The organism is Saccharothrix ecbatanensis (genome assembly GCF_014205015.1).
GTDB classification, from domain to species: Bacteria; Actinomycetota; Actinomycetes; order Mycobacteriales; family Pseudonocardiaceae; genus Actinosynnema; species Actinosynnema ecbatanense.
The window spans coordinates 7,453,524-7,564,779 of record NZ_JACHMO010000001.1; the positions used below are offsets into that span (position 1 = coordinate 7,453,524).

The 111,256-nt window shown below is 70.6% G+C and carries 113 protein-coding genes, 4 tRNA genes and 1 pseudogene (2 of these 118 only partly in view); 66 read left to right on the forward strand and 52 right to left on the reverse strand.

Annotation, left to right across the window (positions count from 1 at the left end):
• The 5 genes and pseudogenes from gyrA to F4560_RS32500 all read left to right on the forward strand — a co-directional run.
• A protein-coding gene (gene gyrA, locus F4560_RS32485) for an intein-containing DNA gyrase subunit A (RefSeq protein WP_221484966.1) crosses the window boundary here: on the forward strand, nucleotides 1-197 show its 3' end. Its footprint begins 3,649 nt before the window's first position; the window shows 197 of its 3,846 coding nt (coding positions 3,650-3,846); its start codon lies beyond the left edge, outside the window; its stop codon occupies nucleotides 195-197.
• Nucleotides 198-223: 26 nt separating this feature from the next.
• A complete protein-coding gene (locus tag F4560_RS45055) occupies nucleotides 224-1,183 on the forward strand; it encodes a DUF3566 domain-containing protein (protein WP_376775370.1) in 960 nt (319 codons plus the stop codon).
• A gap of 63 nt (nucleotides 1,184-1,246) precedes the next feature.
• Nucleotides 1,247-1,320: transfer RNA gene (locus tag F4560_RS32495), tRNA-Ile, on the forward strand.
• 35 nt (nucleotides 1,321-1,355) lie between these two features.
• Nucleotides 1,356-1,472: pseudogene (locus F4560_RS43800) on the forward strand (DLW-39 family protein); the annotation flags it as partial.
• Between the two features lie 35 nt (nucleotides 1,473-1,507).
• Nucleotides 1,508-1,580 (forward strand) — tRNA-Ala (locus F4560_RS32500).
• A gap of 263 nt (nucleotides 1,581-1,843) precedes the next feature.
• On the opposite strand, the gene F4560_RS32505 is transcribed toward F4560_RS32500, so the two are convergent.
• Nucleotides 1,844-2,329, reverse strand: a complete 486-nt coding sequence (locus F4560_RS32505) for a DoxX family protein (protein ID WP_512700355.1) — start codon at nucleotides 2,327-2,329, stop codon at nucleotides 1,844-1,846.
• A gap of 66 nt (nucleotides 2,330-2,395) precedes the next feature.
• Here F4560_RS32505 and F4560_RS32510 point away from each other — a divergent pair, with 66 nt between their 5' ends.
• Entirely contained in the window at nucleotides 2,396-2,944 is a 549-nt protein-coding gene (locus tag F4560_RS32510; protein ID WP_184926661.1) for a DUF2020 domain-containing protein, read from the forward strand.
• Nucleotides 2,945-3,046: 102 nt separating this feature from the next.
• On the opposite strand, the gene F4560_RS32515 is transcribed toward F4560_RS32510, so the two are convergent.
• Nucleotides 3,047-3,646 (reverse strand): hypothetical protein, encoded by a 600-nt coding sequence (locus tag F4560_RS32515; RefSeq protein ID WP_184926663.1) that lies wholly within the window; start codon nucleotides 3,644-3,646, stop codon nucleotides 3,047-3,049.
• Nucleotides 3,647-3,733: 87 nt separating this feature from the next.
• Here F4560_RS32515 and F4560_RS32520 point away from each other — a divergent pair, with 87 nt between their 5' ends.
• Genes F4560_RS32520 through F4560_RS32530 form a run of 3 tightly spaced genes read left to right on the forward strand, consistent with a single transcriptional unit; the run spans nucleotide 3,734 to nucleotide 5,904 of the window.
• Nucleotides 3,734-4,291, forward strand: coding sequence for a peptidylprolyl isomerase (locus tag F4560_RS32520; RefSeq protein ID WP_184926665.1), 558 nt, complete (start codon nucleotides 3,734-3,736; stop codon nucleotides 4,289-4,291).
• Entirely contained in the window at nucleotides 4,292-5,176 is an 885-nt protein-coding gene (locus F4560_RS46330) for a rhomboid family intramembrane serine protease (RefSeq protein ID WP_184926667.1), read from the forward strand. It begins immediately after the preceding gene.
• Nucleotides 5,177-5,178: 2 nt separating this feature from the next.
• On the forward strand, nucleotides 5,179-5,904 hold the full coding sequence (locus F4560_RS32530) for an MBL fold metallo-hydrolase (RefSeq protein WP_184926669.1): 726 nt from the start codon (nucleotides 5,179-5,181) through the stop codon (nucleotides 5,902-5,904).
• A 3-nt stretch (nucleotides 5,905-5,907) separates the two neighbouring features.
• Here the strand turns inward: F4560_RS32530 and F4560_RS32535 are convergent, their stop codons facing one another.
• Both F4560_RS32535 and crgA read right to left on the reverse strand, forming a co-directional pair.
• The gene (locus F4560_RS32535) at nucleotides 5,908-6,321 is read right to left on the reverse strand and encodes a PH domain-containing protein (RefSeq protein WP_312869613.1); all 414 of its coding nucleotides are present in this window, start codon (nucleotides 6,319-6,321) and stop codon (nucleotides 5,908-5,910) included.
• Between the two features lie 216 nt (nucleotides 6,322-6,537).
• On the reverse strand, nucleotides 6,538-6,804 hold the full coding sequence (gene crgA, locus F4560_RS32540; protein ID WP_033436273.1) for a cell division protein CrgA: 267 nt from the start codon (nucleotides 6,802-6,804) through the stop codon (nucleotides 6,538-6,540).
• Between the two features lie 1,116 nt (nucleotides 6,805-7,920).
• Here crgA and F4560_RS32545 point away from each other — a divergent pair.
• The 3 genes from F4560_RS32545 to F4560_RS32555 are packed head-to-tail and all read left to right on the forward strand — an operon-like array spanning nucleotide 7,921 to nucleotide 10,056.
• A complete protein-coding gene (locus F4560_RS32545; protein ID WP_312869614.1) occupies nucleotides 7,921-9,201 on the forward strand; it encodes a class E sortase in 1,281 nt (426 codons plus the stop codon).
• Nucleotides 9,201-9,359 carry a hypothetical protein gene (locus tag F4560_RS32550; protein WP_184926673.1) on the forward strand — a complete coding sequence of 53 codons (159 nt, stop codon included), beginning with the start codon at nucleotides 9,201-9,203 and terminating at the stop codon, nucleotides 9,357-9,359. Before F4560_RS32545 ends, F4560_RS32550 begins: the two co-directional genes overlap by 1 nt.
• 52 nt (nucleotides 9,360-9,411) lie before the next feature.
• Nucleotides 9,412-10,056, forward strand: a complete 645-nt coding sequence (locus F4560_RS32555; protein ID WP_184926676.1) for an aminodeoxychorismate/anthranilate synthase component II — start codon at nucleotides 9,412-9,414, stop codon at nucleotides 10,054-10,056.
• An 81-nt stretch (nucleotides 10,057-10,137) separates the two neighbouring features.
• Here the strand turns inward: F4560_RS32555 and pknB are convergent, their stop codons facing one another.
• The 7 genes from pknB to F4560_RS32590 all read right to left on the reverse strand — a co-directional run bounded on the left by pknB (nucleotide 10,138) and on the right by F4560_RS32590 (nucleotide 19,724).
• Nucleotides 10,138-12,141, reverse strand: coding sequence for a Stk1 family PASTA domain-containing Ser/Thr kinase (gene pknB / locus F4560_RS32560; protein WP_184926678.1), 2,004 nt, complete (start codon nucleotides 12,139-12,141; stop codon nucleotides 10,138-10,140).
• 72 nt (nucleotides 12,142-12,213) lie between these two features.
• Nucleotides 12,214-13,641: a serine/threonine-protein kinase gene (locus tag F4560_RS32565; protein WP_184926680.1), complete on the reverse strand. Its 1,428-nt coding sequence runs from the start codon at nucleotides 13,639-13,641 to the stop codon at nucleotides 12,214-12,216.
• Nucleotides 13,641-15,104: a peptidoglycan D,D-transpeptidase FtsI family protein gene (locus F4560_RS32570; protein WP_184926682.1), complete on the reverse strand. Its 1,464-nt coding sequence runs from the start codon at nucleotides 15,102-15,104 to the stop codon at nucleotides 13,641-13,643. Before F4560_RS32570 ends, F4560_RS32565 begins: the two co-directional genes overlap by 1 nt.
• A complete protein-coding gene (locus tag F4560_RS32575) occupies nucleotides 15,101-16,564 on the reverse strand; it encodes an FtsW/RodA/SpoVE family cell cycle protein (RefSeq protein ID WP_184926684.1) in 1,464 nt (487 codons plus the stop codon). The genes F4560_RS32570 and F4560_RS32575 overlap by 4 nt, the downstream gene beginning before the upstream one ends.
• A gap of 4 nt (nucleotides 16,565-16,568) precedes the next feature.
• A complete protein-coding gene (locus F4560_RS32580) occupies nucleotides 16,569-17,957 on the reverse strand; it encodes a PP2C family protein-serine/threonine phosphatase (RefSeq protein WP_184926686.1) in 1,389 nt (462 codons plus the stop codon).
• A complete protein-coding gene (locus tag F4560_RS32585; protein ID WP_184926688.1) occupies nucleotides 17,954-18,415 on the reverse strand; it encodes an FHA domain-containing protein FhaB/FipA in 462 nt (153 codons plus the stop codon). The genes F4560_RS32580 and F4560_RS32585 overlap by 4 nt, the downstream gene beginning before the upstream one ends.
• A 70-nt stretch (nucleotides 18,416-18,485) precedes the next feature.
• Nucleotides 18,486-19,724, reverse strand: coding sequence for an FHA domain-containing protein (locus F4560_RS32590; protein WP_184929529.1), 1,239 nt, complete (start codon nucleotides 19,722-19,724; stop codon nucleotides 18,486-18,488).
• 116 nt (nucleotides 19,725-19,840) lie between these two features.
• Between F4560_RS32590 and F4560_RS32595 the strand changes: the two genes are divergently transcribed.
• The 3 genes from F4560_RS32595 to F4560_RS32605 all read left to right on the forward strand — a co-directional run bounded on the left by F4560_RS32595 (nucleotide 19,841) and on the right by F4560_RS32605 (nucleotide 21,647).
• Nucleotides 19,841-19,926: transfer RNA gene (locus F4560_RS32595), tRNA-Leu, on the forward strand.
• A 456-nt stretch (nucleotides 19,927-20,382) separates the two neighbouring features.
• On the forward strand, nucleotides 20,383-21,000 hold the full coding sequence (locus F4560_RS32600) for a hypothetical protein (RefSeq protein WP_184926690.1): 618 nt from the start codon (nucleotides 20,383-20,385) through the stop codon (nucleotides 20,998-21,000).
• A gap of 14 nt (nucleotides 21,001-21,014) precedes the next feature.
• Complete coding sequence (locus F4560_RS32605) at nucleotides 21,015-21,647, forward strand: NAD(P)H-binding protein (protein WP_184926691.1); 633 nt, start codon at nucleotides 21,015-21,017, stop codon at nucleotides 21,645-21,647.
• On the opposite strand, the gene F4560_RS32610 is transcribed toward F4560_RS32605, so the two are convergent.
• Nucleotides 21,644-22,936, reverse strand: coding sequence for a D-arabinono-1,4-lactone oxidase (locus F4560_RS32610; protein WP_184926692.1), 1,293 nt, complete (start codon nucleotides 22,934-22,936; stop codon nucleotides 21,644-21,646). The two genes, F4560_RS32605 and F4560_RS32610, sit on opposite strands and share 4 nt — an antisense overlap.
• Nucleotides 22,937-23,008: 72 nt before the next feature.
• Between F4560_RS32610 and F4560_RS32615 the strand changes: the two genes are divergently transcribed.
• Nucleotides 23,009-24,196: an amino acid deaminase/aldolase gene (locus F4560_RS32615; RefSeq protein WP_184926693.1), complete on the forward strand. Its 1,188-nt coding sequence runs from the start codon at nucleotides 23,009-23,011 to the stop codon at nucleotides 24,194-24,196.
• Nucleotides 24,197-24,206: 10 nt separating this feature from the next.
• Here F4560_RS32615 and F4560_RS32620 read toward each other — a convergent pair whose 3' ends face one another.
• Nucleotides 24,207-24,821: a TetR/AcrR family transcriptional regulator gene (locus tag F4560_RS32620; RefSeq protein WP_184926694.1), complete on the reverse strand. Its 615-nt coding sequence runs from the start codon at nucleotides 24,819-24,821 to the stop codon at nucleotides 24,207-24,209.
• A gap of 125 nt (nucleotides 24,822-24,946) precedes the next feature.
• Here F4560_RS32620 and F4560_RS32625 point away from each other — a divergent pair, with 125 nt between their 5' ends.
• From F4560_RS32625 to F4560_RS32635, 3 genes are read left to right on the forward strand one after another with little or no spacing between them, the layout of a single operon-like run.
• On the forward strand, nucleotides 24,947-26,185 hold the full coding sequence (locus tag F4560_RS32625) for a glycoside hydrolase family 1 protein (RefSeq protein WP_246478924.1): 1,239 nt from the start codon (nucleotides 24,947-24,949) through the stop codon (nucleotides 26,183-26,185).
• A gap of 47 nt (nucleotides 26,186-26,232) precedes the next feature.
• The gene (locus F4560_RS32630; protein ID WP_184929530.1) at nucleotides 26,233-27,405 is read left to right on the forward strand and encodes an MFS transporter; all 1,173 of its coding nucleotides are present in this window, start codon (nucleotides 26,233-26,235) and stop codon (nucleotides 27,403-27,405) included.
• Between the two features lie 16 nt (nucleotides 27,406-27,421).
• Entirely contained in the window at nucleotides 27,422-28,207 is a 786-nt protein-coding gene (locus tag F4560_RS32635) for an SDR family NAD(P)-dependent oxidoreductase (RefSeq protein WP_246477912.1), read from the forward strand.
• 364 nt (nucleotides 28,208-28,571) lie between these two features.
• Here the strand turns inward: F4560_RS32635 and F4560_RS32640 are convergent, their stop codons facing one another.
• Both F4560_RS32640 and F4560_RS32645 read right to left on the reverse strand, forming a co-directional pair.
• Entirely contained in the window at nucleotides 28,572-28,934 is a 363-nt protein-coding gene (locus F4560_RS32640) for a hypothetical protein (RefSeq protein ID WP_184926698.1), read from the reverse strand.
• Nucleotides 28,935-28,947: 13 nt separating this feature from the next.
• A complete protein-coding gene (locus tag F4560_RS32645) occupies nucleotides 28,948-29,277 on the reverse strand; it encodes a hypothetical protein (protein ID WP_221485438.1) in 330 nt (109 codons plus the stop codon).
• Between the two features lie 270 nt (nucleotides 29,278-29,547).
• Between F4560_RS32645 and F4560_RS32650 the strand changes: the two genes are divergently transcribed.
• The 3 genes from F4560_RS32650 to F4560_RS32660 are packed head-to-tail and all read left to right on the forward strand — an operon-like array spanning nucleotide 29,548 to nucleotide 32,178.
• Nucleotides 29,548-30,870, forward strand: coding sequence for a helix-turn-helix domain-containing protein (locus F4560_RS32650; RefSeq protein ID WP_184926701.1), 1,323 nt, complete (start codon nucleotides 29,548-29,550; stop codon nucleotides 30,868-30,870).
• Nucleotides 30,871-30,889: 19 nt separating this feature from the next.
• Nucleotides 30,890-31,780 carry an aminoglycoside phosphotransferase family protein gene (locus F4560_RS32655; RefSeq protein WP_184929531.1) on the forward strand — a complete coding sequence of 297 codons (891 nt, stop codon included), beginning with the start codon at nucleotides 30,890-30,892 and terminating at the stop codon, nucleotides 31,778-31,780.
• Nucleotides 31,781-31,830: 50 nt separating this feature from the next.
• The gene (locus F4560_RS32660) at nucleotides 31,831-32,178 is read left to right on the forward strand and encodes a hypothetical protein (RefSeq protein WP_246477913.1); all 348 of its coding nucleotides are present in this window, start codon (nucleotides 31,831-31,833) and stop codon (nucleotides 32,176-32,178) included.
• Nucleotides 32,179-32,275: 97 nt separating this feature from the next.
• Here F4560_RS32660 and F4560_RS32665 read toward each other — a convergent pair whose 3' ends face one another.
• The 4 genes from F4560_RS32665 to F4560_RS32680 are packed head-to-tail and all read right to left on the reverse strand — an operon-like array spanning nucleotide 32,276 to nucleotide 35,163.
• Entirely contained in the window at nucleotides 32,276-33,298 is a 1,023-nt protein-coding gene (locus tag F4560_RS32665) for a CopD family protein (protein ID WP_184926702.1), read from the reverse strand.
• Nucleotides 33,295-33,837: a copper resistance CopC family protein gene (locus F4560_RS32670; RefSeq protein WP_184926703.1), complete on the reverse strand. Its 543-nt coding sequence runs from the start codon at nucleotides 33,835-33,837 to the stop codon at nucleotides 33,295-33,297. The genes F4560_RS32665 and F4560_RS32670 overlap by 4 nt, the downstream gene beginning before the upstream one ends.
• Entirely contained in the window at nucleotides 33,834-34,589 is a 756-nt protein-coding gene (locus F4560_RS32675; protein ID WP_184926704.1) for a YcnI family copper-binding membrane protein, read from the reverse strand. The genes F4560_RS32670 and F4560_RS32675 overlap by 4 nt, the downstream gene beginning before the upstream one ends.
• A gap of 49 nt (nucleotides 34,590-34,638) precedes the next feature.
• Complete coding sequence (locus F4560_RS32680) at nucleotides 34,639-35,163, reverse strand: hypothetical protein (RefSeq protein WP_184926705.1); 525 nt, start codon at nucleotides 35,161-35,163, stop codon at nucleotides 34,639-34,641.
• A 91-nt stretch (nucleotides 35,164-35,254) separates the two neighbouring features.
• Between F4560_RS32680 and F4560_RS32685 the strand changes: the two genes are divergently transcribed.
• On the forward strand, nucleotides 35,255-36,943 hold the full coding sequence (locus F4560_RS32685; protein ID WP_184926706.1) for a BCCT family transporter: 1,689 nt from the start codon (nucleotides 35,255-35,257) through the stop codon (nucleotides 36,941-36,943).
• Between the two features lie 178 nt (nucleotides 36,944-37,121).
• Here F4560_RS32685 and F4560_RS32690 read toward each other — a convergent pair whose 3' ends face one another.
• Nucleotides 37,122-37,847, reverse strand: coding sequence for a hypothetical protein (locus tag F4560_RS32690; protein WP_184926707.1), 726 nt, complete (start codon nucleotides 37,845-37,847; stop codon nucleotides 37,122-37,124).
• Nucleotides 37,848-37,973: 126 nt separating this feature from the next.
• On the opposite strand from F4560_RS32690, the gene F4560_RS32695 reads away from it, so the two are divergent.
• Both F4560_RS32695 and mtnK read left to right on the forward strand, forming a co-directional pair.
• On the forward strand, nucleotides 37,974-39,437 hold the full coding sequence (locus F4560_RS32695) for a flavin monoamine oxidase family protein (protein ID WP_184926708.1): 1,464 nt from the start codon (nucleotides 37,974-37,976) through the stop codon (nucleotides 39,435-39,437).
• A gap of 18 nt (nucleotides 39,438-39,455) precedes the next feature.
• Nucleotides 39,456-40,709, forward strand: a complete 1,254-nt coding sequence (gene mtnK, locus F4560_RS32700; protein WP_184926709.1) for an S-methyl-5-thioribose kinase — start codon at nucleotides 39,456-39,458, stop codon at nucleotides 40,707-40,709.
• Here mtnK and F4560_RS32705 read toward each other — a convergent pair.
• Nucleotides 40,690-41,121, reverse strand: coding sequence for a DUF6474 family protein (locus tag F4560_RS32705; protein ID WP_184926711.1), 432 nt, complete (start codon nucleotides 41,119-41,121; stop codon nucleotides 40,690-40,692). The two genes, mtnK and F4560_RS32705, sit on opposite strands and share 20 nt — an antisense overlap.
• 120 nt (nucleotides 41,122-41,241) lie before the next feature.
• On the opposite strand from F4560_RS32705, the gene F4560_RS32710 reads away from it, so the two are divergent.
• On the forward strand, nucleotides 41,242-42,876 hold the full coding sequence (locus F4560_RS32710; RefSeq protein WP_184926713.1) for a TM0106 family RecB-like putative nuclease: 1,635 nt from the start codon (nucleotides 41,242-41,244) through the stop codon (nucleotides 42,874-42,876).
• Here F4560_RS32710 and F4560_RS32715 read toward each other — a convergent pair.
• Nucleotides 42,873-43,625, reverse strand: coding sequence for an SDR family NAD(P)-dependent oxidoreductase (locus tag F4560_RS32715; RefSeq protein WP_184926715.1), 753 nt, complete (start codon nucleotides 43,623-43,625; stop codon nucleotides 42,873-42,875). The two genes, F4560_RS32710 and F4560_RS32715, sit on opposite strands and share 4 nt — an antisense overlap.
• A 280-nt stretch (nucleotides 43,626-43,905) precedes the next feature.
• Between F4560_RS32715 and F4560_RS32720 the strand changes: the two genes are divergently transcribed.
• Both F4560_RS32720 and F4560_RS32725 read left to right on the forward strand, forming a co-directional pair.
• Entirely contained in the window at nucleotides 43,906-45,204 is a 1,299-nt protein-coding gene (locus F4560_RS32720) for a UDP-glucose dehydrogenase family protein (protein WP_184926717.1), read from the forward strand.
• An 85-nt stretch (nucleotides 45,205-45,289) separates the two neighbouring features.
• Nucleotides 45,290-47,071, forward strand: coding sequence for a gamma-glutamyltransferase family protein (locus F4560_RS32725; RefSeq protein WP_184926719.1), 1,782 nt, complete (start codon nucleotides 45,290-45,292; stop codon nucleotides 47,069-47,071).
• Nucleotides 47,072-47,149: 78 nt separating this feature from the next.
• On the opposite strand, the gene F4560_RS32730 is transcribed toward F4560_RS32725, so the two are convergent.
• Both F4560_RS32730 and F4560_RS32735 read right to left on the reverse strand, forming a co-directional pair.
• On the reverse strand, nucleotides 47,150-47,476 hold the full coding sequence (locus F4560_RS32730; RefSeq protein ID WP_184926721.1) for a hypothetical protein: 327 nt from the start codon (nucleotides 47,474-47,476) through the stop codon (nucleotides 47,150-47,152).
• A 65-nt stretch (nucleotides 47,477-47,541) separates the two neighbouring features.
• Nucleotides 47,542-47,799 (reverse strand): hypothetical protein, encoded by a 258-nt coding sequence (locus F4560_RS32735; protein WP_184926723.1) that lies wholly within the window; start codon nucleotides 47,797-47,799, stop codon nucleotides 47,542-47,544.
• Nucleotides 47,800-47,900: 101 nt separating this feature from the next.
• On the opposite strand from F4560_RS32735, the gene F4560_RS32740 reads away from it, so the two are divergent.
• The 4 genes from F4560_RS32740 to F4560_RS32755 all read left to right on the forward strand — a co-directional run bounded on the left by F4560_RS32740 (nucleotide 47,901) and on the right by F4560_RS32755 (nucleotide 50,461).
• Nucleotides 47,901-48,719 carry a helix-turn-helix domain-containing protein gene (locus F4560_RS32740; protein ID WP_184926725.1) on the forward strand — a complete coding sequence of 273 codons (819 nt, stop codon included), beginning with the start codon at nucleotides 47,901-47,903 and terminating at the stop codon, nucleotides 48,717-48,719.
• A gap of 16 nt (nucleotides 48,720-48,735) precedes the next feature.
• Entirely contained in the window at nucleotides 48,736-48,912 is a 177-nt protein-coding gene (locus F4560_RS32745; protein WP_312869615.1) for a DUF397 domain-containing protein, read from the forward strand.
• Nucleotides 48,913-48,990: 78 nt separating this feature from the next.
• Complete coding sequence (locus F4560_RS32750) at nucleotides 48,991-49,905, forward strand: sensor histidine kinase (RefSeq protein ID WP_184926727.1); 915 nt, start codon at nucleotides 48,991-48,993, stop codon at nucleotides 49,903-49,905.
• Nucleotides 49,802-50,461: a response regulator transcription factor gene (locus F4560_RS32755; protein ID WP_184929534.1), complete on the forward strand. Its 660-nt coding sequence runs from the start codon at nucleotides 49,802-49,804 to the stop codon at nucleotides 50,459-50,461. The genes F4560_RS32750 and F4560_RS32755 overlap by 104 nt, the downstream gene beginning before the upstream one ends.
• 229 nt (nucleotides 50,462-50,690) lie before the next feature.
• Here F4560_RS32755 and F4560_RS32760 read toward each other — a convergent pair whose 3' ends face one another.
• Complete coding sequence (locus tag F4560_RS32760; RefSeq protein ID WP_184926729.1) at nucleotides 50,691-51,065, reverse strand: hypothetical protein; 375 nt, start codon at nucleotides 51,063-51,065, stop codon at nucleotides 50,691-50,693.
• A gap of 364 nt (nucleotides 51,066-51,429) precedes the next feature.
• Here F4560_RS32760 and F4560_RS32765 point away from each other — a divergent pair, with 364 nt between their 5' ends.
• The 3 genes from F4560_RS32765 to F4560_RS32775 are packed head-to-tail and all read left to right on the forward strand — an operon-like array spanning nucleotide 51,430 to nucleotide 55,491.
• A complete protein-coding gene (locus F4560_RS32765) occupies nucleotides 51,430-52,719 on the forward strand; it encodes an alginate O-acetyltransferase AlgX-related protein (protein ID WP_184926731.1) in 1,290 nt (429 codons plus the stop codon).
• A gap of 13 nt (nucleotides 52,720-52,732) precedes the next feature.
• A complete protein-coding gene (locus F4560_RS32770; RefSeq protein WP_184926733.1) occupies nucleotides 52,733-54,121 on the forward strand; it encodes a glycosyltransferase family protein in 1,389 nt (462 codons plus the stop codon).
• Nucleotides 54,118-55,491 (forward strand): glycosyltransferase family 2 protein, encoded by a 1,374-nt coding sequence (locus tag F4560_RS32775; RefSeq protein ID WP_184926735.1) that lies wholly within the window; start codon nucleotides 54,118-54,120, stop codon nucleotides 55,489-55,491. Before F4560_RS32770 ends, F4560_RS32775 begins: the two co-directional genes overlap by 4 nt.
• Nucleotides 55,492-55,700: 209 nt before the next feature.
• Here F4560_RS32775 and F4560_RS45785 read toward each other — a convergent pair whose 3' ends face one another.
• From F4560_RS45785 to F4560_RS32805, 6 genes are all read right to left on the reverse strand, one after another.
• Complete coding sequence (locus tag F4560_RS45785; RefSeq protein ID WP_184926737.1) at nucleotides 55,701-59,267, reverse strand: glycosyltransferase; 3,567 nt, start codon at nucleotides 59,265-59,267, stop codon at nucleotides 55,701-55,703.
• Nucleotides 59,267-60,424, reverse strand: a complete 1,158-nt coding sequence (locus F4560_RS32785; protein ID WP_184926739.1) for a hypothetical protein — start codon at nucleotides 60,422-60,424, stop codon at nucleotides 59,267-59,269. Before F4560_RS32785 ends, F4560_RS45785 begins: the two co-directional genes overlap by 1 nt.
• A 129-nt stretch (nucleotides 60,425-60,553) precedes the next feature.
• On the reverse strand, nucleotides 60,554-62,935 hold the full coding sequence (locus F4560_RS32790; RefSeq protein WP_184926741.1) for a glycosyltransferase family 4 protein: 2,382 nt from the start codon (nucleotides 62,933-62,935) through the stop codon (nucleotides 60,554-60,556).
• Nucleotides 62,932-64,035 carry an acyltransferase family protein gene (locus tag F4560_RS32795; protein WP_184926743.1) on the reverse strand — a complete coding sequence of 368 codons (1,104 nt, stop codon included), beginning with the start codon at nucleotides 64,033-64,035 and terminating at the stop codon, nucleotides 62,932-62,934. The genes F4560_RS32790 and F4560_RS32795 overlap by 4 nt, the downstream gene beginning before the upstream one ends.
• Nucleotides 64,032-65,006, reverse strand: a complete 975-nt coding sequence (locus F4560_RS32800; RefSeq protein ID WP_184926745.1) for a hypothetical protein — start codon at nucleotides 65,004-65,006, stop codon at nucleotides 64,032-64,034. The genes F4560_RS32795 and F4560_RS32800 overlap by 4 nt, the downstream gene beginning before the upstream one ends.
• The gene (locus tag F4560_RS32805) at nucleotides 65,003-65,581 is read right to left on the reverse strand and encodes a hypothetical protein (RefSeq protein WP_184926747.1); all 579 of its coding nucleotides are present in this window, start codon (nucleotides 65,579-65,581) and stop codon (nucleotides 65,003-65,005) included. The genes F4560_RS32800 and F4560_RS32805 overlap by 4 nt, the downstream gene beginning before the upstream one ends.
• A gap of 78 nt (nucleotides 65,582-65,659) precedes the next feature.
• Between F4560_RS32805 and msrA the strand changes: the two genes are divergently transcribed.
• Nucleotides 65,660-66,319, forward strand: a complete 660-nt coding sequence (msrA, locus tag F4560_RS32810; protein ID WP_184926749.1) for a peptide-methionine (S)-S-oxide reductase MsrA — start codon at nucleotides 65,660-65,662, stop codon at nucleotides 66,317-66,319.
• A gap of 34 nt (nucleotides 66,320-66,353) precedes the next feature.
• On the opposite strand, the gene F4560_RS32815 is transcribed toward msrA, so the two are convergent.
• A complete protein-coding gene (locus tag F4560_RS32815; RefSeq protein WP_184926751.1) occupies nucleotides 66,354-66,605 on the reverse strand; it encodes a Txe/YoeB family addiction module toxin in 252 nt (83 codons plus the stop codon).
• 130 nt (nucleotides 66,606-66,735) lie between these two features.
• Here F4560_RS32815 and F4560_RS32820 point away from each other — a divergent pair, with 130 nt between their 5' ends.
• Both F4560_RS32820 and F4560_RS32825 read left to right on the forward strand, forming a co-directional pair.
• Entirely contained in the window at nucleotides 66,736-68,487 is a 1,752-nt protein-coding gene (locus F4560_RS32820) for an ABC transporter ATP-binding protein (RefSeq protein ID WP_184926753.1), read from the forward strand.
• Between the two features lie 53 nt (nucleotides 68,488-68,540).
• Complete coding sequence (locus F4560_RS32825; RefSeq protein ID WP_184926756.1) at nucleotides 68,541-69,035, forward strand: hypothetical protein; 495 nt, start codon at nucleotides 68,541-68,543, stop codon at nucleotides 69,033-69,035.
• 85 nt (nucleotides 69,036-69,120) lie between these two features.
• Here F4560_RS32825 and F4560_RS32830 read toward each other — a convergent pair whose 3' ends face one another.
• The 4 genes from F4560_RS32830 to F4560_RS32845 form a co-directional block, all read right to left on the reverse strand.
• Nucleotides 69,121-69,540: a hypothetical protein gene (locus F4560_RS32830; protein ID WP_184926758.1), complete on the reverse strand. Its 420-nt coding sequence runs from the start codon at nucleotides 69,538-69,540 to the stop codon at nucleotides 69,121-69,123.
• Nucleotides 69,541-69,640: 100 nt separating this feature from the next.
• Nucleotides 69,641-70,066, reverse strand: a complete 426-nt coding sequence (locus F4560_RS32835) for an OsmC family peroxiredoxin (RefSeq protein WP_184926760.1) — start codon at nucleotides 70,064-70,066, stop codon at nucleotides 69,641-69,643.
• A gap of 146 nt (nucleotides 70,067-70,212) precedes the next feature.
• Nucleotides 70,213-70,285, reverse strand: a tRNA-Gly gene (locus F4560_RS32840).
• A gap of 13 nt (nucleotides 70,286-70,298) precedes the next feature.
• Nucleotides 70,299-70,724, reverse strand: a complete 426-nt coding sequence (locus tag F4560_RS32845; RefSeq protein WP_184926762.1) for a DUF7674 family protein — start codon at nucleotides 70,722-70,724, stop codon at nucleotides 70,299-70,301.
• 246 nt (nucleotides 70,725-70,970) lie between these two features.
• On the opposite strand from F4560_RS32845, the gene F4560_RS32850 reads away from it, so the two are divergent.
• From F4560_RS32850 to F4560_RS32870, 5 genes are all read left to right on the forward strand, one after another.
• Entirely contained in the window at nucleotides 70,971-72,338 is a 1,368-nt protein-coding gene (locus F4560_RS32850) for a sigma-70 family RNA polymerase sigma factor (RefSeq protein ID WP_184926764.1), read from the forward strand.
• 85 nt (nucleotides 72,339-72,423) lie between these two features.
• On the forward strand, nucleotides 72,424-72,858 hold the full coding sequence (locus tag F4560_RS32855; RefSeq protein ID WP_184926766.1) for a DUF983 domain-containing protein: 435 nt from the start codon (nucleotides 72,424-72,426) through the stop codon (nucleotides 72,856-72,858).
• A gap of 27 nt (nucleotides 72,859-72,885) precedes the next feature.
• Nucleotides 72,886-73,749 (forward strand): Fpg/Nei family DNA glycosylase, encoded by an 864-nt coding sequence (locus F4560_RS32860; RefSeq protein ID WP_184926768.1) that lies wholly within the window; start codon nucleotides 72,886-72,888, stop codon nucleotides 73,747-73,749.
• A gap of 96 nt (nucleotides 73,750-73,845) precedes the next feature.
• Nucleotides 73,846-74,115: a hypothetical protein gene (locus tag F4560_RS32865; protein WP_184926770.1), complete on the forward strand. Its 270-nt coding sequence runs from the start codon at nucleotides 73,846-73,848 to the stop codon at nucleotides 74,113-74,115.
• Nucleotides 74,116-74,285: 170 nt separating this feature from the next.
• Nucleotides 74,286-75,545, forward strand: a complete 1,260-nt coding sequence (locus F4560_RS32870; protein ID WP_184926772.1) for a sensor histidine kinase — start codon at nucleotides 74,286-74,288, stop codon at nucleotides 75,543-75,545.
• A gap of 3 nt (nucleotides 75,546-75,548) precedes the next feature.
• Here F4560_RS32870 and F4560_RS32875 read toward each other — a convergent pair whose 3' ends face one another.
• Nucleotides 75,549-75,716, reverse strand: coding sequence for a hypothetical protein (locus tag F4560_RS32875; protein ID WP_184926774.1), 168 nt, complete (start codon nucleotides 75,714-75,716; stop codon nucleotides 75,549-75,551).
• 73 nt (nucleotides 75,717-75,789) lie between these two features.
• Here F4560_RS32875 and F4560_RS32880 point away from each other — a divergent pair, with 73 nt between their 5' ends.
• The 8 genes from F4560_RS32880 (at nucleotide 75,790) to F4560_RS32915 (ending at nucleotide 83,508) form a co-directional block, all read left to right on the forward strand.
• Complete coding sequence (locus tag F4560_RS32880) at nucleotides 75,790-76,656, forward strand: S49 family peptidase (RefSeq protein WP_184926776.1); 867 nt, start codon at nucleotides 75,790-75,792, stop codon at nucleotides 76,654-76,656.
• Between the two features lie 61 nt (nucleotides 76,657-76,717).
• The gene (locus F4560_RS32885) at nucleotides 76,718-77,578 is read left to right on the forward strand and encodes a LytR/AlgR family response regulator transcription factor (protein WP_184926778.1); all 861 of its coding nucleotides are present in this window, start codon (nucleotides 76,718-76,720) and stop codon (nucleotides 77,576-77,578) included.
• On the forward strand, nucleotides 77,575-78,015 hold the full coding sequence (locus F4560_RS32890; RefSeq protein ID WP_184926780.1) for a hypothetical protein: 441 nt from the start codon (nucleotides 77,575-77,577) through the stop codon (nucleotides 78,013-78,015). The genes F4560_RS32885 and F4560_RS32890 overlap by 4 nt, the downstream gene beginning before the upstream one ends.
• 35 nt (nucleotides 78,016-78,050) lie before the next feature.
• Entirely contained in the window at nucleotides 78,051-79,817 is a 1,767-nt protein-coding gene (locus F4560_RS32895) for a sodium/solute symporter (RefSeq protein ID WP_221484980.1), read from the forward strand.
• 405 nt (nucleotides 79,818-80,222) lie between these two features.
• Nucleotides 80,223-80,570 (forward strand): DUF485 domain-containing protein, encoded by a 348-nt coding sequence (locus F4560_RS32900; RefSeq protein WP_184926784.1) that lies wholly within the window; start codon nucleotides 80,223-80,225, stop codon nucleotides 80,568-80,570.
• Nucleotides 80,567-82,153, forward strand: a complete 1,587-nt coding sequence (locus F4560_RS32905) for a monocarboxylic acid transporter (RefSeq protein ID WP_184926786.1) — start codon at nucleotides 80,567-80,569, stop codon at nucleotides 82,151-82,153. Before F4560_RS32900 ends, F4560_RS32905 begins: the two co-directional genes overlap by 4 nt.
• Before the next feature lie 109 nt (nucleotides 82,154-82,262).
• Entirely contained in the window at nucleotides 82,263-82,601 is a 339-nt protein-coding gene (locus tag F4560_RS32910) for a rhodanese-like domain-containing protein (protein ID WP_184926788.1), read from the forward strand.
• A gap of 1 nt (nucleotide 82,602) precedes the next feature.
• A complete protein-coding gene (locus tag F4560_RS32915; protein ID WP_184926790.1) occupies nucleotides 82,603-83,508 on the forward strand; it encodes a DUF4328 domain-containing protein in 906 nt (301 codons plus the stop codon).
• Between the two features lie 208 nt (nucleotides 83,509-83,716).
• Here the strand turns inward: F4560_RS32915 and F4560_RS32920 are convergent, their stop codons facing one another.
• Complete coding sequence (locus tag F4560_RS32920) at nucleotides 83,717-84,487, reverse strand: SDR family oxidoreductase (RefSeq protein WP_184926792.1); 771 nt, start codon at nucleotides 84,485-84,487, stop codon at nucleotides 83,717-83,719.
• Nucleotides 84,488-84,563: 76 nt separating this feature from the next.
• Between F4560_RS32920 and F4560_RS32925 the strand changes: the two genes are divergently transcribed.
• The 4 genes from F4560_RS32925 (at nucleotide 84,564) to F4560_RS32940 (ending at nucleotide 87,449) form a co-directional block, all read left to right on the forward strand.
• The gene (locus tag F4560_RS32925) at nucleotides 84,564-85,445 is read left to right on the forward strand and encodes a sigma-70 family RNA polymerase sigma factor (RefSeq protein WP_184926794.1); all 882 of its coding nucleotides are present in this window, start codon (nucleotides 84,564-84,566) and stop codon (nucleotides 85,443-85,445) included.
• A gap of 336 nt (nucleotides 85,446-85,781) precedes the next feature.
• Nucleotides 85,782-86,126 carry a DUF5753 domain-containing protein gene (locus tag F4560_RS32930; protein ID WP_184926796.1) on the forward strand — a complete coding sequence of 115 codons (345 nt, stop codon included), beginning with the start codon at nucleotides 85,782-85,784 and terminating at the stop codon, nucleotides 86,124-86,126.
• A gap of 8 nt (nucleotides 86,127-86,134) precedes the next feature.
• Nucleotides 86,135-86,407 carry a DUF397 domain-containing protein gene (locus F4560_RS32935; protein ID WP_184926798.1) on the forward strand — a complete coding sequence of 91 codons (273 nt, stop codon included), beginning with the start codon at nucleotides 86,135-86,137 and terminating at the stop codon, nucleotides 86,405-86,407.
• 25 nt (nucleotides 86,408-86,432) lie between these two features.
• Complete coding sequence (locus F4560_RS32940; protein WP_184926800.1) at nucleotides 86,433-87,449, forward strand: glycerophosphodiester phosphodiesterase; 1,017 nt, start codon at nucleotides 86,433-86,435, stop codon at nucleotides 87,447-87,449.
• Here the strand turns inward: F4560_RS32940 and F4560_RS32945 are convergent, their stop codons facing one another.
• Nucleotides 87,450-88,691 (reverse strand): cytochrome P450, encoded by a 1,242-nt coding sequence (locus tag F4560_RS32945; RefSeq protein ID WP_184926802.1) that lies wholly within the window; start codon nucleotides 88,689-88,691, stop codon nucleotides 87,450-87,452.
• Between the two features lie 94 nt (nucleotides 88,692-88,785).
• On the opposite strand from F4560_RS32945, the gene F4560_RS32950 reads away from it, so the two are divergent.
• From F4560_RS32950 to F4560_RS32975, 6 genes are all read left to right on the forward strand, one after another.
• Complete coding sequence (locus F4560_RS32950) at nucleotides 88,786-89,493, forward strand: glycerophosphodiester phosphodiesterase (protein ID WP_184926804.1); 708 nt, start codon at nucleotides 88,786-88,788, stop codon at nucleotides 89,491-89,493.
• Nucleotides 89,494-89,511: 18 nt separating this feature from the next.
• On the forward strand, nucleotides 89,512-90,456 hold the full coding sequence (locus F4560_RS32955) for a DUF5926 family protein (RefSeq protein ID WP_184926806.1): 945 nt from the start codon (nucleotides 89,512-89,514) through the stop codon (nucleotides 90,454-90,456).
• Nucleotides 90,457-90,528: 72 nt separating this feature from the next.
• The gene (locus F4560_RS32960) at nucleotides 90,529-90,852 is read left to right on the forward strand and encodes a DUF952 domain-containing protein (protein ID WP_184926808.1); all 324 of its coding nucleotides are present in this window, start codon (nucleotides 90,529-90,531) and stop codon (nucleotides 90,850-90,852) included.
• Between the two features lie 70 nt (nucleotides 90,853-90,922).
• Nucleotides 90,923-91,462 (forward strand): SigE family RNA polymerase sigma factor, encoded by a 540-nt coding sequence (locus F4560_RS32965; protein ID WP_184929535.1) that lies wholly within the window; start codon nucleotides 90,923-90,925, stop codon nucleotides 91,460-91,462.
• The gene (locus F4560_RS32970; RefSeq protein WP_184926811.1) at nucleotides 91,459-92,130 is read left to right on the forward strand and encodes a hypothetical protein; all 672 of its coding nucleotides are present in this window, start codon (nucleotides 91,459-91,461) and stop codon (nucleotides 92,128-92,130) included. Before F4560_RS32965 ends, F4560_RS32970 begins: the two co-directional genes overlap by 4 nt.
• Nucleotides 92,127-92,636, forward strand: coding sequence for a hypothetical protein (locus F4560_RS32975; RefSeq protein WP_184926813.1), 510 nt, complete (start codon nucleotides 92,127-92,129; stop codon nucleotides 92,634-92,636). Before F4560_RS32970 ends, F4560_RS32975 begins: the two co-directional genes overlap by 4 nt.
• Nucleotides 92,637-92,692: 56 nt before the next feature.
• On the opposite strand, the gene F4560_RS32980 is transcribed toward F4560_RS32975, so the two are convergent.
• On the reverse strand, nucleotides 92,693-93,256 hold the full coding sequence (locus tag F4560_RS32980; RefSeq protein ID WP_184926815.1) for a ferritin: 564 nt from the start codon (nucleotides 93,254-93,256) through the stop codon (nucleotides 92,693-92,695).
• A 106-nt stretch (nucleotides 93,257-93,362) separates the two neighbouring features.
• Complete coding sequence (locus F4560_RS32985) at nucleotides 93,363-94,610, reverse strand: arginine deiminase (protein ID WP_312869619.1); 1,248 nt, start codon at nucleotides 94,608-94,610, stop codon at nucleotides 93,363-93,365.
• A 199-nt stretch (nucleotides 94,611-94,809) separates the two neighbouring features.
• Between F4560_RS32985 and F4560_RS32990 the strand changes: the two genes are divergently transcribed.
• Nucleotides 94,810-95,169, forward strand: coding sequence for a hypothetical protein (locus F4560_RS32990; RefSeq protein WP_184926817.1), 360 nt, complete (start codon nucleotides 94,810-94,812; stop codon nucleotides 95,167-95,169).
• Nucleotide 95,170: 1 nt separating this feature from the next.
• Nucleotides 95,171-97,234: a caspase, EACC1-associated type gene (locus F4560_RS32995; protein WP_184926819.1), complete on the forward strand. Its 2,064-nt coding sequence runs from the start codon at nucleotides 95,171-95,173 to the stop codon at nucleotides 97,232-97,234.
• A 196-nt stretch (nucleotides 97,235-97,430) separates the two neighbouring features.
• On the opposite strand, the gene F4560_RS33000 is transcribed toward F4560_RS32995, so the two are convergent.
• The 4 genes from F4560_RS33000 to F4560_RS33015 all read right to left on the reverse strand — a co-directional run bounded on the left by F4560_RS33000 (nucleotide 97,431) and on the right by F4560_RS33015 (nucleotide 101,044).
• Nucleotides 97,431-98,087 (reverse strand): GOLPH3/VPS74 family protein, encoded by a 657-nt coding sequence (locus F4560_RS33000; RefSeq protein ID WP_184926821.1) that lies wholly within the window; start codon nucleotides 98,085-98,087, stop codon nucleotides 97,431-97,433.
• A 15-nt stretch (nucleotides 98,088-98,102) separates the two neighbouring features.
• A complete protein-coding gene (locus tag F4560_RS33005; RefSeq protein ID WP_184926823.1) occupies nucleotides 98,103-99,338 on the reverse strand; it encodes an alpha/beta hydrolase family protein in 1,236 nt (411 codons plus the stop codon).
• 102 nt (nucleotides 99,339-99,440) lie between these two features.
• Nucleotides 99,441-100,205 carry a CPBP family intramembrane glutamic endopeptidase gene (locus F4560_RS33010; RefSeq protein ID WP_312869620.1) on the reverse strand — a complete coding sequence of 255 codons (765 nt, stop codon included), beginning with the start codon at nucleotides 100,203-100,205 and terminating at the stop codon, nucleotides 99,441-99,443.
• A gap of 80 nt (nucleotides 100,206-100,285) precedes the next feature.
• The gene (locus tag F4560_RS33015) at nucleotides 100,286-101,044 is read right to left on the reverse strand and encodes a DUF2470 domain-containing protein (RefSeq protein WP_184926825.1); all 759 of its coding nucleotides are present in this window, start codon (nucleotides 101,042-101,044) and stop codon (nucleotides 100,286-100,288) included.
• A 232-nt stretch (nucleotides 101,045-101,276) separates the two neighbouring features.
• Here F4560_RS33015 and F4560_RS33020 point away from each other — a divergent pair, with 232 nt between their 5' ends.
• On the forward strand, nucleotides 101,277-101,750 hold the full coding sequence (locus F4560_RS33020) for a hypothetical protein (RefSeq protein WP_312869621.1): 474 nt from the start codon (nucleotides 101,277-101,279) through the stop codon (nucleotides 101,748-101,750).
• Between the two features lie 61 nt (nucleotides 101,751-101,811).
• A complete protein-coding gene (locus tag F4560_RS33025; RefSeq protein ID WP_184926827.1) occupies nucleotides 101,812-102,276 on the forward strand; it encodes a hypothetical protein in 465 nt (154 codons plus the stop codon).
• Between the two features lie 4 nt (nucleotides 102,277-102,280).
• On the opposite strand, the gene F4560_RS33030 is transcribed toward F4560_RS33025, so the two are convergent.
• From F4560_RS33030 to F4560_RS33060, 7 genes are all read right to left on the reverse strand, one after another.
• Entirely contained in the window at nucleotides 102,281-103,459 is a 1,179-nt protein-coding gene (locus F4560_RS33030) for a VWA domain-containing protein (protein WP_184926829.1), read from the reverse strand.
• Between the two features lie 139 nt (nucleotides 103,460-103,598).
• A complete protein-coding gene (locus F4560_RS33035) occupies nucleotides 103,599-103,832 on the reverse strand; it encodes a hypothetical protein (RefSeq protein ID WP_184926832.1) in 234 nt (77 codons plus the stop codon).
• 60 nt (nucleotides 103,833-103,892) lie between these two features.
• The gene (locus tag F4560_RS33040) at nucleotides 103,893-106,154 is read right to left on the reverse strand and encodes a DUF5682 family protein (protein WP_312869622.1); all 2,262 of its coding nucleotides are present in this window, start codon (nucleotides 106,152-106,154) and stop codon (nucleotides 103,893-103,895) included.
• Nucleotides 106,112-107,200 (reverse strand): ATP-binding protein, encoded by a 1,089-nt coding sequence (locus F4560_RS33045; RefSeq protein WP_184926834.1) that lies wholly within the window; start codon nucleotides 107,198-107,200, stop codon nucleotides 106,112-106,114. Before F4560_RS33045 ends, F4560_RS33040 begins: the two co-directional genes overlap by 43 nt.
• Nucleotides 107,197-108,624: a DUF5691 domain-containing protein gene (locus F4560_RS33050; RefSeq protein WP_184926836.1), complete on the reverse strand. Its 1,428-nt coding sequence runs from the start codon at nucleotides 108,622-108,624 to the stop codon at nucleotides 107,197-107,199. The genes F4560_RS33045 and F4560_RS33050 overlap by 4 nt, the downstream gene beginning before the upstream one ends.
• The gene (locus F4560_RS33055; protein ID WP_184926838.1) at nucleotides 108,621-109,895 is read right to left on the reverse strand and encodes an SWIM zinc finger family protein; all 1,275 of its coding nucleotides are present in this window, start codon (nucleotides 109,893-109,895) and stop codon (nucleotides 108,621-108,623) included. The genes F4560_RS33050 and F4560_RS33055 overlap by 4 nt, the downstream gene beginning before the upstream one ends.
• A 61-nt stretch (nucleotides 109,896-109,956) precedes the next feature.
• A complete protein-coding gene (locus F4560_RS33060; RefSeq protein WP_184926840.1) occupies nucleotides 109,957-111,135 on the reverse strand; it encodes a homogentisate 1,2-dioxygenase in 1,179 nt (392 codons plus the stop codon).
• 69 nt (nucleotides 111,136-111,204) lie between these two features.
• On the opposite strand from F4560_RS33060, the gene F4560_RS33065 reads away from it, so the two are divergent.
• Nucleotides 111,205-111,256 carry the 5' end (the start) of a hypothetical protein gene (locus F4560_RS33065; protein WP_312869623.1) on the forward strand. Its footprint extends 815 nt past the window's final position, so 52 of the gene's 867 nt are visible here — the first part of the coding sequence; its start codon is at nucleotides 111,205-111,207; the stop codon falls past the right edge of the window.

Consider the following 111,256-nt stretch of genomic DNA (forward strand, 5'->3'; position numbering starts at 1 on the left):
TCGCCGTGGCGCGCAACGCGGATGAGCCCACGGACGTCACCAATGGTGACGAGAGCTTGATCGTCGGCGCTGCTGACGGCGATCCGGCCGTCGACCCCGCCGGCGACCAGGCCGACGGTGGTCGGATCGCCGACTCCGTCGACGGTGATCGGATTGCCGACTCCGCCGACGGTGACCAGGCTGGGCCTGCCAACTAGCGCGAACGAGAGGTTGAGGACTGCTCGTGACTCCACCCGAGAAGCCAGAGGACAAGACCGCGGTGATCACCCGGCCCGGTGCCGAGCCGACACCGGCGGCCGGCGCCACCCCGCCCGGCGCCGAGAAGCCGGCGGTCGACGCCTCGGGGGCGTCCGAGCAGCCCGAGACGTCTGCGGCCGGTGCCAACGCGGTCAGTGCGAACGCGGCCGGCGCGGCGTCGGCTGGTGCGGCGCCGGTCGGTGCGGCCGGCAAGACGGCCGAAGCCAAGACGGAACCCGAGTTCAAGCCGGAGAAGGCCGAAAGAGCGGCGCCGGAGAACGAAGGGCACCAAGTGGCCGCGCCGCCGCCGTGGCAGCGCGTCACGAGCGACGCGCAGTACGCGCAAGCGCAGCAGGTCGGTCCGGCCGACCTGATGGCGGCCCCCGACCAGCCGACGGCCGAGGCGCACCAGCCCCCGTACCCGTCGAGCGACCCGGACACGGTGGCGGTGGCCCGACCTGTGGTGACGGGGACGGCCGCGCCGGGTGGCCACGGTCTGCCGGGCGGCGCCCGGACGCAGGTGAACCTGGGTGCGGCGAACGGTCGTCCGGCCGCCGCGCCGTCGGCCCGCCGTCCGGGGCGTGGACCGCGTCGGGCGAGCCTCCAGGTCAAGCGGATCGACCCGTGGTCGGTGTTGAAGCTCGCGCTGGTGCTGAGCGTGGCGCTGTTCTTCGTGTGGCTCGTGGCGGTCGGCGTGCTGTACGGCGTGCTGAACGGCATGGGCGTGTGGGACAAGATCAACAACACCGCGAACGACCTGCTCCAGGGCAACGACGCGGGCGGTGACCCGCTGATCAGCGCGGGACGGGTGTTCGGCGTGGCGGCGATCATCGGCGCGGTGAACATCGTGTTGTTCACCGCCCTGTCGACGGTCGGAGCGTTCGTCTACAACGTTTCCGCTGATCTTGCGGGGGGTCTCGAAGTGACCTTGTCCGAGCGGGAGTGATCAAGGACCACCCGATTTGGGGCCGCGACGGAGGGTGCTGTAGTCTTGCCGTCGTTGCCCCGAGGGCCTATAGCTCAGACGGTTAGAGCGCTTCGCTGATAACGAAGAGGTCGGAGGTTCGAGTCCTCCTAGGCCCACCGGAAGTTCACAGGTGTTGCAGAGGGGAATCGCCGTGAAGAAGATCATCGCACTGGTCGCCGTCGCGGGTGCGGTCCTGTTCTTCGTCAAGCGCAGCCGCTCGACGAAGGCTGACGCGGACCTGTGGCGCGAGGCCACCGCACCCACCGACTGACCCGCGAGGGCGGTACATCTGCCGCCCCGTGAGGGGACGTAGCTCAATTGGCAGAGCACCGCCTTTGCAAGGCGGGGGTTAGGGGTTCGATTCCCCTCGTCTCCACGATCCAAGAGGCGAGCTGTGTTCGCGGAGTACGCGAACCGGCTCGCCTCTTCGTGTTTCCGGGTGGAGGCGTTCCGGGGGCGCGTCGGACACTTTCCGGGACGCTGCCGTTCACTTGGGGGCAGCGCAACTTTCGGTTCTCGTGTTAACTGGGTGTTGCGATCCGCATGTCCGGTTGGGCGTGCGGTCGCGTTCGCGGTATGGCAGCAAGGTGAGGGCCCGCACCCAATGCCGCTGGGTGCGGGCCCTCGTTGTGCCCACTGCTATGCCGAGACGAGCGGCTTGTCCTGCTTCTGCTTGCGTGCGGCGAGCATCGTGTCGACGGCCCAAGAGCCGGGACCGGTGAACGCCAGCAGCAGGAACACCCAGCAGTACACGGCGGCCAGCTCGCCGTGGTTCTGGATGGGCATCAGCGCTTCAGGCTGGTGAACCACGAAGTACGCGTATGCCATCGCACCGGAAGAGAGCAACGCGGCCCACCTGGTGCCGAGTCCGATGATGATCAACGCACCACAGACCAGCTCGATCAGACCAGCCGGGCCGCCAGGCCAGCTGGTGATCGACACGGCGCCCTTGGTGGACCCGAGCACGCCGAAGAGGGTCTTCGCGCCGTGGCACAGGAACAGGAAACCGACGACCATTCGGAACACAGCGATAACAGGCTCTCGACCGCGGTCAAAGATGTTCATCTTGACTCTGTCCTTACATTGCAGGGGCGGCCGGCAGGGTAAGGACAACCTAACGGGCATCACGTCATGTGCCTAGATGGTGACCCTGTCGATTACAGGTTCGCCATCTGATTGACTGGCGACCCTATGAACCGAGCGCTGCACACCGCCCTGCCGTCCCTGTTGGTCCTCGGTGCGTTGGTCGCCTGTGGCACCGCAGATCCTCACCCGGCACCGGCCACCCAGACCAGCACTGTCGTGACCACGACGACCGCGGGCCCCGCCGAACCACCGCCCGCGCCGGAGCCCGCGACCGACGGCCAGTGTCCCTACCTGGCTTCTTCGGTCGTGCAGGAGGCGAACGGGCAGCTCGTGCGAAAGGTTCGGCTTTCCGCCGACCAGCCAAACCCGGCGTGTTTCTTCTACGCCGACGCAAGTGACGTCCAGCTGTCGATCTGGGTGTTCCAGGGTGACGCGAAGATCGCCAAAGCGGTGGTGGACCGGGCCGCGCCGGTCGCCGACTCGAACCCGGCGTCGGAGCCCGCGGGGTGGAGCGGCGGGTCATTGACCACCGACAAGGGCGCGGTCTACGCGATCGCCAAGGACGGCAGCGCGGTGGTCGTGACGAGCAACCAGAAGCAGACGATCAAGGCCCGCCGAGTGGCCGAGACGGTCGTCGGCAACCTAGGCCTGTAGCAACCCCGCCGGTAGGAATCGGGTCGGTACGAATCGGGCCGATAGGGGCACACGACTTCGCGCCCGTCCCGGAGCGGGTCGGGCGCGAAGTGGTTCCTGCGGTCAGCTGCGGCTGTGCTGGTCGGAGACCTGGCCGTTGCGCGCCGCGTGCGGGTGCACGGACTCGGCGGTGGGGTCGGTCGTGTCGACGGTTTCCAGCGTCGGCTCGACGTCCTCGTCCAAGCGCACCTCCTGGGGCCGCTTGGTCAGCGCGATGTACCCCGCCACGGCGGCAGCCGCGAACACGCCCAGCACCCACGGCCAACGGCGGCTCTTGTGCTGCGCCGAGCCCTTGCGGACATGCTTCGCGGCCTTGCGCGCGTCCTTCGCGCGCACCTTGGCCTCCTTGCGTGCCCGCTCGGCGGCCTTGATCACGTCCTTGCGGACGGACTTGGCCCGCTTCGCGAGCTGCTTGCGACCGCGCCGGGTGGACTTCTCGTACTCCTCGGCCTTCTCCACCAGCGTGCCCGCCTTGTCGGCGACGATGCCCCGGACGTAGTCCCTGGTCATGCCGCGCTCGGCGAGCTTGCCCTCGGCGCGTCCAGCGAGCTGAACGGCTGCGTCCGCACCGGCGTGACCAGCGCGGACGGCACCGAGGCGGGCAGCGCGCACCGCCTTGCCGACCGACTCCCCGGCCCGGGTCATGGCGTCTACCTCATCCATATCTCGCTCCAGCAGCTGTCGGTCAGTCACGTTCCAGGCAATACCCATCGTGCCCCTTCCCCAACCACCTCGCCCGGTGATGGCACGATGGTGTGCGTGGCTGACAGCAACGAATCGTTCGTCGGGACCAAGGTGACGGCAACCCTGCACACGACGCAGGGCGCTATCCGCATCAACCTGTTCCCCGACCACGCTCCCAAGACGGTGGCCAACTTCGTCGGTCTCGCCGAAGGCACGAAGAGCTACTCCGACCCCAACGCGAAGGGCGAGGCGTCCGGCCCGTTCTACGACGGCTCGATCTTCCACCGGGTGATCGCCGGTTTCATGCTCCAGGGCGGTGACCCGACCGGCACCGGCCGCGGCGGCCCCGGGTACAAGTTCGCCGACGAGTTCCACCCCGAACTCCAGTTCAACAAGCCGTACCTGCTGGCGATGGCGAACTCCGGGCCCAACAGCAACGGCTCGCAGTTCTTCATCACGGTCGGGCCGACCACGTGGCTGAACTTCAAGCACACGATCTTCGGTGAGGTCGCGGACCAGGAGTCGCGCAACGTGGTGGACGCGATCGGCGCCACCCCGACCGGCTCCGGTGACCGCCCGGTCACCGACGTGGTGATCGAGAAGGTCACGGTGGAGCGGTCCTGAGTGGCCGACTCGCCGACATCCCCGCCGCCCGGTGAGCCGATCGGGGCGCGTCAAGGCCAACCGGTCTGCGTGCGCCACCCCGATCGGGCCACCGGGTTGCGGTGTGTCCGCTGCGACCGGCCGGCGTGCCCCGCGTGCCTGCGCGAGGCGTCGGTCGGCCACCAGTGCGTCGACTGCGTGAACGAGGGCCAGTCCACGGTGCGCCGGGCGCGCACCGCCGTCGGCGCCGAGGTCTCGCAGACCGTGGTCGTCACGCCGGTGCTGATCGCGATGAACGTGCTGATGTTCTTGATCACCGCGGTGCAGGCGCGCAGCCTGGCGGACAACGCGCTGTCGCCGCTGTTCGGCGACTTCGTGATGTGGACCAGAGCCGTCGCCGTCGGCGACCAGTGGTGGCGGATGGTGACGTCCGGTTTCCTGCACTACGGGCCCTTCCACCTGGCGTTGAACATGATCGCGCTGTACGTCCTGGGCCGGCTCCTGGAGCCGCAGTTCGGCAAGCTGCGGTTCTCCGCGATCTACCTGGTGTCGCTGCTCGGCGGCAGTGTCGCGGTGTACCTGTTCGGCGAGGTCGACAGCTTTCCCGCCGGTGCGTCCGGCGCGGTGTACGGCCTGATGGGCGCGCTGCTGGTGGCCGTGCTGAAGTTCAAGCTCAACGCGACCTCGGCGCTGGTCGTGATCGGGTTGAACCTGGTGCTCAGCGTCACCCTGCCGGGTATCTCGCTGCTGGCGCACCTCGGCGGGCTGGTGATCGGCGCGGCCGTGACGGCCGGGATGGTGTACGCGCCGCAGGAGAAGCGGGCGAACTGGCAGGCGGCGGCCGTGGTGGGCGCGTTCGTGCTGCTCGTGGTGATGACGGTCGTGCGGACCGGGCAGCTGCTCTGACCGTGCGACTGACGGTCCTCGGCGGAGTCGGCGCGTGGCCGACGGCAAGCCAGGCGTGCAGCGGTTACCTGGTGGAACACGACGGGTTCACCCTGCTGGTGGATCCGGGGTACTCGACCTTCCCGGCGTTGCAGGCGTTGATGCCCGCTTCGGCCGTGGACGCGGTCCTGGTCAGCCATGGGCACCCGGACCACTGCGCGGATCTCAACCCGTTGCTGCGGGCCCGAGCGCTCGGAGGCTCGGCGCCCGTCCTGCCGCTCTACGCGCCGGAGGGTGCGCTCGACCGAGTGCTGGCGCTGGACCAGGTGCGGCTCGACTCGGCGTACTCGGTGCACCCGGTCGAGCGGGCGTTCGAGGTCGGGCCGTTCAGGGTGGACACCTACGACCTGCCGCACTTCGTGCCCAACGCCGGGCTGCGACTGACCGCCGGGGGACGGGTGCTCGCGTACACGGGTGACACGGGGCCGAGCCCGGTGCTGCTCGACCTGGCGCGGGACGCCGACGTGTTCGTGGCGGAGGCGACGTTCGCGCGGCAGGTGGCGCCGGCCGACAACGCGCCGTACCTGTCGACCGCGGTCCAAGCGGGGGCGAACGCCGACCGTGCCGGGGCGGGTCGGCTCGTGCTGGCGCACCTTTGGCCGGGTTCCGACCCGGCGGAGTACCTGGAGGCCGCCGACTACCCGGGTGACGTGGACGTCGCCGCGCCGGGGTTGGTCATCGACCTGTAGCGGTCACGGGCGCAGGGCGTGCAGGACGTCCGCCACGTCACGGGGGTCGGTGCCGAGGTCGATCGGGGTCAGCACGAACAGCTGCTCGTCCTCCCCGTGCTTCCAGTCGAGCTCCAGCGTCGCCGTCTCCCGGCCCAGTCGGCGGGTGCGGGCCAGGCGGACCTTCACCTCGTGCCACGGCAGCTGCCTCGCCCCGCTGAGGGTGCGGACGGTGAGGCCTGAGTCGTCCACCACCAGCCTGGGGCGCACGAATGTGCCGTAAGCGCCCAAGGCGAGCAGGAGCAGCGCGGCGAGGCCGATGAAGACGCGGCTGGTCGCGTCCGGACTGAGGATCGTGACCAGCAGTGACACGGCGGCAAGGCCCCAGGCGAGGCCGACCATGCCCGGTTGCGGTGACCAGGAACGCGTTGGGTTCACGCGTTCGAGTCTGCCGCACTTGTGGACAACTAGAGCCTTCGACCGGCGCTTGTGCAAACTGGCGCAAAGTTGTCCACAGGAGTTGTCCCCATTGGGGATGACTTACACCCGTGTGCTTCGGTGACCGTCCGGTGAACCAGGTGAACTACGGGGTAACGCGAAACGGCCCGGACGTGGTGCTCGTCCGGGCCGTCCGCCACTTGGCGTAGCGCGTGGTCAACGCCATTTCATGGTCATCAGCAAGCCGACGATCATCAGGGCGAATCCGATGCCGAAGTTCCAGGACCCTAGGTCCATCATCACCGGGACCTTCTCGCCCGCGATGTAGTTGACCACCAGCCACGCCAGTCCCAACAGCATCATGCCGAGCATCACCGCGACGTAGACGGGGTGCGACGGCCCCGCTGCCTTGACCTTCACCGGGGTGCGGCGATCGGCAGGCGCCGTGTAAGCGGCCTTCTTGCGGACCTTGGACTTGGGCATGCTGTCCTCGCCTGACGGGTGGATAGGCCTCCAGTGGCCGCGAGTTCACGTCCACTGCTGGATGAACACGTTAACGTAACCGGGCAGGTCCCTGAAGCACCGTGTAGTTCTGGAACGTTCGGCTTGGGAGGTTTTCCGGTGAGCTACGACCCGCCCCCGCCGCAAGGCGGCCCGCCGGGCCGACCGCCGCGACCCAGGCCACAGCCACCTCAGGCGCCAGGCGAACCGCCCCCAGCCGGCTACCGGCCACCCACTCCACCTGCGGGTTTCGACCGTCCGTCGACCCCGGCGGGCGGGTTCGACCGGCCCGTTTCCCGCCCCGAGCGACCGCTCACGCCGCCCGGAGGGTTCGACCGACCGCCCCCTCCGCCGGACGGGTTCGATCACCCGGTTGCCCGGTCCGGAGACCTGGACCGGCCGGCAACACCACCCGGTGGTTTCAGCCGTCCAGGTGACTACCGCCCGCCCCGCACCGAGCCACCGCGCCCGGAACCGCCGTACGGCGAGCCTTCGTACGGCGAGTCTGGGTACGTCGAGCCCGCGTACGGCGAGCTGCCCCGGGTCGAGCCGCCGCCGACGGGCCGTCGTGCGCGCCGTGACGATGTCCCGCCTCGGGAGCCGAGGTCAGAGCAGCCCTACGCCGAGCCGGTTCGTCCGGAGCCGCCGCGCGCTGAGCCGCCGCCGACGGGTCGCCGTGCGCGCCGTGACGATGCGCCGCCTCGGGAGCCCAGGCCAGAGCAGCCCTACGCCGAGCCGGCTCGTCCCGAACCGCCGTACTCCGAGTCTGCGTACGGCGAGTCTGCGTACGGCGAGCTACCCCACGTCGAGCCGCCGCCGACGGGCCGCCGTGCACGTCGCGACGATGTCCCGCCCCGAGAGGCCAGGTCAGAACAGCCCTACGCAGAGCAGCCGCGCGCTGAGGCGCCGCCGTCCGGGCGTCGTGCACTGCGTGACGACGCCGGTTCGGGTGCCGAGCCGCTGCGCGCCGAGTCGTTGCCTGCCGAGCCGCCGTCAGGTCGTCGTGCGCGTCGGGCCGACGTGGGGCCGCCGGTCGAGCCGCCGCCGTCAGGTCGCCGTGCCCGCCGTGACGAAATGGGACCGGGTTCGGGACCGGGTGTGGACGGGACGTCCTACGTGAATCCCGCCGTGAACCCCGCGCGGGTGGAGCCGCTTGCCGGTCGGCTGGCCTGGTCCGATGCCGCCGAGCCGGTCCCGCCCGCCGTCGGTCGTCGTCACGCGCCCGACGACCCGCCGAACCGGCCTCCGACACCGCCGTCAACACCGCCGTCAACACCGCACCTGGCCGCGAGGCTCGGCGGAGCCGCCCCGGCCCCCGGCCCGCGCACCCGACCCACCCCACCGCCGGAGGCCGACGCCACCCGGTACACCAACGCGTTCTCCGGCAGCCTCCCGCCGCCGCCCGGCGCACGCCCGCCGGCGCCGCAGCGCCGCCCTCGCCCCGTGGAACCGCCCACCGAGTACATCGCGCCCGTCGAAGGCCAGTACGCCGACGACTACGCCGACGAGTACGAGGACTACGACGACGAGTACTACGAGGACGACGACTACTACGACGAGGACGAGACGCCCCCGCCGCCGCCGGACAGCACCGCCCGCAAGGCCGTCCGCACCGTCGGCGAGCTGCTGATCACGGCGGGCCTGGTCATCCTGCTGTTCGTCGTCTACGAGGTGTACGTCACCGACCTCATCTCGGCGGGCAAGCAGGGCGACGCGACCCAGGCGCTGGACGACCAGTGGAGTTCGAACACGGTCGAGGCGGACCCGCAGCGGCAGGCCCAGTACGAGCTGCTGGACGGCCAGGCGTTCGCCAAGATGTACATCCCGGTGTTCGGCCCGGACTACAAGTTCTCCATCGTCGAGGGCACCACCGACAAGGACCTGGAGATCGGCCCCGGCCACTACAAGGGCACCGCGCTGCCCGGCCACCCGGGCAACTTCGCGGTCGCCGGCCACCGGGTCGGCAAGGGCGCCCCGTTCAACGACCTGGACCTGCTGAACCCGTGCGACGCGATCGTGGTCGAGACGCAGACCCAGTGGATCGTCTACCGGATGCTGCCGAAGGCCGGTGACGTGGCCGGCTGGGCGGAGAAGCAGGCGGCGAACCCCGACAAGTGCGCGAAGGTGTCACCGCTGGCCGCGCCGTACGACAAGACGGTCGGCCAGCAGATCGTGCTGCCCACCCAGGGCGAGGTGATCGACGTGGTGCCGCACTTCGCCGGTGAGCCGCCCGCCGAGGCTCAGCGGGTGTCGTTGATGACGTTGACCACCTGTCACCCGAGGTTCTCCGACAAGCAGCGGTTGATCGTGCACGCGGTGCTCGCGATGACCTACGAGAAGGCACCGGGGTTCCTCCCCCCAGAGATGAAGGAGCAGTGATGTACGGGTGGATCTGGCGGCACCTCCCCGGCCCGCTGCCCGTGCGCATCCTCGAAGCGGTGGTGCTCGTGGCCGGTGTGGTGGCGCTGCTGATGTTCGTGGTGTTCCCGTGGGCGGAGCCGAAACTGCCGTTCAACAACGTGACGACGCCCCAGTAGCCCGCAGCCGATATCACTTCGGGCGGCGGTCGGTCACGGCTACGCTGGCGACATGCGCGTGCTCGTGGTCGACAACTACGACAGCTTCGTCTACAACCTCGTCCAGTACCTGGCCCAGCTCGGGGTCGAGTGCGTGGTGCGGCGCAACGACGCCGTCGAGCTGGACGAGATCGGCGACGTCGGCGGCGTCCTCGTCAGCCCAGGCCCCAGCACGCCGGACAAGGCGGGCAAGAGCATGGACGTCATCCGCCACTGCGCGGACCAGGGCGTGCCGGTGTTCGGGGTGTGCCTCGGCCACCAGGCGATCGGCGCGGTCTGGGGCGGCACGGTCGACCTCGCGCCGGAGCTCCTGCACGGCAAGACCAGCGTGGTGCACCACAACGGCGGCGGCGTCCTGGCCGGCGTGCCGGAGCCGTTCACCGCGACCCGCTACCACTCGCTGACCGTGCTGCCGGACACCATCCCGGCCGAGTTCGAGGTCACCGGCCGGACCGAGTCCGGCGTGGTGATGGCCATGCGCCACCGTGAGCTGCCGGTGGAGGGCGTCCAGTTCCACCCCGAGTCCGTGCTGACCGACGGCGGTCACCGGATGCTGGCGAACTGGCTCGCGGTCTGCGGGTTCCAGGTGCCGGAGACGACCGTGGCGACCCTGGAGAACGGCATGCGCCAACTGGCTGCGGCGGCGGGCCAGAAGTAGACCCCCACCAGAAGACCGGAAGCGAAGCCCGACACGACGATGGCCCCCTCCACGCGGAGGGGGCCATCGTCGTGAGCGGAGCTATCTGCTCGTGGTCGTCGTGCCGATCTTGAAGTCGCCCATCGACACGTTGATCCGGGCGGTCTTGCCCACCGGCGTGTCGGTCGCGATCTCCTGCCTCTGGATCTTCTTGTCCTGGGTCAGGTCGGAGACCGGCACCTTCTCGCTGATCACCAGGTCGTTGCCGGTCCACCCGGCCTGGGCGAGCTTGCTCCGGGCCTGGTTCTCGGTGAGCCCGCGCAGGTCCGGCATCTTGAACTGGTTGTTCTTGGACACGCTCAACGTGACCAGCGTGTTCTTCTCGGCCCGTCCCGGCCCGGGGTTCTGGGCGACCACCTCGTTGAGGTCTTCGAGGCTGTCGACTTCCTTGGTCTGCACCTTGAACCCGCTGCCCTCCAGCGTGGCCCTGGCGTTGTCGAGCGTCTGCCCGGTCACGTCGGGCAGCTGGATGGTCTCCGGCGCCTTGCCCAGCGTCACGGTGATCGTGCTGCCCTTGGGCGCGGTGGTGCCCGCTGCCGGGTTCTGCTCGATCACCTTGCCGACCAGGTTCGGGTCCTCGGTCTCCACGGTCTCGGTGGCCTGCTGGTAGACCCAGCCCTCGGCCTCCAGCTTCTTCTGCGCGTCCTGCGGCGCCAGCTTCATCACGTCCGGCACCGGCGCGGGCTGCGGGTTGGTGCCGATCACCAGCTTGATCTCGGTGCGCTTCTCCACCTCGCGGTTCGCCGGCGGGTCGGTCGAGATCACGTTGCCGATCTGGTCCCTGGTGCAGGTCGGCTCGGGGCCCGGCTGGCACGGCACTGTCTCGACGATCGAGCGCAGTCCCAGCCCCTCCAACTCGGCCTGCGCCACCGTCTGGGTCTTGCCCACCAACGCGGGCATCGGGACCGTCTCCGGGGCCGCGGTCTTGCCGTCGTCGCTGTTCATCAGCGTCGTGGTGATCCACGTCGCGAGCGCGAGCACGGCGATGCACAGCAGGACGACCACGGTGACCATGATCGCCTTCTTGCGCCGCGCCTTCCGCTCCGCGTCTTCCTCGGCCAACGGGTCGTAGTCGTCCGGCTCGTCGCGCTGCTGCGCCGGCCGGTGCCGACCGCCGCCCGACGCGACCTCGGTGCGCGGCGACGAAGTCTGGTTGAGCACCGCGGTGCGGTCCTCGGCCGTCATCACGGCGGGCGCGGACGGGCGCTGGCCGGACAGCACGCGCACCAGGTCCGCGCGCATCTCGGCGGCCGACTGGTAGCGGTTGGCCGGTCCCTTGGCCATCGCCTTCAGCACGATCGAGTCCAGCGCGGGCGTCACCTTCGGGTTCAGCGACGACGGGGACTTCGGCTCTTCCCGCACGTGCTGGTAGGCCACCGCCACGGGCGAGTCGCCGGTGAACGGCGGCTCGCCGGTCAGCAGCTCGAACAGCACGCAGCCGGACGCGTACACGTCGGAACGGCCGTCAACGGCCTCGCCGCGCGCCTGCTCCGGTGAGAGGTACTGAGCGGTCCCTATCACCGCTGCCGTCTGGGTCACCGCGGCCTGGCCGTCGTGCACCGCGCGGGCGATGCCGAAGTCCATCACCTTTACCGCGCCGGCCCGGGTGATCATGACGTTCGCGGGCTTCACGTCCCGGTGCACGATGCCGTGCCGGTGGCTGAAGTCCAACGCGGCCGACACGTCGGCCATGACCTCCATCGCCCGCTTGCCCGACAGTGGCCCCTGCGTCTTCACGATGTCGCGCAGCGTGCGGCCGTCGACGAACTCCATCACGATGTAGGGCAGCGGGCCGTACTCGGTCTGGGTCTCACCGGTGTCGTAGACCGCGACGATGGCGGGGTGGTTCAGCGCCGCCGAGTTCTGGGCCTCCCGCCGGAACCGCTCCTGGAACTGGGTGTCGCGGGCGAGGTCGGCGCGCAGGACTTTGATGGCGACGTCCCGGCCGAGTCGGACGTCCCGGCCCTTGTGCACCTCCGACATGCCGCCGTAGCCGAGGGTTTCACCCAGTTCGTAGCGGTTGGAGAGCAGTCGCGGAGTGCTCATCAGTGCTTCGTCCCGCTCCTCGTCAACGGTCTCACCATCAAGCCTTGCGTTCGCTTTCGTACCGTTTCATCGTCAAGTCGGTACACACGTCACCGTGACCCGTGAGCCGATCGCAACCTCTCCGGTCGGCGTCATGTCCGACACCAGGCACCGCTCTGGGTCCCGCGGCACGCCTCCGTCGTCGGAGTGCACCTCGGGCGTCAAGCCGTACCCGGAGAGCTTCGTGGCGACCTCGTCCACCGGCAGGTCGACGTAGTCCGACTTCGTGATCGTCACCTTGGGTTTGCCGGGGAGCCGATCGGTGGAGTCGTCCAACGGGCGGGCGCTCGTGGTGCCCTGCAAGCTCGCTCCACCAGGCACCTCGTCCTTCAGCGCCCCTCGGAGGACGACCACGCCCAGCACCAGGAGCGCGACCACCAGCACAGCGACCATAACCCACACGACGGCACGGTAGCGCCCCGGTGGCCGAGGGCCGGACGGCAACGGACGGAAAGCGCCCGTGTGCGGAGTGTTCATCGCCGGCGGCACCGGCTGCATCCCCGGACGTGACCCGGGGTGCGTGACCGGGATACCGGGATGGGTCGGCTGCGCGGGCGCCTGGGGGATCGCCGGGGCCAGCGGCGGCGCGCCGACGGCCATCGCCAGACCGGACGGCGCGGGCAGCGGCTGGCCGGCCCGCACCGCGCCCACCGCGGACGCGAACTCGCCGCCGTTGCGGTAGCGCTGGCGGGGGTCCTTGACCAGCGTCGCCTCGATCAGCGCCCGCGGGCCCGGCGGCACGTCGGGCGGCATCGGTGGCGCCATGTCGCGGATGTGCATCATCGCGACCGTCACCGCGTTCTCGGACAGGAACGGTCGGTGACCGGTCAGGCACTCATAGCCGCAGACGGCCAACGCGTACACGTCCGAAGCCGGTTCTGCGGCGTGGCCGAGGGCCTGCTCCGGCGCGATGTAGTGGGCGGTGCCCATCACCATGCCGCTGTGTGTGACCGGCGCCGCGTCGGCGGCCTTCGCGATGCCGAAGTCGGTGATCTTCACCTTGCCGGTCGGCGTCACCATGATGTTGCCCGGCTTCACGTCCCGGTGCACCAGCCCGCGCTCGTGCGCCGCCTGGAGCGCGTTGCCCGCCTGCTCCAGCAGGTCGAGCGTACGGTCCGCGCCGAGCCTGCCGCGGGCGATGATCGCGGCCAGCGGTTCGCCCTCGACCAGCTCCATCACCAGGTACGCGGTGTCCTCCGGCCCGTCCGGGATCGACGCGGTCTCGCCGTAGTCGTGCACGGAGGCGATGCCGGGGTGGTTGAGCGACGCGGTGGTGCGCGCCTCGATCCGGAACCTGTTCAGGAACTCGGCGTCACCGCTCAGCTCCGCCTTCAGCACCTTCACCGCGACCTTGCGGTCCAGCCTGCTGTCGTCGGCCTCCCAGACCTCGCCCATGCCGCCGACCGCGATCCGCCTGCTCAGGCGGTACCGCTCGGCGAGCAACTGGCCGGAGGTCAGCATCAGCGGCCCCCGAGGTAGGCGCCGATGACCGAGCGGCCGATCGGCGCGGCGACCCGGCCACCGGTCGCCGAGAGGCCCTGCTGGCCGCCGTTCTCCACGATGACCGCGATCGCGATCTCCGGCTTCTCGGCCGGGGCGAACGCCACGTACCAGGCGTGCGGGTTGGTCGACTTCACGTCCTCGCCGTGCTCGGCGGTGCCCGTCTTGGACGCGATGGTCACGCCGCTGAGCTTGCCGCCGCCGCCGGTGTTGTTCTCCGACTTGATCATCATGTCGCGCAGCGCGATGGCGTCGTCGGGGTCCATCGCCTCGTCGACCTCGTCCGGGTCGGTCTCGCTGATCACCTGGAGGTCGGGCGCCAGGACCTTGCCGATCAGGTGCGGCTGCATCCGCACGCCGCCGTTCGCGATGGTCGCCGCCATCATGGCGTTGACCATCGGCGTCACCCGGACGTCCTTCTGGCCGATGCCGGTCTGGTAGATCGACGGCTTGTCCGCGATCGGGCCGAGCGTCGACGGCACCACCGACAGCGGGATCGACAGGTCCGGCTCGCCGTAGCCGAACTTGGCCGCCTGGTCGCGCAGCTTCTCCACGCCCAGCTCGTTCGCCAGCACCGCGAACGCCGTGTTGCACGACTTGGACAGCGCCTCTTCGAGGGAGGCCGTGACGCCGTTGCCGCAGGTGGTGTCGTTGAAGTTCGGCAGCGGGGTGTTCGTGCCGGGCAGCGTGATCACCGGCCGGCCGTCGACCTCGCTCTCCTTCGTCTTGCCCTCGGCCAGCGCCGCCGCGGTCACGACCAGCTTGAACGTCGAGCCGGGCGGGTAGCTCTCGTGCACCGAGCGGTTCAGCATCGGCTTCGACTTGTCCGCGTCGAACGACGTCCACGCCTCTTCCTGCGCGTCCACGTCGTGGCTGGCGAGCGCGTTCGGGTCGTACGACGGGGTGCTGACCATGGCCAGGATCTCCCCGGTCTGCGGCCGGATCGCCACCACCGTGCCGGTCACGCCGTTGAGCCGCTCGTACGCCACCTGCTGGAGCTTCGCGTCGATCGTCAGCTGGAGGCTGCCGCCCTTGGGGTCGCGGCCGGTGATCAGGTCGGACACCCGGCGCGCGAACAGCCGGTCGTCCGAACCGTTGAGCAGGTCGTCCTCGGCGCGTTCCATCCCGCCCGTGCCGTAGATCGTGGAGAAGTAGCCGGTGACGGGCGCGAACGCGGGCCCGTTCGGGTAGGTCCGCAGGTACCGCAGCCGGTCGTTGGTCTTCTCCACCCCGGCCAGCGGCACGCTGTCCGCGGAGATGATCTGGCCGCGCTCGCGCGAGTACTGGTCCAGGATCACGCGCCGGTTCAGCGGGTCCTTGCGGTAGTCGTCGGCCTTGATGACCTGCACGTACGTGGCGTTGCCCAACAGCAGCAGCATCATCGCCATCATGGCGAGGCCGACCCGGCGGAGCGGTGTGTTCATTTCGGACGCTCCACCATGACTGTGAACTGGTCGGCGATGGCCGGCTGCTGAGGCCTGGGCTTCGGTGTGCTCTTGGGGGCGCGCGCGGCGTCCGAGATCCGCAGCAGCAGCGCGACCAGGATGTAGTTCGCCAACAGCGACGAACCGCCGTAGGACAGGAACGGCGCGGTGATGCCCGTCATCGGGATCAGCTTCGTCACGCCGCCGACGACGATGAAGATCTGGAACGCCACCGCGAACGCCAGACCGCCGCCGAGCAGCTTGCCGAACGTGTCACGCACGGCGAGCGCGCCGCGCAGGCCGCGCATGGCGAACACCATGTAGATCATCAGCACCGCGGCGAGGCCGACGAAGCCCAGCTCCTCGCCGATCACGGCGGTGATGAAGTCGGTGTTGGCCTCGGGGATCTGGTCCGGCCGGCCACCGCCCAGGCCCGCGCCGAACATCGAGCCGGTGCCGAGCCCGAACAGCGACTGCACGATCTGGTAGCCCGCGCCGGACGGGTCCGCGAACGGGTCCAGCCAGTTCTGCACCCGCACCTGGACGTGCGTGAACAGCTTCCACGCCACGAACGCGCCGACGCAGAACATCATCACGCCCAGCACGACCCACACCGCGCGTTCCGTCGCCACGTACAGCAGCACCAGCACGATGCCGAAGAACAGCAGCGAGCTGCCCAGGTCCTTCTGCAACACCATGATGCTCACGCCGACCGCCCACGCGGCGATCAGCGGACCGAGGTCACGTGCGCGCGGCAGGTCCAGGCCGAGCACCCGGCGGCCGGCGATGGTGAACAGGTCCCGCTTCGACACCAGGAACGCCGCGAAGAACACCATCAGCAGGATCTTCGCGAACTCACCGGGCTGGATGGAGAACGCGCCGAAGCTCAGCCAGATCTTCGCGCCGTTGATCTCCGGCGCGATGAAGCCCGGCAGCACACCCGGCAGCACCAGGGCGACCAGGCCGAGCAGGCCGAACGTGTAGCCGTAACGGGCGAGCGTGCGGTGGTCGGACAGCACCTTCAGCACCGTGCAGAACAGCACGAGCGCGATCGCCGTCCACAACACCTGCTTGGGCGCGGCGGCCGACCACACCCGGTCGCCCGGCAGCTTCACGTCCGCCATGGCCAGGTCGATCCGGTGGATCATGACCAGGCCCAGGCCGTTCAGCAGCGCGACGCACGGCATGATCACCGGATCGGCGTAGGGCGCCCACTTGCGCACCGCGAGGTGCGCCACGGTCAGCAGCCCCAGGTACGCCAGACCCAGCCACAGGATGCGCAGGCTCAGCTCCTGCTCCTGGTTGGCTTCCACCAGGATCAGGGCGCCTGTGACCAGCATCGCGGCGAACGCGAGCATGAACAGTTCCGTGCTGCGTCGCGTGGGCGGCCTCAAGCCGGGCGACGTGCTGCTCGCCGCCGCGAGCGGTGTGCCCTCCGCGCCGGGGACCGGCGAACCCATGCGACTACTGGCCCTTTCGACAATCCGTGCCCGGCTTCTGCACGGGCGTGGTGAGGGGGGTCCCCTCCACCGTGGTGGACGCGGGGGCCTCGGTCGAGGTTGCCGGCGGCGCCTCGGTCGTGGAGGTCCCCGCGGTGTTCTCCGTGGTCTCCTTCGAGCACAGCGGCAACGTCTGCTCCGTGCGCAGCCTGCGGATCGCCTCACGGGCGCCCTCCAGGCCGTCCACGTCGGTGATGCCGTTGCGCACCACGTCCCGGGTGGCCACCTTCAGGTCGTCCACCGTGATCGGCTCGCAGGCCTGCGCCCCCGGCGGGCACGAGCCCTCCACCCGGCTGTGCAGGTCGAAGCCGAACACGCTGCCGGTCACGCCGCGGAACACCGACACCTCGCCGTTGTCCGCGTTCGTGCCGACGTAGTACTGGCGCAGCACGTACCAGCGGGTGCCCAGACCGGCCGCGACCAGCATCAGGAGCAGGAACACCACCAGCGCGAGCGCCTTCAGCCGGTTGTTGCGCGCCCGCCGGGGGTCCGGTGGCGGCTGCATCGGCTCGACCCGCTGCGGGATCGGGCGGGGGCCGGTGATGGAACTCGCCCGCGAGGCGGGCGAGTCGGGTGGTGGTGGGTCTTCGCTGCCGTCTCCGGCCGCGCCGCCCACTATCGGGGCGTCCTCCCCGAAGTCGACGTCGACCACGTCGGCGACGACGACCGTCACGTTGTCGGGGCCGCCGCCCTTGAGCGCCAGCTCGATCATCCGGTCCGCGCACGTCTGCGGATCCGGGATGCGGATCGCCTCGTCCAGCGTCTCCATGCTGACCACGCCGGACAGGCCGTCCGAGCACAGCAGGTAGCGGTCGCCCGGTCGGGTCTCCCGCACCATCAGCCTCGGTTCCACCTCGTGGCCGGTCAGCGCACGCAGCAGCAACGAGCGCTGCGGGTGCGTGGCGGCCTCCTCTTCGGTGATCCGGCCCTCGTCGATCAACGACTGGACGAACGTGTCGTCGTGCGTGATCTGCGTGAACGTGCCGTTGCGGAGCATGTAGGCGCGCGAGTCGCCGATGTGCACCATGCCCAGCCGCGTGCCCGCGAACAGGACGGCGGTGAGCGTGGTGCCCATGCCGTCCAGGTCGGGGTCGCTCTGGACCAGTTCGGAGATGGCGCCGTTGCCCGCGATCACCGCGTCGCGCAACTGGCCGAGCAGGTCGTCGCCCGGCTCGTCGTCGTCGAGCGGGGCCAGGGCGGCGATCACCACCTTGCTGGCGACCTCGCCCGCGGCGTGGCCACCCATGCCGTCGGCGAGTGCGAGCAGGCGGGGGCCCGCGTACACGGAGTCCTGGTTGTTCGAGCGGACCAGGCCCCTGTCGCTGCGGGCCGCGTATCGGAGGACGAGGGTCATGAGCGCAGCTCGATCACCGTTTTGCCAATTCGGATCGGGGAGCCGAGCGGGACCCGGAGTGGGGCCGTGACCTTCGCCCGGTCGAGATAGGTGCCGTTCGTGGAGCCCAAGTCCTCCACGTACCAGTCGGTTCCGCGCATCGACAACCGCGCGTGCCTGGTCGACGCGAAGTCGTCGTCCAGCACGAGCGTGGAGTCGTCGGCCCGGCCGATCATGATCGGCCGGCCGTCCAGGGAGATGCGCGTGCCCGCCAGCGCGCCGTGTGTCACGACGAGCTGCCGGGCCGCCTTGTTGCCCCGGGCGGCCTTGTTAGCGCCTCTGCCGAACTTCGGCGTCGGCACGCGAAGGCCCGACGCCGCGTAGAGATCGGAGCGGACGACTCGAAGCGCAGCCAACACGAACAACCAGAGCAGGACGAGGAAACCCGCTCTGGTCAGCTGCATCACCAGCTCTGGCACCGGTTGTAACCGCTCCTGACTTGAGTGCCGTCACGCCAACGCTCGATCCGACCCGACCGGACCAACCTGGTCAGCCCTGGGTGCGGTAGACCAGCGATGAGTGGCCGATGCGGACGACGTCGCCTTCCGCGAGCTGCCAAGTCTGCACTGGAGTGCCGTTCACCGTGGTGCCGTTTGTCGAACCGAGATCAGCGAGCATGGCACTGTGCCCGTCCCACGTGATCTCCAGGTGCCTCCTGGAGACCCCGGTGTCGGGCAGGCGGAAGTCCGCTTCCTGTCCGCGGCCGACCACATTGCCACCCTGCTTGAGGTTGTAAGTGCGGTTCGAACCGTCGTCCAGGTGCAGCGTCGCGTTCAGCTGGCGGGGCCCGGACTGGACCGCCGGGGGCGCGTAGCCCGCCGCCGGGTCGCCGTACCCCTGCTGGCCGTAACCCTGGTCGTAGCCGGCCGCCTGCTGACCGTAACCGGCCGCCTGCTGCTGCCCGTAGCCCTGGTCGTAGCCCTGCTGGCCGTAACCCTGGTCGTAGCCGGGCTGCGCGGGCTGCTGGCCGTAGCCCTGGTCGTAACCGGGCTGCGCCGGTTGCTGGCCATAGCCCTGGTCGTAGCCCTGCTGCTGGCCGTAGCCCTGCTCGTAGCCGGGCTGCGCGGGCTGCTGGCCATAGCCCTGGTCGTAGCCGGGCTGCTGGCCGTAGCCCTGCTCGTAGCCGGGCTGCGCGGGCTGCTGCCCGTAGCCCTGCTCATAACCGGGCTGGGCCGGCTGCTGGCCGTAACCCGGCTGGTCGTAGCCCGGTTGCTGCTGGCCGTAGCCGCCCTGTGCATAGGGGTCGTAGGCGGGCTGGCCCTGTCCTTGTCCGTAGCCGGGAGGCTGGCTCATGGATCCGTCTCCAGAAGTGCGAGGTGGTGCTGACCGTCGGCTGGCAACTTTCACGTCGGGGTCGACGGACGAGCTGGTTCGGAACTGTCCCGTGTGCAGCGCGTCGGAGCGCTCCAGGGAGACTACGACGTCACCATAGGTATCCCATCCGCTCTCTTCGAGGTGCTCCCGGACGGAGTCCCCCAGAAGCTGGGTGATGCGTAGTTCATCCTGGCCGTCCCCGGCAAGCCGATCGTGGTCCTGCGGACCCAGCAGGACCTTGAAGTGGTTCGGAGCGAGCAACCTGCCGCCCGCCAACTCGCGGACGTTGCCCTCCGCCTCCCGCTGCAGTGCCTGGGCCACTTCCTGCGGGACGACGTTGCCACCGAACACACGCGCGAAGGTATTGCCAACGATGCCTTCGAGACGGCGCTCGAAGCGCTGTACGAGGCCCACGGCAACCCTCCGACCCGGTCGACTTCTACTACCGATCGTATCCGGGCTGACGTGCCGGTACACGGGCCAATTGGTAACCCGTGCGGGCACCATGCTAGTGTTCCCCACGTCGCTCCGGGCGAGTGGCGGAATGGCAGACGCGCACGGTTCAGGTCCGTGTGTCCGAAAGGACGTGGGGGTTCAACTCCCCCCTCGCCCACCAAAATCATGAAGTCCCATCCACGGTCGTGGGTGGGACTTCTGGTTTTCCGGGTGTTCGAGCCCACGGTGATCGCGTGATGTGTGTCACCCGGCCGGCTGCGGCCGAACGTGGTGGCGGTGGGCGGTCGGTCGGTTTCGCACGGCGAGCGGTCGGTGGGCGGTCGGGGATGCGGCTCGGGGCCTCGAGCCGGGGGCCGAACCGAGGTCGATCCAGGCGAGCCACGCACACGCTGAGCATTCAAAGCCCGGTCTTCGGGGTATTCGCGTCACCCAGACGGCAGCACCGCCGGGCCGAAGTCCCATTTCCGGTCGGCGACCGGTTACCGACCGCTCGACGCCGTCGATCGCAGGAGGCCCGTTGACCTGGGGGTGCCGCGGTTCGCACCTGGTACGCCTTATCCAGAGCACGAGTCGAACGCGGCGGACATCCCGCCGTGGTTGCCGAGGAGGCCCTGGCGTGAGCAGCACACCAGCACGGATCGCGGACACCGATGACACCAGGGCGCTGTCGGCGACCGCTGTTCCGGTTCCCGAACTACCCGGGTCCGTCGAGGACCTGGCCACCGCCGCGGCCGTGCGTCTCGGCTGGCACGGCGTGGTGCTGCCCGAGATGGTCCTCATGGGGCGCAAGGTGATCGTGGTGGCGGAGCTGCTGGCCGACGCGCACGCCGAGCGGCTGTGCCTGGGCGCGGCCCCCGAGCCCGACCGCACCACCGTCTCCACCTGGGTGTGGCCCGAGATGGACGGTCGCGTGCCGCCCGCCGCGGTGCGGATCATCGGCGTGCTGGCGGTGGCCAGGCACTGGCGGACCGCGCTGGCCTCGGCGGTGCCGTTCGCCCGCTTCGGCAACGCCGCCGCCGTGCTGCCGTCGTCGGTCGCGTTCACGCACGACTACCTGGCGAACTGCCTGCCGCGGGTGCGCCGCTACGGCGTGTCGGTGCTGCTGGCCGACGAGGACCAGCAGCTGAGCACGGATGTGGCCGGTCGCAACGAGACCGTGCCGGTGGAGGACACCCCGACCACGCGTTGGGTGAACGAGCTGGTCTACGAGCGGGTGCTGGCGACCGCGTCCTGACCTACGGTCGGACCATGCGAGTAGTGATTGCGGGCGGGCACGGCAAGATCGCGTTGCGGGTGGAGCGGCTGTTGGCCGCACGGGGTGACAGCGCCACGGCGTTGGTGCGCAACCCCGACCACTTCGCGGATGTCCTGGACGCGGGCGCGGTCCCCGTCCACTGCGACCTGGAGGCGGCGGACGTCGCTTCGGTCGCGGAATTCCTGAACGGTGCGGACGCGGCGCTCTTCGCCGCGGGCGCCGGGCCCGGCAGCGGGGTGGCGCGCAAGGACACGGTGGACCGGGCCGCGGCGGCGTTGTTCGCGGAGGCCGCCGAACGGGCGGGTGTTCGCAGGTTCGTGCAGATCAGCACCGTCGGCGTCGGCCGGAAGACCGGTGACGAGGGGTTCGACGCCTACCTGGCGGCCAAGGGCGCCGCCGAGGACGATCTTCGCGGACGCGACTTGGACTGGACGATCCTGCGGCCCGGTCGGCTGACCGACGACGAGCCGACCGGCCTGGTCGAGTTGGCCGAAACGCCCCTGCGGGGTTCCGTAGCCCGCGGCGACGTCGCCGCCGTCGTGGTGGCCCTCCTCGACCGCCCCGCCACCGTCCGCCGCACCTACGAGCTGATCGCCGGCTCCACCCCGATCCCCGACGCCTTCTAACCCGCGGGCTGCCCGCCGAGGACGCGGTCCAGGTAGGGGTTGGTGAACTTGGCGGTCGGGTCGGTTTCGGCCCGTACCAGGCGGAAGTCCTCGAAGTGGGGGTAGCGGTCGCGGAGCGTTTCGGCGGTGAGGCCGTGCAGCTTGCCCCAGTGCGGACGTCCGCCGACCGCGCCCGCGATCTTCTCGAACGCGTCGAAGTACTGCCGGTACGGCATGCCGAGGTACTGGTGGACCGCGATGTACGCCGTGTCGCGGCCGTTCGCCGTCGACAGCCAGATGTCGTCGCCCTGCGCCACCCGGACCTCGATCGGCACGATCACGCCGTGGTCGAGTCGGGCCACGGCCGCGCGCAGTTCCCGCAGCACGTCGTGCAGCGCCGTACGGGGCACCGCGTACTCGCTCTCCACGAACCGCACCCGGCGCGGCGTGACGAAAACGCGGTGCGAGACGTCCCGGTAGACGCGTTCGGACACCAGCGATCCGCAGACCCGGTTGAGCGTCCTGGTGGTGGACGGCACGGCTCGCGCCAGCTTGCAGACCAGCCCGAACGCCCCGTTCTCCATCACCTCGTACTCGTAGAACCGGCGCAACGCGGACAGCGGCGCGGCCGGCTCGTCCACCCGGTTGTTCCGCTTCACGATCACCCGGTCGGAATGCGGGAACCAGTGGAACTCCACGTGGTCCTCGACCGCGGTCAGGTGGTCGAACTCGTCCAGCACCGCGTCCAGCCGGCCGGGGAACTCACGGGCGTGCAGCACGAACGCGGGCACGCACCTCAGGGTCACCGTGCTGATCACGCCCAGCGCGCCCAGCCCGATCCTGGCCGCGGCGAAGAGATCGGGGCGTTCCGAAGTCGAGCACCGCGCCACCGACCCGTCGGCGAGCACCAGCTCCAGCGCGACGACCTGCGTGGCCAGCCCGCCGAGCTTCGCGCCGGTGCCGTGCGTGCCGGTGGAAATGGCGCCGGCCACGGTCTGCGCGTCGATGTCACCGAGGTTCGCCATGGCCAGCCCCAGCACGTCCAACAGCGCGTTGAGCTGGTGCAACGTCGTGCCAGACCGGACCGTCACCAGCGTGCCGGAGACGTCCACGATCCCGGTCCACGCGTCCAGGTCGATCGCCACACCGGGCGCCACCGCGATGTCGGTGAACGAGTGGCCGCTGCCACGAGGCCGCACCTGTGACGCGCCCGCCACGACGGAGGCGAGCTGGTCGACGCTCGCCGGGTGCTCCACCCGGTGTGGATTCGCGGACGCGGTGCGCGCCCAGTTCGTCCACGGGGTACCCATGCCCACCTCCGGTGTGACGCGATCCACGAACCGTAGGTGAAAGCTATTCACCTTTCAAGTACGGTGAGCCCCATGCAACCCCGCACGCGCCTGGACGCCGCGACGAAGGAGCACGACCCTCCGTTCGCGATCGTCGACCTGGACGCCTTCGACAGCAACGCCGCCGACCTCGTGCGGCGCGCGGGCGGGCTGCCGATCCGGGTGGCGAGCAAGTCCGTCCGGGTCCGCGCGCTCCTCGAACGGGTGCTCGCCAAGCCCGGTTTCGCAGGGGTCATGTGCTACTCACTGGCCGAGGCGCTGTGGTTGTCCGAAGTGGACCTCGCCGAAGACCTCCTGGTCGCGTACCCGATCGTGGACCACACGGCGTTGCGGCGACTGGCCAAGGACGACAAGGCACGCGGCCGGATCACGATCGTGGTCGACTCGACCGCGCACCTCGACTTCGTCCAGACCACGCTCGGTGCCGGCCACCCGGAGATCCGGGTGTGCCTGGAGTTGGACGTGTCGTGGAGACCGGCGCCTGGCCTGCACATCGGCCCACGACGTTCTCCCGTCCACACGGCACTCGAAGCGCGCGCTCTGGCCGAGGCGATCACGCGTCGGCCGGGGTTCCGGCTGGTCGGCGTGATGGCGTACGAAGGGCAGATCGCGGGTCTGGGCGATCGGCCGCCGGGCAAGCCGTTGCGCGGAGCGGCACTGCGCTGGATGCAACGCCACTCCGCCACCGAGCTGGTCGAACGCCGAACGGCCGCCGTCTCCGCCGTCCGCGACGTCGCCGACCTGGAGTTCGTCAACGGCGGCGGCACCGGCAGCCTGGAGATCACCGCCGCCGACCCGTCCGTGACGGAACTCGCGGCTGGCTCCGGCCTGATCGGGCCGACCCTGTTCGACGGCTACCGCGGCTTCCGGCCCAAGCCCGCGGTGCTGTTCGCGCTCCCGGTGGTGCGCCGGCCGAAACGGCACGTGGCCACGCTGTTCTCCGGCGGCTACATCGCCTCCGGCACCGCGACCGCCGACCGCCTGCCGTCGCCGTACCTGCCGGTCGGGCTGAGCCTGCTGTCGGTCGAGGGCGCGGGCGAGGTGCAGACCCCGGTGGTGGGCCGCGCGGCCGACTCGCTGCGCCTCGGCGACCGCGTGTGGCTGCGGCACGCCAAGGCGGGCGAGTTGGCCGAGCGGTTCACCCACTACCTCGTCGTCCGGGGCGACGTGGTGGAGCGGACGATCCCCACCTACCGGGGGGAAGACCGCTCGTTCGGGTGAATTTGGTGATCTAGCTGGGCAGTCTGGTCGACAGGTACCCGCGGACCAGGGCCTTCGCCTCGTCCAGGATCCGCTGGTCGCCGGCCGCGTCCCGGCGGAACGCCAGGTTCAGCACGCCGTCCGCCGCCTCCACCGCGATCGAGATCGGCAGCTGGAGCTCGGGGAGCGGGATGTCGAACTTGGTCGAGATCATCTCCGCGATCCGGTCGGAGATGACCGTGTTGTTGTCGCGTCGGTCGTCCAGCAGTCGCATGTCGACCACGTCGCCGAAGTGCAGCTTCGAGAACGCGGGAACCTCGCGGTGCATCGACACGTACACGTCGAAGATCGAGTCGACGGCGTCCCACCAGTGGTCGAGCGTGGTCGAGGTGAACCGGCCGTCCACCGTCTGGATGAACTTCTCCAGGTTGCGCAAGGTCAGCGCCTGCACGACCGCCCGCTTGTCCGGGAAGAACTGGTACAGCGAGCCGACCGCGACACCCGCGCGTTCGGCGATCAATGTCGTGGTGACTCCGTCGTAGCCGACCTCCTCGATGAGCTGTGCGCAGGCTTCGAGCATCCGCTCGACGCGCTTGGCGCTGCGCTGCTGCACCGGTTGACGGCGCAGTGGGGTCGTACTGGTCACGGCGACTCCTGCGGAATGGGCGACGGGTCTCCATAGTGCCCGGTTGTGGACCTTTCCACTTCACTTCGCGCCACAACACGCCTACGATCCGAATCACTTTCATGTTCTGGGAGGCGCGCGTGACCTTGCCCGACCACTTCCCGAGCCCCGACGACTTCCTCTGGGGCGTGTCCACGTCCGCCTTCCAGATCGAGGGCGCACTCACCGCCGCCGGCAGGCAGCCGTCCGCCTGGGACGCGTTCCCGGCGTTCGAGGGGCAGGACGCCTCCGTCGCGTGCGACCACTACCACCGCTACCGCGAGGACGTCGCCCTCATGCGGTCCCTCGGCGTCGGCGCCTACCGGTTCTCCGTGTCGTGGCCCCGCGTCCTCGCCGGCGACCTGGCGTTCTACGACCGGCTGGTGGACGAGTTGCTGGCGTCCGACATCGCGCCGGTCGTCACGCTGTACCACTGGGACACGCCGCTGGCGTTGGAAGAAGCGGGTGGCTGGCTCGCCCGCGACACCGCCCACCGGTTCGCCGACTACGCCGCCACGGTCGCCGAACGCCTGGCCGACCGGGTCGCGATGTGGATCCCGATCAACGAGCCCGCGATGGTGACGCTGCTCGGGTACGCCATCGGGCAGCACGCGCCGGGCAAGACCCTGCTGTACGACGCGCTGCCGACGGCACATCACCTCAACCTGGCGCACGGGCTGGCGGTGCAGGCGTTGCGTGCCGCCGGAGCGCGCGCTGTGGGCACGGCCAACAACCACACGCCCGCGTGGCCGGCGAGCCCGTCCGACGTCGAGGCGGCGGCGGCCTACTCCGATCTGCACAACTGGCTCTACGCCGACGCGCAGCTGGCCGGGCGCTACCCGGACTCGCTGGCCGACCGCTTGCCGATCGTGGACGGCGACCTGGCGATCGCCTCCGAGCGCCTCGACTTCTACGGCGTGAACTACTACAACCCGACCCGGCTGCGGTCGCCGTCCGAGGGCAACCCGCTGCCGTTCGAGCTGGTGGACATCGACGAGTACCCGAAAACGGGGTTCGGCTGGCCGGTCGTGCCGTCCGGGCTGTCGGAGATGATCACTTCGCTGCGAGATCGCTATGTCGACTTGCCGCCGGTCTACGTGACGGAGAGCGGGTGCAGCTACCCGCACTCGCAGGACGACACCGAGCGGATCGAGTACCTGGACCGGCACATCGAGGAAGCCCTGAAGGCCGACGTCCGCGGGTACTTCGTGTGGTCGCTGATGGACAACTTCGAGTGGGACTCGGGGTACTCGCAGCGGTTCGGCCTGGTCCACGTCGACTACGCGACGCAGCGACGCACCCCGCGTGCCTCGTTCGAGTGGTACCGCGATCGGATCAGGCGGTGACCACCGAAGCGCTGGCGGAACCGGTCGTCCCGGTCCGCCGGTCGTGGATGACGTGGCTGTTCCTGGCCAACCTCGGGCTGTGGCTGGCCATCTACGCGCCCATCCAGGTGCTGCTGCCGCAACAGGCCGAACTGGTAGACGCGGCCGGCAAGGAAGCGGTGTTCGGCCTGGTCACGGGCGTGGGCGCGGTGGTGGCGCTGATCGCGAACCCGCTGATCGGGCTGTCGTCGGACCGGACCACGTCCCGGTTCGGGCGGCGGCACCCGTGGACGCTGGCCGGTGCGCTGGTCGGCGCGGCCGGGCTGGCGGTGCTGTCGTCGGCGGCCACCGTCGGGGCGATGGTGCTCGGGTGGTGCCTGGTGCAGGCCGGGGTGAACGGGATGCTCGCCAGCCTCACCTCCGCCGTCCCCGATCGGGTGCCGGTGCGGCAGCGGGCGAAGGTCGGCGGGCTGGTCGGCGTCGCGCAGATGCTCGGCACGGTGCTCGGCGCGGTCGTGGTGACGGTGCTCGTCACCGGCCTCACGTCGGGTTACCTGGCGTGCGCGGCCGTCGTCGTGGCAGGCGCCTTGGCGTTCGTGCTGATCACGCCGGACGTGCGGCTGCCGCTCGACGCACGACCGGCGCTGCGGTGGCGTGAGCTGTGGGTGTCGCCGAGGCGGCACCCGGACTTCGCCTGGGCCTGGTGCGCCCACTTCATGATCAACCTGGGCAACGCGTTCGGCACGCTGTACCTGCTCTACTTCCTCGGCGACGCGGTCCGGCACCCGTCACCCGAGGACGGTCTGCTGGTGTTGATGCTGCTCTACGGCGTGGCGCTGGCGATCGGCGCGTTCGTCGTCGGCGCCCACTCGGACCGGACCGGCCGGCGCAAGCCGTTCGTGCTGATGGCGGCCGGCGTGATGGCGGTGGCGGCGCTGATCCTCGCCGCCTGGCCAACGTGGACGGCGGCACTGGTCGCCGCGCCGCTGCTCGGGGTCGGGTTCGGCGGGTACTGGGCGGTGGCGCTGGCCCTGTTGACGCAGGTCCTGCCCGCCGCGTCGGACCGCGCGAAGGACCTCGGCGTGCTGAACATCGCCAACTCGCTGCCCCAGGTGGTCGCGCCCCTGCTGGCGACGTTCGTGCTGGCTTCGCTCGGCGGGTACCGGGGGTTGTTCGCGGTGTCCGCGGTCGCCACGCTGTGCGCGGCACTGCTGGTGAGCAGGGTCCGATCGGTGGCTTAGGGGGAGTTCGTTGCGGTTGGCGGGTAAGACGGTCGTGGTGACCGGGGCGTCGCAGGGCATCGGAGCGGCGACGGCCCTGACGCTCGCGGGGCGTGGATCCGTTGTCGTGCTCGTGGCACGCAGCGGTGAAGCGCTGGATGAACAGGTCGAACGGATCACGGCGACCGGTGGGCGTGCGGTGGCGATGCCGGCGGATCTCGCGGAGATCGACCAGATCCGCACGCTCGCCGAACGGGTGCGCGACGAGGTCGGCGTCCCGGACGTGCTGGTGAACAACGCCGGCGTCGGCCGCTGGCTGTTCCTGGACGACACCCCGACCCCCGAACTGGCCGGGATGATCGCCCTGCCGTTCACCGCCGCACTCCACCTGACCAGGGAGTTCCTGCCCGGGATGCGGGCGCGCGGCTCGGGCCGGGTGGTCAACGTCAACTCGCCGGTGTCCCGGCTGCCGATCCCCGGCGCGACGGGGTACGCGGCGGCCCGCTACGCGTTGCGAGGGATGACGGCGGCGCTGCGGCTCGACCTGCGCGGCACCGGGATCGGGGTGAGTGAGGTCGTGCCGGGCAAGGTGAGCAGCCGGTACTTCGTGAACAACCCCGGCGCGGAGGACCGGATCCCGGCCGTGGCCAGGCTCATCCCGACCGTGACGCCGGAAGACGTCGCGGCGCGGATCGTGTCGGCGGTGGAGCGGGAACGGGACGAAGTGGTGTTCCCGTGGCAGCTGAAGGCGTTCGACCTGGCCGGGCGGCTCTTCCCCGGGCTCACCGGCTACCTGACCTGGCGGACCGGGACACACCGCTGACGGGACACACCGCTGACGGGACACACCGCTGACGGGACACACCGCTGACGGGACACCGCTGACCACGCTAATCGGCCCCGATGTCCGCGCGGGAGGTGCGGACATCGGGGCCGAAGTGGTGCCCGCGGACCAGTGTCGGTCGGGGAGGGAAGGTGTGCACAACACCGGCCCGCGGCTGTCTGTGTAGTTGTTCCCACTGCCGTGGCGGCGGGGCACTGTCGAGCGGTGGAGCTTTAGCGGTGGAGCTTTTAGCTGGCCGGCGGTCCGTTCGTCGCGGTCGGGGGTTCGCACGTCCCGGACCGCCGGCCAGTAGGCGGGTGCTCGACCTGGTCGCGTCGGGGGAACGACAGGTCGGGACCGCCCGTTAATGGGCTCGGGCCACCACTCCCCGGCGTGTCCTGGTGACCGGAGGGGTCACCGGCGCCGAACGGAGGTGCCGAGCCGGGCGCGGGGCCAAACCGCCCGCGACCAGGTGTTCGTACGCGGCGCGCCACACCGAGCACGGGCTCTTCTGCTGCCGCCAACGACCGGAGCACTCGGGGCAGTTGCCCTTCTCGTCCGGTTCGTGCGCGGCGAGCAGCGCCCGCCAACCCTCGGTCAGCCGAGGGAGCTCGGAACGAGCCACCGACAGGAGGGACGGGGCGTCGGCCTCGTTGGCCAGCTCTGTGAGCAGGTCCAACCGCTCCCACACCGCGTTGCGAAGAACTTGTCCGAGGATCTCGTCCACCGAAACGTCACCGTCACCTTTCCGCCTGCTCGGCGGCCTCACGTAGCGCGGCCCTGAGTTGTACGAGTTGGTCGGCCGAAAGGACCGCCGTCTCACCCGGCGGACCGACCAGGACCACACGGCCCCGGTCGACCAGCACGGTGAGGCAGCGTTCCCGGTCGACCACGTCGCTGCAGCGAATACGCCACCAGCGACGCTGCCCGGTCGTGCCGCGCCATCCGGAGTCGAGGTCGGTCGACTCCTGGACGGACAGGGAAGCGGAAGCGGACGCGACCGTGGCGACGGCGGACGACGTCGGTCCACCAGTGGTGGTCACCGCCCGCTCGATCAGGTCCACGGCCATGTTCCTCTCCGTACTCACTCGCTTACCGGAACCTAGATTGCGATGATTCAACCCGGATCGGGACGTCATAGCGGTAGCCGGTGGGCGTTCCACGGTAAGCGGTCAACGGAGTTCGGCAGGGCCGATCAGCCTCGCCGATCGGTACTTCTCGCGGTCGGGGGAGTGCCCCTACTCTGCCGTTGACGCCCAATGGACTGTGAGGGGGCGCAATTGAACACCATCGGTTCGCCAAGCTCTCCTGTTACACCAGACGTCTGGGACCAGCAGGAGATGCGGGACGCGCTGGCCAGACGGGAGATCAGCGCGGTCTACCGGCTGCTCCGCAGGCACGGCGTCTCGCAACGCCAGATCGCGGCGCTGACGGGCCAATCGCAGTCCGAAGTCTCGGAGATCCTCAAGGGACGCCAGGTCATGGCCTACGACGTCCTCGCCCGGATCGCCGCCGGCTTGGGTGTCCCAAGGGGGTACATGGGTCTCGCCTACGACGAGGCCACGGCAGTGAGGGTGGCCGCCACGGCGGAGTCACCCCATTCTGAGGAGGACGAGTCGGTGAAGCGAAGGAAGTTCCTCGCGCACGCCGCCGCCATCACCGTCGGCGCGGCCGTGTTCGGTACGGACTCCGGGTCTTGGGCTTCATCGCCCGCGCAGACTCCGGCCCCAGGCCGCATCGGCATGACCGACGTCCGCCAGGTCGAAGCGGCTACCAGGGCTTTGCGCACGTTGGACTACCAGTACGGCGGCGGCTCCTGCCGCGACGCGGTCGTGGCGCAGCTGTCGTGGGGGCAGCAGATGCTCGGCGCGAACGCCACCGACCTGGTCCGGGAGCGGCTGTACGTCGCGCTCGCCGACCTGCACAACCTGGCCGGCTGGACGTCGTTCGACACAGGCCTGTACGACTCGGCCCGCAACCACTTCGGCCAGGCGCTGGGGCTGGCGAAGCAGGGCCGCAAGGAAGAGCTCGTGGCGAACATCCTGTACCGGATGGGCCGCGTCTACCTGCACCAGAACGCGCCGGACGACGCGTTGAAGGTGTTCCAGCTCGGCCAGCTGGCCGCGCAGAACTCCGGCTCCGAGCTCGCCGTGGGCATCCTGTGCGCGAACGAGGCCTGGGCCTACGCGAAGATGGGCTCCGACGACCAGGCGATGAAGCTGCTCGGCCGGGCGCGGGACGAGTTCGCCCGCGCGAACATCGGCGAGGCGCCTGCCTGGGCGAAGTTCTTCGACGCCAACGACCTGTCCGCGATGATCGGCACGGTGCACACCGAGCTGGCGCAGACGGTGGACCCGAAGTACACCCGCACCGCGGTGCCCGCGCTGACCAAGGCCATCGGCGGCTACGGCGAGGACATGACCCGCAGCCGGTCGTTCAACCTCACGTCGTTGTCGATCAACCACCTGCTGGACGGCGACATCGACCACGGCGCCCGGCTCGGCCGCCAGGCGATCGAGCTGTCCGAGGGCCTGAAGTCGGTCCGCACGAAGGACCGGATGAAGCCGCTTCAGCAGGAAGCGGAGAAGCGCCGCAACAACCCCGACGCCCGTGAGCTGGCCGAACGCCTGGCCAAGTTCACCGGCAGCGACAGCGCGGCCTGAGCCAGGGGGAGTCGGGCTCCTGGACGGCAGGTTCACCCCCGCCGCGTTGACCGCCGTCCTCGAACGGCTGTGCGCGCAGCTGGGGTTGGCGCACCGCGGTGCGAGGCTCGTGAAGTTCACCAGCAACGCCGTGTTCGACCTGCCCGTGGACCGGGTCGTGGTCCGGATCGTCGGGTCGATGAACCTGCGCCACCGGGCGCGGAAGGTGGTCCAGGTCGCGCGGTGGCTCGCGTCGCACGACGTGCCGGCCGTCCGGTTGGTCGAGGACGTGCCGCAGCCGTTGGAAGTGGGCGACCACCTGGCCACGTTGTGGCACACCGTGCCGTCGGGCGGCGCCCCCGTCGACGGCCGTGACCTGGGCCGGGTGTTGCGCCAGGTGCACGCGTTGCCGACGCCGGAGTTCACGTTGCCGCGGTGGGCGCCGTTGGACGACGTGCACCGCCGGATCGCCGACGCCGAGGAGCTGTCCGCGCCGGACCGCCGGTTCCTGGAGGACCGGTGTGCCGAGATGGAGCACCGCCTGACCGGCCTGCGGACCGTGCTGCCGCCGGGCGTGCTGCACGGCGACGCGCACCTCGGCAACCTGATCGCCAGCCCGGACGGCCCGGTGATCTGTGATTTCGACTCCACCAGCGTCGGGCCGCGGGAGTGGGACCTGAGCACCCTGCCGGTCGGCGTCGCCCGCTTCGGCCACCCCGCCGAGTGGTACCGGCAGCTCGCCGACGAGTACGGGTTCGACGTCACCAGGTGGTCGGGGTTCCCGGTGTTGCGCGAGGTCAGGGAGTTGAAGCTGACCACGAGCGTGCTGCCGATCATGCGCAGCCACCCCGACGTCCGGGACGAGCTGCACGGCCGGCTCAAGGCTCTGCGTGCCGGTGACACCACGACCCGGTGGACCCCTTATCGCTGAACCGGAGGATGTCGGGCACGAACCGGTAACGCTCGGCGCACGTTTGACGAATGACGCATCGACGGGATGCGGGACGCGGGACGCGGTCGGGCGAGGTGTACGTGGTCGGGAACCTGTTGGGTGTGCGGCGGCTGAGCGCGCGACGTGCGATGAAGGCCGCCCGGATGTTGGACAAGGTCGTGGACAACCAGCTGCCGCTGCTCGCGTCGTTCGACGAGCGGCGCCGCAGCCGGTCCGCCGACTACCTGGCCGAACTGGTCAAGCTCGCGCAGGACTACCGGTACTACGCGAACGGCTGGATCGACGCCAAGGAGCTCGAACGGCGGGGCAAGAGCGCGATGGCGGAACTGACCCGGCTCCGCGGTGAGGATTCTTCTGCGCGGGCGATCACCGAATAGGACGTTCGGCGCAGCTCGTCGCATCGAACGGACCACTCACCGATGGCCGTTCGCGCCGAAACCGAGCTTTCCGCGCTTTTGCGGGTAAGTCCACGGATCAGGCGACTTGGGCGCGGGAGAGCACGACGGCCAGGCCGAAGGCGATGCCCATGACGGCCAGCTCGACCGACGCCCAGGCGACGATCGCCGTCGCCTTGTGCTGGGCGATCTGCGGCAGCAGGCGCCAGCGGATGTTCGCGGCCAGGACCGCCAGGAGCCCGGCGCACACGACCTTGCCCACCAGGACCAGACCGTACGAAGTGGTGAACAGCGATCCGGGCAGGGACACCGCGGGGTTCAGCGCCAGTTCCAGCACGCCGTTGAACAGGCCCGTCACCACCACCAGGACCAAGGCCACCGTGGCGAGCTTCGAGAACTTCGGCAACGCCTCGGCCAGCAGCCCTCGCCGGTGGGCCACCAGCACGACCACCGCCGCCAGGCCGCCGGTCCACGCCGCCGCGCCCAGCACGTGCAGCTCCATCGAGATCATCGAGTAGTCGTGGTACTTCCAGTTCGACGCGTGACCGGTCACCGGTAGCGGCAGCAGCCCGAACATCGAGATCAGGATGCGCAGCTCCGCGGGCACCGACTCGCCCCGGCGCACCGCCATCACGCCGATCCACAGGTACACCAGCGCGCACACGGCGCTGAACAGGAGCCCCTGACCGGCGCCGACGCGTTGCACGTAGTCCACGACCATCGGCATGGTCAGCTCGGCGTCCGGCCGCGTCTCGTACGCCCGGATCACGATCGACAGCAGCGCGGTGAACGCCCACACCGCGGCGGCGACCACGGCGGCCGGCCGGGCGATGCGCAGCACCGGTTCGGTCATCGCGGGGCGGCTGAACCCGAGCAGCTTGGGCAGCAGCGACAACCCCACCACGATCGTCGCGGCCAGGTCCAGCAACGTCCGCACCAGCGGGTGGGCGAACCGGACCACCACCCCCGGCTCGGTCACGCCCACCGTTTCCGGTGTCGTGGACAGGCCGAGGCCCAGGAACACGCCGAGGGCTCCGCCTGCCAGCAGGCCGCCGACGATCCAGTACCTGCTCGTGGGGGTGGTGGTCCGGTTCACCGTCATCGCCTGTCGCCCTCCTTGGCGCCGCCGCGCAGCGCGAGGAACACCCCGCCGCCCAGCAGCACGACCGCGGCGGCGATCCACACCCAGATGGGCACGGCGTCGCTGTCGGTCGGAGCGGTCGGCTCCGCGGCCGGCGTCGGCGCGGGCGTGCCGTCACCCGCCTTGGTCAGGGTGAACTTGAGCGAACCCGTCACCGGGTGCCCGTCCGCCGACAGGACGCGGTAGCCGATCGTGTACTCGGCGGCCGGTCCCAGCGGGCGGATCGGGAAGACGACGGTGTTGTTCTTGACCGTCGGCTCGCCCTCCGCCTCCCAGCGCGTGCCCTCCGGGCCGGTGACGGTGACCGTGTTGAACTTCTCCCCGGCGTTCACCGCCTGGTCGAAGACCAGCGTGATCGCCGCCGGTCCGGACTCCAGCTGCGACCCGTCCTTCGGGTCGCTGCTGACCAGCACGTTGTGCGCGAACGCGGGGGTGGCCGTGCCCAGCACGACCGCACCCGCGACGAGGCCGGTCAGCAGCAGCGAGACGACGCGGTTCATGCCGTCGGCTTGCCCGCGCGACGGGACCGCAGCACGGCGCCCGCACCCAACCCGAGGCCCAGCGCGCCGACCGCGAGACCCGCGCCGCCGAGCCAGCGGGCGGTGTCGTCGGTCGACGTCGCCGCCGCCGTCGTCGTGCCGTGGCTGTCGTCGGCGGCCGGTGTGGCGGTGGCGTGGTCGTCCGCCTTCGCGGCGACCAGCTTCAGCACCGGCGCGGGGCGTTCCGGCTCCTCGGCGCCCTCGGCGGGCGGCGGGGCGTTCCAGTCCACGACTTCACCGCTGTCGTAGGTCTGCTTGGTCGGCAGGACCAGCTGGTCGGTGTTGTCCGGCAAGGGGCCGACGGACAGGTCGAACTCGTTGAACTGGCCCGGCTCGATCCGGTTGCCCGCGTCGGCGGTCCACGTGACGGTGCGGACCGCCTCGGTGACGTCCCGGCCGTGGCTCTTGACCGGTGTGGCCAGCTTCTCCTTGACCGCCTCGACCTTCCAGCCGGGCGTCGGCTTGGTGCTGACCGACGCCAGCGGGAACTCGGCGGGCAGGGTCAGTTCGAGCTTCACCGTGCCCGCGTCGGCGCGTTCGTTGGGGACGCGCAGCGTGACCTTGGTGTACCCGCCCTTGACCGCGTCCTTCGGCGTGGACGCGCTGACGTGCGCGGATGCCGGACCGGCCGTGGTGAGAGCGAGGATCGCGGCGGTCGCGAGCACCGCGCCGCCCTTGGCGAGCGTGCGCACGCCAAATCGATTTGTCGACATGAAGTTCTGGCTCCTGAGACCTGGGAAGTTGTGCTGGGGACTCGGGTGATCAGGAGCCAGGAGGACCGCGGCGGCCGTGCACCCGCCGCAACAGCACGCCGACCAGCGTGTTCGCCGACTCCGCAGGGGTGGGAGCCCACAGCGCCACGGCCGGCATGAGCGGTGTGTGCGGCGGCGGGACCAGCCGGGAGACGGCGCCGACCAACGCGTGCAGCGTGGCGTCGGCCCTGGCCAGCAGCAGGCCGGTGAGGAGCGCGGCGACCACGTGCGCGGCGGTCATGGCGGTCGGGCTGAACCCGAGACCGGGGCCGTCGGCGGCGTGGTGGCCGAGGTCGAGCAGCGTGTGCTGCCCGAGTTGGGCGACGCCGAGCGTGGCCAGGATCGTCCACGGACGACGACCCCGTTCGGCGATCGAGCCACCGGCGAACGCGACGAGCACCGTCAGCGGCAGCGCGGGGGCGAACTCGGTGACCGAACCGCCCGCGGCGCCGTGCGCGGCGACGCTGAGTGCGGCGGACGTCACAGCCAGCATGACCGCCCGCGCGAAGCGGGTCGGAGCAGGCCGTGTGGTCACACCACAGAGAGTAGGAGGTCGCACGTCGCTCAAGGGAGTCCCCTTGGTTCAGGACGGTTTGCGCTACTCCGTTCGAGGGTATGGGGTACCCGTGACGATCGAGAGCAAACCTGTCAAAGAACCATTGCCCGGTGAACCCCGAGCCGACCGGCCGGCCCGCACGGACCGCGTCGTCTTCGGTGTGGCGGCCGTGGTCGCGCTCGCGTTCGTCGGTTGGGGCATCCTCGGCACGGAGTCCCTGGCGACCGCGTCCAAAGCCGCGCTGAACTGGGTCATCAGCAACCTGGGGTGGGCCTTCGTGCTCACCGCGTCCGGGTTCGTCCTGTTCGCGCTGTGGCTGGCGGTGAGCCGCTACGGCCGCATCCCGCTCGGCCGCGACGAAGAGAAGCCGGAGTTCCGCACGGTCTCGTGGGTGGCGATGATGTTCAGCGCCGGCATGGGCATCGGCCTGATGTTCTACGGCGTGAACGAGCCGTTGTCGCACTTCGTGAAACCGCCGCCCGGCACCGTGGCGGGCGGCTCCGACGAGGCCGTGCAGACCGCGATGGCCACCACCCTGTTCCACTGGACGCTGCACCCGTGGGCGATCTACGCCGTGGTTGGCCTGGCCATCGCCTACGGCAGCTTCCGCCGCGGCCGCAGCCAGCTGATCAGCGCGGCGTTCGCGCCGCTGCTGGGCCGGCGCCGCGTCGAGGGCGGCGCGGGCAAGGCGATCGACGTGCTGGCGATCTTCGCCACGCTGTTCGGGTCGGCCACGTCGCTCGGCCTGGGCGCGTTGCAGATCGGCAGCGGCCTCCAAGTGGCCGGGTGGCTCGGCGAGGTCGGCAACGGGATCGTCGTCGGCGTCATCGCCGTGCTGACCCTGGCGTTCGTCGCCTCGGCGGTGTCCGGCGTGGCCAAGGGCATCCAGTGGCTGTCGAACATCAACATGGTGTTGGCCCTGGTGCTGGCCGTGTTCGTGTTCGTGGTCGGGCCGACGGTCTTCGTGCTGAACCTGGTGCCCACCGCGATCGGCGACTACTTCCGCGAACTGACCGACATGGCGGGCCGCACCGCCGCGTCCGGTGGCGACGCCACCCAGACGTGGCTGTCCGGCTGGACGATCTTCTACTGGGCGTGGTGGATCTCGTGGACGCCGTTCGTCGGCATGTTCATCGCCCGGATCAGCCGTGGCCGCACGATCCGGCAGTTCGTGGCCGGCGTGATCGGCGTGCCCAGCCTGGTCAGCCTCGCGTGGTTCTGCATCTTCGGCGGCACGGCGATCTTCACGCAGCGGTCCGGCACGGATCTCGCGGGCACGGCCTCACCGGAAGGACAGCTGTTCGGCCTGCTCGACCAGTTCCCGTTCGCCGCCATCGCCGGTGCGCTGGTGATGCTGCTCGTGGCGATCTTCTTCGTGTCCGGCGCGGACGCGGCGTCCGTGGTGATGGGCACCCTGTCGCAGCGCGGCTCGATCAAGCCGTCGAAGCCGGTGGTCGTGTTCTGGGGCGTGCTCACCGGTGTGGTCGCGGCGGTGATGCTGCTTGTCGGCGGGTCCAGCGCGCTGACCGGTCTGCAAAACCTCACGATCATCGCCGCGCTGCCGTTCATGCTGGTCATGGTCGGGCTGTGCGTGTCGCTGGCCCGTGACCTGCGCAGCGACCCGATGATCCGGCACTCGGAACGGGTGGCCGAGGTGATGGACGAGGTCACCTTGCAGTACAACCGGCCGGACGGCGCCGAAGGGCCCGAGGACGCCGCCTACCGGGCGGTGGAGCAGGTCACACGCCGAGGCGTTTGAGGAGGTCAAGTCCGGTCCCCGCCCTCCGCGTTCGACGGTGCGCCGACAAAGTCGGCAGCGTGCCCGTTGGCGTCCCCTGTCGTGCTCACGGCGCAACGCACGCAGGTAGCGCGGCACGTCGACGCGGAGGGAGTCGGCTGTGGCGCCGTGGCGGCGGGCGGTCCACAGACGTCACCCGTCACCGCGGTGGTGCGGTCACCCTCTCGAGGACGGGAGCATGGCCGTTGTCCCGCGCGGGTGTGAGGGCGGCCCGGAGTTCGGCGAACTTCTCGCCCAACGGCCTGATCACGTTCTTCTCGACCTGGTAGTAGCTGGTCAGCGTGGCCAACGGCACGCGGCGCAGGTACCAGCGGCCGGTGAGGTTGCACCCGATCGCGAGGTGGCTGCGGAACCCGCCGACCAACCAGCCGTCGTCCTCGTCCTCGACGGTGTTCTCCAGCCGGAAGTAGTTGAACAGGCTCTGCGCGGTGGTCCGGACGGTCTCGTCCTCGTCCTCCGGCTTCGGCTCGGCCACCCCGATCCAGCACTCCGGGTGGTCGGCGTCGCCGACGTAGGCGTCGTTGAACCCCAGCCACGGCCACACGTAGGCGATCAGCCGGACCCGGGACGTGAGCAGGGAGTCGGCGTCCTGCCCGGCGCGCACGTGGTCGGCGTCGACGTAGAAGCGTCCGAGCCAGGTCGGGGTCCACAGGTAGTACGGGTACGCGCTGTCGTCGGACAGCCGGTAGCTGTTGGCGTTGGAGAACAACTCGTTGCCCGCCAGCGGGCGCAGCCGCACCCCGTACTCCGGCAGGGCGAACCGGACCGCTAGGACTTCGAAGAACGCGCGGATGTCCCGGTAGTACTCGGTGAGCTGGTGGTACGCGGTCGCGGTCTCGGCGAGCACGTCTTCGCGAAAGATCATCGGGTCTCCGCTCCGGCCGCACTCGGCAACCCGTTCGGCACTGTCCGCGACGGCGACGTTACCGCAGGTTGCCAAGTTGGCCAACAGACAGTAACCATTTGGGTACATAGGGCTTACGGAGGCGATGTGCTCGACCTGGCCGTGGTGGGAGCCGGGGTGGGCGGGTGCTACTGCGCCTACCGGCTCGTCACGGACACCGGACCCGGCGACGGGATCGCGCTGTTCGAACAGACCGACCGCATCGGCGGCCGGCTGTGGTCCGAACCCGTGCGCGACGCGCCGCACCTGATCGCCGAGCTCGGCGCGATGCGGCTGCACCGCGGGCTGCGCTCGGCGCTGGCCCTGGTCCGCCACCTCGGCCTCGATCTCGCACCGTTCGAGTTCGGCCGACCGGAGAACCTCGTGCACCGGCGCGGCGTCGCCATGCGCTGCCGCGAACTGCCCGGCGACCGGATCGTCGAGGCGGCCGAACGCCTCGTGCCCGGGTTCGCCGAACTCCGCCGCCGCCACCACGAGGCCGAGGAACGCGGCGACCGGCGCCGCTCCGAGTCGCTGCTGGACGTCTTCCGCGATCAACGGGACCAGACCCGCGTCAGCGGACGTCCGCTGGACGAGCTGACCTGGCCGCACGCCCTGGACTTCGCGCTCGGCCCCGCCGCCGTCGCGTTCCTGCACGACACCGGCGGCTACGACCTCCGCCGCAGCGGGGAGAACGCGGCCACCCAGCTCGACCTGGTCTTCCGCACCCCGCCCGACGCCGAGTACGTGACGCTGCGGCACGGCATGCAGGGCCTGCCCGACGCCCTGCACGCCCGGTTCACCGCCGCGGGCGGAACCACGCGCACCGGTCACCGGCTCGTGCGCCTGGACAAGGAAGCGGACCACTACCGACTGACCTTCACGACACCCGGAGGAGACCGGCACACCCTGGCCCGCGCCGTCGTCCTCGCCCTACCGCCGGAAGCGCTCCGCCGCCTCGACGGGCTGCCTCTCGCCCGACACCTGCGACCCGCGCTGGACGCCGTCGAACCCGTCCCCGCGTTCAAGCTCTTCCTCGTCTACCCGCGGCCCTGGTGGCGCGAACTCGGCATCACCCGGGGGCGCAGCACCACGGACACCGCGCTCAGGCAGCTCTGGTACGGCGGGACCTGCCCCGCGACCGAGTCGACCGGGCCCGCGCTGCTCCTGGCCGCCTACCCCAGCGGCCACTCCGTCCACGCCTGGGCGCCCTGGCGCGGCGGCCCACCGCATCCCGCCGCAGAGGCCGGACACGCGGCCACAGCGGCGATGGTCGAGCACGCACACACCCTCCTCGCCCGGATGCACGACCTGCCGGACCTCGAACGCCCCCTGAGCGCGTGCCGGCAGGACTGGACCGCCGCCTGGCACGTGTGGCGCCCCGGACACGACCCCCGCGTCATCGGCCCGCGCACCCGGCAACCCATCCCCGGCGAGGCGATCCACGTCGTCGGCGACTGCTGGACCCCCGACCCCGGCTCGATCGAGGGCACGCTCGCGTCGGCCGACGACCTCCTGCGCGTGTCCTTCGAACTGCCCGACCCGCAATGGCACACCGGCCCGCCCCGCTAACCCACCGCGGAGGACACCATGGACCCCACCGCCCCGAACCCCACGGACATCGCCGGCTACCTCGCCGCCGCCCCGGCCTTGGCCGCCCGTCTCGGCGGCGCCCCGGCGGACTGGGACGTGCGCGAGATCAGCGAGGGGAACGTCAACTACGTCTTCTCGGTGCACGGCCCCGCCGGAGCCCTCTGCGTGAAGCAGGCGCCCGCGTTCGTGCGCGTCGCAGGCGCCTCCTGGCCGCTGACACCCGAACGTGCCCGCTACGAGCACCGCGCGATGCTGGAACACCGACGGCACGCGCCCGACTACGTCCCCACCCCACTGCACTACGACCCCGCGCTGCACCTCCAGGTCATCGAGCACCTCGACGGGCACACCGTCCTGCGCGACGAGCTGATCGACGGCCGGGCACCCGCCGACCTCGGCCGCCACCTCGGCGACTACCTCGCCCGGACCCTGTTCCACACCAGCGACCTCGCACTGCCCGCAGCCCGCAAACGCCCGCTGGTAGCCGAGTTCGAGGGCAACACGGAGATGTGCGCGATCATGGAGGAGATGGTCTTCACCGAGGTCTACCGCCCGTTCCACCGCAACCAGTGGACCGGGCCCCACCTCGACGCCGACGTCGACCGCCTCCGTGCAGACACCGCCCTGCTCGTCGCCGTCGCGCGGCTCAAGGACCACTACCTCACCAGCAGGCAGGCGTTGCTGCACGGCGACCTGCACACCGGGTCGATCATGGTTTCGGCGCACCGGACCCACGTCATCGACCAGGAGTTCGCCTGCTACGGCCCCATGGGCTTCGACATCGGCAACCTGCTCGCCCACCTGCTCATCAGCTACTTCGCCAAGGACACGCCGGGACCGGAAACCACCGAGCAGGCCCGGTTGCTGGCCACCGTCGAGACGGTGTGGACGGAGTTCGACGCCCGCTTCACCGCCCTCTGGCGGTCCTCACCCACCGGCGACTCGTACCCGTCCGCTCTCTTCCCGCCGGGTTCCGATCTGCTGGACCACGAACGTCGTGCCTACCTCGGCAGGGTCCTGCACGACACCATCGGCTTCTGCGGCGCCGAGATCGTCCGCCGCGTCATCGGGTTCGCCCGGCCGGCCGACTTCACCACCATCCCCGACCCCGGCTACCGAGCCGCCCGCGAACGCCGGGCACTGCACCTGGCCCGCGCCCTGCTCGTCGACGACCACCACGACATCCGCGACGTCGTCACGGCCGCCCGCGCCTACCGGGCGGTGGAGCAGGTCACACGCCGAGGCGTTTGAGCAGGTCCGCTTCCATCGCGTCGAGATCGGCCGAGACGGCGCGGTGCGCGGCTTTGCGCCGCGGTGTGGGCATGCGTTCCGCCGCCCGCACCGCGGCCAGCAGCTGCGCCAGCCGCCGCTCGGTGCTCTCGACGTACGTCCGCTCGGTGTCCCGCAGCTGGTCGAGGGCTTCACCGAAGCCGGCGATCCGGGCGTGCAGGCCCGCGCCCCTGCCCGAGTACCGGGTCAGCTGGTCGACCGGGATGCCGAGCCGTGCCGCCCGGTAGTGGTCGTAGCGGTCGCTCAGCAGGGCCGCGGCGCGGGCCGCCATCGGCGCCATCACCGGGATCAACGCCGGCGCCAGCACCTTGGCCACGCCGACGAGGTTCTTCGCCCTGCCCGGGGTGAAACCCTTGCTCTTCTCACGCGCCATGGCCGTGCCCCTGTTCGCCGAGGTGCTGACAGCAGACCCTAGAGCCGTTCCGGGAAAAGATCGACTCGACTCCGCGAGGTTGCCGGTACAAGCACCGACCCGGCGTCATACGCTGCACTGGTGACTTCCCAGGTGCAGCTCGACGCCGGTGTGGTCACTCGTTGCCGGCGGCGGGTGCACCTCGAACACGATCCGACCATGCGCGACGTGCCCAGGCTGCCGCCTGACCCCACGGGTCAGCAGCGCAAGGCCGACGCGATCGAACACCGGCGCGGCGTCGCCACGGCGCTCGGCCGGGTCGTCGGATCCGACCTGATGGAGATCCCGCAGGACGTCCCGTCGGCCGACCGCGAACGCGTGACGGCCGCCGCGATGCAGGCCGGGGTGCCGTTCATCTGGGGCGCCGCCCTGCCCCGCGACCCGCTCGGCGGCCGGCGTGGCGGCATCGACCTGCTGGTGAAGGAGACCACCGGGTACGTGCCGGTGCTCGTGGTCCGGCACAAGGTCAGCGACCCCGGCCAGGGCGCCCGCACGTCACCGCTGTCCTACCCGCTGCCGGGCGGCGCGCGGGTCGACCCGTTGCGGAAGGTCCGGCCCCAGCCGCGCGACCAGCTCCGGCTGGCGCACGCGCAACGGCAGCTCCAGGCGTCCGGGTTCGCGGCCCACGGTCGGGCGACCGGCGGCGTCATCGGCATGGACGCCGACGTGGTCGTGTGGCACGACCTGGAAGCGCCGAACTGGCCCGGCGGCAAGAGCGCGCTGTCCGAGTACGACACCAGGTTCTCCGACCGGCTCTCCGTGGCGTCGGCCGCCGCCACCGGCGCGGACCCGCTGGCCCGTCCGTCCCGGATCGTGGAGTGCCGCAGCTGCCCGTGGTGGTCGGTGTGCGAGGAAGACCTGAAGACCGCCCGTGACGTCAGCCTCGTGGTCCGCGGGGAGGACGCGGTGGCGCTGCGCAAGGTCGGCGTCGCCACCGTGGACGACCTGGCCGCGCTCGACCCGAACGAGCAGACCGTCCCGCTGGTCGGGATGCTGCACGCGGACGCCGTCATCCTGGCCCGTGCCTGGCTGCGCGACCTGACGGTGGTCCGCCGCGTGTCCCGCATGAACGTGCCGCGCGCCGACGTCGAGGTCGACGTGGACATGGAGAGCTTCGGCGATCTGGGCGCGTACATGTGGGGCTGCTGGCTGTCCGGCCAGGACGTCGGCGAGGAGCACGGCTACCGCGCGTTCGCCACCTGGGACCCGCTGCCGTGCGGGGACGAGGCCCGGTCGTTCGCCGAGTTCTGGTCGTGGCTGACCGGGGTGCGGTTGCGCGCCCGTGCGCGCGGGCTGTCGTTCAAGGCGTACTGCTACAACGAGCTGGCGGAGAACCGCTGGCTGCTGGGGTCGGCCGAGCGGTTCAAGGGGCAGCCCGGCATCCCGACCGTGGCGCAGGTGCGGGAGTTCATCTCGTCCGACTCGTGGGTCGACCTGTTCGGCATCGTGCAGGAGCAGTTCCTGTGCGCCCACGGCAAGGGCCTGAAGACCATCGCCCCCGTCGCCGGCTTCCGCTGGCGCGATCCGGAGGCGGGCGGCGAGAACTCGATGCGCTGGTACCGCGACGCCGTCGGCATGGACGGGCAGCCACCGGACCCCGCCCAGCGCCGCCGACTGCTGGAGTACAACGAGGACGACGTCCGCGCCACCCACACCTTGCGGCTGTGGATGACGTCGGACGCCATGGACGACCTGCCCTTCGCGGGAGATCTCTAGCGCGGCGCCATTCGGAGTGCGCCGTCCATGCGGATGACCTCGCCGTTCAGGTAGTCGTGCTCCACGATCGACACGGCCAGTTGCGCGTACTCCGCCGGCTGCGCCAAGCGCTTCGGGAACGGCACTCCCGCCGCCAGACCGGTCCGGATGTCGTCGGACACGGTCGCCAGCATCGGCGTGTCCACGATGCCCGGCGCGATCGTCATCACCCGCACCCCGACCGACGCCAGGTCACGCGCCGCCGGCAGCGTCATCCCGACCACCGCCGCCTTCGACGCCGCGTACGCGACCTGCCCGATCTGCCCGTCGAACGCCGCGATCGACGCCGTGTTGATCACCACGCCGCGCTGCCCGTGCTCCAGCGCCTCGGTCTTACCCATCGCCGCCGCACCCAGCCGCAGCACGTTGAACGTGCCGACCAGGTTGACGTCGATGACCTTCCGGTACAGGTCGAGCGGGTGCGGTCCGGACTTGCCGACCGTGCGCGTCGACGGACCGATACCCGCGCAGTTCACCACGATCCGCAGCGGCGGACCGGAACCGGCGGCCGTGTCGACGGCGGCCTGGACGTCGTCCTCCGATGTCACGTCCGCCGCGAGGTAGGTGACACCCTCGACTTCCGGCGCGTTCTCGATCGAGAGGTCCAGCGCGAACACCGCCGCACCACGTGCCGCCAGTGCCCGCGCGGTCGCGTTGCCCAGACCGGACGCGCCGCCGGTGACGATCGCCGAGGTACCCGAGATCTCCATACATCCTCCTGTCCTGGCCCAGGAGGTTAACGGTCGTTCAGCTCCCGGCGCGCGGAGAAGTGGAGCAATGCGACCAAGGGCACGGCCGCGAGCAGCGCCAGACCCACGAACAGCATCGCGATCACGACCAGTTCCATACCCCCGACACTGCTCCTGTCCAGCCGAAACCGCGTCCGCCGCGAGGGGTGTTTCGGCGTACACCCAGGGGACTACTTACCTCACTCTCCGCATACAGCTGGAGTTTGACCCACGGCCAACTTCGGCTGACACCGTCACCTGCATGTTCGTCCGGCGGATCGCGGTCGTGGGAACGGGTTACGTGGGCCTGACGACGGGGGCGTGCCTCGCTTCCCTCGGTCATCGGGTCGTGTGCGCGGACGTGGACGCGCTGAAGGTCGCCCGGCTGCGCGCCGGGCAGGTCGACATCCTCGAACCCGACCTGGCCGACCTGGTCGTGGCGGGCCAGTCCGCGGGCCGGCTTGCGTTCGTGGAGGGCGCCCGGCACGCCGTCGCCGAGGCCGAGGTGGTGTTCCTGTGCCTGCCGACGCCCATGGGCGCGGGCGGTGCGGCGGACCTCAGCGCGGTCGAGGCGGTGGCCGAGGAGATTCGCGGCGTCCTCCCTTACGGCGCGATCGTGGTGTGCAAGTCGACCGTTCCGGTGGGGACGTCCGTCAAGGTGGCCGAACTCCTCGGACGGGAGGACGTCGCCGTCGTCTCGAACCCCGAGTTCCTGCGCGAGGGCAGCGCCGTCCGCGACTTCCTGAACCCGGACCGCATCGTGGTCGGCTCCGACTCGCCGCAGGCCGCCGAACGCGTCGGAGCGCTGTTCACCAGGCTCGGCGCGCCCACCGTGCTGATGGACGCGGCCAGCGCCGAGATGGTCAAGTACGCGGCCAACTGCTACCTGGCGATGAAGCTCTCCTACGTCAACGCGGTCGCCGAGCTGTGCGAACTCGTCGGCGCGGACGTCACGTCGGTGACCGAGGGCATGGGCTACGACAAGCGCATCGGCCAGTCGTTCCTCAAGCCCGGACCGGGCTGGGGCGGGTCGTGCCTGCCCAAGGACACCCACGCCATGGTCCGGATCGCGGACGCCGTCGGTGTCGACTTCTCCCTGGTCAAGGCCACCATCGAGACGAACGCGCGGCAGCAGCAGCGGGTGGTGGAGAAGGTCCGGCGGGCGGTCGGGTCGCTGGCCGGCGCGCGGATCGGCGTGCTCGGGCTGGCGTTCAAGGCGGGCACGAACGACCTGCGCGACTCGCCCGCGTTGGCGGTGGCCGAGCTGCTCGCGTTCGAGGGCGCGGAATTGGTGGCCTACGACCCGGAGATCACCCGGCCGTTGGTGGGCATGACGGTGGTCGACTCGCCTTATACGGCGGTGCGCGGTGCGGACGCCGTGGTACTTCTCACGGAATGGCCGGAGTTCCGGACGTTGGACTGGGCGTTGATGGCGTCTTTGATGTCCGGATCGACCGTTCTGGACACCCGCAACCACCTCGATCCGGACGCGTTGACCCGCGCCGGCCTGGTCTTGCACGGTCTTGGGCGCGAGCTGCGGGTGCGTGACGAAGCGGTGTGACGAAGAGTCGTGTTCAGCCGATCTTCAGGATTCGATCTAGTTAGCCGGGGTAACAAAACCGGTTGAGCCGACGTAGGTTGTTGAAATGTTCACCACCCGTCCTGAACTAGTCGGCACGCACGGAATGGTCGCGTCCACGCACTGGCTCGCGTCCAGCGCGGGCATGGCCGTCCTGGAAGACGGCGGCAACGCGTTCGACGCCGCGGTCGCGGTCGGTTTCGTGCTGCAAGTGGTGGAGCCCCACCTCAACGGTCCCGGCGGCGAGGTGCCCGTGGTGTTCGCCGCGGCCGGCGAGACCGTGCCCAGGGTGCTGTGCGGGCAGGGCGTGGCCCCGGCCGGCGCGACGATCGCGCACTACCGCTCGCTGGGCCTCGACCTCGTGCCGGGCAGCGGGATGCTGGCCGCCACCGTGCCGGGCGCGTGGGACGGCTGGTTGACGCTGTTGCGCGACTACGGCACCAAGACGCTGCGGGACGTGCTGACGTACGCGATCGGGTACGCGCGGGACGGGTTCCCGCTGTTGGAGCGGGTGGCGAACACCATCTCGACGGTGGCCGACCTGTTCCGGGACCACTGGACGTCGTCGGCCGCGCTGTGGTTGCCGGGTGGGCAGCCGCCGGAGGCCGGTGCGCGGTTCCGCAACCCCAAGCTGGCGGACACGTGGGAGTGGCTGCTGGCCGCCGCCGAGGCCGCCGGCACGTCCCGTGAGCAGCAGATCGAGGCCGCGCGGCGGGCGTGGTCGCAGGGGTTCGTGGCGGCGCAGGTGGACGAGTTCTTCCGGATCGCGCACCGGGACGACTCCGGCAACGACCACGCCGGCGTGCTGACCGGTGAGGACATGGCGTCGTGGGAGGCGTCGTACGAGGACGCCGTGTCGGTGGACTTCGGGTCGTGGAGCGTGGTCAAGCCGGGTGCGTGGACCCAGGGGCCCGTGCTGTTGCAGCAGTTGCTGCTGTTGGAGGGCTTGGACCTGTCGTATGCCGACGGCGTGCCTTCGGCGCAGACGGTGCACCTGGCGGTGGAGGCCGCGAAGCTGGCGTTCGCCGACCGGGAGGCCTGGTACGGGGACAGCGGCGAGGTGCCGTTGGACGTGCTGCTGTCGCGGGAGTACGCGGACGTGCGGCGGAAGCTGATCACCGATCACGCTTCGCTGGACCTGCGGCCGGGTTCGGTGTCGGGGGTGGACCCGAGGCTTCCCGCGCACGTGCTGCGCGGTCCGTGCGATGACGGTCGCGATGGCGGCGGGGCGATCGGCGAACCGACCGTGTCCAGCACCGGTTCGGTCAAGGGCGACACGGTCCACGTGGACGTGGTCGACCGGTGGGGCAACATCGTGTCCGCCACCCCGTCCGGCGGGTGGTTGCAGTCGTCGCCGACGATCCCGTCGCTGGGGTTCTGCCTGGGCAGTCGGGCGCAGATGTTCTGGCTGGACGAGGGTCTGCCGAACTCGCTGGCGCCGTGGAAGCGGCCCCGGATCACGCTGTCGCCGACGCTCGCGCTGCGGGACGGTCTGCCGGCGATGGCGTTCGGCACGCCCGGTGGTGATCAGCAGGACCAGTGGCAGCTGGGGTTCTGGCTCGCGCACACGGTCGGCGGGATGAACTTGCAGGAGGCGATCGACTCGCCGATGTGGCACACGAACGCGTTCCCGAGTTCGTTCTACCCGCGGTCGTGGACGCCGGGTGAGGTCGTGGTCGAGTCCCGGTTCGGTGGGATGGACGAGCTGCGTGAGCGCGGGCACACCGTGGTGGACGCGGGGCCGTGGGCGCTGGGCCGGATGTCGGCGGTGGCGCGGGATTCCCGTGACGGGCTGCTCCGTGCGGCGGCGAATCCGCGTGGTGCGCAGGGGTACGCCGTCGGCCGGTGATGTCGGTTCTTCGTGTGGTTGGAACGGCCCCGGCCCGAGGGGGAGGGGGCCGGGACCGTTCCGGCTCGGGTGGCTCCGTCAGGAACCCAGGCTGACGCCGGTCTCCACGGTCGGCAGCTCTCCGGACTTGTCCTGGAGGGTGTCCCGGGCGGAACCCGCCAGGCTCTCGACCGCGCTCTCGGGGTCGGTGACGTCGAGGTCCACGGTGCGGATCCCGTCGGCCAGGTTCTCGGTGTCGATGCGGGTGATGTCGCCGATGGTGGCGATCTTGCCGGGCTCCGTGTCCAGCTGCGGCCGGGCTTCGGCGCCGATCTCGGCAGCTTGAGCGGTGCCACCCAGGCCGAGCATGACTGCGGCGCCGCCGAGGGCGACCGCGGCCCCCGTGATGGTCTTCCTGAGGTTCATGGGCGGGAAAGTGTCGTAATCAGGAGGCCTGATTCAAGCTCGGTAATCCGTGCGAGTGGACTACTTCACCCGGTCCAGTGGAGCCCGACTGTGCAGACGCGCGTCGGCCCTCGCCACACCGCCACCGAGTAGACGCCCGGCTGCGCGTCCTGCCGTGCCAGGAACTCCTCGGCACACCCCCGCGTGTAGTGAGCCCGCCACTCCTCGCCACGCGCGATGTACCAGCCGTGGTCGTCAACGGTCTCCACGTGCTCGCACAGGAGCGAGCCGTTGCGCTGACGCCGGAAGTACTCGATCCGGTGCAGGTAGGCCGTGTCCGTCATGGAGCAACGGTCCGCGGTGGAAGCCCCGGTTGAGATTCCCACCCGCTGCTTCCGCCGCCGTAGCGTTGCGCGGTCAAGTGATCACGGGAGGTGGTGCCGGGGTGAGCAGGAACGAGCCGACCCATCGCATGCGCAGGCTGGGGGAGGTGCTCCGGGAACTGCGCCAACGCGCGGGCCTGTCACAGCTGGAGGCGGCCGACCGGCTGAACTACGACCACCGCAAGATAAGCCGGATCGAGAAGGGCCAGAAGCCGGACTACCACGGCATGCGCGCCATGCTCGACATCTACGGGGTGCCCGTCTCCCAGTGGGAGCCGTACATGGAGATGTACGCGCGGGCGCTGGAGAAGGGCTGGTGGACCAAGTACGACTTGGAGGATCAGGGCTACATCAGCCTTGAACACGACGCCTCGAAGGTGTGCGACTTCCAGGTCGCCTACCTGCCAGGGCTCCTGCAGACCGCCGACTACATCCGATCCATCTTCGCGACCGCGCGGGTGCAGCGGTCGAAGCGGTGGATCGCGAACCAGATCGAGGTCCGGCTGCTCCGGCAGGAGCGACTGCTCGCCGCTGAACCGCTGACACTGCACGCGATCATCATGGAGAGCGCCCTCATGTACGCGTCGCAGGCGCAGTTGCTGCATCTGACCGAGCGGAGGTATCTGGCCAACGTGACAGTTCAAGTCCTGCCTCACCGGACTGGCTTCAACGACGGCCAGCGTGGCGCGTTCACCGTGTTGGACTTCCCGGTGAAAGCCGACCGGTCGGTGCTGTACGTCGAGCACGCCGCGGGCTCGCAACACATCGAGGATCCGTCGAAGGTCAAGGTTGCTAGGCTGACTTTCACCCACCTCTCGAAGTCGGCGTTGACCCCTGAAGAGTCCGCCGAGTGGATCGGGAGGCTGGCCGCTGAGCGATAGAGATCGAGGTGTCACCGTGTGGCGCAAGAGCAGCCGTAGCAACAACGGTGGTAACGGCAACTGTGTCGAGGTCGCGTTGGCGGGCCGGTCGGCGCGGGTGCGTGACTCGAAGAACCCGTCCGGTCCGACCGTGGCGCTCCCGAACTGGTCCGGCTTCCTGACCGCGGTCAAGAACGGCTCGTACGACGCCTGATGTACGTCGGCTGACGTACGTGCGTGAACCGCCTTTCAGCTGACGCCGACCCGTCCGCCGACCCGTACCTTCATCTCCATGGCGTGGTTGGCGTGGGTCTGGTTCGCGGCGACGTTCGTGCCGCTGATCTGGCGCAAGCGCTTCCCCGTGGCCGTCATCGCGATCACCGGCGTGTCCACCTGGCTCTACTACGTCACCGGCCACTGGGGTCCGCTGATCGCCGCACCCGCCATCGCCGTCCTCTCCCTGCGCCGCACCCGAGTCCTCGAACAGCGGAGCCGCCAGGTGGAAGAAGAACGGCTGCGGATCGCGCGTGAAGTCCACGACGTCGTCGCGCACAGCCTCGCCATGATCAACGTCCAGGCCGGGGTCGCGGCGCACGTCGCGGACCGGCGACCGGAAGAGGCCGTCAAAGCGCTCAAGGCCATCAAAACCGCCAGCGGTCACGCGTTGGACGATCTCCGGGCGACGCTCGGCGTGCTCCGGACCGGCGAGGGCACCACGCCGGTGCCCAGCCTGGACCGGTTGGACGAGCTGGTGAAGCCCGTGCCGAAGGCCAGGGTCGTCGGCACGCCGGGCACGCTGCCGGCTCCCGTCGACGCCGCCGCCTACCGCGTCGTGCAGGAAGCGTTGACCAACGCGATGCGGTACGCGTCGGACGCGTCCGAGATCGTCATCTCGTTCGAGCACACCGAGGACGCCCTGGTCCTCACCATCACCGACGATGGCGGCGACGACGGCGGCACCGGCAGGGACCAGGCGCCGCAGGGCGCGGGCAGCGGTATCAGAGGTATGCGGGAACGGGTGGAAGCGCTCGGTGGCACGCTGGATGCGGGACCATCGGCCCAGGGCTTCGCCGTCAGGGCAGTCCTACCGTGGGAGGTTCGTGGTGATCAGAGTGGTGCTGGCCGACGACCAGGCGTTGGTGCGCGCGGGTTTCCGCCTGCTGCTCGACACCGAGGACGGGTTCGAGGTCGTCGGCGAGGCCGGTGACGGCGCTGAAGCCGTCCGGCAGGCACACCTGCACCACCCGGACGTCGTGGTGATGGACATCCGGATGCCCGGCACCGACGGCCTCGCCGCCACCCGGCAGGTCTGCGCCGAGCTGCCGGACGTGAAGGTCCTCGTGCTGACCACGTTCAACGTGGACGAGTACGTGTTCGAGGCGTTGCGCGCGGGCGCGTCGGGCTTCCTGCTCAAGGACACCGACCCGGTCGAGCTGCTGCACGCCCTGACGGTGGTCGCTGAAGGTGACGCCCTCCTCGCACCGAGTGTCACCCGAAAGTTGATCGAGGAGTTCGCGAACCGACCGGAGCACCGCCGTCCGGACCCCAAGGCCCTCCGCGAGCTGACCGCGCGCGAGCGCGAGATCCTGGCGCTCGTGGCCGCCGGCATGTCCAACGACGAGATCGCCGAGCACCTGGTGATCAGTCCCGCCACCTCGCGCACGCACGTCAGTCGGGTGATGACGAAACTGGGCGCGCGGGACCGCGCGCAACTCGTCGTGCTTGCCTACGAATCAGGATTGGTCTCACCGCGGCGAGGGTGAATATTCATTGTTCGGCACCCTGCGCGGTACCCCGCAATGCCGCTCGGCCGTTGCTTCGACGCGACATCGGAGAGACTTCGAAGCGGCTGCGAAGTGGGTGCGAAGTGCCCGCGAAAATCTTGCGGAATGGCCGAAAATATCACAGACGGTAACCATAACGCCGCTACCCGCCGCATTGTGTGTGCGGCGGGTGAGGTTAACGGAAGATGTCCGCCCCCTATAGGGGTGCCTAGGCGATAGCGCCGGGCGGCAGCTTCAGCTTGAACGGCAGCGTCGTCACGAGCGCGAGGTCGGACGCGGTCTGCCGCATCAACGTCGGCGCGTTGCGCGCGCCCGGCTCCGGCAGGTCGAGCAACCGGTCCACCGCCTCGACCAGCGGCCCCTCGTAAATCCACACGGCCTGAGCGGCCCGCTGGCTGTCCCGCACGGCGGGCAGTCGGCCCGCGCGGGCCTCCGTCTCGGACCAGAACAGGATCGAGTCGATGAACCCTCTGCGCTGCTTGAACGCCATGATTCGGTCGAGCTGTCCGTCCTCGTCCCGGAGGTGGAGGAACTGGAACCCGCTTTCGCGCAGCTCGATGACCTTGCTCAGTGCGAGATCCATGACGCACCTACCTCTGTTCTGAGGTCCCCTAGCAGGTACCGGTCGTACGACCCGAAATGATCGTACGGCAAGCGGACAATCCGCCATAGGGACTAGGCCGGTGGGGCGGTCTCGATATGGGATCCGCCGTCATCTCGTTTCGATACGGATCGCAGCGCCCGAACGGTTCGCACTATAAAGGCGAGTGCGCCCAAAGTGACCAGGCTCACAGTGGGCCACATCCTGTTCCTCCACTGCATCGGGTGTCTTGCTACCCGAAGAGACGTCTGCCATGCGTGCGGGGTTGCACGATCATCAGCCCGCCAATCCCAACCTTCGTGTGAACCACCAACGAGTGACGTCGACGCCGGCTACGCTGTCCAGCGTGAGCATCGACCCGCCCAAGAGCCTCCCGGCGGTGCCCGAGTCGTTGCTTCCCCGTGAGCACGCGCTCTACCGACCCCGGCACAGCAGCCGTCAGCGCCCCGCGTTGACGATGGCGATCCTCTTCTTCTGCGCGCCGGCCCTGATGCTGATCGTCGGCGTCCGCCCGGCCGAGTTCGAGAACCGCAAGCTCGCCGACTTCCCGTCGGTCACCGACGGCTGGGGCTTCTTCACCGGGCTCAACGCCTGGGCCAACGACCACATCCCGCTTCGGGATCACGCCGTCGCCGCTTCCGACGGAATCAGTCGCGGCGTGTTCGGCGAGGCGCCGCCCGTCGCCAAGCCGCCGCACCAGGAGCCGAACGGCCCGATCCCGCTGCCGCCCAAGGACCCGTCGCTGGACCGGCCCGACCCCACCGCCTACGTCCGCGCGATCGAGGGCAAGGGCGACTGGCTCTACCTGGGTGAGGACATCGAGCGCGCCTGCGAGCCGCTGCTGCCGGTCCCGGAGGTCTTCGACCGGCTCAAGGCGCTGCGGACCCTGATCGAGTCGTCCGGCCGGAAGCTGGTGCTCGTCGTCGCGCCGGACAAGGTGACGACCGTGCCGGAGAACCTGCCTTCCAAGTACTTCGGCGCGCAGTGCTCGACCAAGGCGCGGGAGGCGTTCTGGCAGTCGGTCTCCGCCAAGACCGGCGCGCTGGACCTGCGGGACGGTTTGAAGGCCGAGGCCGAGAACCGCAAGCAGCCGGTCTACCAGCAGCTCGACTCGCACTGGACGACCGAGGGCGGCCTGGTCCTGGTCCGCGCCGTCGCCGAGCAGGTCCAGCCGGGCGTCACCAAGACCTGGGACTTCCGTCCGGCCGGGTCGTCGGAGACCAACGCGGGCCTGCCGCCGCTGCTCGGCCGGACCGGGAAGATGATGATCAACCACTACGAGCTGGCCCCGGACGGCAAGACCGTGCGGGAGAAGAAGCTGAACGAGCCGTTCCCCACGCCGCAGCGCTCCACCCAGACCGCGGGCACGGGCATGGTGCGGCCCAAGGTCGCCATGATCGGCGACTCGTTCGCCACCCCCCTGGCCTCCTACATGTCGGCCGCCTTCACCGACTTCACGTTCGTCCACCTCAACACCGCCGCGAGCGACCCGAAGCCGACCGGTCAGCTGATGGCCGGGGCGGATGTGGTGGTCATCGAGGTCGTGGAGCGCAACATGCTGTCCGGCAACAGCGCGGTGATGTCGAGCCGGCACCTCGAAACGTTCAAAGCCGAACTCGCCAGGCAGCCTCGCTGAGTAGAGTCCTCACGTGCGCGAACTTCCCCCCAAGCCGTCAGGCGGAACCATCGGGCTGTGGTGCGGCAGTGACCTGCCCGGCCTCGGTGACCAGATCGCCGCCCGCGTCCTCGTCCGGGAGCTGCGGCACCGGCTCGGCGACTGGCAGGTGCGCACGCTGGCGCCGTTCGGCTGGACCAGGCCGACGCGCGCCGACGGCGGCCTGGTGGCCGAGCCGTTGGGCGAGCGCACCCCCGGCCGGGTGCGGGAGCTGGTCGAGTCTCACCACCTGAACGTGGCCGCGCCGTCGTTCCCGCTCGGCGCGGACCTGTCCGGGCGGTACGGCGAGCCCGTTCCCGCGCAAGAGTTCTTCACCGGCGGGCTCGGCGTGGAACCCGAGGCGCTGTGCGTCGCCGTCCGGGTCGCCGAGGAGGTGCCCGCGGGTCTGGTCGAGTGGATGGCGCGGCAGCCGTTGGCCGCCTCCGTGCGTGACGAGGTGTCGCGGGACCGACTCCGCGCGGCCGGCCTGTCGCGGGACGTGACCGTGGTGCCGAGCCCGGCTCTGCTGGTGGACCGGCTGCTGCCGACGAGCGACATGCGGATCAGGGCGGAGCAGCTGCGCCAGCTCGGGCAGTTGCCGCCGGACGGGCGCAGCTACCTGGTGGTCCACGTGCCGCACACGTCGTTCACCGCGCTGCGGCCGGCGGTGGCCAAGACCGCCGAGCTGCTGGCGATCGGCGACGTCGTGCTGCTGTCCACCGGTGCTCCCGTGCCACCCGACACGGGTTGGTTCTCGGTGCCCTCGGACACGGTGCTGGAGGACCGGCTCGCGGTGCTGTCCGGCGCGGCAGCTGTGATCGCCGCCGACGAGCACGTGGCCGCCGCTTCCCACGCGTACGGGCGTCGCTGGGTGTTGTTCGACCCGAAGGGCGCGGACCGGGCCGCGGTGGAGCAGTTCGCGTCCGCCGACCGCGTGGTGGCACGTCCCAGCGGGCTGGCCGCGGCGTTCCGGCGCACGCTGCGAGACGACGACGACCGTTCGCCCAAGGCGGTGCGGCGGCTGGACGAACACCTCGACGCGGTGGCCGTCGCGGCCGAGCGGGCTTTCGCCGCACGCGGGGGTTGCGTCACGTCTCGCGTGGCGGCGCTGGTCGAGGAGAACCGGGCGCTTCGCCTGGCCCAGCAGCGGATGCGGGATCGGATCGTCGCGGACCGGCACATCCTGGCCGAACGGCTGCTCGAGGCCGGTCCCGGAGGTCCGGAACTGGCGGAGGAACGCCGATTGCACGGCGAACTCGCCGAGCGGCACCGCGAAGTCCTGGCCCAGTTGGAAGCCGAACGGCGGGAGCTGGCCGCGATGCGCGCGACCAAGCTGTTCCGCTGGACGCGGCTGGTGCGTGGCGCGTACGGGCGGCTGCGATGACCCCCCGCGTCACGTTCGTCATGGTCACGTACGGCGGCGGCGAGCTGGCGAAGCACTGCCTCGAAGTGCTGGCCCGGCACACCGACGTGCCGTACGAGGTGGTCGTGGTGGACAGCGCGTCCCCGGACGGCACGGGGCAGTGGCTCGAGGACAACCTCGCCGGCGTGACCGTGGTGCGGATGGCGGAGAACCTGGGGTTCGGCGCGGGCTGCAACCTCGGGGTGCAGCACTCGCGCACCGAGTTCGTGTGCTTCCTCAACGCCGATGTCGAGGTGACGCCGGGGTGGCTCGAACCGCTGCTGGACTTCCTGGACGACACCCCCGCCGCGGCGGCCGTCGCGCCGCTGATGGTGTTCCCGGACGGGAGGGTCCAGGAAGCGGGCAGCCTGCTCGGCGGTGACGCGTACAGCCGGGGCTGGGGTGACGGCTGGACCGACGTGACTTCCTTGTACCCCAGGGTTGTCGACTACGCGTCGGCCGCTTGCCTGGTGCTGCGGCGGCACGCGTTCCATCAGGTCGGCGGGTTCTCGCCGGAGTACCACATCGCCTACTACGAGGACGTCGACCTCCAGTTCCTGCTGCGGGCGCGCGGGTGGCAGGTGTGGGTGCAGCCGTCGTCGCACGTCCTGCACGTGCGGCACGGCACGTCGTCGACCAAGCGGGCCGAGGAGCTGTCCGACATCAACCGCGAGGTGTTCCGCCGGCGTTGGGCGGACGACCTCGCGCTCCGGCCGCCGTCGGTCGGTGTCCACGAGCACCCGCACCGGTTGTGGTGGCTACGTGATCAGCCCGCGTCGGTCCGCGTGCTGCTGATGGCGTCGCGGGTGCCCGATCCCGAGGACGGGCGGGCCGCCGCGATGGTGGCCGAGTGGCGCCGGGCCGATCCGGCCGCCGCGATCACCTTGCTGGTGTCCGACGGTGAGCACGCGGCTGCTGCCCGGTGGCGGGCCACCGGGGTCGAGGTCGAGTCGGCCGACGACTTCGAGGCGTGGAGCCGGGACCGGGTGGGGCACTACGACGTGGTCGTGGCGCTCGGCACGGACGTGTCCGCGACCGAGGTGACCGAGTGGCAGCCCACCGCGGTGCGGGCGTTGGACCTCGGATCGTTGGCGCACAAGGAGTGGGAGAAGCGGTTCGCCGCGACTCGCGCGCGCGAGGACGCGGTGTGGGCGGGGGAGGCGCGGGCGGCGGCTTCGACGTTGTTGGAGTGGGCCGAGGTCGTGTCGTGCAGGGACGATGAGGACTCGTTGTGGGCGCGGCGGGTCAGCGGACGGCCGGCGCACGTCGTGCCGGACCCTGATGTGGCGGCGGAGTTCCGGGCGGCGATGGCGAAGGTGCTCATCGAGTGCACGGTGGTGCCGACCGGCTGATCGCGGCTGTTCCCGCTGCGAGCGGCTCGGCATGGTGGCTCAGTGCCGGTTGGTCAGTGCCGGTTGGTCAGTGCCGGTGGGTCGGCGCGGTTGGTCAGCGCCGACCGAACCCGCCGACCGAAGCGCCGACCGAGCCCACTGATCGAAGCGCCGACCGAGCCCGCCGACCGAACCCGCCGACCGAGCCCACTGATCGAAGCGCCGATCGGTCAGCGCTGAGCGCGACGCAGCAGGGCGGCGGCGAGCAGTCGGCGTTCCGCGCCGGCGGTCTGCGGCCGTTCCTCACCCTCCAGCGCGAGCCGGACCAGCGGCCACAACCGGTGCTCGGCCTCGGCCAGGCGGGACAACCGCGCCTGGTCCTCGACCGCGAGCCGGTCGTCGTTCCGCATCAGCAGCACGGCCGCGAACTGCGCGATCCGCCGCAACTCGTGCTCGGTGATGTGGTCCAGCTCCGCCTGCCGCGCGGCGATCCGCCCGACCCCGACCCCGACGCCCGCGGCGGCCAGGCCGCGTAGTCCGGGCAGGCCGTCGGCCAGGCGCGGCACCTGCCAGCCGGTGACGTTCGCGCCGTGCTGCCGGTAGGAGTGCAACGGCCGGTCGACGAACGAGATCGTGCCGACGGACAGCGCGGTCGCGGCGATCCACTGGTCGTGGTACGCGCTCAGCGTCCCCGGTGGCAGCGGCAGCACCCGCTCCCGGACCAGGTCGGCGCGCACCATGCTGGCCGCGCCGGTCACCGTGTTGAGCAGCAGCAGCTGTTCGAGATCGGTGAACTGGTTCACGCGGTTCGCCCACACGCTCTCCGCGACGACCTCGCCGATGCCGTCCACCAACCGCATGTCGCAGTAGGCGAGCTGGACGGCCGGGTCGGTGAAGCGGGAAACCAGCACGGCGAGCTTGTCCGCGTCCCACAGGTCGTCCTGGTCCGACAACGCGACCAGGTCCGCGTCCGCGGGCACGAGTGACAGCGCGCGCTCGAAGTTCCGGTAGAAGCCGACGTTCTCGTCGTGCTCGACGATGACGAACCTCGGGTCGTCGCCGACCACGTCGCGCAGCACCGCCACGCCCTCGTCGCCGGAGCCGTCGTCGCTGATCACGCACACCCAGTTCGGATGCGTCTGCGCGCGGATCGACTCGACCTGCTCGGCGAAGTGGAGCCGGGGCGCGCGGTAGGACGCCAGGCAGATCGCGACCCGCGGACCGTCGGCCGGCCAGCTCACCTCGACCGGGGCCGTGTCCGTGTCCGAACTGCGCCCGCGCACGGCGGGCAGCTCACGCCGGAGCGTGGTGCCGTCGACCAGCGTGACGACGAGTTCCAGCGGCACCAGGCCTTCGCGCACCGGCACCCGAACCCGGAAACCGCTGTTCGGCTCACCACCGATCGCCGCGGCGACGTCCGGCCGGGGATGGCCGGTGGTCGCCGGGCACCTGCGCCCGTCCGCGACCACGGCGACCTGGCGCACCGGCACATCGGCGTGCGCGGCCCAGCCCTCGAGGTCGATCACCTGGCCGCGGCCGACGTTCACCGTCGCGGGCACGTCCACCGCGTACATCAGCCGGTCGTCCCGTCGGCTGACCGGCCGCACCCGGCTCGCCAGCAACGGCGTCACCGCCGGCACGCGCTTGCCGACGCGGCGCAGCACACCGTCCGGCTCCTGCCCGCCACGGCCGAGCAACAGGTCACGCGTGCCGCGGGCGAGCCGTGCCGCGGGCCACAGGAAGTCCTCGCCCGCGCGCACCAGCGCCGACGACGTCAGCCGGTCCAGCTGCGCGCGCAGCCGTGCGTTCTCCGCGGCAAGCTCCTCGGCGGCCGTGCGCTGCGCGGCCAGCTCCCGGTCCACCTCTGCCCGCTCGGTTTCGGCGGACGCCAGCTCCATGAGCGCCCGGCCGAACTCTTCGTCCACCCGGGCGACCTCGGCACGCAGCCGCCGTTCCGCCTCGGCGTGCTCCTCGCGCAGCGCGCGGACCGCGTCCATCAGCGATTCGGTCGGCGCGCCGACCTCTTCGCGGGCCTCGTCGACCTCGCGGTGCGCGTCGGCCAGGACGTGACGCGTCTCGGCGACCTCGCGGTGGGCCTGGGCCGCCACCTGCTGTGCCTCGGCGAGTTCAACCGCCAGCCGCTCGCGGTCGGCGACGAGCGCGCGGACCTCGTCCAGGCCGCCGCGCTCCCACAGCCGCATCCGGCCCGGCGCTTCGACGTCGGTGTCCAACGCGGCCCGCACGTCGGTCGCGCGGGTGCCGCTGACCAGTTCCTGGAGGGCTGCCTCGGCGTCGATCAGTTCCGACCAGCGCGAACGGGCCGCGTCGTCCAGCCCGATCAGGGTGGCCAGGTGGACCACCAACTGCCGGATGGACGTCTCGGCGGGCCACGGGTGGGCCGCGCCGCAGCGCAACACCTCACGGGTGAACTCGACCAGAGCGCGCACGAGCACCAGCTCGGCGTCCACGCCGACGCCCGCCCGCCACTCCAGGTCGATCCGCCGGGGGGTGCCGTCCGGCAGCACGATCACGTTGCCGGGGTGCACGTCCAGGCAGTCCGGCGGCAGCACCGGCACGTCCGGGCGGCCGGGGAGGAACGGGTGGGTCTCGTCGTCGGCGAATGGCCGCGCGTCGACAGTGCAGCAGGCACGCCACTGATCGAGCAGGTCACGCGTCGTGTCGAGGTCGTGCTCGGCCAGCGCGTCGAGCAGCAACCGGTCCAGCGGCGCACCCGACAGCAGCGGCTCGTCCGCCGTCGGCTCCTGGCGCAGCCACCCGGCCGCGCTTCCCGTCCGGTGCGACTCGGCCAGCCGGAGGTCTTCGGTCAGCCGACGCGAACGCCGCCACTCCGGCAGCCTCTGCGCGTTGACCAGCCACCCCAGATCGGGGCGCGCGGCCTTGGCCACCGCCTCGGGCGTGCGGCCCGCGATCACCAGGAACGACGGCGCGACCGACGCGCCGAAGCCGTTGGCCACCGCCTGCCGGTGCGGCGACCGCACCGCGACCGCCGCCGACGAGCCGCGGAACACGCCCAGCAGCGGGTCGCGGACCAGCTTGTCCACCACGTCCGACGCGTCGGCGAGGTCGTGCACCCGCTCGTCGAGGATCACCCTCGGCAGCTTGTAGTCCGGGTACGGCAGCAGCCAGCGCTGCGCGGTCAGGCCGGCGTCCGCGAGCATCGCGTGCAACCGCGCCTTGCTCCACGTCTTCGCGCCCGGCGCCGGGTAGTCGGCCAGCCCCATCCACGCGGCGGCGTGGTGGTCCTCCGGCTGGCCGAGCAGGTAGCCGATGCCGAGCTGGTTCTCGATCGCGATGACCACGACACCGTCGTCGGCGAGCGCGTCGGTCACGTCGGCGAGCATCGCGGCGGGGCCGTCGCCGTAGACCGGCGAGTACTCCAGCACCCCGCACAGCAGCGCCAGGTCGAACGTGCCGTGGCGGCTCAGACCGGACGCGTCGCCCGCGACGATCCGCACGTCCGGCAGGTCGCGGCAGCGTTCGGCCGCCGCGGCGGCGCGCGACGGCGTGCCCTCCACACCGACGACCCGCGCCCCGGTCTCGCCGAGGGCGCGGGTGAGCACGCCGCTGCCGCAGCCGATGTCCAGCACGCGCAGGCCGTCGTGCACGTTCAGCGGCGCGAGCAGCGCGGTTCGCTGCGGCGAGAAGTGGTAGGTCAGCTCCCAGTCGGTGAGGCCGGCAGCCAGTTCGGCCGAGCCGGCGCTCACGTCCTGGGCTGCGCGGAGTCGGGTGAGGACCTCGTCCTCGGCGCCGTCCGCGTACTCGGGTCCGCCGTCCATCAGCTGATCGGGAACTCCTTGACGACCGTGCCGCCGAACTCCTGGAACTTCTTGATCAGTTCCTTGTCGTCGACGCCGATCGGCGTCTGAACGGTGCCGATGCGCACGACCTTCGTGCCGGTGACGTAGACGCAGCGGTAGAAGCCCGGCTGGCCCTTGCGGACCAGCTGGTGGACCGTCGAGCTCTGCGGCATGACGCCCTTGGCCCCGGGCACCATGCCGGCCTTCGTCTGGAGCTGGACCAGCGCCTCGGCCAAGGCTTCCGCCTTGTCCGCGTCCTCGGCCTCGAACACCGTCGTGTCGTGGGTGAACGCGGCCGCGGTGCCGCCCTTGAAGCTCACCTCGGTGATGCCCGCGGCTTCCACGGCGGTGGCTTCCTCGGCGGTGAGGATCTTCGCCTCGACCGCCTCGGCCACCGGCACGACGCCGTTGGCCGGGTTCGGCGTGCCGGGCGGTGCGGGGATCAGGTCGATGGGCGGTTCGGTGGTGGTCGTGGTGGGCGCCGCGCTGGAATCGGTACCTGCGGAGGTGGTCGTCCCGCCGCCGGCGGACGTCGAGGATTCGCGGATGCCGAAGAACCAGATCGCGCCGCCGATGAGGGCGATCACGAGCACGACGCCGACGATGGCGAGGACCTTCTTGCCGCCGCCGCCGGACGTTTCGTCGAACACCTCGGGGCCCTGGCGCAGCCAGCTGTCGCCGGACGTCGTCGCCCACGGCGCGGACGTGTCGCCACTGCCCCACGGCGAGGCGGGGGGCTGCTGCGCGGAGAACCCGTGGGGCGGCGACGGCTGGCCGTACTGCGGCTGCGGCTGCATGCCACCGCCGGGGACGACCTGCGTGCGGTCGACGTCCTGGGGCGGTCGCGCCGCCGGTCTGCCACCGGACACGACCTGGGTGGCGTCCGGGTTCGGCGGCTGGCCCTGGCCGGCGTCCGGTGCGACCGGCCGCAGGTACTGGGTCGCGCTGTCCGGCGGCTGCTGCCCCTGCTGCTGGGCCGGCGCCGTGGGCGGGTTCGCCTGCCACTGCTGCTGAATCGGCGGAACGGCATGAGCCGATGCCAGCACCTGGTCGCGGCGCGTCCGGTACTCGTCGGCCGAGACTCGGCCGGACGCAAGCTCCTCATCCAGCTTGCGCAGCTCATCCTGCCAGTTCACGCCGGCAGCCCCTTTCTGCGGTTCATGCGATCGTGGCCATTGTGCACGGGTCGTGACATGGCCGGGTCGGGCACCACCAAGTCGTGATGCGCCGCACCACCGACGTTGCCGGGCATTGCTCTGGTCGGCTCAGCGTTCCCGGCCGCGGACCCGGTCGTAGCGGGTCAGCGCGTGCACGGCGGCCTTGCGCAACACTGGCACCACCCGCTGTGACGGCGAGGGCCGGGGTGGCGCGACCGGCTCGGGCGCCGCACGGCGGGAGCGCCAGGTCGCGTGCGCCTCGACGACGCGTTCCCGCACCCAGTCGGCGGTCACCTGGAAGTTCCACTGCCTGAGCAGCTGCTCCCGGGCCTTCAGCCCCTGCTCGGCGGCCCGCACCGGGTCGTCGGCCACCTCGCGCATCGCCGCCGCCGCCGCGTCCAGGTCGGGGTCGGCCCAGTGGGCGTCCGGCGGGTACGGCGGCGCGCCCGGACCGACCGCCGTCAACCGGTACGGCACCGGCCAGGCGTGCTCCGCCGGGACGAACTCGGCCGTGCCGGAGTAGTCGGTGCTGATCACCGGCAGGCCCAGCGCGATCGCCTCGGCCACGGTGAACCCGTAGCCCTCGGACCGGTGCAGCGACACGTAGCAGTCGGTGCCCGCGTACAGGTCGTGCAGTTCCTCGGTGGTCAGGTACCGCTCCAGCAGCGCGATCCGGCGGTCGCCCGCCACGGCGGCCCGCAGCCTGGCCAGCTCGACCGGGTGCTGCCCGCCGTTGATCGCCTTCACCACGAGTTCGACGTCGTCGCGGCCCGGGAACGCCCGCTGGAACGCCTCGACCAGGCCGAACGGGTTCTTCCGCGCCGCGACGCTGTTGAAGTCCATGGCGAACAGGAACCGCACCGGCGCCCCGGGCTCGCGGCGTGACCGGTCCACGGCGGCGGTCGGCCGCACCGGCATCGGGATGACCCGCACCGGTTTGTCGGTGTGCGCGGCGATCGCGGCCCGGCAGAACTCGCTGATCGTCCAGACCTCGTCCACGCAGTCGAACTCGTGCATCACCGACGGGAAGTCGTCCAGCTCCCACGCCCACACGCCGATCCGGTACCGGTCGTGGCCCACCTCGGGGTGCTGCTCCAGCACGCTGCGGACCAGGTCTGCGTTCACGCACAGCACGCTGACCGGGAACTCGGGGCGGCCGACGTCGTCCGGCTGGTCGATGTCGGTGCGGTTGGCCACGAACCAGTCCTCGACCACCGACGCCACCGGCACGTCCGCCCGGCTGAGCGCCTGGTGGATCACGCGGGCCAGCTCGCCGACGCCCAGCACCGCGGTCAGGTGGCCGACCAGGTTCACCCCGAACCGGTCGTTCGGCGGCTGCGGCGCCACGTCCGGCCCCGGCGCGGCCCACTCGGGCAGCAGGCCTTCGGTGATCGCGGACGTGCGGCACCAGTGCGCGAACCCCGGCGACCTCGGCTGCCCGAACGCGCCTTGCAGGTCGACCCGGTGGTACCAGATCGCGGCGGTCAGCCGGCTCAGGCCGTGCTGGGGGGTGGGCTCGGTGAGCCAGTCGCGGAACGCCTTGCCGGAGAACGCGTGCGGCGGCACGGGCGCGGGCTTGCGCGGTGCGCGCGACGCTCGGACACCCGCCCGGTAGAGCTCGCGCATCAGCGTGGTGATGGGCGAGCCGTCCGGCAGCTCCTCCAGCCACGACGGCAGGAGGTCCCCCTTCGCCAGGCGGCCCGCTTCGTTCAGCCGCTCGGCGTAGTCGGCCGTCAGGTCGCGCAGTTCCGGGCGGTCGGACAGCAGGGTGGCCGGGCGGTTCGCGCACAGCTCGCTGAGCACCCAGGGCGTGTCCGGGTCGAAGCCGAACAGGTCCACGACCTTCGGCCGCACGCCCACCCGTTCGAACGCGTTCCAGGTGGTGAAACCGATGGCCGGGTCGGTCACGGTGGTGCGCGGGAAGTGGCTGACCACCCGGTCGAACCACTCCTGGTCGGAGAACGCCTCGCGGTCGAACCGGATCGCGCGGTAGCCCAGCACCGCCTCGATCCACAGCTCCGCGAGCTCCGGCTCGGTGACCGTCAGGAAACCGGGGTTGTGCACGCCGGCGCCGATCAGGTTCGCCTCGTCCGTCTCGGCGTCGCGGCCCGTCACCGGGTGCAGGAAGTGCGGTGCGACGGTCAGCCCGGTCGCCTCCGGCAGCGGTGCGAGCACGAGGCTCGTCGGGCTCAGGTACGTGACGGACGGCGCGTCGGCCAGCAGGGTGCGCAGCAGCCACGGCTTCACCGCGGCGGCCAACTGCGGCGGCGTGTGCGCGGTGGCCAGCGCCAGGAACTCGTCCTTGGTGAGCCCGAACCGGTCGGGGCCCAGGAACGTGATCCCGTCCTCGGTCTGGACGCCGTCCGCGCCGTCGATCACGGCGATCGCGAACCGGTGGCCCGGGTGGTGCTCCACGTAGGAGCGGGCCAGCACGGTCGCCGCGGCCAGCCCGCTCTCGGGCGTCACGGTGAAGGCGATCGGGGCGTTCATGGGTTCGTTGTCACCTTCTGTCGCTCGCGCTTGCGGAACCACTGGGCGATCGGGTTCTCCACGAAGCGGTACAGCAGTTCGGACCCGACGGCGACGGCGGCCAGCGCCACGACCAGCGCCACCCAGAAGCCGGTCGTCGGGGTGAGCAGTTCGAGCACCGGGAAGCCGAGCGGGATGTGCAGCAGGTAGGTCGCGTAGGTCCGCTTCGCCGCCGCGCCGATCCACGGCTTGCGCACCAGCGGGGTGTCCAGCCGGGTGGCGAGCAGCACCACGAGCACCAGGATCAGCAACTGGCGCGGGAACTCGTCCTCGGGAGGCCACACCTCGCTGCCCAGGTCGGCCCGGATGAACAGCAGGAACTGCACGACCCCGCACAGGACGCCGGCGGCGGCCGGGATACGACCCGCCCGCACCAGGGTGATGAGCTGGCCGATGAAGAACAAGGGGAGGAACGTCACCACCATGCGGAACCCGATCGCGGGCGGCCCGCCGTTCGCCGGGATCACCGCCAGCAGCACCGACACAAGCGCCACCGACATCGCGGGCGGCAGCCACGGCCACCGCTTGAGCAGCGGCATCGTGCCCGCGACGTACAGGTAGAAGAACATCTGCACGACCAGCGTCCAGGTGATCGCCAGGACGGACGACGTGGCGGGGACGAAGAGGTTCAGCAGCGCCATGTTGAGCGGCAGGTCGTCGAGGTCGGGCGGGCGGTTGGCCGTGAGCAGGCCGTTCGAGACCAGGACCCACGCCAGCGCCACGGCGACCCACATGGCGGGCAGGAGCCGCACCGCACGGCGGACCATGAACTGGCCGGGGGTCTCCTTGAACGCCACGTGCGTCACGACCATGCCGCTGATCAGCAGGAACGTGCCGACCCCGACCCCGAACAGGGTGATCGGCCGGTAGAGGTGCAGCGGGCCGCTGACCAGGCCGTCCACGGCCCGGCCCACCGGGAAGTCGTGGCCGTTGAGGCGCAGCCAGTTCGCGTAGTGGGTGAAGATGACGGCGAGCGCGGCGAGGATCCGGATCAGGTCCAGGCCGTGCATGTACTTGGTGTTGGACGTCGGGGTTCGAACGTCCGGCGTGGTGATCGTCATCGGCGGCGGCCCATCCAACCCAGTGCGGCGGTCGCGCCGAGCGTGGTCAGCACGCCGGCGACCGCGGTCGACGCGTGCATGACCGCGAACCCGAACACGCCCTGGAGGAGCGCGAGCCAGATCGCGTTGTCGGCGAGCCACCCCACGATCCGGTTCTCCGCGATCTTCGCGGCCGTCGGACCGGCGAACACGACCGCCGAGGTGAACAGGAGGCCCGCGTACACGGCGGCCACCGGGTACCACCACCTGGCGAGTTCGACGGGGTACTGGTGCTCCGCCAGCACGAACAGCGACCACGCGGCGGGTGCGAGGAGGAACTGGAACCGGCCGCGCAGCGCCACCACCTGACCGATCACGACGACACCGGAGAACGCCGCGACGGTGGCCGCGCGGTGGTCGTGGTCCACCAGCAGGATCGCGGTCGCGGCGACCGCGATGTGCAGGGCGGGGACGACCACTCGGGCGTTGCCGGTGAAGCGGCGGATCAGCGCGCCCGTCGCCCACGCGAGCAGTTCCAGCAGCACGATCCAGCCCAGCGGCACCAGCAGCGGCTTCACCGCGATGAGCTGGCTGACCAGGGTGAGATTGCCCACCAGCGTGAGGGGTGACGTGTGGTCGGCGGACGGGACGGTCCAGATCGTCGCGCCGAGCGTGACCATCCCGGCCGCGAGCAGCACCGTGACCGCGAGCGGGAGGTACGTCAGCACGACGCGTCGCACGGAGGGTTTGCGGGTGACGCTCTCGTAGCCGGCGGCGGCCAGCAGCAGCATCGCGCCGAGCGGGCCGAAGTCCTCGCCGAGGCCGAGCGGCCGGTTCACCAGCTCCCGGACGGCCGCCAGGTCGCTGTTCATCCCCACTAGGTAGCCGTAGACCAGCAACACCGCGCCGGCCGCGCGCAGCAGGACGACGGCCGGCGTGGTCGTCGTCGGCTCCTCGGTCGGTGCTTCCGGGGACGTGGCCACGGTGGTCATCGGCCCTCCGCCGGGCTCAGGGCGAGCTGCCGGTCGGTCAGTTCGGAGATCGAGGACGTGCTGTCGGGGCCGTAGCCCTCTACGCGGAACACGTCGTTGCCGCGGATGTAGTGGCCGTGGAAGACGTTGTCCTGGTGGCGCATGAGCAGCCCCGGGTGGTTCGTCGGCCGCAGTTCGTGACCGCCCTGCTCGTACAGCCGGTCGATCGCGGCCAGGGCCGGTCGCGGGTCCGCGCGGGCGGTGAACCGCCACACACCCAGGGTGGTGCCCTTGGCGTCGCGGGTGATCCGGCCGGTCATCCGCACCACGCCGTGGTCCGCGAGGAGCTTCACCTCGGGATCGGTCAGCACACCGGAGCCCAGGAACTTCGCCGGCGTGGCCTCCAGCTCGAACACCAGCGGGTTCGGCGGGGTGACCAGCAGGTCCGGCAGCGGCTCGACGTAGGGCAGGCGAGGGGTCGGATCGGCCGCCACGGCCACCGGCGCGGCACGCGGCCCGTCCGGCCTGGCGACCCAGGCTCCGACCGTGACCGCGCTCAGCAGCACGAGCACGATGATGACGGACGCCGGCTTCACAAGTACTCCCCCAACGGTGGTGTGCCGGGTCATTATCGCTGATCAACCACGTGCCCTGAGCCGCGTACGATCGATGCCATGGCGTGGTTCGGGCGTGACAAGAGTCAGATGGTCGCACAGGTCGACGCGCTCCCGGGCAGGAACGAGCCCATGGCCGTCCCGGACCGGCACGCGGTCTTCCCGGACCGTGGGATCAAGCCCCCGTTCCCCGAGGGGTTGGAGACCGCGGTCTTCGGCATGGGGTGCTTCTGGGGCGTGGAGCGGATCTTCTGGCAGACCGAGGGCGTGCACACGACGGCGGCCGGTTACGCGGGCGGTCACACGCCGAACCCGACGTACGAGGAGGTCTGCTCCGGTCTGACCGGGCACACCGAGGTCGTGCTCGTCGTGTTCGATCCCGCGGTGGTGTCGTTCGAGGACCTGATGCGGGTGTTCTGGCAGGGCCACGACCCGACGCAGGGGATGCGCCAGGGCAACGACATGGGCACGCAGTACCGGTCGGCGGTGTACTGGACGTCCGACGCGCAGCGGCAGGTGGCGGAGGCGAGCCGGAAGGTCTACCAGGAGGCGCTGAACGGCGCCCGCCACGGCGAGATCAGCACGGAGATCGCGCCCCTGGGGGAGTTCTACTACGCCGAGGAGTACCACCAGCAGTACCTGTCGGACGCCAAGAACCCGAACGGCTACTGCGGCGTCGCCGGCACCGGCGTCTCGTGCCCGATCGGCCTGAACCTGTAGCCGCCGTCACGATGGCCGCGAGCGTGATCCGCCGTCACTTCCCGTAGTGGTAGCGACAGGCGGCGATCCTGATCTCGTCGCCCTCGACCTTGTACACCAGACGGTGCTCGTCGGTGATCCGGCGTGACCAATACCCCTGGAACCCGTGTTTCAGGGGTATTGGCTTGCCGATGCCCTCGTTGCCGTGACGACGGATGTCCTTGATCAAGTCGTTGACGCGCTTGAGGACCTTCCGATCCTCGGTCTGCCACCACAGGTAGGCGTCCCACGCCTGCGCGGCCCACACGCGCCTGCCTGGTCATGTCCGCTTCGACCAGGCGAAATCCGGTGGACCGGCCACTTAGGATGTGGGAGCGCTCCCCCGCACGGCGTGGTGTGGGTTTTTCGTGGCCCCCGGTTTCAGGAGCTTCCGCACCATGCCCGATGGTCCGCTCGACCACCGCTACCGCGGCGAGCACCCCGTCCGCACCCTCCTCTACCTCTTCCGCGAAGACCGCACCCACCTCCTCCTCGGCGCGGGCGCCTTCTTCGTCAAGCACAGCCCCACCTGGCTGACCCCGGTCATCACGGCCCACGTCATCGACGTCGTCGTCGAGCGCAAACCGCTCATCGGCATGTGGCTCGGCGCGGGACTCCTGCTGGTCATGCTGGTGCTCAACTACCCGTTCGCCGTCCTCTACACGCGCTGGTGGTACGGCAGCGCCCGGCGCATGGGCATGCGGATGAGGTCGGCGCTCAGCCGGCGCATGCAACAGCTGTCCATCGGCTACCACGCCCGCGTCAGCGCCGGCGTGTTGCAGACCAAGGTCATCCGGGACGTCGAGGCCATCGAGACCTCCACCCAACAGGTCGGCGACCAAGGCCTCTCGGCGGTCGCCATGTTGACCGGCGCGCTGGTGGTCATCGGACTGACCGTGCCCGCGTTCCTGCCGGTCTTCCTGCTCGTCGTCCCCGCCGCCGCAGTCCTCGTCATGTGGCTGCGCGGCCGGCTGCGCGAGTACAACGAGTCGTTCCGCCACGAGGTCGAGCAGCTGTCGTCCCGGGTCGGCGAGATGACCACCCTCATCCCGATCACCCGCGCCCACGGCCTGGAAAGCACCGCCCTCAACCGCATGGACGGCACGCTCCGACAAGTCCTCGCCGCGAGCCTCAAGCTGGACGGCCTCAACGTCCGCTTCGGCGCCCTCGCCTGGATCCTGCTCAACGCCCTGGGCGTCGGCTGCCTGGCCGGCTCCGCCCTCGCCGCCTACCACGGCTGGCTCGCCGTCACCCCCGGTGACGTGGTCATGCTCAGCGCCTACTTCGCCTCGCTGACCGGCGCGGTCACGATGCTGATGAGCCTCACCCCGGTGATCAGCAAGGGCCTGGAGTCGGTGCGGTCGCTCGGCGAGGTGCTGGAGGCGCCCGACCTGGAGCACAACGCCGGCAAGGCGCACGTCGATGTCGTCCACGGCGGCGTGCGGTTCGAGGACGTCGCGTACACCTACCCGGAGGCCACGCGGAGTTCGATCAGCGACTTCACCCTGGACGTGCGGCCGGGCGAGACGATCGCGCTGATCGGCGCGTCCGGCGCGGGCAAGTCCACGGCGTTGAACCTGGTCATCGGCTTCCTCCGGCCGACCGAGGGTCGGATTCTGCTGGACGGTGTCGACATGGAGACACTGGACCTGCGCAGCTACCGGCAGTTCGTCTCGGTCGTGCCGCAGGAGTCCATCCTGTTCGAGGGCACCATCCGGGACAACGTCACCTACGGCCTGGACGACGTGCCCGAGGACGTCGTCCGCCAGGCCCTCGCCGACGCCAACGCCCTGGAGTTCATCGACCGCCTGCCGACCGGCCTGGACACCGTGGTCGGCGACCGCGGCGCACGGCTGTCCGGCGGCCAGAAGCAGCGGCTCGCCATCGCCCGCGCCCTGATCCGCGACCCGAGGGTGCTCGTGCTGGACGAGGCGACCTCCGCGCTGGACAACAAGTCCGAGGCGCTGGTGCAGCAGGCGCTCGCCCGACTCGTGCACGGCCGGACCGTGTTCGTGGTGGCGCACCGGCTCACCACGATCCGCAACGCCGACCGCATCGTGGTGATGGAGGACGGCCGGATCGCGGAGATCGGCTCGCACGACGAACTGCTCCGGACGGACGGGCTCTACGCCCGCGCCCAGTCCGCGTAGCCCAGTCCGCCTGGCCCGGTTCGCCTAACCCACGCCGGTTTCAGTTCCTCTTGGTGAGCAGGGTCGGGCCGACGATCCGCCGCGCGATCCGGCGCAGTCGGCTGCGTGGCTTCGCCGGTTCGGTCGGCTTGGCCGCGGCCGGTGCGGCCGGTGCGCCTGGTGCGGCAGCGGGGGCCGGGGTGGGGTCGGGAGTCGGTTCCGCGACGGGCGCGGCGGCTGCGGGCGGGACAGGGGCGGGGAGCGGGACAGGAGCGGCGGGAACGCCGTTGACCGAGCCGTTGCTCGCCCCGTTGCTCGCCCCGTTGACCGAGCCGTTGCTTGCCCTGTTGACAGCGCCGTTGACAGCGCCGTTGGTCGTGGCACTCGGCGGGCCGGGCACGACGTGGCCGTTGGTCGGCGGCCTCCCGGGCTCGAACGCGCTCGCAGACGCCGGAACCGGCGGGATGTTCGTCGCGGTCATCGGTTCGGTCGTGGGCCAAACGGGATCGTGGGTGGCGGCGACGGGCTGGATGCGGACCGTTGGGGTGTCGTTGCTTCGCTGGGTCTGAGTGGGCACCTGGCTGGACGTCACGCCTCGATCTTGCCAAAACACGCTGTGTGATCCAGTCCCGGGGAAGTTCGGGTGCGGGGGAATCAGCAGAAGATCAGCCCGCACTGCTTGCGGGTCGTCGTGGTCGTGGTCGTCGTCGTGGTGGGCCGCCGCGTGGTGGTCGTGGTCGGCCGCACCGCGGTGGTGGTCGTCGTGGTGGTGACGCCCGTGGTGGTCGCCGCGGTGTCCGTCGTCGTGGTCGTCGTGCTCGACGCGGTGGTGGTCGTGGTCGAGGAGCTGGACTGCGACGACGACGACGACGAGGACGAACTGACGCCGGTCACGGTCACCGTCCGGCTCGGTTGGCCGCTGCGCTTGACGACCACGATCTCACCGCCGTTCGGCGGCGGCAGGCCCTGCGGGGACTTCGCCACGGCCGCCTGGGACACGAGGAGCGCCGCCAACGCCGCGCCTACCAACGCGCCGAAGGCCAGCCGTCCGGAACCACCCAGCGCGGTGAGCATCCACAACGACTACCGGCCTCACCCGGTCGGGTCAAATCCTTCGGGACATCTGGTACCGGCCCGACACTTCGGGTATCAGGCCGGTACCAGAGTCATCGGGTCACGCCAGGGTGGCGGTCAACGTGATCTCGGTGCCCGTCAGCGCCTGGCTGACCGGGCAGTTCTTCTTGGCGTTCTCGGCAGCCGCCGCGAAACCCTCGGCGTCGAGGCCGGGCACGACCGCGGTGACGGTCAGGTGGATGCCGGTGATGCCGGTGCCCGGCTGGAACGTCACCTCGGCCGAGGTGTCGACCTGCTGCGGCGGGGTGCCCGCCTGCGCGAGGCCGTGCGACAGCGCCATCGAGTAGCAGGACGAGTGGGCGGCGGCGATCAGCTCTTCCGGGCTGGTCTTGCCGTTCGCGGCCTCGGCGCGGGACGGCCAGCTCACGTCGAACGTGCCGATGCCCGACGACTCCAGGGCGACGCTGCCCTTGCCCTCCAGCAGGTTGCCTTCCCAGTGCGTGGTCGCCTTGCGGGTGGTGGCCATGTCTGCAACTCCGTCTTCGATGAGGAAAACCCTTCGGGATCAACCTAATGGGCATCATCGGCGGGCGCCGCAGGACGTGATCGACGTGCGCTGTGACCGGGAACGCACGAAAAGACCCCCGGTGCGTGCACCGGGGGTCTTGTAAGAGCGGATGACGAGACTCGAACTCGCGACCCTCACCTTGGCAAGGTGATGCGCTACCAACTGCGCTACATCCGCCTGTTGCGGAGAACTATACCGGACGTTCAAAGGTGGTTTCGACAGGGGGGTTGCCCGCCAGGGGCCCCGACTCGGCCAACAGCCGGTCGACCTCGGACAACCGCTCCTTGGACCACCGCCACTCCCACAGCGGCCGGACCCGGTCGACCACCTCGGCGGGCAGCCACGGCGCCACCTCGTCGCACAGCTCCCACTCGTCGAACACGTGCTCGTAGAAGCTCACCACGGACGCGTCGGACAGGAACCGCTCCGGCTGCCGGAAGCACCAGTGCGCGAACCCGTACACCCGGCCGAGCACCTCGCGGTCGCCCTCCCGGTGCGCCTCCAGCGCGAGTTGCCACAACTCGGACAGGAACACGTGGCAGGACCACGACTCGCGCTCGACAACGGCGCTCAGCTCGGGGAGGAGGGCGGAAGCCCTTGTGCGCCAATCGACCACGCGGCAGGAGGTTACCCGCCGCGGCCGCCGTTGCCGCCCGGTCGCCCATCACCTGACGCCCACCCGTGACCGCCCCGTCACCGACCGCTAGCGCCCGATTGCGGTAGTCAGGTGCCCTGGCTAGCCCGAACGGCCCACGCCGTCCGTAGGGTCTTCGGTATCGGCTCGCTATCACTTCGGCCCGGAATCAGCCGACTGTGGCATCTTGACCACTGGACCACAGGCGGGTGGGAGGTGCCGGGCGGGATGGCGGACGATGCCGATTTCGACCGGGAACTGCTCGCCAGGCTCAGGGCGGGTGACGACGGCGCGTTCGGCGAGCTGTTCACCCGGCACGCGGACGCCGTCCGCAGGTTCGCCCTCCGGCACGTGCGCGAGCACGCCGAGGCCGACGACCTGACCGCCGAGGCGTTCTTCCGGGTCCTCCAGGCGATCCGCCGGGGCAACGGCCCGACCGACCACGTCCGCACCTACCTGCTGACCGTCGCACGCCGGGTGGCGTGGGAGTGGAGCGCGCGGCGGCGGGACGTGCCGGTGGAGGACGACGAGCTGAGCCGCCGCGTCGAGCCGTTCCCGGACGTCACGGCGAACCGGCCGGAGCACGCGCTGATCTCCCGCGCGTTCACCAGCCTGCCCGAGCGGTGGCGCACGGTGCTGTGGCAGGTCGAGGTGGAGGGCGAGCGGCCCGCCGCGGTCGCGCCCAACTTCGGCCTGAGCCCGAACGCGATGGCCGCGCTGGCCCGCCGTGCCCGTGAAGGGCTGCGCGCGGCGTACTTGCAGGCGCACCTGGCCGAGGACGCCGGGCCGCGCGCGTGCAGCTCGGTGGTCGCCAAGCTCGGCGTGTACACGGCCGGCGGGTCGCAGGGCGGCGAGCAGAAGCGCATCCGCAAGCACCTCCAGACGTGCGCCTCGTGCAACGCGCTGCACGCCGAGCTGGCCGAGGTCTGCTCGACGCTCCGGGCGCACGCGGCGAGCATCGCCGTGCCGGTCGCCGCGACCGCGTTGCTCGCACCGGCCGTTCTCGGCCCGACGGCGCTGGGTTCCGCGGTGATGAGCAAGGCCGCGCTCCTCACCGGCCGGGTGAAGCTGGTGTTCGCCGCCGCCGCCTCGGTCGCCGCCGTCGGCCTGTTCGGGATGGTGGCCGGCACGTTCACCGGCGCGCCCGGTCCGGGCCTGGTCCAGTCCGGTCCCGACGGCGCGCCCGGCGAGAACGTGCTGGCGCTGTGCTCGACCGGCCCGACCACGACCGTGACCGGCACGGCGACCAGCGCGACGTCCCCCGAAGCCCAGCACGTCGTGCACACGAAGACCGTCCAGCCGAAGCGCTCGGCGCCGACGACCACGTCCGGTGCCGCCCTGGCCGCACCCCCGACGGGCACGTCGACGTCGACCGTCCCGGCCGAACCCCGCACCCTGCCGGTCGGCACGGCGTCGTCCGCGATCACCACGTCCCAGCCCGGCCCGGAGATCCTGATCAGCACCACCGGGACCACCACGGCGACCAGCACGGTCACCACCACCGACACGGCCAAGACGGACGAACCGCCGCAGCCGACCGCCACCACGACGACCGTGGTCCTCAAGCCGACGCCGAGCCGCCTCGACCCCGCGTGACTGCGGGGTTCACCCACGAGGTGCAAGACTTTGCCGGTAGCGTGGGAAACGCTGAGTGATCGCTCGACGTCTTGAGGAGACGGTGATGACGCGGCTGGTGCGCGGCGCGGACGGCCGGATGTGGACGGTGCGCAGTCAGATCGAGTGGCGCAACCCGTCTGCCGACGCCGACTTCGAACACGATGTGAGCGGCGGTTACGGGCCGGGCGTGCTGATGCTCGCGATCGTCGTCGTGATGGGCGTCGTGCTGGTGTCCTGGACACCGACGGACGTGGTCGTGCCGGGGTGGCTGATCCTGGCGCTGATCCTGGTGTTCCTGTTCTTCCCGGTCCGCTGGGCGGTGCGCCGGCCGTGGCGGGTGGCCGCCGAGTCGAAGAAGACCGAGGAGCTGCCGCCGGAGCGCTGGGTCGGCTCGGTGCGCGGTTTCCTGACCGTGCGCAACGAGGTCGCCAACGTGGCCCGCAAGATCGAGATGTACTCGCTGCCCGACCTGGACGGTCCGCTGCAACCGGTCGACTGATCGCCCTCGCCGGGTGACACTGTTCGCGTGCCGGAACTCCCCGAGGTCGAGGCGCTCGCCCACCACCTGCGCGAGCACGCCGTCGGACGACGTGTGCACCGGGTGGACGTCGCGTCGTTGCAGGTGCTGAAGACGTTCACGCCGCCCTGGACCGAGCTCCAGGGCCGCGAGGTCACGGGCGCGGGCCGGTTCGGCAAGCACCTCGACCTGGACTGCGACGGCCTGCACCTGGTGGTGCACCTGGCGCGGGCCGGGTGGCTGCGCTGGTCCGAGCACCTGTCGGCGGCGCCGCCCAAGCCGGGCCGCGGTCCGCTGGCGCTGCGCCTGCACCTCGGTCCGCCGGGGGAGGGGCCGGGGTTCGACCTGACCGAGGCCGGCACGAAGAAGGGCCTGGCCGCGTGGGTGGTGAACGACCCGGCGGACGTCCCGGGCATCGCCCGGCTGGGGCCGGACGCGCTGTCGGTCACGCGCACCCAGCTCGAAGACCTGTTCGCCGGCCGCACCGAGCGGCTGAAGACCGCGTTGACGGACCAGACGCTGATGGCGGGCGTCGGCAACGCCTACTCCGACGAGATCATGCACACGGCCAGGCTGTCGCCGTACGCGACGGCGGGGAAGCTGCCCGCGGAGGCGTTGGACCGGCTGCACGAGGCGCTGGTGGGCGTGCTGAACGACGCGGTGGCGCGGTCGGTCGGCCAGTCGGCGGCGACGTTGAAGGGCGAGAAGCGGTCCGGGCTGCGGGTGCACGCGCGGACCGGTCTGCCGTGCCCGGTGTGCGGTGACACGGTCCGCGAGGTGTCGTTCGCGGACAAGGCGTTCCAGTACTGCCCGAAGTGCCAGACAGGCGGCAAGCCGCTCGCCGACCGGCGGCTGTCGCGGTTGCTCAAGTAAGAGTGCACACGGTCGTGTGGCTTAGGCCGTTCGTCGGCTGAGCCCGCCGATCGCGGGTAGTTCCTCCAGGTGTCAGACCGACCACTTGGAGGAGTCATGAACCAGCGTCTCGCCGCCGCGTTGATCGGGGTCACCATGGGGCTGGCCACGTTCGCCGGATCGACCATCGCCGTCTCGGCCGCCGCGCCGGAGGCGAAGGAACCGGCGGTGCTGAACCAGGACGAGGTCTCGAAGGTGATCTGCCGCGTGTTGAAGGACCTGGACCTCTTCGACCACCCGGCGCTCGAACACCTGGTGAAACAGCTGGGGTGCAAGAAGTCGGGCGGCCCGACCTCGACCACCACCACGACCACCACGACGACCTGACGCGGTCGACGGCTGCGGCGTGAGTGATCGGAGCGCACGCACTCTCCGTGATCGTTACACCCGCGGATCACCCGATCGGGTAAACAGACCGCCACGGTTGCCGCCAATTCATCGGATGGGCCTGTCTCACCGGTCCCATCCCCTTGCCTATGGGGCCACCACGGAACAGCATGGACGCCGTGCGGGACCTCCTGACCGAGCGCGCTGTGCTCGGCCTCATCGCGAGCCTGGCCGTCCTCGGCCTCTTCGTGATGCTGTGCCGTGCCCGCCGTGTGAGCACGTCCGTCGAGGACGCCGTGATGGACATGCTGCACCGCATGTCCAAGGCGTCGGCCGACCTGCGCGAAGGCCTGACCGAGGACGCGGCCAACAAAGCCACTCCGCACCTGCGCGAGATGCTGCGGTGCGTCGCGGTCGGCATCACCGACCACGAGGGCACGTTGCTGTCGTGGGACGGCGGCGCGAACGACCACTACGAGTTTCTTCGTACCTACATCGAGCGAGCCATCGGGGAGGGACACAAGGAGCACGTCGAGCACCGCAAGCTGGACTGCGAACTGCCCGGCCCGTGCTCGCTGCACACCGCCGTGATCGTGCCCCTGGTGGTGGAGAACGAGGTCGCCGGCACGCTGATCGTGGTCAGCGGCGTGGCGAACAAGCGGCAGATCCGGATGGCGGAGGAGACCGCGCGGTTCGTCTCCACGCAGCTGGAGCTGGAAGTGCTCCAGAAGTCGCGGCAGGCGTTGGCGCAGGCCGAGGTCCGGGCGCTGCGGGCGCAGATCTCGCCGCACTTCGTCTACAACGCGCTGAACACGATCTCGTCGCTGATCCGCACCGACCCGGCGCACGCGCGCGAGCTGTTGCAGGAGTTCGCCGAGTTCACCCGCTACTCGTTCCGCACCGACGGCTTCTTCACCACGTTGTCCGACGAGCTGAAGAACATCCACCGCTACCTGACCATCGAGCAGGCGCGGTACGGGCCGAGGCTGAACGTGCGGCTGAAGGTCGCGCCCGAGGTGCTCCAGGTCGTCCTGCCGTTCCTGGTGTTGCAGCCGTTGGTGGAGAACGCGGTCCGGCACGGGCTGGCGAAGAAGCCCGGCGGCGGTGAGCTGACGATCATCGCCGAGGACAACGGCGCCGAGGCGCTGATCTCGGTCGAGGACGACGGTGTCGGCATGGACCCGGACCGGCTCTTCGAGGACCTGAAGGACGCCCACCAGACCGGGGCGCACGTCGGCATCGGCAACATCAACCACCGGATGCGCGCGGTGTTCGGCGACGACTACGCGCTGGTCGTGGAGACCGCGCCGGACGCCGGCATGAAGATCATCCTGAAGATCCCCAAGTACCGGCCGGGCGTGCGGACGAACCTGCCCATCGTGCCGCCACGGCTGGAGGACACCACCGAACAGCCCGTCGTGCGCGCCTGACGATCAGGCGGCGGCGATCGCCAGCACGGTGACCATCATGACCGCGCAGACGCTCCACGCGACCCACATCCAGTAGACGTGCATCGCGGTCGGGCCGTCCGCGTTCTGCCTGCCCCGGACGTCCCACCACTCGACGTAGCGCTCGAGCCAGCGGATCGGGTTGAACGTCACCGCTCGATGTTAGCCGTGTCCGCCGGTGCTTCCAGGGTGCACCGGACGTGGGAGCCCACGTAAGGTCGAAGCCATGAGCGTCACGGACAAGATCGCGGCCCGGCTGCCCAGGATCGTGAGCGAGCGGACCGAGCGCGGACCCGTCGTGGCCGCCGTCCGCCTGCACGGCGTCATCACGCCGACGCCGACGCCGATGGCCCGCAACACCATCAACATGCAGAACGTGGAGAGCGCGCTGACCCGCGCGTTCGAGCACGACCGGCTGGTCGCCGTCGCGCTGCTGATCAACTCGCCGGGCGGCGCGCCGACCCAGTCGGCCCTGGTCGCCGAACGGATCCGCGAGCTGGCCGCGAAGAAGAAGGTGCCCGTCCTGGCGTTCTGCGAGGACCTGGCGGCGTCCGGCGGCTACTGGCTGGCCTGCGCGGGCGACGAGATCTACGCGCACGGCACGTCCCTGGTGGGCTCGATCGGCGTGGTGAGCGCGGGTTTCGGCCTCAACGGCCTGATCGAGCGCTACGGCGTCGAACGGCGCGTGCACACGGCGGGCGAGAACAAGGTCCGCCTCGACCCGTTCAGCCCGGAGAAGGCGGAGGACGTCGAGTGGCTGAAGGGCCTCCAGGCGCAGATGCACGAGCAGTTCGCCGCCTGGGTCAGGGAACGCCGCGGCGCGAAGCTCAAGGGCACTGACGACGAGCTGTTCAACGGCGAGGTGTGGACCGGGGCGAAGGCGCTCGAACTCGGCCTGGTGGACGGCGTCGGCACCATGCGCGGCATCGTCGCCAAGCGCTACCCGGGCGCGGAGATCGCGATCGCCGAGCCGCGCCGACCCCTGCTCGCCCGCCTCGGACTCGCCGGCGCGACCACCCGATCGGGCGACTTCCTGGTGGAGGGGTTGGCGGCGCTGGAAGAGCGGGCGCGCTGGTCGCGATTCGGCTTGTGAGGTCACGGCCTCGCGCCCGTCCGGCAACCGGCGTAGACAGCGACCCCACCGGGTCGGCAAGATGCGCGGCACAGTGAGTACCCCAGTGAGCAATCGCGCGGACAACACCGGCCTCCTCGTTCTGGCGGTGGACGACGAGGCACCCGGTCTGAGCGAGATCAAGTACCTGCTTGAGAGCAGCCCGCACATTCGGCGTGTGCTCACGGCCTTCGACGCGGCCGAGGCACTGCGCATCCTCCGGGGTGACTACGACGTCGAGGTGATGGACCGCACCAGGGCGGGGCTACCGCCGGTCGACGCCGTGTTCGCCGACATCAACATGCCCGGCCTGAGCGGCACGGATCTCGCGCGCGTGCTCGGCGCGTTCCGCGCGCCACCGGCGTTGGTGTTCGTCACGGGGGTCGAGCACTCGGAGGCCGTGGTGGCGTTCGAGGTGGGCGCCTTGGACTTCGTGACCAAGCCGATCAACGAGGACCGGATCAACAAGGCGATCTCGCGGGTCGTCGAGCGGGTCGCGGCGACACCGGCGGTCACCCCAGAGCCCACCGCGGCGGAACCGCAGGACGACGAGGTGATCCCGGTCGAGCTGGGTGGCACCATCAAGCTCGTGCCCCGGGCCACCGTCCGCTACGTCGAAGCGCAGGGCGACTACGCGCGCCTGCACACCAGCGACGGGTCGAGCCACCTGGTGCGCATCCCGTTGGCGCAGCTGGAAGAGCGCTGGGAGAACGCCGGGTTCGTCCGGATCCACCGCTCGTTCCTGGTGGCGCTGCCGCTGGTGACCGAGCTGCGGATGACGTCGAACGGGTACGCGGTGGTGATCGGCTCCGGCGACGGCGCGAAGGAGCTGCCGGTCAGCCGGCGGCACACGCGTGAGCTGAAGGAGAGGATCGTGCGTCCCCCCAAGAGCAGTTGGGGATGACCAGGCACTCCGGCCCTCCCGGCCAACCGGATCAGCCGCAGCCGGGCGAACGCGATGCCTGGCTGTCGGTGTCGGCGCGCAAGAACCGCCGCCGGCGGGTGGTGCTGGCGGACCCGCGCGGACGTGGGCGCGTGCTGCGCACGATCATCGAGCTGGAGGAGCAGACCAGCGTCGGCGAGAAGCTGATCCGCGACCTGATCCGGCAGCAGCTGCGCACGGGTCTGCTGCTGGGCGGCGGCACGCTGCTGTTCCTGGCGTCGATGCCGGTGGCGTTCTACCTCCTGCCGGGGCTGTCGGACGTGCAGCTGGTGGGCGTGCGGCTGCCGTGGTTACTGCTCGGCCTGCTGCCGTTCCCGCTCTGCTACGGCGTCGGCTACGTGTACCGGGGGATGGCGGAGAGGCATGAGCAGGACTTCGTGAATTCGGTGGACCGGTGATCCAGACACCGTGGAGCCTGGTGCTCGTCGGCGTCATGGCGGTGCTGACGTTCCTGTTGGGCTACGTGGGTTCCCGCCGCGCGAACACGACACCGGACTTCCTGGTGGCCCGCCGCGCCGTGCCGGCCACCCGCAACGCCGCCGCGATCTCCGGCGAATACCTGTCCGCGGCGTCGTTCCTGGGCGTGGCGGGGCTCGTGCTGAAGGACGGCATCGACGCCCTCTGGTACCCGATCGGCTTCACCGCGGGATATCTGGCGATGATGCTGTTCGTGGCCGCGCCGCTGCGGCGGTCGGGCGCGTACACGTTGCCGGACTTCGCCGAGGCGCGGCTGGGGTCGACGCGGCTGCGGAAGTTCTGCACGTTCTTCGTGATCTGCATCGGCGTGCTGTACCTGGTGCCGCAGTTGCAGTCGGCCGGGTTGACGCTGAACACGATCACCGGCCTGCCCGCGTGGCTGGGCGTCGTGGTGGTGATCGCGATCGTGGTGGTGAACGTCCTCGGCGGCGGGATGCGGGCGATCACCCTGGTGCAGGCGTTCCAGTACTGGGGCAAGCTCTTCGCGATCGCCGCGCCGACGTTCGTGCTGTTCGTGCTGTTCCTCGGCGGGCCGGGCAACGGGGCGCAGCCGGTGGACTCGTCGGGTGTGCTGCGGTTCCCCGAGAACGCGAAGGTGACCACCGTCGACGACGTGCGGGTCCGGGTCGAGGTGGCGATGGAGCTGTCCGCGACCGGGATGCTGAACGGGTCGTACACGGACGGCCCGGTGTACTGGACGCCCGGCCTGTACGAGGTGGGCGAGCAGACCGAGTTGCGGTTCACCGAGGGCTCGCCGGTGCCGGTGGTGGAGGGCTCGCCGACGTCGAACCACGACTGGCTGCGGCCCCAGACCGAGGGCCTGTCCGGGCTGTTCGAGACGTACTCGCTGATCTTCGCCACGTTCCTGGGCACGATGGGGCTGCCGCACATCCTGGTGCGCTTCTACACGAACCCGGACGGGCGGGCGGCGCGGCGCACGGCGCTGCACGTGCTGTACCTGCTGGGCCTCTTCTACCTCTTCCCGACCGTGCTGGGCGTGATCTCCCGCCAGTACCTGCCGCAGCTCCTGGTGACCGGCAAGACGGACGCGGCGGTGCTGCTGCTGCCGAGCACGATGCAGCCGAACCTGCTGGGCCAGGTGCTGGGCGCGATCGTGGCGGCGGGCGCGTTCGCGGCGTTCCTGTCCACGTCGTCGGGGCTCGTGGTGTCGGTGGCGGGCGTGGTGTCCACCGACATCCTGCCGGGCAAGGTGCGCGACTTCCGGTGGGCGACGGTGGTCACGGGCGTGGTCGGGGTCCTGCTCGCGCTGGTGCTGCCCGGGGCGGACGCGTCGTTGACGGTGGCGATGTCGTTCGCGCTGGCGGCGTCGACGTTCTGCCCGTTGCTGCTGCTGGGCATCTGGTGGCGCGGGCTGACGTGGGTCGGCGCGATGTCCGGGCTGGTGGTCGGCGGCGGGCTGGTGATCGGGTCGCAGGTGGTGACCGTGGCCAGCTCGTACACCGGGCACTGGGCGTCGCCGGTGTTCTCGCAGCCGGCGCTGGTGACGGTGCCCGTGGCGTTCCTGACCATGATCATGATCAGCAAGCTGACCGCGCGCCGGCGGCCCGAGGACGTCAGCCGGATCCTGCTCCGGCTGCACGCGCCCGATCCGCTGGGGTTCATGCGGGACCGGGACGTGCAGCGGTTCGACACGGAGGACGAGAAGTCCCGCCAAGAGGACGGCGTGCGCCGCGACGACTCCCCGTCACCGCCGCTGCATTGAGCGCCGGTCGGCCCGAGCGGGCGTGCGGTCGTGAGTTCGCTCACGCCGGGTTTCGTGCCGCCGGCAGAGGTCTGGACCGCCCGTCCGGCAGCCCGCCGACCGTTCACCCTGGATGACCAGCGCGATACCGGCCGGGCCTCCGTCGGGCTTGCGCAGAGTTCCTATAGGTCTCAATCGGGTGAAGATATGCCCACCGATCTGGTTACCGGTGATTCTGATCACCGGAGTGGTTGTTCGTCTCAGCATTCCTACCGCTCATCGCATCACTCGACAGTTGAGCGCAAGCAGCCACGAAAGGTCTTTCTCGCGTGAGCCAGGTCTCCCTACGGTGCACCGCGTATCAGGAACGCACCAGGAGGACTTACGTGTCGTTCACACCGTCGTCAAGTACGCGAGGAGGGGACCGTGAGCACCTCTGAGCAGCACACCCCCGATGCCCAGGGCGATCACGTCTGGGTAGATGTCCAGAACAGCCCCGACTTCGTCGAGCTGCGCCGGCGGCTTCGGAGCTTCGTCTTCCCCATGGCAGGCCTGTTCTTGGCCTGGTACGTGGCGTACGTGCTCCTCGCCGACTACGCGCACGGCTTCATGTCGACCAAGGTCGTCGGCAATATCAACGTGGGCCTGATCCTCGGCCTGCTCCAGTTCGTGTCGACGTTCGTCATCACGACGCTGTACGTGCGGCACGCGAACAAGAACCTCGACCCTTTGGCGGAGAAGCTCCGCAACGAGCTTGAAGGGGGTCAAGCGTGAACGGCAGCGCCCTGCTCAACATCGGCATCTTCGGCGTCTTCGTCGCGGCAACCCTGGTCGTCGTGATCCGGGCCAGCCGCAACACCAAGACGGCCGCCGACTACCTCGCCGCGGGCCGTGCGTTCACGGGTCCCCAGAACGGCATCGCCATCGCGGGTGACTACCTGTCCGCGGCGTCGTTCCTCGGCATCGCGGGTGCGATCGCGCTGAACGGCTACGACGGCTTCCTGTACTCGATCGGCTTCCTGGTCGCATGGCTCATCGCCCTGCTGCTGGTCGCCGAACTGCTGCGCAACACCGGCAAGTACACGATGGGCGACGTGCTGGCCTTCCGCATGCGCCAGCGCCCGGTGCGCGCGGCGGCGGCGACGTCGACCATGGCCGTGTCGTTCTTCTACCTGCTGGCGCAGATGGCGGGCGCGGGCGGCCTGGTCGCGCTGCTGCTCGGCATCACCGGCAAGTTCGGCCAGGCGATCGTCATCGCGGTCGTCGGCGCCCTGATGATCGCGTACGTGCTCATCGGCGGCATGAAGGGCACCACCTGGGTCCAGATCATCAAGGCGGTGCTGCTGATCGTCGGCGCCGGCGTGATGACGCTCTGGGTGCTCGGCAAGTACGGCATGAACCTGTCCAGCCTGCTCGGCGCGGCCGTGGACAACGCGCCCAAGGCCGGCGAGAAGCTGCTCGGCCCCGGCCTGGCGTACGGCAAGGACGGCACGTCCAAGCTGGACTTCCTGTCGCTGGCCCTCGCCCTGGTGCTCGGCACCGCCGGTCTGCCGCACATCCTGATGCGCTTCTACACCGTGCCGACCGCCAAGGAAGCCCGCCGCTCGGTGGTCTGGGCGATCTGGCTGATCGGCCTGTTCTACCTGTTCACGCTGGTCCTGGGCTACGGCGCGGCGGCGTTGGTGGGTGCGGACAAGATCAGTGCGGCTCCTGGTGGCCCGAACTCGGCGGCCCCGCTGCTGGCCGAGGCGCTCGGCGGCCCGCTGCTGCTGGGCCTGATCGCGGCGGTCGCGTTCGCCACGATCCTCGCGGTGGTGGCCGGTCTGACGATCACCGCTTCGGCGTCGTTCGCGCACGACATCTACGCCAACATCATCAAGAAGGGTGAGGCGGAGGACAAGGACGCCGAGGTCAAGGTCGCGCGGCGGACCGCCATCGTGATCGGCATCGTGTCGATCCTCGGCGGTATCGCGGCCAACGGCCAGAACATCGCGTTCCTGGTGGCCCTCGCGTTCGCGGTGGCGGCGTCGGCGAACCTGCCGACCATCCTCTACTCGCTGTTCTGGAAGAAGTTCAACACCTCCGGCGCGCTGTGGAGCATCTACGGCGGTCTCGCGGTGACGATCACGTTGATCGTCCTGTCGCCCGCGGTGTCCGGCACCCCGAAGTCGATGTTCAAGGACGCCGACTTCGCGTTGTTCCCGTTGTCCAACCCGGGCATCGTGTCGATCCCGGTGGCATTCCTGCTCGGCTACCTCGGCACCGTGCTGTCGAAGGAAGACGACAAGGAGAAGTACGCGGAGATGGAGGTGCGGGCGCTCACGGGCGTCGGCGCCGAGAAGGCGACCGCCCACTAGTCCGTCGCTTCCTCCGCCTGGAGACCACGCCGGCCGTCATCCCTTCGAGGGAAGGCGGCCGGTGTGCTTCCTTATCCCCGGTTTATCACCCCCATGGCAGCATGGACCCGTGACCGTTCCCAGCGTTGAAGTGTCCGAGGTGCCGGCCGAGCTGCCGGCGGGCAAGGTGCTGCTCGACGTGCGTGAAGCCGACGAGTGGGTGGCCGGCCACGCCCCGGGCGCGCTGCACATCCCGATGAGCGAGTTGGCCGGCCGGTTGAGCGAGCTCCCGGGTGACGCCGAGTTCTACGTGTTGTGCCGCGCCGGCGGCCGTTCCGCGCGGGTCACGCAGTACCTGAACGCCAACGGCTGGGACGCGACGAACGTCGACGGCGGTATGCAGGTGTGGGCCGTGTCAGGTCGTCCGCTGGTCGGTGAAGTCGACGGCGCGGAGCCCGAGGTCATCTGACATGGCGCTGCGACCGATGCGCGTGGACTGGGTGGCGAGCCCGCCACCCGGCGCCTACACGCAGCGTCGCCCCGGCGTGCCACGCCGCGGCTACACCGGGCCGCCGTCGTACCCGGTGCCACCGCGCTGGGGTTTCCCGCTGCTGGCGTGGCGCTGGCCCACGTCCGTGGCGACGGACGACGACCGGCCCGTGGACACGATCGCGCAGGCCCAGCGTGTGGCCCGCACCGCGACCCACGCCCTGGGGCTGGCCGCGGTGACGGCGCTGTGGGCGGCGGGCAGCGAGATCTGGCGTTACGTGTTGTTGCTGCTCAGCCGCTACGGGGCGCTGTCCTCGACCACGGTCGGGGTGTCCGATGCGATGGTCGTGTCGTCGTCGGTGGTGACGTTCGTGGCCTGCGGGATGGGGCTGGTGTTCACCCTGCTGTGGCTGCGCCGGGCGCGGAACGCCGCGGCGACGGACGCGGGCTACCGGCCGTCGAGGTCGGACCGCGAGGTGCTGATCAGCCTCGTCGTGCCCGGTGTGAACCTGATCGTGCCCGGTGCCGTGCTGGCCGAGCTGGAGCACGCGGCACTGCGCCTACCTGGGACAACCCGCCCGAGACCGTCCAAGGTCGTCCGGTGGTGGTGGGGCCTGTGGGCGGCGATGGGCCTGTTCTTCGCGTTCACGGTGATCTGGTCGTTCCGGTCCAGCGTGCAGGCGTTGGCCGACGGGGTGCTCTTCCACGCCGTCGCCGACCTCCTGGCCGCCGCCGTGGCGGTCGTGACGGCCGTAGTGGTCCGCCGCATCACCACGCTGCTGCTGCCGGTAGACGCCGGCGCCATCCGCCGCATGCGCGTGGTGGACGTCAAGGACGCCCCAGCACCCACCCTCCGAGCAACCCGCCCCTCAGGCTCCCCCCGCTAACCCCCCCCCGCCCCACCCCCATACCCCGCCCGCTCAGACCGCGCGAGTCGAACGCTCAGGTCCCGCGTGTCGAACGCTCAAGTCTCGTGAGTCCTACGTTCAGGTCCCGTGAGTCCTACGTTCAGGACCTGTGAGTCCTACGTTCAGGACCCCCGAATTCAACGCTCAGGCCCCGCCAGGGTGCCGGATTGATCTCAAGCCCAGTCCGTCACCGACCCGCGAACACCCGGTCGGCCAGGAAGTCCTCCCAGGTCCGCCCACCGACCTCCGCACCCTCCAGCGACAGGTTCTCGCCGGCCCGATAAGCGCGACCGGCCTTCCCCGGCATCCGAACCGGCAACATCGGCCGACGCTTGCCCCGCAGCTCCAGGTAGCCGCGCACCAAGTCACCCATCCCGTACACCGTCGGCCCGGCCAGATCCGGCACCAGCCCGGCCGGCTCACCGAGCGCCAACCCCACCAACCGGTCCGCCACGTCCCGCGCGTCGACCGGCTGGAACCTCAACCCACCAGGAACCGGCACCACCGGCAGCTTCGCCATCTTCTCCACCACCGTCAGCACCAGGTCGTGGAACTGGGCGGCACGCAGCGTCGTCCACGGCAGCCCCGACTCCACCACCGCCCGCTCCGCCCCCAACTTGCCGCCGAACCACCCCAGCGGCACGCGGTCGGCTCCGATGACCGAGATGTACACCAGGTGCCGCACCCCACCGGCCTTCGACGCCGCACGCACCAGGTTCGCGGTCGCCTCGGCGTCACCCTTCGGCCCACCGGCGAGGTGGACGATCACCTCGGCGCCGTAGACGGCAGCATCCAGGCCCTCGTCCTTGACCAGATCACCGGTCACGTACTCGACGCCGTCCACCGGCTCGTGCGGCTGACGGCTGAGCAGCCGCACCTTCCCGCCGGCCTCCGCCAACAGCGGCGTGACGAGCCGCCCGAGAGTGCCCGTGCCACCGGTGACCAGGATGGATGTCATTGTTCCTCCGAACGGGTAGTGGTCAGATTTCGTGGATCTACTGCCATGACCCGCCGCGAGGAAGGAATGTGACACGGTGGACGAAGGCGATCGGCTGGCCGAACGTTTCGAAGAGCACCGGGCACGGCTGCGCGCGATGGCCTACCGGATGCTCGGGTCGGTGGCCGAGGCCGACGACGCCGTCCAGGACGCCTGGCTCCGACTCGCCCGCACCGACGTCCACCAAGTGGAGAACCTCGGCGCCTGGCTGACCACCGTGGCCGCACGCCTCTGCCTGAACGTCCTCCGCTCCCGCGAGCAGCGCCGCGAAGACTCGTTCGAACTGCACATGCCCGACCCGGTCATCAGCTACGACGACGGCGGCGACCCCGAGTACCAAGCGGTGCTGGCCGACGAGGTCGGGCTGGCGCTGCTGGTCGTCCTCGACACCCTCGCGCCCGCCGAACGGCTCGCGTTCGTGCTCCACGACATGTTCGCCGTCCCGTTCGAGGACATCGCCACGATGCTCGAACGCTCCCCGGCCGCGACCAGGCAACTGGCCAGCCGGGCACGTCGACGGGTGCAGGACCGCGCCCCCGTTCCCGACGCCGACCTCACCCTCCAGCGCGAAGTCGTCAACGCCTTCTTCGCCGCCGCACGAGACGGTGACTTCGGCGCACTAGTCGCCGTGCTCGACCCCGCTGTCGTGCTCCGCTCCGACGCCGGCGTCGGCTCCCGCAACACCGTGGTCCTCTCCGGCGCCGACACCGTGGCCGGCCAGGCGGTCACCTTCGGCAAGCTGTACGAGTTCGCCCGTCCGGCGCTGGTCAACGGCACCGCCGGAGTCGTCGTCACGGCCAACGGACGTCCCCTGTCGGTCATGGGCTTCACCGTCACGGACGGCAAGATCGTCGCGATCGACGTGCTGGCCGATTCCGAACGCCTCCACAAGCTCCTCGTACTCCCAGACGAGAGCTAGTGGGACGCGCCTGCCATACCGGGTGAGAGCCGACTCGGCGGACGAGTGCTGCCCGATGAACGTCCGTCCGGAGTCGGGATCACGGCGGTAGACGACGGTGTTGGTCGAGTCGTCCTCGACGATCTCCATGCCCCAGGCGAAGATCCGGGTCGAGTCGGTCGGGTCCACGAGGCTGAACAGGTTCGCTTCCATGGGCCGAATGTCCCGCCGGGAGATCCACCGGATGTGGTGAAGCGCGGCGGGAATCCCGCTTCGCCGCGTTCCGGCGGATCATGCTGCCCTGTGCCCACTCCGCCACCGTTCCGTCGCCGTCGGTTGGGGAAGAAGCTCGCCCGGATGCGCGCCAAAGAGTCCGCGCTGCGGAAGATCGTGGGCGGCCCCGAGGTGATGCGCGAACAACTGGAACACCTGCGTCGAATGGCCGAGCTGCCGAACGTGGCGATCCGCGTGCTGGCGAACGGGCGCGGGGCGCACCTGAGCATGATCGGTGGCTTCACGCTGCTGGGCTTTCCAGAGCCCGACGAACCGGAAGTGCTCTACATCGAGTACTTGTTCGGAGCGCTCCACATCGAGGACATGCCACAGCTCAGGGAGGCTGAACTTGCCTTCGCGCACTTGGCTTCCCAGGCGTTGGGCCCCGAGGAGTCGATTGCCCTGATCGAGCGGATCCTGGCGGAGTGAAAGAGGCGATGGCTGTGTCCACTGTGGACCTCTCGGGCGCCGTGTGGCGGAAGAGCAGTCGGAGCAGCGGCGCCAGCAACGCGAACTGCGTCGAGGTGGCGTTCGTGGACGCGGCGTGGCGGAAGAGCACCCGTAGTGGCGGGGCCAGTAACACCAACTGTGTCGAGGTCGCCTTTGCCGGCCCTGCCGTAGCCGTCCGGGACTCGAAGAACCCGGATGCCGCAACGCTCGCGTTTCCCGCTGTTCAGTGGTCGTTCTTCCTCCGGAGGTTGGGCTCCTAACAGCCCGCGTGCCACCGTGACCCCCATGCGGGCACTTGTGGTGGCTTTGACCCTGATCGTGCTGGTCCCAGGCGTGGCCGGCGCCGAGAGCGACAAGAAGTTCGATCTCCAGGCCCACCGTGGCGGCATCGGGTTGACGGTCGAGAGCACGTTGGCGGCGTTCGGCAAGGCGCTCGAACTCGGCGTCACAACCCTCGAACTGGACGTCCAGATCACCAAGGACGGCCGCGAAGTCGTCACCCACGACCGCAAGACGAACCCCACCAAGTGCATCGACACCGCCCCCGCCTTCCCCGGCGACCCGGCGTTCCCGTACGCGGGCAAGTACGTGAAGGATCTGACGTTCGACCAGGTCCGCACCCTGGACTGCGGCTCGCGCCGCTGGGACCGCCACCCGGACCAGGAGCTGTCCCCCGGCGCGAAGATGCCGACCCTTGCCGAGGTCTTCGCGCTGGCCCGCGACCACCGCGCGTTCAACGTCAAGTTCAACATCGAGACCAAGGTCGAAGCCGCCGCGCCGCACGAGACCGCCCCGCGCGAGCAGTTCGTGGCGGTCACCGCCCGCGAGATCCGCAAGTCCGGCTTCTTCCGCAACGTCACCATCCAGTCCTTCGACTGGGGCACCCTGATGCTGTGGGCCGAGGCCGAACCGCGCATCCCGCTGGTCGCCCTCACCCAGCCCGAGTTCCTCCGCCCCGGCTCCCCGTGGACGGGTGGCCTCAAGCTGGAGGACTTCGGCGGCAGCGTGGTCAAGGCCGTGAAGAGCTTCGGCGCGTCCGCCCTCTCGCCGGTCCACGGCAACCCGCAAGGCGGCGCGGTCGGCGACCCGGACTACGTCCCGTTCACCACGAAAGCCCTGGTGGACGAGGCGCACGCGCACGGCCTGAAGGTCGTTCCGTGGACCATCAACGACATGCCAACCATGCACAAGCTGATCGACGACGGCGTGGACGGCATCATCACCGACTACCCGGACCGCCTCCGCACGGTGATGGCCGAGCGCGGTTTCAAGCTCCCGAAGAAGTACCCGTTCAAGGGCTAGTCAGGGCTGGTCAGAGCTGGTGAGCGGCAGGTCGTGCAGGCCGCGGATGACGAACTCGGCCTTGCGACGCGGCTCGGCGGCCAACTCGGCGCCGGGCAGCTTGCGGGTCAGGGAGGCCAGGGCCGCCTGGACCTCGATCCGGGCCAGCGGGGCGCCCAGGCAGTAGTGGATGCCCATGCCGAAGCCCAGGTGCGGGTTGGTCTTGCGGCTGACGTCGAACGTGTCCGGCGACGCGAAGACGAGCGGGTCACGGGCCGCCGAGCCGAGCAGCGCGGCGATCTTCTGGCCCGGGACCAACTCGTACCCGGCGATGGTGACGGGCTCGGTGGCGGTCCGCTCGAACAGCTGCAACGGCGAGTCGTACCGGATCAGCTCTTCCACCGCCGTGGGCAGCAGGCTGTGATCGTCCACCAGGCGACGCCACTCGGACGGGTGTTTCATCAACGCCCGGACGCCGTTGCCGATGACGTTCACGGTGGCCTCGTGACCGGCCATCAGCAGCAGCACGGCCGTCGCCACCAGCTCGTCCTCGGTCAGCTTCGCGCCGTCCGTGTCCGTCACCGCCACCAGGTCGGACACCATGTCGTCACCGGGCGACCTGCGCCGCAACGCGACCAGTTCCCGCAGGTAGGCGACGAACTCCGTCGACGCCTTCTCGGCCGCCGCACGCTTGTCCTCGGGCAGCCCGTACTCGTACATCTTCACGATCGCGTTGGACCACGGCTGGAGCAGCGGTCGGTCCGGCGTGGGCACCCCGAGCAGTTCGGCGATCACCTCGACCGGCAGCGGTGACGCCACGTGGGTCAGCAGGTCCGCCCGCCCCTCCGACCTGATCTCCGCCACCAGCCCGTCCACCAGCCGGTCCGCCAGGTCCGCGATCCACGGCCGCAGCCGCTCCACGTGACCACGCCCGAACGCGGCGGCGACGAGCCTGCGCAGCCGACCGTGGGTGGGCGGCTCGTTCTCCAGCAGCGAGTTGCGGTGCAGCAGGTTGAACGCGGTGAACTGCTCGACCGGCTTCGCGTCGTTCCAGATCCGGCCCAGCGACCGGTGCCTGAGCACGGCCGACGCCGCCGCGTGCGAGACCGCCATCGGGACGCGCATCCGCTCGTGCCAGTGCACCTCGCCTTGGGCGCGCATCGCGGCGAACGCGGGGTAGGGGTCCGCGATGAAAGCCAGGTCGTGCTGGTCGAAAGAGGCCACGTTGACGGACGGTAGGTCGTGCGCGCGGGATTCGTCCATCGGGATGTGGTTGTTCCTTCAAATATTCAGGGAGCTGTGACGTGCGGTAGTCGAAGTTGACCTGATCGGTACTGCACCAGGAGCATCCGGAGTCGTGTCACCTGAAGTCGTCGCCCATCGCGGTGCGTCCACCCGCCGCCCCGAACACACCCTCGCCGCGTACGAACTGGCCCTGCGGCAGGGCGCGGACGGGCTGGAGTGCGACGTGCGGCTCACCAAGGACGGGCACCTCGTGTGCGTGCACGACCGCACCATCGACCGGACCAGCGACGGGTCCGGCGTGGTCAGCGAGCTGACGTTGGCGGAGCTGCGCCGGCACGACTTCGGCAGCTGGCACGGCGGCGAGCCCGCCGACGTGCTGACGTTGGACGCGCTGCTCGGGCTGGCGGCCGACCACGGCACCCGCCTGTTCATCGAGACCAAGCACCCCGTCCGGTATCGCGGAGACGTGGAGCGCTCGCTCGCCGAGGAGCTGGACCGGCATCGGGTCGACGCGGTGATGATGTCGTTCTCCGTGTTCGCCGTGAACCGGTTCAAGCAGCTGCGCCCCGACCTGCCGACCGTGCTGCTCTACGACCGGCTGTGGCCCCGGGCACGGCCCCGGTTCGCGGACTACGCCGGACCGGGCGTTGACCTGCTCAGGCGTCACCCGGACCGGGGTGAGGGCGTCTACACGTGGACCGCGGACGATCCGGCCGACATCGCGTTGTGCCGCGAGCGCGGCGTCCGGTTCCTCGCCACCAACAACCCGGACGAAACGCGCGCGCACCTTGCGGCTAACTTGACGCCCGACCAGCCCTGAGGACCGAGGAGGCGCGCGGTGGCGAAGCGGACAGCCGTGAAGAACAAGCCGGCGGACGGCGTCAACCCGCGGCAGCCGTGCCCGTGCGGCTCCGGCAAGCGATACAAGGCGTGCCACGGCGGTGCCGGCGGTGGCGCGGACGTGATCGTCTCCCGCCCGTTCGAGGGCCTGGCCGCCGAGGCCGAGCTGATCGCGCTGCGCGAGTTCGTGCCCTCGGCCACGGTCAAGCTGCCGCTCAAGGAAGGCGCACGCGAGATCGTGCTGGCCACCGTGCTGCCGATGGCGGCGGCCGGTCTGGTCCGCGCGGACGGCACCGCGTTCGTCGGCCTCCAGGTGCAGACCCGCTCCGGCGACCTGAGCCGCGACCTGGCCCGCGCCGTGCAGTGGGCGCTGACCGCCGAGACCGGTGACGCGCTCGCGGTCGTCGGCCCGGACGACGGCACGAACCCCGGCCGGCTCCAGGACCTGCTCGACCCCGAGGCCACGTTGAGCCCCGAGCTGCACCCCGACTTCGCGTGGTGGCTGCCGCCGGACAACGAGCCCACCGGCGACGTCGCCCTGTCCCTGGAACGCGCCAACGCCGCCATCCTGCCCACCGAGCGCCTCGACGCGCCCGGCGTCCACGCGGCCTACTGGGTCGACGCGGGCGACAAGGCGCACCTGCGCTGGGTCCGTCCCGAGTCCGAGGAGACGTTGCTCGCGGCCCTCGCGCGGCTGTCCGTGCGCGGTGAACTGGACCTCGGCGAGGGCTCCCGGTACGCGGGATCGTTCCGCGCGCACGGCCTGCTCGTGCCGGTGTGGGACCTCGACCGGGAGCTGCACTCCAGCGAGTGGGCACCGGGCGCGGAGGCGTTGGGCAAGCGTTTGCAGGACGCCCTGACCAGCCTCGACACCGAACCGCTCACCGAGCCGGAACGGCGTTCGCGGGACGGCCTGCGCGGGCGGCAGATCACCCTGCGCTGACCACCGCGCGGAACCTGTCCACAGGTATCCCCAGCTTTGTCCACAGGTTCCTGTGGACAACTAGGAGGCGGCGTGATCCTGCGGATCAGCCCGAAGGCCGACTGGACGCGTGACCGCGAGGACGGCGCGATCCCGCTCGACCCGGACGGGTTCGTGCACTGCTCGGACCCCGGCACCGTGCACCTGCCCGCGAACCGCCTGTACCCGAACCGGCACGACCTCGTGCTGCTGGTGGTCGACCCCGGCGGACTCCCGGTGCTGTGGGAGCCGGGGGAGACCGAGGACGGCCCGTGGTTCCCGCACGTCTACGGGCCGATCCCGGCCGACGCGGTGGTGGCCGTGCACGAGTTCACGCCCGACACTGACGGCGCGTTCCGCCCGTTGCCCGTTCTGTGACCTGATTTGTGACCTTCCGGGCGACAACCCGGAGCCCGCTTCGCGCGTGAACGTCCTGACGGCGGTCGGGATGCCGCCGGAGGGGGGAAACGGGGTGACGGCGGTCCTGCCGGTCGAGTGGGTGGAAGTGGACGTCCGGGCGGATTTCGGGGAATTCGTCCGGACGTCGCTGCCGACCCTGCTGCGGTACGGCCACGCGTTGACCGGCAATCCGCACGATGCCGCCGACCTGGTGCAGACCGTGCTGGAGAAGCTGGGCGCGCGGTGGGCCTCGCTGGTGCGTCGCAAAGGCGTCGAGCCGCTCGCGTACGCACGCCGTTCGATGGCGAACGCGCACGTCAGCCGGTGGCGGCGGCATCGTCGGGAGCGGCTGGTCGCCGACTTCCCGGACGTGGTCGGCGTGTCGGGGGTCGACCGGCTGGAGCACGAGCCGCTGTGGCAGGCCCTCCGCGACCTCCCGCCCCGGCAGCGGGCGGTGGTGGTGCTGCGGTTCTACGAGGGCCTGTCGGAGCTGGAGATCGCGGCCACGCTCGGCATCTCGCCGGGCACCGTCAAGAGCCAGAACAGCCGGGCGATGGCCACGTTGCGCAAGAGGCTGGAGGAGGGGTGACCGTGGAACTCGACGACCGGCTGCGCGAACTGTTCGCCGACGAGCGCCTCGACGTGCGCGCCCCTCCGGACGCGGCCGACGAGATCATGGCGGGGGCACGTCGGCGACGGCGGACGCGGACCGCGGTGGCGGCGTCGTTCTCGTTGACGGTGCTGGTCGCGGGGGGTGTCGCGGTGAGCGGGATCGGGCGGCTGGTCAGCGAACCGGCGTCTCCCTCGCGGTCCACGGTGGTGGAGACGGTGACCGTGTCGGTGGCGCCGTCGAGGCCGACGGAACCCGGGAGTTACGGCGGCATGGCGCTCGGCATGACCCGCCAGGACCTGGGGGGCGTGAACACCGTGCTCTACCCCGTGCGGATGGACACGTGCGACTACTACTCGACGGGGGCCGTCCAGGGTGAGGCCGTCGTGGTGTCCCCTCGGCACGGCGTCGTGCGGGTCACGCTGCCGGCGTTGAGCGTGACGCCGTCCGGGGTCGGTGTGGGGTCGTCCACGGACGAGGTGCTGACCCGCTACCCGACGGCGGTGTGGCGGCAGCACGACCTGCTGACCGTCCCGATGCCCGGCACGCCCGCCTGGCAGTACGTGCTCCCGTTGGACGCCGCAGGCAAGGTGACGTCCGTGCGGATGGAGTCGATCGACCACGACTGCGATCTGGGGGACAAGTGAGATCCGTCGTCGGGGCGTTGCTCCTGGTCCTGCTGACGTCGTGCGACATGGTCACGCCTCCGGCCCTGCCGCCGGTCACGATCACCGTCAGCGAGACGGTCGAGGTGGACGACACCCCGGTGCTCGACGCCGGCGGGATCGGGAAGGTGCGGCTGGGCATGACACCCGCCGAACTCCAGGCCACCGGCGAGATCGGCGGTGAGGCGAACGAGCCGGAGTTCTCGTGCGTCGCCTACACGTTGAAGGCCGTGCGGGGCTGGGTGGGCATCATGGACGGTGTCGCGGTGGAGGTGCGGATCGAGGCGGGCGTCCGCACCACGGACGGTCTGCGCATCGGTGATTCGCGGGCGCGCATGCACCAGCTCTACCCAAAGGCGGAGCAGGACCAGCACGGCTTCAACCAGCTGTTGGACGCCAGCGCGCGGTACCGGTTCTACTTCATCAACGCGGGCGACACGGTCACCGGTATCGAGTTGAGCCGGCCCGACCGGAGATGCCTGAGCTGAGCCCAGCGGAAAACGCCCGTCACCAGTGCGGTGACGGGCGTTTCCGAGTTCGGGATTTAGAGGGCCCCGCCGGCGACCCTGGGCGCGGTCGGGTCTGCGCCCTCCTCGCCGACGCTCTCGCGGACGAGGAAGTTCTCGACGTGGAACAGGTTGCCCTCGGCGCGGTCCATCACGGTCAGCAGCGTGGTCATCGACGCGACCTCCTCCACCTGTTCCTTGAGGAACCACTGGAGGAACTGCTCGCCGAGGTAGTCGCCCTCGTCGCGGGCGGTCTTGGCGAGCGTCACGATCTGCTCGGTGACCGTCTTCTCCTGCTCCAGCGCGAGCGCGATCGGGTCACGCGGGCCGGCGAAGTCGTTGCGCACGTCGGCCACACCGGGAATGGTCACCGGCAGCCCGTTGTCCATCAGGTACCGCACGATCATCAGCGCGTGGTTACGCTCTTCCAACGCCTGCTGGTAAAAGTGCGAGGCCAGCCGGGGCAGGTCGTTGGCGTCGTACCAGACCGCGACGGCCACGTACTGGTGCGATGCCGTGAACTCGTTGCGCACCTGCTGTTGGAGCAGGTCGTGGAACTTCGTCGCACGTGCGGGGGAAATCTTCTTCAGGTTGACCGCCATGCTGTGAGAATAACCGAAAGTGCGCTTTAATGCATTTGAGGTAAGGCTATGGAGAGTAAGGAAAGGGTCACCGAAGAAAGCTTAGGCAACCCTTTCCCGCACTGATTCAGGCGAGTGCGGCGCGATCGATCGGGCACGACATGCAGCGCGGTCCGCCCCGGCCCGAGCCCAGCTCCGAACCGCTGATCCGCATCACCTCGACGCCCGCGTCCTCAAGCCGCGCGTTCGTCTCCACGTTCCGCTCGTAGGCCACGACCAGGCCCGGCCCGACGGCCAGCGTGTTGTTGCCGTCGTCCCACTGCTCGCGTTCCGCGGTCACCGGGTCCAGCCCGGTGTCGATCACGCGCAGCTTCTCGATGCCCATCGCGTCGGCCGCCGCCTCCAGGAACGGCCGCCGGTCCTCCACCACGACGCCGCCGGCGCCGTCCGACCGGACCGGGTAGGCGAACAGGTGCTCCCGCACGGCCGGGTACATCACCACGGCGTCCTGGTCGACCATCGTGCACACCGTGTCCAGGTGCATGGTCGCGCGCTCCTGCGTGATCGGCACCGCCAGCACGGTGTGCGCCAGACCGTCGGCCAGCGCGGACCGGGCGAACGACTCGGCGCCCGCCGGCGTGGTGCGCTCGCCGACGCCGATCGCCAGCACGCCCGGCGCGAGCAGCAGCACGTCACCGCCCTCGACCGGCGCGGAGTGCGCCCCGTACGCGCGGCCCGTCTCGCGGAACCGCGGGTGGTAGGCGTAGATCAGGTCGGTCAGCGCGGTCTCCCGGTCGCGGGCGGGCAGCGCCAGCGACGTGATCGCGACCCGGTCGCCCACCCACACCGACGAGTCACGGGTGAACAGCAGGTTCGGCAGCGGGTCCACGGCGAAGTCGATCGGGTGGTGCATCTTGCGCACCAGCGACGCGCCCTCGGCGGCCGGCAGCTCCTCGAACGTCATGCCGGTCATCAGGGCGGTGGCCAGCTGGTCCGGGCTGATCGACGCGAGGTGCGAGCGCAACGCGTCGGCCAGGTCGATGCCCAGCCGCCGTTCGTTGACCGCGCTGTGGATGCCCGCGATCCGGGCCCGGTCGTCGTGCAGCGCGTCGACCAGCAGGTCCGACAGCAGCAGCACCTCCACGCCGCGCCCGCGCAACAGCTCGGCGAACGCGTCGTGCTCCTCCTGGGCGCGGTCGACCCACGGCACGCCGTCGAACAGCAGCTGGTCGTTGTTGCGCGGGGTGAGCCGCTTGAGCTCGGCGCCGGGCCGGTGCAGCAGCACCGTGCGGAGGGGGCCGACTTCGCTGTCGACCCGGGGCGCCGGTGCCGGCACGCCGTCGGTGGACGCGGTCTGGGCGATGTGCGCAGTCACGGGATCGAGAGTAGCCCGTGGTCGGTCCGATCAGCAGCTCTGTGTGGTCTGTTCCGGCGAAACTCGATCGTATGGCTGCCTTGGAATGACGATTCGTTGCGTAATTTGGCCGATGGGCTTATCGAATGTTGCGTCGTCCGGTGGACCGCCGGTCCGGTGACGTGGTTGCGGGATGATCGTGTTCTACAGGGGAGGATCAGTGGCGGACTTCCGCTTGTTCATCGACGCACCCGGCCAGGCCGACTCGGCGACGAACCAGCTGCTCCAGGAGCTGGTCAGGGCCGCCAGGGTGGACGCACGGCCCGCACCGGCCGAGGCGCCGTCAGGTTCGAAGAGCGGCGCGGGGGCGACCGTCGCCGAACTCGTGCTCAACGGCGCCCTGCCCGCCGCCGTGGCCGCCGCCGTCGCGTCCGTGGTGACGTCGTTCGTGCAGCGAGGCAGCGCGCGCAAGGTGACGATCAAGGACGGTGAGGACGAGATCACCGTCGAAGGTGTCGACGCGCGGTCCCAGAAGGCGGTTCTGGAGGCGTGGCTGCGCGAGCACGAGAGCGAGGGGTGACGTGGGCCGGTACGCGCTCCTGGTCGCGACCGGCGAGTACGAGGACGTCCGGCTGAGCCGGCTGCGCGCGCCCGAGCAGGACGTGGAACGGCTCGCCGCCGTGCTGGAGGACCCGGACGTCGGCGGCTTCACGTCGGTCGAGGTGCTGCGCGACCGTGCCGACCACGAGATCCGCCGTGCGGTGGAGGAAGTGCTCGCCGCGCGAGGTCCCGACGACCTGGTGCTGCTGTACTTCTCGTGCCACGGCCTCACCACGCCCGCGCGGCGGCTGTACTTCGCCGCGTCGAACACGGTGCAGGACCGGCCCGCCGGCACCGCGATCCCGCGCTCGTTCCTCAACGAACAGCTGGAGGACTGCCGCGCGTCGGGGCGGATCCTGGTGCTGGACTGCTGCTTCAGCGGCGCGTTCGTGGAGGGGTTCAAGGCATCGGCCGATGCTGCCGTGATCGACGACGTGGGCACCGGGTACGTCGTGATGACCGCGTCCAACGCCTACGAGTACGCGTTCGAGCAGGACTCGCTGTCGCTGGACGCGCCGCTGGCGTCGCTGTTCACGGACGTGCTGATCGAGGGTCTGACGAGCGGTGCGGCGGACCTCGACGGCGACGGGTGGATCGACGTCAACGAGCTGTTCACGTACGCGCAGGGCGAGGTGCGGGTGCGGCGGCCCGATCAGACGCCGCAGTTCTTCGCGCACGGCTCGTCACAGCCGTTGCGGATCGCGCGGACCGGTGGCGCGCCGGGGCGGAGGGTGCGGCGCACGGCGACCTACACGTCCGGGCAGTGGCTGGTGGCGCGTGGCTTCCGGGCTGCCGCCGAGCCGGTGTGCCGGACGTTGGGGCCGATGGGGCGGCGGGCCGTGGTGTTCGTGGACCGGCGGCCGGTGGAGCTGTCCGACGCGTCCGCCATCGTCGCCGCGTTCCAGCCGGACGACCCGCGCGACTCGCTGGGGGCGGGGTACGTGCGGGAGTTGGTGGAGGAGGTGCGGCGGGACGCGGGTGACGGCGCGGCGTCGGCGGTGGCGGTGGCTCGTGGCGTGATCGGCGGTCTGGTCGAGGCGATGCGGGACGGCCACGACCCGGTCTGGTTGAGGCGCGGCGTGCTGGCGGCTGCTGCTCAGGCGAGCTCGCTGATCGCCGAGGCGGCGGTGCCGTTGGAGGTGTCGGACGTGTCGGCGTTGGCTACCGCCGCCGCGGGTTCCGCCAAGATCGGTGACTTCGTCGCGTCCGTGGTGGCGACAACCGGGATGCGTGGGTCTGTGCTCGTGGAGGAGGGCAACGGTTTCGGGCTGGAGTTCGAGATCCACCGCGGCACGCGCCTCGACCTCGGGTACGCGTCGAGCCGGTTCGTCACGGACACCACCCGCGGAGCGGCCGTGTTGGAGGACGCGGTGGTGCTGCTGGTCGGCGGTCGACTTGGCGACGTTCGGAAGCTGCTGGACGACATGGAGATCGGCACGCAAAGCCTGTTGCTGGTCTGCTCGAACCTGCCGCACGCGGAACTCGCGGAGTTGGTGGGTATGCGTGGCCAAGTCGTCGTGGTGGCGGGTGCCACTGAGGACGTGCTGGAGCGGTTGCAGAGTCTTGTCGGCGGCGCGATCCAGTACACGCTGCTGGTGGACGAGCCCCGGTTCAAGTCGTCGTTGGGCCGTGCGGCCAAGGTCGTGGCCACCGAGCGGGACACGGTGGTGCTCGCCCCCGCTTACAGCTCGGGCGCGGGTGACCACGCCGCTCTTGTCCGAGCCGAAGCCGCGGACGTGGCCAAGGTGGAGCGCGCCGTTCGTGCCGTTCACAGCGCTGCGCAGGAAGGCGTCCTACGCGGTGGCGGCGTCGGCCTGGCCGACATCGGCGCCCGCCTGGCCGCGGAGGCCACCGGAACCCCGGAGGAAACCGCCGGCTGGCAAGCCTTCGCCGCCGCGTTATCCGAACCGTCCCGCCACATCGCCGAGAACGCCGCCCTGACCGTCCCCGACCTGGACCCGTCCCTGCTCGACTCGGCCGGCGCAGCCCGAACCATCGCCACCGCCGCCGCCCACACCGCCGCCCGCTTCCTCCTAATCGGCTAACCCCCCGCGAGTCGAACCTTCAGGTCCCGCGAGTCGAACGCTCAGGACCCGCGAGTCGAACCTTCAGGACCCGCAAGTCGAACGCTCAGAACGCGAATCAGGGGTCCCCCGACCAGGGGGACCCCTGTTCTTGATTCTTCCACGTGTGCGAGGCGGCTACGCCTGAGCCGAAACAGCATTCGTGCATTTGTGCAGGTCAGCTCGATGCCGCAGGCACGATGACGGCGACCGTGATCGCGGACTGGACCTCCTCGATCGCCTTGCGCACCGCGGTCGCCGCCCAGTCGCCCTCGGAAATCACCTTCAACCGCTTCCGCACCACCGCGCGCGGCAGGTCGGCGAAGACCTTGCGGTCGTAGTCGACGGCTTTCACCAACGCGCACAACGCCGCCGTCCGCGGGTCCACCGGCCCGTCACTCGTGATCGCCGACGTCATCCGCGCCCGAGCGTCGGTCTCCGCCGCCGGCTGCACGCCGTCCGGCGCGGGGAACCGGGTGCGCGGGAACACCAGCAGCACCCGGTCCTCCTCACGGCGCAGCACGCCACCGGCCACGAGCCCGTCCAGCACCTCGTCGGTCAGCTTCTTGCTCAGCTTCGAGATCCAGTGCCCCGGCTTGCGCGGCTTGTCGTCCGCGATCCTGGCCAACGCCTGATCGAGCAGCGGCCGTCCGACCGGCGTGGGGTCCAGCACGGTGACCTTCTTGTCCACCACGTCGACCCGTTCCGCCAACGCCAACTCGACCAACAGCGCCCCGGCCAGCCCGTAGCCGAGCGCCGGCTGGCCCAGCTTGCGCGAGCCGTTGTCGTCGTAGGCGAGCAGCACCAGTTCGTCGGCCAAGGTGAGGTCGTCCATGACCCCACCCTAGGTTCAACCGATGAACCGGACGTCCGGATAACGCGGCGAGTCACCCCGGAAAAGCGGGCTGTGCCGCTCTTTCAGGTGTACGTCGAAGTACGCGGCGAAGTAGTCGTGCTGGGCGGCCAACGACCGGGTCGCGTCGATCGCGCCGACGAGTTCCCGCTGCTTCACCGGGGTCAGCAGACCACCCAACTGGGGGACCGCGATCTGGAGGTCGGTGAAGCTGTAGTGCGTGCTCGCGTCGAAATGCAGGTCCCGCTTCCACCCCCGCTGGTTCGGCCAGAAGTCCGCCCACGTCGGGTCGAAGCCGGGGTCCTGGTGCGAGTGCACGATCCGCCCGCCCGTCACCGGGTCCACGAAATCACCACCCACCAGCATGAACGGCCGGTCCAGCCCGCGCGTCACGACCTCACCGGGCCGGTAGTCGTCAGCGGAGCCGTAGCCCATGGAACCGTCCACGTTGATCCCGGCGTCGATCCGCCGGTCGTGCACCATCGTCTCGCCCGCCGTGTAACCGCCGTACGAATGGCCGAACATGCCGACCCGCGACAGGTCCATCACGGCGCCGAGACCGCTCGGCAACGGGTCGTGCTCGGCGTCCGGGTTCTCCCCGCGCGCGATCCGCCCGAGCTGGTCGAGCACGAACCGGGTGTCGGCGACCCTGGTGTCGATGGCGGTCTTGCGCTGGTCGACCAGGTCGTCGTCGACCATCGGCGGCTCGACCCGTCCGCCCGGGAACTCGACCACGGCCGACTCGTGCGTGTGCGACATCGAGACCACGACGTACCCGCGACTCGCCAGGTCGTCGGTGAGGCCCGCGTTGAGCTCCCGCAACGAACCGAATCCCGGTGAGAACAGCACCACCGGCCAGTCACCTCGGGCCGCCGGCACGTTCACCAATGCCTGACGCCGGGTCGAAGCCCAGTCCACCGAACCGGGAGGCAGGCCGAACAGGGACGGCGTCGCCTGCGTGTCGATCACCGTCGCCACGCCCGACGTCATCCACGGCGCGCGCTCTCCGTCCGCGGCGCGGGTCGGGTAGGAGACGGTGACCATCAGCTCGCGGTCGGTCGTGGGCTGCCACGGGTCCGGCCGCTGGTCGACCAGGTGCAGTTCCGCGGTGCCGACGGGATGTCGTCCGCTCAGCGCCGGCATGATGATCTTCGTGCCGGTGGAGGCGGCGGCCGGAGGTGTTGCTACGACAAGGGTTGCGATGACCGCGACGGCCAGCGCTGTGGTGCGCATCAGGGTTGTCCCTTTCAGTGGGCTGCGGCCCTGATGCTTCCGTGTCGCACGTGCGCACGCGTCCGTCTCACGGTGGAGCGGCATATACCTCGCGCGGTTGATTTACGGCAGCCACGACACGTGACCGCGCAACGCCGTGTAGCCGACGAACGCGACTACGTCGAGCAGCGCGTGCGCGACGACCAGCACCCAAAGCCGGTTCGTGCGCTGCCACACCTTGCCGAACACCAACCCCATCACCAGGTTCCCGACGAACCCGCCGAACCCCTGGTACAGGTGGTACGAGCCGCGCAGCACCGCGCTGGCCAGCAACGCCGTGTTGTCCCGCCAGCCCAGTTGCTTGAGCCGGGTGATGAAGTACCCGACGACCAGCACTTCCTCGGCCCACGCGTTGCCCACGGCGGCCAGGATGAGCACGACGCTGCGCCACCACGACTCGTCCAAAGTGGACGGCTGCACGGCCAGGTTCAGGCCCAGGTTCCACGCGATCAGGTAGAAGATCAGCCCCGGGATGCCGATCAACGCGGCCAGACCGAGGCTGCCCAGCGCGTCCGGGCCGATCCGCGTGCGGTCCAGGCCCAGCGCCTTCAGCTTGATCCCGCCGCGCCACAGCAGGTACAGCCCGAGCCCGCCCCACGCCGCGAGCTGCACGACGCTCAGCAGCTGCGCGATCAGGTCGAGCAGGTCGAACCGCGCCTGCGGGACGTTGATCGCGACCTTCTGCTCGTTCAGCGGCACCGGGTCGAGCAGACTGTCCAGCAGCCGCACCAGGCTCCGCACCCCGGACAGGCCGAGCGTCACGGCGAAGACGAGCAGCAGTTCCAGCCGGTAGCCGTGGCGGGCCCGGGCGTCGAGGTCTTCGATCACCCGCACACGGTAACCGCGCGGTGGTCAGCGGCGTCGGGCTCGGCGTCGTCGGCTCAGCGTCGGGCTCAGCGGCGTTGGGCTCAGCGGCGTTGTGCCAGGAACGGGCAGCCCATCAGCCGGCGCAGTTCGCCCGCCAACTCCTGCGCCGTGCTCACCGACTGGGAGAACGCGATGCGCACGTCGTGGTCCTCGTCCGCCATCTCCACCCGCAGCCGCAGGCCGAAGCGGTCCAGCCCGAGCGGACGCACGTGACCGCCCTTCAGCCTGTCCGGCAGGTGCTGCGCCAGCTGGCCCACCACATCGCGGTGCGACAGCTCCAGGTGACGCAGCCAGTGGTCCTCGAACGCGGCGAACGGGTCCGGCTCGGCCTGCGCGAACAGCTCGGGCCGCAGCGACGTGGTGCCCTCGGCGTCGGCCACCACCAGCGACGCGGGCGTCAACCTGAGCACGGACGCGCCGTGCCCGATGTCGAGCAGCCGCGGGTCCGGGCGCACGTCGGCGACCTGGAGACCGGCCTCGCGGGCCTCGTCCAGGGCGAGCGTGCGCAGCCAACCGGTGATCCAGAGCAGGCCGCGAACCGGTTCACGCAGCTGCACGGGCGCCTGGTCGGCGAGCTCCAGCATGGCGGTCACCTCGGCCGCGCGGGCGGACTCGACCAGCGGGTGCTCGTCCGGCAGCACGATCGTCGCGTCACCATGCGGGTGGACGTGGTGCAGCACCGGCGTGATCCGGTTCTCCGTGCCGTCCGACGGCAACAGGGCCGCGCGCCCACCCCGGGCGGCGATGGTGCGAGCCCGCTCCGCCGGATGCGGTGCCGGCGGTCGACGTGTCTCGTTCACCGCTCACCTCCCAACTTAGGGCAGCCTAACTTGCCGGAGCCCGGTGGCGGTAGTCCCTCGACCGGCCCAACCGGTCACGATCCCGCAGGTCCGAATGGTTCACGCAGGCTAGGGCGTGCGCAACCGACGCGCCGAGCGGGGTCGCCCGGGTGGGCGTCGGGTTCGGGCCGGTTGGCCGATTCGGCAGGGCGGGCGTTCGTCGTAATCTTGGTTCGCCTGGCGGAGGTGGCTCGTGGTCGTGCCGAACAAGCCGTCCACCCGAGGTGCGGCTCTCGATGACCGGTGGACCCGGTACTGCCTGGAGATGGCCGGTCGGCGCGCGTTCGGCTGGGTCGTCCTGGGGGTGCTCGCGTTCGCGCTCCAGCTCGCGTTGATCTTCGTCTTCGAGGTCACGTCCCCGCTGCCGCTTGTGCTGCTGCTGTTCTCCGTGTTGGTGCTGGGGTTCGGGCTCGCCCGGCGGCAGCCCTACCCGAAAGTGTTGGACGACCACGCTTGGGTGTACGTGCGGGTGCACTGGCGTGAGGGACTGCTTGTCGTGCACGGCGTGCGGCCCGTTGTCCTTGACGTGAGCGCCGGACCGCTGGCGCGTGGACGGATCCGCCGGCATCGGCGGGCTTGGGTCGTGTCGCCCGACCGTGCCGGGAACACGGTGGTGACGTTCCGGGGCGTGCCCAAGCTGTTCCCGGCGAAGATCGTCCGCGGGTGAGTTTGGATGATCGTTTATTCGGCTACCCCAGGGGCGGACTTCTGGTTTGCTGGGAGCGGTGGTGGGTGAGGCTTGGGTGGACAAGTGCCTGACCGGCGCGGATCGTCGTGCGGTCGGGTTCATTGGGCTTGGACTGGTCGCGGCCCTGGTGCTGTGGGTGGTGTCGGAGCGGATCGGGTCGCCGTGGGTGTTCGTGCTCACGCCGTTGTGCGTCGAGTTCGCGGTTCCCGGGCTGCGGCACTTCTTCTCGCGGCGCAGCTTGGTGCGGTTGCTCGACAGCTACCCGCGGCACGCCGTGTCGGTGGCTTTCGTGCCGGGTCGGGCTCGGGTCGGACGGCAGACGTACTTGGAGACGGCCGGATCCGACCGCACGTTCCTGCGGCTGTGGGAGGTGCCGGAACGGGTGCGCGAGAACATCCGGCGCGGCGGCCAGGTGTGGATGGCCGGACCCGACCCGCGTGGGCGCGCGGCAGTGCTGACCCGGGGCGCGCCGTTCCTGACCTTGGGCCGCGTGGTGATCAGGTAGGGGGTCAGCGGCCGACCGGGATGCCGCTCTGCTCGGCCCAGGCGGCGACGTCCTCGCGTCGCAACGCGGTCGCCAGCAGGTCGGGGAAGCGGTCCGGCGTGCAGGCGAACGCGGGCGCGCCCAAGTCCGACAGCCGGGCGGCCAGCTCGTGGTCGTAGGCGGGCGTGCCGCTGTCCGACAACGCCAGCAGGACGACGACCGTCACACCGCTCTGCACCAACTCGCGGACCCGCCGTTGCAGCTCCCGCGCGACACCGCCCTCGTACAGGTCGCTGATCAGGACCATGACGGTGTCGGTCGGGCGGCGCACCAGCGACTGCCCGTACGCCACCGCGCGGTTGATGTCCGTGCCGCCGCCGAGTTGGGTGGAGAAGAGGAGGTCGACGGGGTCCTTCAGCTGCTCGGTGAGGTCGACGACCTCGGTGTCGAACACGACCAGCTTCGTGTCGACGGCCTTCAGCGAGGCGAGCGACGCGCCGAGGACGGCGGAGTAGACGACGGATTCGGCCATCGAACCGGACTGGTCGACCAGCAGGATCACGTCGCGCAGGGAGGCCTGTCGGCTGCGCCGGCTGTTGCCGACCAGGTCTTGCACGACGACCGTGCGCTGGTCGGGCTGGTAGTGGCGGAGGTTCTTCCGGATCGTGCGATTCCAGTCCACATCGGACAGACGCGGGCGGCTCGTGCGCCGGGACCGGTCGATCGCGCCGTGGACGGCGGCGAGGAGGCGGTCGGCGAGCTTGCGCTCGATGTCCTCCACCACTTTGCGGACTACCGCGCGGGCGGTCTCGCGGGTGCGTTCGGGGATGGCGCGGGACAGTGAGACGAGCGTGCCCACCAGACTGACGTCCGGTTCCACGCTGGACAGCAGTTCCGGTTCGAGGAGGAGTTGGCGAAGCCCCAACCGCTCCACCGCGTCGCGCTGCATGACTTGGACGACGGAGCTGGGGAAGTAGGTGCGCACGTCACCGAGCCAGCGGTGGAGCACGGGCGACGACCCGCCAAGCCCTGCGCTGCGTTTGCCACCGCTGGAGGGCGCATCGTCACCGCCGCCGCCGTACAACCCGGTCAACGCGGAATCCCGCCGCTGATCGTCAGAGCTCAGCGACCCAAGATCACCAGCCGCCCCACCCAACAACAACCTCCACCGCCGCTGCCTCTCGGCCGCGATATCTTGCGTCATGCCCCACCCCACCCATCCCCGGTCGCCGAAGGCCCGTACTCACACCATCGGGTGATCATCGCCAAAATATGTACGGAAACACCGTTACCGCCCCTCGGTTAAGAACCATGAGGAACCCCGCCCAACCACCCCTCTCAGGTCACCCCCTCACACCACCCGCTGCCCAACCCACCGCCAACGCCCGCCGGCTACTCCGCTTCGAACGTCCCAGCCACTGGCACACCGCCACCGCCACCGCCACCGCCACACCGCCACCGCCACACCGCCACCGCCACACCGCCACCGCCACACCGCCACCGCCACACCGCCACCGGCACACCGCCACCGGCACCGCCACCGGCACCGCCACACCGGCATGTCCGCGCTCGCGCATGTGCCGGGCCGTCGTGAACAGGCCGTCGTGAACAGGCCGCCGTGAACAGGCCGCCGCACGTCACGTGCTGGCCGCCAACAGGTCGCGCACGTGCCCCACGAGCCGTGCCGCCAACTCCTCGTCCCACTCGCTCGAAGCCGCCGCACCACCCGCCGCCGTTCCCCTGACCCGGTCGCCGAGCATCCGCCGCTCCGGCGGGCTGAACTCGCCCACCGCCCGCCGCAACAACGGCAGCGCCGCCGCGAAATCGGCCCCCGACAACCCCGTCAGCCACTCGTCCACCACACCGAACAGCCGCGAATCCGCCGTCAGCAACGACGCCGACCCACGCAGGAACCCGGCCACGAACGCCGTCGCGCCGGACGCCAGCGACACCGCCCGGTGCAGGCGTGCGGCTACCTCGTCCGAATCGAGCGCACCCGTCTCCCACAGCAGCCGCGTCGCCCGACCCGTCGGCAGACCGTGTGCGTCCGGCATCCTGACCAGCGATTTCAGTGCCCGCTGCCACGTGTCCCGGTGCTCCTCATCGGCCGCCAACCGCACCGCGTCGTCCGCACCCTCCACCGCCTTGACCGCACGTTCCGCCGTGTCCTCATCCACCCCCCGACACGCCAACGGCAACCCGACCGCCCCCCGCGCCAACAACCCGTGCAACGCCACCCGCAGCAACTCCGGGTCCGTCCCGCGCACCGAGCCATAACGCACCGTCGTCGCCAGGTCCGGCAGCGCGGCCAGCAGCTCCAACGCATCCGTCGCCGCCGCCGCACACCGGTCCAGCGCCTGACGTGACGCCGCGACCGCCTCCGGGATCTCGCACCCGACCGACCGGCTCAGCGACTCCGCCGCGTCGACCACCCGCGTCGCGTCCCCCGCCCCCGTCACGAGCACAGTCCGCGCGGCGGCCTCGACCGTCGTCCCATGCCGAGCGGCCACCGCTAGCGCTACCTCGAACTCCGGCTTCCAGTGCAGCTGCCACGCCTCGGCGAACGTGCCCAGCGTGCGGGTCGTGTCCGGCGTCCCCCACGGCACGTCCAACACCTCCAGCCGCCGCAACAACTTCGACCGCTCCCGATCCGTGTCCTTCCGCAGGTCCAGACGGATCGGCTTGGCCAACGCACTCGCGGGCAGCCGCAGCCGCTTCCGCAACCGCGCCAAGTCCGCGGCCAGCGGCGACGTCGGCACGTCATCCCCGACCTCACCCAGCCGCTCACCGACCACCAACTGCTCGTGCACCAGCCGCAACGGCGTCGCGTCACCCCCGCACAACACCGCCAGCGACGCCTCCATCACCTCCGACAACCCCGGCGACGGTCTTCCCCGCATCGCCGCCAACGCGTCCGCCAGCCGCACGGCCTCCACCGCACTCGCCGTGGACGCCGGCAAATCCTCCGCCCGCAACACCGCGCACGCCTTGGCGAACCACCGCGGCACGGCGTCGCCTCGTTCGGCGCACTCCCACAAGTGCGCGTACCAGCCCGGCGAGTCGATACCCGCGCCATAACCGGACGCCGACGCCAGCCGACCGTGGCTCCACGGCACCCACGTGCCCGAAACCTTCTTGCGCGGCAAGCCTTTCAGGGCTGCGGCGTCGACCGAGGCGGGCGGCAGGGTGCGCAGCGCGGGCACGTGCCACGCACCGGCGACCACCGCGATCGGCCCCTCCACGTCCTTCAACGCCTGCCGCACGTTCTGCCGCATCGCCGCCTCACGGCGCAACGTCCGCGCGTCCACCTGATCGGCGAACTCCTCGCGCAACGCCCCCATCGCCTCGGCGACCGCCTCGGCCAGGTCCTCGGGATCGGTGTGGTGCTCGACCACGTCCTCCCACCAGCGCTCCGGGTCGTCGAAGCCGGCTGCCTCCGCCAGCGTGCCCAAAGGGTCGAGGGCTGCCTTTGGTCCAGCGTCGGGGGCGTCGGGGGCATCAGGGGCATCGGGGTCCGGGGGCTCGCCGAGCGACGCGGCGGCCGGTAAGTCGAAGAAGCGCACCGGCACACCGTGGGCGTGAGCCCACTTCATCGCCCGCCACTCCGGCGAGAACTCCGCGAACGGCCAGAAAGCGGCCTGTGACGGTTCTGCCTCGTCGTGCAGCAACAACGCCACCGGCGGCGTCAGGTTCGGCACGTGGGACAGCAGGGCGTCACCCTCCGGCGGCCCCTCGATCAGCACCACCTCCGGCCGCACGGCCTCCAGCGCCGCCGCGACCATCCGCGCCGAACCGGGACCGTGGTGCCGGATGCCGAGCAGCGTCACCCGCTCGGGCAAGGGCTGTTCGCGCGCCATCAGCCCACCGCGTCCTGGCACGCCCGGTACAGGTCGCGCCACTCGGCCCGCTCCTTGACCACCGCTTCCAGGTACTCCCGCCACGCCGCCGTGTCCGACACCCGGTCCTTGACCACCGCGCCGAGCAGGCCGGACGCCACCTCGTCGGCGGTGATCGTGCCGTCGCCGAAGTGCGCCGCCAACGCCATGCCGCTGGTCACCACCGAGATCGCCTCGGCCGTGGACAGGCTGCCGCTCGGCTTCTTCAACTGCGTCCGACCATCCACAGTGGACCCGTTGCGCAGCTCGCGGAAGATCCGCACCACCCGGCGCACCTCCTCCAACGCGGGCGGCTCGGCGGGCAGCTGCAACGCGCGGCCGAGCTGCGCGGAGCGGGCCAGCACGATCTCCACCTCGGCGTCCTCCGTCGCGGGCGGCGGCAGGACGACCGTGTTGAAACGCCGGGCCAGCGCCGACGACATCTGGTTCACGCCCCGGTCGCGGTCGTTCGCGGTGGCGATCACGGTGAACCCCGCCACCGCCTGCACCTGGATGCCCAGCTCCGGCACCGGCAGCGTCTTCTCGGACAGGATCGTGATGAACGAGTCCTGCACCTCGGCGGGCATCCGGGTCAGCTCCTCGACGCGGGCCACCGCGCCGGTGCGCATCGCCGTCATGATCGGGCTCGCCACCAACGCCGCCTCGGACGGGCCCTCGGCGATCAGCCGGGCGTAGTTCCAGCCGTAGCGGACCTGGTCCTCGCCGGTGCCCGCGGTGCCCTGGACGGTCAGCATCGAGTTGCCGCTGACCGCCGCCGCGATGTGCTCCGACAGCCACGACTTCGCCGTTCCCGGCACGCCGACCAGCAACAACGCCCGGTCGGTTACCAGCGTGCCGACGGCCACCTCGACCAGCCGCCGGTCGCCGACGTACTTCGGCGTGATCACCGTGCCGTCCGGCAGCGTGCCGCCGAGCACGTACGTGACCACCGCCTGCGGCGACATCCGCCAGCGCGGCGGACGCGGTCGGTCGTCCGCCGCCGCCAAGGCCGCGAGTTCCGCGGCGTACTGCTGTTCCGCGGCGGGCCGCAGCACGGATTCGGTGGTCACTGGCTCTCCTCCTGGTGGTTGAACGCCTCGCGCAACTGCATGCGCAGGCGCAGGACGTCGAGTTCGGCGGTGTGCACGGGCCAGCGCTCGGTGATGCGGGCCCAGTTCGCGCCGAGCACCTCGGCGTCACCCCTGGCCAGCAGCACGGCGGGCGGCCGACCGGCGAGCCACCTCGGGTCGCGCATGCCGGCGTAGCAGTCGAGCAGGGCGGCGGTGGCGTCCGCGCTCCACGGTCCGGGCAGCTGCGAGCAGGCGTGGTCGAGCAGGTCGTAGTTCCACTGCCGCGACACCTCGACCACGGTGCGCGCGGCCAGTTCGGCGGGCAGGCCGCTCAGCATCTCCAACTGCTCCATGCCGGTCAGCGACCGCGTCGCCGCGACCGCCCACGGCCGGGCGTCGTCGGCCAGCTTCAGGTTCTGCGCCACCCCGCGCAGCAACGCACTCGCCCACGGACCGCGGGCCAGCTCGGCGGCGGCGCCCTCGTCGTCGGTGTCGAGGCGGCTGGTCCAGTGCTGCGGCGGAACGCTCGCCGCCGCGCCCCTGATCCGACCCGCGACACCGGCCTCGGAACCGTCTTTCAGCAGGTCACGGGCCTCGTCCGGCTCAGGCGAGGAATCGGCCCACAGCTCGTCGCTCTGCACGTCGAACCCGTCCGCGGTGAGCCACAGGCCGCGGTGCAGGCGTTCGGCGGCACGGTCGGCGAGGGCCGAGGCAGGCAGGGTGCGGAGGAGGCGCAACGCCTCGTCGTGGACGCCGATCGCCCGGTCGGCCAAGGCGCGTTCGAGGAGCGGTTCGTCGTCCGGGCCGAGGTTCGCTTCCAGTGCGCTGACCAACACTTGGCGGTCGGTGGCACGGCGCTGGACCTCGAACTGGGCGGCCAGGAACTCGCGGGTCTTCACGCGGTCGCGGTTGCGGGCGCGGCGCAGGGCGTCGAGGCGGGACCTGCCGGGCAGGTCGAGGGCCTGCTCGAGATCGACCTCTTCGGTGACGGCGCCGGTAGCGGCCCATGACCAGGCAAGCCGGATCGTCGCCAGCCAGCGGCCGCGGTCTCCTAGGACGGCGGCGACGGCCGGGCGCAGGCCGGGGTGCGCGGTGCCCAGGCCCAGCAGGGCGGGCAGTTCGCGGTGGTCGGCGACCACGCGCGCGGCCCTGGCCATGCCGCACCACTCCGTGAGCAGGATCTGGTCGTCCAAGGCGACGATCTGGACCAGGACGGACCTGGCTGTCGGGTTGGCCCGCGCGTCGTCGGACCCGGGGGCGGCGGGCAGCAGTGGGGCGTCGACGACCGGCGGCAGCTGGGCGCCGTGGGCGGCTACGCCGAGCGCCGCGACGCGGTCCAGCAGGTCGGTCGGGGTGGTGCCCGCCCGGTGTGCGCCCACCAGCGCCGCTTGCACGACCTCGTCCCATTCGTTGTGGAGGGTCATCCGAGGACCTCCGGTGCGCTGCCCGGCGAAGCGACGGCGCCCAAGCGCAGTTCACGGCCGTTCCACAGACCCCACGCGTCGAACGGAGCGCCGCCGGTCAACGCCAGCGCCTGGTCCAGCGCCAAGTCCGACCGGACCGGAACCCCGCGGCCCGTCGCGTCCACCAGATGCCTCGTGTCCTCGGTGACCCGCACCGACGCACACCCCAGCGGGTGCAGGCGCGCCCACGGATCGGCCTTCAAGAACTCCTCCAACCCCGCCAACGCCGCACGCCACGACTCCGGCGCGGGCACCGGCTCAGGCTGCCGCTCGACCAGCAACTCGCCCACGGCCACCCGGTGCGGCGGCACGTCGGGATACGGGTGCAACACGCCCTGCACCTGCACGCCGTGCGTCAACGGCAGCACCGGCCGCGCCCCGCCACCGGCATGCCGCACCCCCACGACCCAGCCGTGCGAACGCCCCCAGATCCACTGCCGCACGGTCCGCACCAAGCCGTCATCGGACTCCAGCCTCAACAACGGCACCCAGTGATCCGACCAACCCGGCCCGGCCCGGACGTCCTCCTCGGCCACCGAAAAACCCAGCCGCCGACGCACCACGGGCGAAGGCGACTCGGCCGACCGCGCCAACAGGTGCAAGCCGCCCAACCGGTCGGCCGCGTCGTGCGCCCACCGCGCCCCGCCCGCCGCGACGATGCCGTGCACCTCGTCCACCGCCGACGCCAGCCCTTTGGCCTGCGCGTCGACCATCCGTGCCCCGATCGAGTGCCACCACGCCGCGTCCCTTGCGGGCAACCCGGCAAGCCCGGCGCCCGCCACGTCGGCCAGCCAGTCGGTCAGCCCGGCCACCCCGGCCCGCACCGCGTTCTCCCTGGCCAGGGCCGTCTTCTCCTTGGCCTTGGCCCGCCGCTCCACCGCTTCCGGCGACTCGTCGGCAACGGCCGGAACGGCGGCGCGGTTGCGTCGGCCCAGCCACTCGTTCACCCAGTCGGGCGTTTCGGACGCGGGCAGCGGCTCACGCGCGTCACGCAGTTGCAGCGCCAACGCGTGCTTGCACGGGAACTTGCGCGACGGGCACGAGCACTTCGTCGCCCGGTCACCCAGGTCGACGCACACCTGGTACGGGTTCTTGCCACTGCCCTTGCACAGGCCCCACAGGGCCGTGTCGCTGCGACCCGTCCCCTGCCACCCGGAGGACCCCGCCAGCCGGGTGGCGCTGCTCGCCACCTGACCGTCCGGGGCCTGCTCCAGAAGCGCTTGTGCGTCCATGCCGGCAGACGTTAGAGGCACCCACCGACAATTAGTCGATCACCTGGTCCGAGCGCGGTCGTCAATCCAGGTCAGGACCGCGGCGAGCCCAGGACCAGGCGTACTTCGGGTCCTCGGACGCCACCGCCGCCTCACCGAGCTCCAACGGCCGGAACGTGTCCACCATGACCGCGGTCTCGTCGAAGTAGTCCACCCCGAGCGACGCCTCGACCGCCCCCGGCTGCGGCCCGTGGGTGCAACCGGACGGGTGAAGGGACAGCGAGCCGATGCCGATGCCCGACCCCTTGCGCGCCTCGTAGTCACCGCCGACGTAGAACATCAGCTCATCGGAGTCCACGTTCGCGTGGTTGTACGGCACCGGGATCGACAACGGGTGGTAGTCCACCTTGCGCGGCACGAACGAGCACACCACGAAGTTCGGCCCCTCGAACGTCTGGTGCACCGGCGGCGGCTGGTGCACGCGGCCCGTGATCGGCTCGAAGTCGCGGATGTTGAACGCCCATGGGTACAGGCAGCCGTCCCAGCCCACTACGTCGAACGGGTGGTTGGCGTACGTGAACCGGGTGAGGCCGGCGCGGTGCCGCACGAGCACGTCCACGTCCTCGCCGTCCACGATCAGCGGCTCCAGCGGCCCGCGGACGTCGCGCTCGCAGTACGGCGAGTGCTCCAGGAACTGCCCCTTGCCGGACAGGTACCGCTTCGGTGGTCCGATGTGTCCGCCGGCTTCCAGCACGAGCAGGTTCATCGGCCGGCCCGGCACCACCCGATAGGTGCACGACGTCGGCAGCACCACGTAATCGCCCTCGGCGACCGGCAGCGCGCCGTAGATCGTCTCCACCACACCCTCACCGGACTGCACGTACAGCAGCTCGTCGCCGGCCGCGTTGCGGTACAGCGGACTGGGCGCGGTGGCGGTCACGAAGGCGATCACCACGTCCGCGTTGCCGAACAGGACGCGCCGCCCGGTGACCGCGTCGACGTCGGAAGAGTCCCAGGTCAGCGCGGGTGTGCGGAAGTGCCGCGGCTTCAGCGGGAGGTTCGGCGCCAACGCGCCGCGCGCCTCCTCGACGGTGACCGCGTCGACGATCGCGGTCGGCAGGTGGCGGTGGTAGAGCAGGGCGGAATCGGCGGAAAAGCCCTCCACGCCCATCAGCTCTTCCGCGTACAGCCCGCCCTCCGGTGTGCGGAACTGCGTGTGGCGCTTACGGGGGATCTCACCCACCTGGCGGTAGTACGCCATGGCTCACTCCGGGCGTTCGATAGTCGGACATCTTTGTTCATTGACCGGTACGCCACTAGCGTGTCAGCCGTGTCAAGCGCCTTCGAACTCCGTGCGCCCGGTCCACGCGGGACTCCGCCCC

Excerpts from the sequence above, each read along its gene's own strand:
- F4560_RS32505 (WP_512700355.1), bottom strand. The coding sequence starts at position 2,329 with ATGCCCGTTAGGTTGTCCTTACCCTGCCGGCCGCCCCTGCAATGTAAG.
- F4560_RS32510 (WP_184926661.1), top strand. The coding sequence starts at position 2,396 with ATGAACCGAGCGCTGCACACCGCCCTGCCGTCCCTGTTGGTCCTCGGT.
- F4560_RS32515 (WP_184926663.1), bottom strand. The coding sequence starts at position 3,646 with ATGGATGAGGTAGACGCCATGACCCGGGCCGGGGAGTCGGTCGGCAAG.
- F4560_RS32520 (WP_184926665.1), top strand. The coding sequence starts at position 3,734 with ATGGTGTGCGTGGCTGACAGCAACGAATCGTTCGTCGGGACCAAGGTG.
- crgA (WP_033436273.1), bottom strand. The coding sequence starts at position 6,804 with ATGCCCAAGTCCAAGGTCCGCAAGAAGGCCGCTTACACGGCGCCTGCC.
- F4560_RS32550 (WP_184926673.1), top strand. The coding sequence starts at position 9,201 with ATGTACGGGTGGATCTGGCGGCACCTCCCCGGCCCGCTGCCCGTGCGC.
- F4560_RS32555 (WP_184926676.1), top strand. The coding sequence starts at position 9,412 with ATGCGCGTGCTCGTGGTCGACAACTACGACAGCTTCGTCTACAACCTC.
- pknB (WP_184926678.1), bottom strand. The coding sequence starts at position 12,141 with ATGAGCACTCCGCGACTGCTCTCCAACCGCTACGAACTGGGTGAAACC.
- F4560_RS32565 (WP_184926680.1), bottom strand. The coding sequence starts at position 13,641 with ATGCTGACCTCCGGCCAGTTGCTCGCCGAGCGGTACCGCCTGAGCAGG.
- F4560_RS32570 (WP_184926682.1), bottom strand. The coding sequence starts at position 15,104 with ATGAACACACCGCTCCGCCGGGTCGGCCTCGCCATGATGGCGATGATG.
- F4560_RS32575 (WP_184926684.1), bottom strand. The coding sequence starts at position 16,564 with ATGGGTTCGCCGGTCCCCGGCGCGGAGGGCACACCGCTCGCGGCGGCG.
- F4560_RS32580 (WP_184926686.1), bottom strand. The coding sequence starts at position 17,957 with ATGACCCTCGTCCTCCGATACGCGGCCCGCAGCGACAGGGGCCTGGTC.
- F4560_RS32605 (WP_184926691.1), top strand. The coding sequence starts at position 21,015 with ATGCGAGTAGTGATTGCGGGCGGGCACGGCAAGATCGCGTTGCGGGTG.
- F4560_RS32610 (WP_184926692.1), bottom strand. The coding sequence starts at position 22,936 with ATGGGTACCCCGTGGACGAACTGGGCGCGCACCGCGTCCGCGAATCCA.
- F4560_RS32615 (WP_184926693.1), top strand. The coding sequence starts at position 23,009 with ATGCAACCCCGCACGCGCCTGGACGCCGCGACGAAGGAGCACGACCCT.
- F4560_RS32630 (WP_184929530.1), top strand. The coding sequence starts at position 26,233 with ATGACGTGGCTGTTCCTGGCCAACCTCGGGCTGTGGCTGGCCATCTAC.
- F4560_RS32645 (WP_221485438.1), bottom strand. The coding sequence starts at position 29,277 with ATGGCCGTGGACCTGATCGAGCGGGCGGTGACCACCACTGGTGGACCG.
- F4560_RS32650 (WP_184926701.1), top strand. The coding sequence starts at position 29,548 with ATGCGGGACGCGCTGGCCAGACGGGAGATCAGCGCGGTCTACCGGCTG.
- F4560_RS32660 (WP_246477913.1), top strand. The coding sequence starts at position 31,831 with ATGACGCATCGACGGGATGCGGGACGCGGGACGCGGTCGGGCGAGGTG.
- F4560_RS32665 (WP_184926702.1), bottom strand. The coding sequence starts at position 33,298 with ATGACGGTGAACCGGACCACCACCCCCACGAGCAGGTACTGGATCGTC.
- F4560_RS32670 (WP_184926703.1), bottom strand. The coding sequence starts at position 33,837 with ATGAACCGCGTCGTCTCGCTGCTGCTGACCGGCCTCGTCGCGGGTGCG.
- F4560_RS32675 (WP_184926704.1), bottom strand. The coding sequence starts at position 34,589 with ATGTCGACAAATCGATTTGGCGTGCGCACGCTCGCCAAGGGCGGCGCG.
- F4560_RS32690 (WP_184926707.1), bottom strand. The coding sequence starts at position 37,847 with ATGATCTTTCGCGAAGACGTGCTCGCCGAGACCGCGACCGCGTACCAC.
- mtnK (WP_184926709.1), top strand. The coding sequence starts at position 39,456 with ATGGACCCCACCGCCCCGAACCCCACGGACATCGCCGGCTACCTCGCC.
- F4560_RS32705 (WP_184926711.1), bottom strand. The coding sequence starts at position 41,121 with ATGGCGCGTGAGAAGAGCAAGGGTTTCACCCCGGGCAGGGCGAAGAAC.
- F4560_RS32715 (WP_184926715.1), bottom strand. The coding sequence starts at position 43,625 with ATGGAGATCTCGGGTACCTCGGCGATCGTCACCGGCGGCGCGTCCGGT.
- F4560_RS32720 (WP_184926717.1), top strand. The coding sequence starts at position 43,906 with ATGTTCGTCCGGCGGATCGCGGTCGTGGGAACGGGTTACGTGGGCCTG.
- F4560_RS32725 (WP_184926719.1), top strand. The coding sequence starts at position 45,290 with ATGTTCACCACCCGTCCTGAACTAGTCGGCACGCACGGAATGGTCGCG.
- F4560_RS32730 (WP_184926721.1), bottom strand. The coding sequence starts at position 47,476 with ATGAACCTCAGGAAGACCATCACGGGGGCCGCGGTCGCCCTCGGCGGC.
- F4560_RS32735 (WP_184926723.1), bottom strand. The coding sequence starts at position 47,799 with ATGACGGACACGGCCTACCTGCACCGGATCGAGTACTTCCGGCGTCAG.
- F4560_RS32750 (WP_184926727.1), top strand. The coding sequence starts at position 48,991 with ATGGCGTGGTTGGCGTGGGTCTGGTTCGCGGCGACGTTCGTGCCGCTG.
- F4560_RS32760 (WP_184926729.1), bottom strand. The coding sequence starts at position 51,065 with ATGGATCTCGCACTGAGCAAGGTCATCGAGCTGCGCGAAAGCGGGTTC.
- F4560_RS32775 (WP_184926735.1), top strand. The coding sequence starts at position 54,118 with ATGACCCCCCGCGTCACGTTCGTCATGGTCACGTACGGCGGCGGCGAG.
- F4560_RS45785 (WP_184926737.1), bottom strand. The coding sequence starts at position 59,267 with ATGGACGGCGGACCCGAGTACGCGGACGGCGCCGAGGACGAGGTCCTC.
- F4560_RS32790 (WP_184926741.1), bottom strand. The coding sequence starts at position 62,935 with ATGAACGCCCCGATCGCCTTCACCGTGACGCCCGAGAGCGGGCTGGCC.
- F4560_RS32795 (WP_184926743.1), bottom strand. The coding sequence starts at position 64,035 with ATGACGATCACCACGCCGGACGTTCGAACCCCGACGTCCAACACCAAG.
- F4560_RS32800 (WP_184926745.1), bottom strand. The coding sequence starts at position 65,006 with ATGACCACCGTGGCCACGTCCCCGGAAGCACCGACCGAGGAGCCGACG.
- msrA (WP_184926749.1), top strand. The coding sequence starts at position 65,660 with ATGGCGTGGTTCGGGCGTGACAAGAGTCAGATGGTCGCACAGGTCGAC.
- F4560_RS32820 (WP_184926753.1), top strand. The coding sequence starts at position 66,736 with ATGCCCGATGGTCCGCTCGACCACCGCTACCGCGGCGAGCACCCCGTC.
- F4560_RS32830 (WP_184926758.1), bottom strand. The coding sequence starts at position 69,540 with ATGCTCACCGCGCTGGGTGGTTCCGGACGGCTGGCCTTCGGCGCGTTG.
- F4560_RS32835 (WP_184926760.1), bottom strand. The coding sequence starts at position 70,066 with ATGGCCACCACCCGCAAGGCGACCACGCACTGGGAAGGCAACCTGCTG.
- F4560_RS32850 (WP_184926764.1), top strand. The coding sequence starts at position 70,971 with ATGGCGGACGATGCCGATTTCGACCGGGAACTGCTCGCCAGGCTCAGG.
- F4560_RS32855 (WP_184926766.1), top strand. The coding sequence starts at position 72,424 with ATGACGCGGCTGGTGCGCGGCGCGGACGGCCGGATGTGGACGGTGCGC.
- F4560_RS32865 (WP_184926770.1), top strand. The coding sequence starts at position 73,846 with ATGAACCAGCGTCTCGCCGCCGCGTTGATCGGGGTCACCATGGGGCTG.
- F4560_RS32870 (WP_184926772.1), top strand. The coding sequence starts at position 74,286 with ATGGACGCCGTGCGGGACCTCCTGACCGAGCGCGCTGTGCTCGGCCTC.
- F4560_RS32880 (WP_184926776.1), top strand. The coding sequence starts at position 75,790 with ATGAGCGTCACGGACAAGATCGCGGCCCGGCTGCCCAGGATCGTGAGC.
- F4560_RS32885 (WP_184926778.1), top strand. The coding sequence starts at position 76,718 with ATGCGCGGCACAGTGAGTACCCCAGTGAGCAATCGCGCGGACAACACC.
- F4560_RS32890 (WP_184926780.1), top strand. The coding sequence starts at position 77,575 with ATGACCAGGCACTCCGGCCCTCCCGGCCAACCGGATCAGCCGCAGCCG.
- F4560_RS32895 (WP_221484980.1), top strand. The coding sequence starts at position 78,051 with ATGGCGGTGCTGACGTTCCTGTTGGGCTACGTGGGTTCCCGCCGCGCG.
- F4560_RS32915 (WP_184926790.1), top strand. The coding sequence starts at position 82,603 with ATGGCGCTGCGACCGATGCGCGTGGACTGGGTGGCGAGCCCGCCACCC.
- F4560_RS32920 (WP_184926792.1), bottom strand. The coding sequence starts at position 84,487 with ATGACATCCATCCTGGTCACCGGTGGCACGGGCACTCTCGGGCGGCTC.
- F4560_RS32930 (WP_184926796.1), top strand. The coding sequence starts at position 85,782 with ATGCGCGCCAAAGAGTCCGCGCTGCGGAAGATCGTGGGCGGCCCCGAG.
- F4560_RS32935 (WP_184926798.1), top strand. The coding sequence starts at position 86,135 with ATGGCTGTGTCCACTGTGGACCTCTCGGGCGCCGTGTGGCGGAAGAGC.
- F4560_RS32940 (WP_184926800.1), top strand. The coding sequence starts at position 86,433 with ATGCGGGCACTTGTGGTGGCTTTGACCCTGATCGTGCTGGTCCCAGGC.
- F4560_RS32945 (WP_184926802.1), bottom strand. The coding sequence starts at position 88,691 with ATGGACGAATCCCGCGCGCACGACCTACCGTCCGTCAACGTGGCCTCT.
- F4560_RS32965 (WP_184929535.1), top strand. The coding sequence starts at position 90,923 with ATGCCGCCGGAGGGGGGAAACGGGGTGACGGCGGTCCTGCCGGTCGAG.
- F4560_RS32980 (WP_184926815.1), bottom strand. The coding sequence starts at position 93,256 with ATGGCGGTCAACCTGAAGAAGATTTCCCCCGCACGTGCGACGAAGTTC.
- F4560_RS33000 (WP_184926821.1), bottom strand. The coding sequence starts at position 98,087 with ATGGACGACCTCACCTTGGCCGACGAACTGGTGCTGCTCGCCTACGAC.
- F4560_RS33005 (WP_184926823.1), bottom strand. The coding sequence starts at position 99,338 with ATGCGCACCACAGCGCTGGCCGTCGCGGTCATCGCAACCCTTGTCGTA.
- F4560_RS33030 (WP_184926829.1), bottom strand. The coding sequence starts at position 103,459 with ATGACGCAAGATATCGCGGCCGAGAGGCAGCGGCGGTGGAGGTTGTTG.
- F4560_RS33035 (WP_184926832.1), bottom strand. The coding sequence starts at position 103,832 with ATGCGCGAGCGCGGACATGCCGGTGTGGCGGTGCCGGTGGCGGTGCCG.
- F4560_RS33050 (WP_184926836.1), bottom strand. The coding sequence starts at position 108,624 with ATGACCCTCCACAACGAATGGGACGAGGTCGTGCAAGCGGCGCTGGTG.
- F4560_RS33055 (WP_184926838.1), bottom strand. The coding sequence starts at position 109,895 with ATGGACGCACAAGCGCTTCTGGAGCAGGCCCCGGACGGTCAGGTGGCG.
- F4560_RS33060 (WP_184926840.1), bottom strand. The coding sequence starts at position 111,135 with ATGGCGTACTACCGCCAGGTGGGTGAGATCCCCCGTAAGCGCCACACG.